The organism is Kitasatospora sp. Xyl93 (assembly GCF_055383135.1).
The window spans coordinates 7,193,505-7,303,715 of the sequence record NZ_AP029185.1; the positions used below are offsets into that span (position 1 = coordinate 7,193,505).

At 74.8% G+C, this 110,211-nt stretch carries 103 protein-coding genes and 1 pseudogene (2 of these 104 running past the window's edge); 48 read left to right on the plus strand and 56 right to left on the minus strand.

Features of this window, described 5'->3' with window-relative positions; genetic code table 11:
* From ACZ5GH_RS31205 to ACZ5GH_RS31230, 6 genes are all read left to right on the plus strand, one after another.
* Positions 1-2, plus strand: a 2-nt sliver of a protein-coding gene (locus tag ACZ5GH_RS31205) for a peptidoglycan-binding protein (protein WP_387760591.1). It extends 1,192 nt beyond the left edge of the window; just 2 of its 1,194 coding nucleotides fall inside the window; its start codon lies off the left edge, out of view; the stop codon is cut by the window's left edge — 2 of its three bases fall inside, at positions 1-2.
* Positions 3-93: 91 nt separating this feature from the next.
* A complete protein-coding gene (locus tag ACZ5GH_RS31210; protein WP_387760592.1) occupies positions 94-1,101 on the plus strand; it encodes an LLM class flavin-dependent oxidoreductase in 1,008 nt (335 codons plus the stop codon).
* 377 nt (positions 1,102-1,478) lie between these two features.
* A complete protein-coding gene (locus tag ACZ5GH_RS31215) occupies positions 1,479-1,862 on the plus strand; it encodes a hypothetical protein (RefSeq protein WP_387760593.1) in 384 nt (127 codons plus the stop codon).
* 4 nt (positions 1,863-1,866) lie between these two features.
* Positions 1,867-2,979, plus strand: a complete 1,113-nt coding sequence (locus tag ACZ5GH_RS31220; protein WP_464335950.1) for a hypothetical protein — start codon at positions 1,867-1,869, stop codon at positions 2,977-2,979.
* An 82-nt stretch (positions 2,980-3,061) separates the two neighbouring features.
* The gene (locus ACZ5GH_RS31225) at positions 3,062-3,457 is read left to right on the plus strand and encodes a roadblock/LC7 domain-containing protein (protein ID WP_387760595.1); all 396 of its coding nucleotides are present in this window, start codon (positions 3,062-3,064) and stop codon (positions 3,455-3,457) included.
* 58 nt (positions 3,458-3,515) lie between these two features.
* Positions 3,516-3,890, plus strand: a complete 375-nt coding sequence (locus ACZ5GH_RS31230; RefSeq protein WP_387760596.1) for a hypothetical protein — start codon at positions 3,516-3,518, stop codon at positions 3,888-3,890.
* A gap of 79 nt (positions 3,891-3,969) precedes the next feature.
* Here ACZ5GH_RS31230 and ACZ5GH_RS31235 read toward each other — a convergent pair whose 3' ends face one another.
* From ACZ5GH_RS31235 to ACZ5GH_RS31260, 6 genes are all read right to left on the minus strand, one after another.
* Positions 3,970-5,169 carry an NUDIX hydrolase gene (locus tag ACZ5GH_RS31235; protein WP_464335951.1) on the minus strand — a complete coding sequence of 400 codons (1,200 nt, stop codon included), beginning with the start codon at positions 5,167-5,169 and terminating at the stop codon, positions 3,970-3,972.
* A gap of 113 nt (positions 5,170-5,282) precedes the next feature.
* Positions 5,283-6,167 carry an SGNH/GDSL hydrolase family protein gene (locus ACZ5GH_RS31240; RefSeq protein ID WP_387760598.1) on the minus strand — a complete coding sequence of 295 codons (885 nt, stop codon included), beginning with the start codon at positions 6,165-6,167 and terminating at the stop codon, positions 5,283-5,285.
* Positions 6,142-7,446, minus strand: coding sequence for a glycosyltransferase (locus ACZ5GH_RS31245; RefSeq protein ID WP_464335952.1), 1,305 nt, complete (start codon positions 7,444-7,446; stop codon positions 6,142-6,144). The genes ACZ5GH_RS31240 and ACZ5GH_RS31245 overlap by 26 nt, the downstream gene beginning before the upstream one ends.
* The gene (locus tag ACZ5GH_RS31250; RefSeq protein WP_387760600.1) at positions 7,443-8,660 is read right to left on the minus strand and encodes a glycosyltransferase family 4 protein; all 1,218 of its coding nucleotides are present in this window, start codon (positions 8,658-8,660) and stop codon (positions 7,443-7,445) included. Before ACZ5GH_RS31250 ends, ACZ5GH_RS31245 begins: the two co-directional genes overlap by 4 nt.
* A 109-nt stretch (positions 8,661-8,769) precedes the next feature.
* A complete protein-coding gene (locus ACZ5GH_RS31255) occupies positions 8,770-8,958 on the minus strand; it encodes a YegP family protein (protein ID WP_224283924.1) in 189 nt (62 codons plus the stop codon).
* A 120-nt stretch (positions 8,959-9,078) separates the two neighbouring features.
* Positions 9,079-9,759, minus strand: coding sequence for a TetR/AcrR family transcriptional regulator (locus ACZ5GH_RS31260; protein ID WP_387760613.1), 681 nt, complete (start codon positions 9,757-9,759; stop codon positions 9,079-9,081).
* Between the two features lie 77 nt (positions 9,760-9,836).
* Here ACZ5GH_RS31260 and ACZ5GH_RS31265 point away from each other — a divergent pair, with 77 nt between their 5' ends.
* Positions 9,837-10,748 (plus strand): SDR family NAD(P)-dependent oxidoreductase, encoded by a 912-nt coding sequence (locus ACZ5GH_RS31265; RefSeq protein ID WP_464335953.1) that lies wholly within the window; start codon positions 9,837-9,839, stop codon positions 10,746-10,748.
* A gap of 168 nt (positions 10,749-10,916) precedes the next feature.
* Here the strand turns inward: ACZ5GH_RS31265 and ACZ5GH_RS31270 are convergent, their stop codons facing one another.
* The gene (locus ACZ5GH_RS31270) at positions 10,917-11,564 is read right to left on the minus strand and encodes an HNH endonuclease family protein (RefSeq protein ID WP_464335954.1); all 648 of its coding nucleotides are present in this window, start codon (positions 11,562-11,564) and stop codon (positions 10,917-10,919) included.
* Between the two features lie 188 nt (positions 11,565-11,752).
* Complete coding sequence (locus ACZ5GH_RS31275) at positions 11,753-13,189, minus strand: amino acid permease (RefSeq protein WP_387760603.1); 1,437 nt, start codon at positions 13,187-13,189, stop codon at positions 11,753-11,755.
* Between the two features lie 430 nt (positions 13,190-13,619).
* Here ACZ5GH_RS31275 and ACZ5GH_RS31280 point away from each other — a divergent pair, with 430 nt between their 5' ends.
* Positions 13,620-13,835 carry a hypothetical protein gene (locus ACZ5GH_RS31280; protein WP_387760604.1) on the plus strand — a complete coding sequence of 72 codons (216 nt, stop codon included), beginning with the start codon at positions 13,620-13,622 and terminating at the stop codon, positions 13,833-13,835.
* A 45-nt stretch (positions 13,836-13,880) separates the two neighbouring features.
* On the opposite strand, the gene ACZ5GH_RS31285 is transcribed toward ACZ5GH_RS31280, so the two are convergent.
* Positions 13,881-14,873: a deoxyribonuclease IV gene (locus tag ACZ5GH_RS31285; RefSeq protein ID WP_464335955.1), complete on the minus strand. Its 993-nt coding sequence runs from the start codon at positions 14,871-14,873 to the stop codon at positions 13,881-13,883.
* Between the two features lie 216 nt (positions 14,874-15,089).
* Here ACZ5GH_RS31285 and ACZ5GH_RS31290 point away from each other — a divergent pair, with 216 nt between their 5' ends.
* The 3 genes from ACZ5GH_RS31290 to ACZ5GH_RS31300 all read left to right on the plus strand — a co-directional run bounded on the left by ACZ5GH_RS31290 (position 15,090) and on the right by ACZ5GH_RS31300 (position 19,035).
* Positions 15,090-16,421: a cytochrome P450 family protein gene (locus tag ACZ5GH_RS31290; protein ID WP_464335956.1), complete on the plus strand. Its 1,332-nt coding sequence runs from the start codon at positions 15,090-15,092 to the stop codon at positions 16,419-16,421.
* 434 nt (positions 16,422-16,855) lie between these two features.
* Positions 16,856-17,938 (plus strand): right-handed parallel beta-helix repeat-containing protein, encoded by a 1,083-nt coding sequence (locus ACZ5GH_RS31295; RefSeq protein WP_387760607.1) that lies wholly within the window; start codon positions 16,856-16,858, stop codon positions 17,936-17,938.
* 62 nt (positions 17,939-18,000) lie between these two features.
* Complete coding sequence (locus tag ACZ5GH_RS31300) at positions 18,001-19,035, plus strand: methyltransferase (RefSeq protein ID WP_387760608.1); 1,035 nt, start codon at positions 18,001-18,003, stop codon at positions 19,033-19,035.
* A gap of 78 nt (positions 19,036-19,113) precedes the next feature.
* Here the strand turns inward: ACZ5GH_RS31300 and ACZ5GH_RS31305 are convergent, their stop codons facing one another.
* The 9 genes from ACZ5GH_RS31305 to ACZ5GH_RS31345 form a co-directional block, all read right to left on the minus strand.
* On the minus strand, positions 19,114-19,800 hold the full coding sequence (locus tag ACZ5GH_RS31305; protein WP_387760609.1) for a class F sortase: 687 nt from the start codon (positions 19,798-19,800) through the stop codon (positions 19,114-19,116).
* A gap of 128 nt (positions 19,801-19,928) precedes the next feature.
* Complete coding sequence (locus ACZ5GH_RS31310) at positions 19,929-20,390, minus strand: hypothetical protein (protein ID WP_387760610.1); 462 nt, start codon at positions 20,388-20,390, stop codon at positions 19,929-19,931.
* Positions 20,391-20,726: 336 nt separating this feature from the next.
* Positions 20,727-21,056: a TcmI family type II polyketide cyclase gene (locus ACZ5GH_RS31315; RefSeq protein ID WP_387759141.1), complete on the minus strand. Its 330-nt coding sequence runs from the start codon at positions 21,054-21,056 to the stop codon at positions 20,727-20,729.
* A complete protein-coding gene (locus tag ACZ5GH_RS31320; RefSeq protein WP_464335957.1) occupies positions 21,053-21,508 on the minus strand; it encodes an SRPBCC family protein in 456 nt (151 codons plus the stop codon). Before ACZ5GH_RS31320 ends, ACZ5GH_RS31315 begins: the two co-directional genes overlap by 4 nt.
* A 1-nt stretch (position 21,509) precedes the next feature.
* The gene (locus ACZ5GH_RS31325) at positions 21,510-21,770 is read right to left on the minus strand and encodes an acyl carrier protein (RefSeq protein ID WP_387759145.1); all 261 of its coding nucleotides are present in this window, start codon (positions 21,768-21,770) and stop codon (positions 21,510-21,512) included.
* A 34-nt stretch (positions 21,771-21,804) separates the two neighbouring features.
* Positions 21,805-23,043 (minus strand): beta-ketoacyl synthase N-terminal-like domain-containing protein, encoded by a 1,239-nt coding sequence (locus ACZ5GH_RS31330; protein ID WP_401115818.1) that lies wholly within the window; start codon positions 23,041-23,043, stop codon positions 21,805-21,807.
* A gap of 5 nt (positions 23,044-23,048) precedes the next feature.
* Positions 23,049-24,305, minus strand: a complete 1,257-nt coding sequence (locus ACZ5GH_RS31335) for a beta-ketoacyl-[acyl-carrier-protein] synthase family protein (protein WP_464335958.1) — start codon at positions 24,303-24,305, stop codon at positions 23,049-23,051.
* The gene (locus tag ACZ5GH_RS31340) at positions 24,302-24,727 is read right to left on the minus strand and encodes a cupin domain-containing protein (protein ID WP_387759150.1); all 426 of its coding nucleotides are present in this window, start codon (positions 24,725-24,727) and stop codon (positions 24,302-24,304) included. Before ACZ5GH_RS31340 ends, ACZ5GH_RS31335 begins: the two co-directional genes overlap by 4 nt.
* A gap of 29 nt (positions 24,728-24,756) precedes the next feature.
* The gene (locus ACZ5GH_RS31345) at positions 24,757-25,932 is read right to left on the minus strand and encodes a SchA/CurD-like domain-containing protein (RefSeq protein WP_387759152.1); all 1,176 of its coding nucleotides are present in this window, start codon (positions 25,930-25,932) and stop codon (positions 24,757-24,759) included.
* 302 nt (positions 25,933-26,234) lie between these two features.
* Here ACZ5GH_RS31345 and ACZ5GH_RS31350 point away from each other — a divergent pair, with 302 nt between their 5' ends.
* Positions 26,235-27,860: an FAD-dependent oxidoreductase gene (locus ACZ5GH_RS31350; protein WP_464335959.1), complete on the plus strand. Its 1,626-nt coding sequence runs from the start codon at positions 26,235-26,237 to the stop codon at positions 27,858-27,860.
* Between the two features lie 60 nt (positions 27,861-27,920).
* On the opposite strand, the gene ACZ5GH_RS31355 is transcribed toward ACZ5GH_RS31350, so the two are convergent.
* Together ACZ5GH_RS31355 and ACZ5GH_RS31360 are read right to left on the minus strand one after the other, a co-directional pair.
* Positions 27,921-29,582, minus strand: coding sequence for an APC family permease (locus ACZ5GH_RS31355; RefSeq protein ID WP_387759156.1), 1,662 nt, complete (start codon positions 29,580-29,582; stop codon positions 27,921-27,923).
* Positions 29,583-29,901: 319 nt separating this feature from the next.
* Positions 29,902-30,822, minus strand: a complete 921-nt coding sequence (locus ACZ5GH_RS31360; protein ID WP_387759158.1) for a serine/threonine dehydratase — start codon at positions 30,820-30,822, stop codon at positions 29,902-29,904.
* A 277-nt stretch (positions 30,823-31,099) separates the two neighbouring features.
* Here ACZ5GH_RS31360 and ACZ5GH_RS31365 point away from each other — a divergent pair, with 277 nt between their 5' ends.
* On the plus strand, positions 31,100-31,978 hold the full coding sequence (locus tag ACZ5GH_RS31365) for a DMT family transporter (RefSeq protein WP_464335960.1): 879 nt from the start codon (positions 31,100-31,102) through the stop codon (positions 31,976-31,978).
* An 82-nt stretch (positions 31,979-32,060) separates the two neighbouring features.
* Positions 32,061-32,321, plus strand: a complete 261-nt coding sequence (locus ACZ5GH_RS31370) for a hypothetical protein (protein WP_387759161.1) — start codon at positions 32,061-32,063, stop codon at positions 32,319-32,321.
* A 67-nt stretch (positions 32,322-32,388) separates the two neighbouring features.
* Here ACZ5GH_RS31370 and ACZ5GH_RS31375 read toward each other — a convergent pair whose 3' ends face one another.
* A complete protein-coding gene (locus ACZ5GH_RS31375) occupies positions 32,389-32,715 on the minus strand; it encodes a hypothetical protein (protein ID WP_464335961.1) in 327 nt (108 codons plus the stop codon).
* A complete protein-coding gene (locus ACZ5GH_RS31380) occupies positions 32,712-33,158 on the minus strand; it encodes an SAV_915 family protein (protein WP_464335962.1) in 447 nt (148 codons plus the stop codon). The genes ACZ5GH_RS31375 and ACZ5GH_RS31380 overlap by 4 nt, the downstream gene beginning before the upstream one ends.
* 390 nt (positions 33,159-33,548) lie before the next feature.
* On the opposite strand from ACZ5GH_RS31380, the gene ACZ5GH_RS31385 reads away from it, so the two are divergent.
* On the plus strand, positions 33,549-35,771 hold the full coding sequence (locus ACZ5GH_RS31385) for an NADP-dependent isocitrate dehydrogenase (protein WP_387759167.1): 2,223 nt from the start codon (positions 33,549-33,551) through the stop codon (positions 35,769-35,771).
* A gap of 161 nt (positions 35,772-35,932) precedes the next feature.
* Here ACZ5GH_RS31385 and ACZ5GH_RS31390 read toward each other — a convergent pair whose 3' ends face one another.
* Both ACZ5GH_RS31390 and ACZ5GH_RS31395 read right to left on the minus strand, forming a co-directional pair.
* Positions 35,933-36,520 carry a YdcF family protein gene (locus ACZ5GH_RS31390; protein ID WP_387759169.1) on the minus strand — a complete coding sequence of 196 codons (588 nt, stop codon included), beginning with the start codon at positions 36,518-36,520 and terminating at the stop codon, positions 35,933-35,935.
* Positions 36,521-36,679: 159 nt separating this feature from the next.
* Entirely contained in the window at positions 36,680-37,708 is a 1,029-nt protein-coding gene (locus ACZ5GH_RS31395; RefSeq protein ID WP_464335963.1) for a cytochrome c oxidase assembly protein, read from the minus strand.
* Between the two features lie 199 nt (positions 37,709-37,907).
* Here ACZ5GH_RS31395 and ACZ5GH_RS31400 point away from each other — a divergent pair, with 199 nt between their 5' ends.
* Positions 37,908-38,891: an NAD-dependent epimerase/dehydratase family protein gene (locus ACZ5GH_RS31400; protein ID WP_387759172.1), complete on the plus strand. Its 984-nt coding sequence runs from the start codon at positions 37,908-37,910 to the stop codon at positions 38,889-38,891.
* A gap of 70 nt (positions 38,892-38,961) precedes the next feature.
* Here ACZ5GH_RS31400 and ACZ5GH_RS31405 read toward each other — a convergent pair whose 3' ends face one another.
* The 5 genes from ACZ5GH_RS31405 to ACZ5GH_RS31425 all read right to left on the minus strand — a co-directional run bounded on the left by ACZ5GH_RS31405 (position 38,962) and on the right by ACZ5GH_RS31425 (position 44,481).
* A complete protein-coding gene (locus ACZ5GH_RS31405) occupies positions 38,962-39,957 on the minus strand; it encodes a 2-hydroxyacid dehydrogenase (RefSeq protein WP_387759174.1) in 996 nt (331 codons plus the stop codon).
* Between the two features lie 136 nt (positions 39,958-40,093).
* Entirely contained in the window at positions 40,094-41,119 is a 1,026-nt protein-coding gene (locus tag ACZ5GH_RS31410; protein WP_387759175.1) for a 6-phosphofructokinase, read from the minus strand.
* A 351-nt stretch (positions 41,120-41,470) separates the two neighbouring features.
* Positions 41,471-42,199 carry a type 1 glutamine amidotransferase gene (locus ACZ5GH_RS31415; protein ID WP_387759176.1) on the minus strand — a complete coding sequence of 243 codons (729 nt, stop codon included), beginning with the start codon at positions 42,197-42,199 and terminating at the stop codon, positions 41,471-41,473.
* Positions 42,200-42,245: 46 nt separating this feature from the next.
* Positions 42,246-43,508 (minus strand): MurT ligase domain-containing protein, encoded by a 1,263-nt coding sequence (locus ACZ5GH_RS31420; RefSeq protein WP_387759178.1) that lies wholly within the window; start codon positions 43,506-43,508, stop codon positions 42,246-42,248.
* A 262-nt stretch (positions 43,509-43,770) separates the two neighbouring features.
* Complete coding sequence (locus tag ACZ5GH_RS31425; RefSeq protein WP_387759180.1) at positions 43,771-44,481, minus strand: GNAT family N-acetyltransferase; 711 nt, start codon at positions 44,479-44,481, stop codon at positions 43,771-43,773.
* 294 nt (positions 44,482-44,775) lie between these two features.
* On the opposite strand from ACZ5GH_RS31425, the gene ACZ5GH_RS31430 reads away from it, so the two are divergent.
* The gene (locus tag ACZ5GH_RS31430) at positions 44,776-48,789 is read left to right on the plus strand and encodes a non-ribosomal peptide synthetase family protein (protein WP_464335964.1); all 4,014 of its coding nucleotides are present in this window, start codon (positions 44,776-44,778) and stop codon (positions 48,787-48,789) included.
* A gap of 113 nt (positions 48,790-48,902) precedes the next feature.
* A complete protein-coding gene (locus ACZ5GH_RS31435) occupies positions 48,903-49,148 on the plus strand; it encodes a hypothetical protein (RefSeq protein ID WP_464335965.1) in 246 nt (81 codons plus the stop codon).
* 115 nt (positions 49,149-49,263) lie between these two features.
* Here ACZ5GH_RS31435 and ACZ5GH_RS31440 read toward each other — a convergent pair whose 3' ends face one another.
* The 4 genes from ACZ5GH_RS31440 to asnB all read right to left on the minus strand — a co-directional run bounded on the left by ACZ5GH_RS31440 (position 49,264) and on the right by asnB (position 54,715).
* Entirely contained in the window at positions 49,264-49,677 is a 414-nt protein-coding gene (locus ACZ5GH_RS31440) for a hypothetical protein (RefSeq protein WP_387759183.1), read from the minus strand.
* Between the two features lie 111 nt (positions 49,678-49,788).
* The gene (locus tag ACZ5GH_RS31445; RefSeq protein ID WP_464335966.1) at positions 49,789-51,303 is read right to left on the minus strand and encodes a pyridoxal phosphate-dependent decarboxylase family protein; all 1,515 of its coding nucleotides are present in this window, start codon (positions 51,301-51,303) and stop codon (positions 49,789-49,791) included.
* 204 nt (positions 51,304-51,507) lie between these two features.
* On the minus strand, positions 51,508-52,626 hold the full coding sequence (locus ACZ5GH_RS31450; protein WP_464335967.1) for a hypothetical protein: 1,119 nt from the start codon (positions 52,624-52,626) through the stop codon (positions 51,508-51,510).
* A gap of 238 nt (positions 52,627-52,864) precedes the next feature.
* Positions 52,865-54,715: an asparagine synthase (glutamine-hydrolyzing) gene (gene asnB, locus ACZ5GH_RS31455; protein WP_464335968.1), complete on the minus strand. Its 1,851-nt coding sequence runs from the start codon at positions 54,713-54,715 to the stop codon at positions 52,865-52,867.
* A gap of 216 nt (positions 54,716-54,931) precedes the next feature.
* On the opposite strand from asnB, the gene ACZ5GH_RS31460 reads away from it, so the two are divergent.
* Complete coding sequence (locus ACZ5GH_RS31460; RefSeq protein WP_355254796.1) at positions 54,932-55,207, plus strand: hypothetical protein; 276 nt, start codon at positions 54,932-54,934, stop codon at positions 55,205-55,207.
* Positions 55,208-55,252: 45 nt separating this feature from the next.
* Entirely contained in the window at positions 55,253-57,079 is a 1,827-nt protein-coding gene (gene glmS / locus ACZ5GH_RS31465) for a glutamine--fructose-6-phosphate transaminase (isomerizing) (RefSeq protein ID WP_387759190.1), read from the plus strand.
* A 183-nt stretch (positions 57,080-57,262) separates the two neighbouring features.
* Here the strand turns inward: glmS and ACZ5GH_RS31470 are convergent, their stop codons facing one another.
* The 3 genes from ACZ5GH_RS31470 to ACZ5GH_RS31480 form a co-directional block, all read right to left on the minus strand.
* The gene (locus ACZ5GH_RS31470; RefSeq protein ID WP_387759297.1) at positions 57,263-58,174 is read right to left on the minus strand and encodes a glutaminase; all 912 of its coding nucleotides are present in this window, start codon (positions 58,172-58,174) and stop codon (positions 57,263-57,265) included.
* Positions 58,175-58,434: 260 nt separating this feature from the next.
* Positions 58,435-59,133, minus strand: a complete 699-nt coding sequence (locus tag ACZ5GH_RS31475; RefSeq protein ID WP_387759192.1) for a DUF3152 domain-containing protein — start codon at positions 59,131-59,133, stop codon at positions 58,435-58,437.
* Positions 59,130-59,678 carry a hemerythrin domain-containing protein gene (locus ACZ5GH_RS31480; protein ID WP_464335969.1) on the minus strand — a complete coding sequence of 183 codons (549 nt, stop codon included), beginning with the start codon at positions 59,676-59,678 and terminating at the stop codon, positions 59,130-59,132. The genes ACZ5GH_RS31475 and ACZ5GH_RS31480 overlap by 4 nt, the downstream gene beginning before the upstream one ends.
* A gap of 305 nt (positions 59,679-59,983) precedes the next feature.
* Between ACZ5GH_RS31480 and ACZ5GH_RS31485 the strand changes: the two genes are divergently transcribed.
* The gene (locus ACZ5GH_RS31485; protein WP_387759196.1) at positions 59,984-60,199 is read left to right on the plus strand and encodes a heavy-metal-associated domain-containing protein; all 216 of its coding nucleotides are present in this window, start codon (positions 59,984-59,986) and stop codon (positions 60,197-60,199) included.
* A gap of 98 nt (positions 60,200-60,297) precedes the next feature.
* Here ACZ5GH_RS31485 and ACZ5GH_RS31490 read toward each other — a convergent pair whose 3' ends face one another.
* Positions 60,298-60,840, minus strand: coding sequence for a DinB family protein (locus tag ACZ5GH_RS31490; protein WP_464335970.1), 543 nt, complete (start codon positions 60,838-60,840; stop codon positions 60,298-60,300).
* Positions 60,841-60,934: 94 nt separating this feature from the next.
* Between ACZ5GH_RS31490 and ACZ5GH_RS31495 the strand changes: the two genes are divergently transcribed.
* Entirely contained in the window at positions 60,935-61,897 is a 963-nt protein-coding gene (locus ACZ5GH_RS31495; RefSeq protein ID WP_387759199.1) for a helix-turn-helix transcriptional regulator, read from the plus strand.
* Between the two features lie 192 nt (positions 61,898-62,089).
* On the opposite strand, the gene ACZ5GH_RS31500 is transcribed toward ACZ5GH_RS31495, so the two are convergent.
* Positions 62,090-63,430 (minus strand): aminotransferase-like domain-containing protein, encoded by a 1,341-nt coding sequence (locus ACZ5GH_RS31500; RefSeq protein ID WP_464335971.1) that lies wholly within the window; start codon positions 63,428-63,430, stop codon positions 62,090-62,092.
* 154 nt (positions 63,431-63,584) lie between these two features.
* Between ACZ5GH_RS31500 and ACZ5GH_RS31505 the strand changes: the two genes are divergently transcribed.
* The gene (locus ACZ5GH_RS31505; protein ID WP_464335972.1) at positions 63,585-64,379 is read left to right on the plus strand and encodes a crotonase/enoyl-CoA hydratase family protein; all 795 of its coding nucleotides are present in this window, start codon (positions 63,585-63,587) and stop codon (positions 64,377-64,379) included.
* Positions 64,380-64,485: 106 nt separating this feature from the next.
* Entirely contained in the window at positions 64,486-65,256 is a 771-nt protein-coding gene (locus tag ACZ5GH_RS31510) for a GNAT family N-acetyltransferase (protein WP_464335973.1), read from the plus strand.
* 97 nt (positions 65,257-65,353) lie between these two features.
* Here ACZ5GH_RS31510 and ACZ5GH_RS31515 read toward each other — a convergent pair whose 3' ends face one another.
* Entirely contained in the window at positions 65,354-66,274 is a 921-nt protein-coding gene (locus tag ACZ5GH_RS31515; protein WP_464335974.1) for a LysR family transcriptional regulator, read from the minus strand.
* Between the two features lie 233 nt (positions 66,275-66,507).
* Between ACZ5GH_RS31515 and ACZ5GH_RS31520 the strand changes: the two genes are divergently transcribed.
* On the plus strand, positions 66,508-67,074 hold the full coding sequence (locus ACZ5GH_RS31520) for an SRPBCC family protein (protein WP_464335975.1): 567 nt from the start codon (positions 66,508-66,510) through the stop codon (positions 67,072-67,074).
* A gap of 110 nt (positions 67,075-67,184) precedes the next feature.
* Here ACZ5GH_RS31520 and ACZ5GH_RS31525 read toward each other — a convergent pair whose 3' ends face one another.
* Entirely contained in the window at positions 67,185-67,478 is a 294-nt protein-coding gene (locus ACZ5GH_RS31525; RefSeq protein ID WP_464335976.1) for an FtsX-like permease family protein, read from the minus strand.
* Here ACZ5GH_RS31525 and ACZ5GH_RS31530 point away from each other — a divergent pair.
* Positions 67,477-67,992: a hypothetical protein gene (locus ACZ5GH_RS31530; protein ID WP_464335977.1), complete on the plus strand. Its 516-nt coding sequence runs from the start codon at positions 67,477-67,479 to the stop codon at positions 67,990-67,992. The two genes, ACZ5GH_RS31525 and ACZ5GH_RS31530, sit on opposite strands and share 2 nt — an antisense overlap.
* Positions 67,993-68,046: 54 nt before the next feature.
* Here the strand turns inward: ACZ5GH_RS31530 and ACZ5GH_RS31535 are convergent, their stop codons facing one another.
* Both ACZ5GH_RS31535 and ACZ5GH_RS31540 read right to left on the minus strand, forming a co-directional pair.
* The gene (locus ACZ5GH_RS31535) at positions 68,047-68,688 is read right to left on the minus strand and encodes an ankyrin repeat domain-containing protein (protein WP_464335978.1); all 642 of its coding nucleotides are present in this window, start codon (positions 68,686-68,688) and stop codon (positions 68,047-68,049) included.
* Positions 68,689-69,039: 351 nt separating this feature from the next.
* Complete coding sequence (locus tag ACZ5GH_RS31540; protein WP_387759213.1) at positions 69,040-69,531, minus strand: HPP family protein; 492 nt, start codon at positions 69,529-69,531, stop codon at positions 69,040-69,042.
* A 115-nt stretch (positions 69,532-69,646) separates the two neighbouring features.
* Between ACZ5GH_RS31540 and ACZ5GH_RS31545 the strand changes: the two genes are divergently transcribed.
* Positions 69,647-71,014 (plus strand): amidohydrolase, encoded by a 1,368-nt coding sequence (locus ACZ5GH_RS31545; protein WP_464335979.1) that lies wholly within the window; start codon positions 69,647-69,649, stop codon positions 71,012-71,014.
* Between the two features lie 58 nt (positions 71,015-71,072).
* Here the strand turns inward: ACZ5GH_RS31545 and ACZ5GH_RS31550 are convergent, their stop codons facing one another.
* On the minus strand, positions 71,073-72,470 hold the full coding sequence (locus ACZ5GH_RS31550) for an erythromycin esterase family protein (protein WP_464335980.1): 1,398 nt from the start codon (positions 72,468-72,470) through the stop codon (positions 71,073-71,075).
* A 743-nt stretch (positions 72,471-73,213) separates the two neighbouring features.
* On the opposite strand from ACZ5GH_RS31550, the gene ACZ5GH_RS31555 reads away from it, so the two are divergent.
* The 7 genes and pseudogenes from ACZ5GH_RS31555 (at position 73,214) to ACZ5GH_RS31585 (ending at position 82,607) form a co-directional block, all read left to right on the plus strand.
* Complete coding sequence (locus ACZ5GH_RS31555; RefSeq protein WP_387759218.1) at positions 73,214-74,449, plus strand: glycosyltransferase; 1,236 nt, start codon at positions 73,214-73,216, stop codon at positions 74,447-74,449.
* 263 nt (positions 74,450-74,712) lie between these two features.
* Positions 74,713-75,423 (plus strand): DUF6461 domain-containing protein, encoded by a 711-nt coding sequence (locus ACZ5GH_RS31560; RefSeq protein WP_464335981.1) that lies wholly within the window; start codon positions 74,713-74,715, stop codon positions 75,421-75,423.
* 473 nt (positions 75,424-75,896) lie between these two features.
* Positions 75,897-77,487: pseudogene (locus ACZ5GH_RS31565) on the plus strand (alpha/beta hydrolase).
* A gap of 343 nt (positions 77,488-77,830) precedes the next feature.
* Complete coding sequence (locus ACZ5GH_RS31570; RefSeq protein WP_387759298.1) at positions 77,831-78,385, plus strand: mycothiol-dependent nitroreductase Rv2466c family protein; 555 nt, start codon at positions 77,831-77,833, stop codon at positions 78,383-78,385.
* 201 nt (positions 78,386-78,586) lie between these two features.
* The gene (gene ftsH, locus ACZ5GH_RS31575) at positions 78,587-80,701 is read left to right on the plus strand and encodes an ATP-dependent zinc metalloprotease FtsH (RefSeq protein ID WP_387759223.1); all 2,115 of its coding nucleotides are present in this window, start codon (positions 78,587-78,589) and stop codon (positions 80,699-80,701) included.
* A gap of 134 nt (positions 80,702-80,835) precedes the next feature.
* Complete coding sequence (nadE, locus tag ACZ5GH_RS31580; RefSeq protein ID WP_387759225.1) at positions 80,836-81,675, plus strand: ammonia-dependent NAD(+) synthetase; 840 nt, start codon at positions 80,836-80,838, stop codon at positions 81,673-81,675.
* Positions 81,672-82,607 (plus strand): ADP-ribosylglycohydrolase family protein, encoded by a 936-nt coding sequence (locus ACZ5GH_RS31585; protein WP_464335982.1) that lies wholly within the window; start codon positions 81,672-81,674, stop codon positions 82,605-82,607. The genes nadE and ACZ5GH_RS31585 overlap by 4 nt, the downstream gene beginning before the upstream one ends.
* 63 nt (positions 82,608-82,670) lie before the next feature.
* Here ACZ5GH_RS31585 and ACZ5GH_RS31590 read toward each other — a convergent pair whose 3' ends face one another.
* Positions 82,671-82,973: a hypothetical protein gene (locus ACZ5GH_RS31590; RefSeq protein ID WP_464335983.1), complete on the minus strand. Its 303-nt coding sequence runs from the start codon at positions 82,971-82,973 to the stop codon at positions 82,671-82,673.
* Positions 82,974-83,231: 258 nt separating this feature from the next.
* Here ACZ5GH_RS31590 and ACZ5GH_RS31595 point away from each other — a divergent pair, with 258 nt between their 5' ends.
* On the plus strand, positions 83,232-83,999 hold the full coding sequence (locus ACZ5GH_RS31595) for an SDR family NAD(P)-dependent oxidoreductase (protein WP_464335984.1): 768 nt from the start codon (positions 83,232-83,234) through the stop codon (positions 83,997-83,999).
* Between the two features lie 55 nt (positions 84,000-84,054).
* Here the strand turns inward: ACZ5GH_RS31595 and ACZ5GH_RS31600 are convergent, their stop codons facing one another.
* The 3 genes from ACZ5GH_RS31600 to ACZ5GH_RS31610 all read right to left on the minus strand — a co-directional run bounded on the left by ACZ5GH_RS31600 (position 84,055) and on the right by ACZ5GH_RS31610 (position 87,409).
* Positions 84,055-84,765 carry a hypothetical protein gene (locus tag ACZ5GH_RS31600; protein ID WP_464336905.1) on the minus strand — a complete coding sequence of 237 codons (711 nt, stop codon included), beginning with the start codon at positions 84,763-84,765 and terminating at the stop codon, positions 84,055-84,057.
* A gap of 242 nt (positions 84,766-85,007) precedes the next feature.
* A complete protein-coding gene (locus tag ACZ5GH_RS31605) occupies positions 85,008-86,681 on the minus strand; it encodes a DUF885 domain-containing protein (protein ID WP_464335985.1) in 1,674 nt (557 codons plus the stop codon).
* Between the two features lie 299 nt (positions 86,682-86,980).
* A complete protein-coding gene (locus ACZ5GH_RS31610) occupies positions 86,981-87,409 on the minus strand; it encodes a DUF5997 family protein (RefSeq protein ID WP_387759234.1) in 429 nt (142 codons plus the stop codon).
* 58 nt (positions 87,410-87,467) lie between these two features.
* Between ACZ5GH_RS31610 and ACZ5GH_RS31615 the strand changes: the two genes are divergently transcribed.
* Both ACZ5GH_RS31615 and ACZ5GH_RS31620 read left to right on the plus strand, forming a co-directional pair.
* On the plus strand, positions 87,468-88,292 hold the full coding sequence (locus ACZ5GH_RS31615; protein WP_464335986.1) for a LysR family substrate-binding domain-containing protein: 825 nt from the start codon (positions 87,468-87,470) through the stop codon (positions 88,290-88,292).
* Positions 88,293-88,346: 54 nt separating this feature from the next.
* On the plus strand, positions 88,347-88,928 hold the full coding sequence (locus ACZ5GH_RS31620; RefSeq protein WP_387759237.1) for a DUF421 domain-containing protein: 582 nt from the start codon (positions 88,347-88,349) through the stop codon (positions 88,926-88,928).
* Here the strand turns inward: ACZ5GH_RS31620 and ACZ5GH_RS31625 are convergent.
* The gene (locus tag ACZ5GH_RS31625; RefSeq protein WP_387759239.1) at positions 88,891-89,622 is read right to left on the minus strand and encodes a rhomboid-like protein; all 732 of its coding nucleotides are present in this window, start codon (positions 89,620-89,622) and stop codon (positions 88,891-88,893) included. The genes ACZ5GH_RS31620 and ACZ5GH_RS31625 overlap by 38 nt on opposite strands.
* A gap of 188 nt (positions 89,623-89,810) precedes the next feature.
* The gene (locus tag ACZ5GH_RS31630; RefSeq protein ID WP_464335987.1) at positions 89,811-91,091 is read right to left on the minus strand and encodes a cytochrome P450; all 1,281 of its coding nucleotides are present in this window, start codon (positions 91,089-91,091) and stop codon (positions 89,811-89,813) included.
* Positions 91,092-91,400: 309 nt separating this feature from the next.
* On the opposite strand from ACZ5GH_RS31630, the gene ACZ5GH_RS31635 reads away from it, so the two are divergent.
* Positions 91,401-92,804 carry an amidase gene (locus ACZ5GH_RS31635; RefSeq protein ID WP_387759243.1) on the plus strand — a complete coding sequence of 468 codons (1,404 nt, stop codon included), beginning with the start codon at positions 91,401-91,403 and terminating at the stop codon, positions 92,802-92,804.
* A 211-nt stretch (positions 92,805-93,015) separates the two neighbouring features.
* On the opposite strand, the gene ACZ5GH_RS31640 is transcribed toward ACZ5GH_RS31635, so the two are convergent.
* Positions 93,016-94,956, minus strand: a complete 1,941-nt coding sequence (locus tag ACZ5GH_RS31640; RefSeq protein WP_464335988.1) for an FUSC family protein — start codon at positions 94,954-94,956, stop codon at positions 93,016-93,018.
* 432 nt (positions 94,957-95,388) lie between these two features.
* Here ACZ5GH_RS31640 and ACZ5GH_RS31645 point away from each other — a divergent pair, with 432 nt between their 5' ends.
* The 5 genes from ACZ5GH_RS31645 (at position 95,389) to ACZ5GH_RS31665 (ending at position 101,024) form a co-directional block, all read left to right on the plus strand.
* Positions 95,389-96,567: a phytanoyl-CoA dioxygenase family protein gene (locus ACZ5GH_RS31645; protein ID WP_387759246.1), complete on the plus strand. Its 1,179-nt coding sequence runs from the start codon at positions 95,389-95,391 to the stop codon at positions 96,565-96,567.
* On the plus strand, positions 96,549-97,883 hold the full coding sequence (locus ACZ5GH_RS31650) for a DUF6271 family protein (RefSeq protein ID WP_387759247.1): 1,335 nt from the start codon (positions 96,549-96,551) through the stop codon (positions 97,881-97,883). The genes ACZ5GH_RS31645 and ACZ5GH_RS31650 overlap by 19 nt, the downstream gene beginning before the upstream one ends.
* Positions 97,884-98,008: 125 nt before the next feature.
* Positions 98,009-99,223 (plus strand): type III PLP-dependent enzyme, encoded by a 1,215-nt coding sequence (locus tag ACZ5GH_RS31655; protein ID WP_387759300.1) that lies wholly within the window; start codon positions 98,009-98,011, stop codon positions 99,221-99,223.
* A complete protein-coding gene (locus tag ACZ5GH_RS31660; RefSeq protein ID WP_464335989.1) occupies positions 99,220-99,813 on the plus strand; it encodes a GNAT family N-acetyltransferase in 594 nt (197 codons plus the stop codon). The genes ACZ5GH_RS31655 and ACZ5GH_RS31660 overlap by 4 nt, the downstream gene beginning before the upstream one ends.
* 5 nt (positions 99,814-99,818) lie before the next feature.
* Entirely contained in the window at positions 99,819-101,024 is a 1,206-nt protein-coding gene (locus ACZ5GH_RS31665; protein WP_464335990.1) for an MFS transporter, read from the plus strand.
* 83 nt (positions 101,025-101,107) lie between these two features.
* Here the strand turns inward: ACZ5GH_RS31665 and ACZ5GH_RS31670 are convergent, their stop codons facing one another.
* Together ACZ5GH_RS31670 and ACZ5GH_RS31675 are read right to left on the minus strand one after the other, a co-directional pair.
* Positions 101,108-101,500 (minus strand): MerR family transcriptional regulator, encoded by a 393-nt coding sequence (locus ACZ5GH_RS31670; protein WP_464335991.1) that lies wholly within the window; start codon positions 101,498-101,500, stop codon positions 101,108-101,110.
* A 16-nt stretch (positions 101,501-101,516) separates the two neighbouring features.
* Positions 101,517-102,542, minus strand: a complete 1,026-nt coding sequence (locus ACZ5GH_RS31675; RefSeq protein WP_387759252.1) for an MDR family NADP-dependent oxidoreductase — start codon at positions 102,540-102,542, stop codon at positions 101,517-101,519.
* 228 nt (positions 102,543-102,770) lie between these two features.
* On the opposite strand from ACZ5GH_RS31675, the gene ACZ5GH_RS31680 reads away from it, so the two are divergent.
* Positions 102,771-103,511 carry a PIG-L deacetylase family protein gene (locus ACZ5GH_RS31680; protein WP_387759253.1) on the plus strand — a complete coding sequence of 247 codons (741 nt, stop codon included), beginning with the start codon at positions 102,771-102,773 and terminating at the stop codon, positions 103,509-103,511.
* Positions 103,512-103,518: 7 nt separating this feature from the next.
* Here the strand turns inward: ACZ5GH_RS31680 and ACZ5GH_RS31685 are convergent, their stop codons facing one another.
* The 3 genes from ACZ5GH_RS31685 to ACZ5GH_RS31695 form a co-directional block, all read right to left on the minus strand.
* Complete coding sequence (locus ACZ5GH_RS31685; protein ID WP_464335992.1) at positions 103,519-104,241, minus strand: DedA family protein; 723 nt, start codon at positions 104,239-104,241, stop codon at positions 103,519-103,521.
* A 50-nt stretch (positions 104,242-104,291) separates the two neighbouring features.
* Complete coding sequence (locus ACZ5GH_RS31690) at positions 104,292-104,486, minus strand: DUF1918 domain-containing protein (protein WP_387759256.1); 195 nt, start codon at positions 104,484-104,486, stop codon at positions 104,292-104,294.
* Positions 104,487-104,610: 124 nt separating this feature from the next.
* A complete protein-coding gene (locus ACZ5GH_RS31695) occupies positions 104,611-105,276 on the minus strand; it encodes a TetR/AcrR family transcriptional regulator (RefSeq protein ID WP_387759257.1) in 666 nt (221 codons plus the stop codon).
* 288 nt (positions 105,277-105,564) lie between these two features.
* Between ACZ5GH_RS31695 and ACZ5GH_RS31700 the strand changes: the two genes are divergently transcribed.
* A complete protein-coding gene (locus tag ACZ5GH_RS31700) occupies positions 105,565-106,152 on the plus strand; it encodes a DUF6309 family protein (RefSeq protein ID WP_387759259.1) in 588 nt (195 codons plus the stop codon).
* Between the two features lie 102 nt (positions 106,153-106,254).
* Positions 106,255-107,109: a TauD/TfdA family dioxygenase gene (locus ACZ5GH_RS31705; RefSeq protein ID WP_387759260.1), complete on the plus strand. Its 855-nt coding sequence runs from the start codon at positions 106,255-106,257 to the stop codon at positions 107,107-107,109.
* 88 nt (positions 107,110-107,197) lie between these two features.
* Here ACZ5GH_RS31705 and ACZ5GH_RS31710 read toward each other — a convergent pair whose 3' ends face one another.
* Complete coding sequence (locus ACZ5GH_RS31710; RefSeq protein ID WP_464335993.1) at positions 107,198-107,884, minus strand: Tat pathway signal sequence domain protein; 687 nt, start codon at positions 107,882-107,884, stop codon at positions 107,198-107,200.
* Between the two features lie 219 nt (positions 107,885-108,103).
* Between ACZ5GH_RS31710 and ACZ5GH_RS31715 the strand changes: the two genes are divergently transcribed.
* Together ACZ5GH_RS31715 and ACZ5GH_RS31720 are read left to right on the plus strand one after the other, a co-directional pair.
* Positions 108,104-109,642, plus strand: a complete 1,539-nt coding sequence (locus ACZ5GH_RS31715) for a hypothetical protein (protein WP_464335994.1) — start codon at positions 108,104-108,106, stop codon at positions 109,640-109,642.
* Between the two features lie 96 nt (positions 109,643-109,738).
* A protein-coding gene (locus ACZ5GH_RS31720; RefSeq protein ID WP_387759265.1) for a methyltransferase domain-containing protein crosses the window boundary here: on the plus strand, positions 109,739-110,211 show its 5' portion. 331 nt of this gene lie beyond the right edge of the window; 473 of the gene's 804 nt are visible here — the first part of the coding sequence; it begins with the start codon at positions 109,739-109,741; its stop codon lies beyond the right edge, outside the window.

Here is a 110,211-nt window from a genome sequence, read left to right on the forward strand (position 1 = left end):
GAGTCCGGCTCCGGGGGCGGTCCGGCGGTGGCGGCGCCGCCGGCCGCGGCGGGCCGGGGAATGCCCGGGCGACGGGCGGGCGTTGTCCACCGCGTGACCAGCGCCGCGACCACGACCAGGCTCTCCGTGCTCGACCGCTCCCGGACCAGGCGGGGCGAGGAGCCGGCCCAGGCCCTGCGGGACACGGTGGCCCTCGCCCGCGAGGCGGAGCGGCTCGGCTACCACCGGTTCTGGGTCTCCGAGCACCACGGGGTGCCGGGGGCGGCCGGGTCGGCGCCCACCGTGCTCGCCGCGGCGGTGGCGGCGGCCACCACGCGGATCCGGGTCGGCACCGGCGGGGTGATGCTGCCCAACCACCAGCCGCTGGTGGTGGCCGAGCAGTTCGGGGTGCTGGCCGCGCTGTTCCCCGGGCGGATCGACATGGGGCTCGGGCGCTCGGTGGGCTTCACCGACGGTGTCCGGCGGGCGCTCGGGCGGGAGAAGGACGCCGCGGACGAGTTCGGCGCCCAGCTGGCCGAACTGCTCGGTTACTTCGACGGCACGCAGCAGGCCCACCGCGGAGTCCACGCCCGGCCGGCCGAGGGCCTGCACGTCCCGGCCTTCGTGCTGGCCACCGGCGAGGGCGCCGACCTGGCCGCCGAGGCCGGGCTGCCGCTGGTGATCGCCGCCCCGCGCGGGAAGGACCGGATGCTGGCGGCGATCGACCGCTACCGCGCCCGGTTCCGCCCCTCCGCGCGGGCCGCCGAGCCGTACGTGGTGGTGTCGGGCACGGTGGCGGTCGCGGAGACGGCCGAGCGGGCGCGAGAGCTGCTCGTCCCGGAGGCGTGGTCCGGCGCGTACTCCCGCACCCACGGCGAGTTCCCGCCCCTGGCCCCCGCGGCCGAGATCCGTGCCCGGGAGATGACCGTCAGGGAGCGGGCCGCGTACGAGCAGTCGCTCAAAGGCCACATCGCGGGCACCCCGGAGCAGGCCGCCGCCGAGCTGGCGGCGCTGGTGGAGCGCAGCGGGGCGGACGAGTTCCTGGTCACCACCAGCACCTACGACCGCACCGAGCTGTTCGACTCCTACCGGCTGCTCGCCGAGGCCGTCGGCCAGGCCTGAGCGGGCGGGAGACCGGGCCGGCGGCCCGGCCCTCGGGAGCCCCTTCGCCGTGTCGGCGCCCCATGGCGGCATCCTCTTATCGCATTTTCAGCCCCGAAACCCCCAGGTACGGCCCGGTCTCGGCCAAGGTGCCGTGCCAGGTAGCCGGTGAACGGCGTTCCAACCCCCCTGGTCCACCACTGGTGTCATCCCTCCGTCCGGCCTGATGTGCCGTCAGTTCTTGGCTGGAACTGGCCGTTGCTGATGTGAATATGCCATTGGAATGTTCGTCATATGGGATCCGGCAGTAGCCTTCCGTGTCGAACCAACCACTGCTGGTGGTGAACCGGTCGGCGCCGCGCTGCGCCCGGCCGCCCAGACCGCGCGAAGGAGCCGGTGTGCCCGGTATCGACGAATGCCTCTCCGGAGCGATGGCGATCCCCGGGGCCCGCGCCGCGAGCCTGGTCGACTGGAGCAGCGGGCTCGCCCTCGGCAGCCTCGGCGACAGCCCGACCGGAGAGCACGAGACCTCGGCCGCCGAGGCGACCGACCTGGTGCGGGCGGCCGTCGAAAGCCAGACCTTCACCGCGGCGGAGGACCGGCGGGCCCCGCTGGAGGACATCATCGTCACCGCCGGCCGCAGCTACCACCTGATCCGCTTCATCGACACCGTCTTCGACAGCAGGCTAGTCCTGCACCTCTGGCTGGACCGCGCGGAGGGCAACCTCGCCGCCGCCCGCTTCCGCCTCCAGGCGCTCACCGAGGAACTGGTGCTGGGGTGAGCGCGTGACCGCCGCGACCGGCACCGCGCCGCCCCCGGTGGGGGCCGCCACCCCGAGGACGCCGGGCGAGGCCCTCGCCATGCTCGCCGACCGCCGCGCCACCGGCGCCCTGCACGGACCGCTCGGTAGCCTCCACCTGGTCGACGGCCGGGTGACCGCCGCCGAGTCCCCCCGGGCGCCCGGTCTGGCCGACCTGCTCACCGGCTGCGGCCGGATCACCCCCGCGGACTGGGCGGAGCTGCTCCGGGTCCACGGCCCGCGGTCCAGGGTCGGCGAGGCGCTCGTCGAACGGCGGCTGCTCACCCGGGGAGAGCTCGAACTCGGCCACCTGGGAACGCTGTTCGACGCCGCCTTCTTCGTGCTCGCCGACCCGGCCGGCGGCGTCTGGCGGTTCGAGGCCGACGCCCGGCACTGGCTCGGGCCGGTCGCGGAGGTCGACCCGGACCGGATCCGCCGCGAGGTCGAACGCCGTGTGCGGCTGCTCGACGGGATCTGGCCGTGGGGCCGGCTCGACAACGCGCCCGTCCGTCCGGCCGGGCACGGCCGCCGGCCGACCCACCGCCCGTCCGGCCGGCGGCGCCGCGAGCTGCTCGACCACGCCGACGGCCGCAGGACCCCGGCGGACCTGGCCCGGCTGCTCGGCCGCTCCGGCTTCGGGGTGACGGCGGACGTCCGCCGACTGGCCGCCGCCGGGCTGCTGGACGCCTCGTGCCCGCCCGGTGCGCCGCCCCCGTCCGACGTGCCGGCCCGGCCCGGTGCGCCGCTCCCGACCGACGTCCCGCGCCCGCCCGACGCGGGGACGGCCGCGCCGGTGCCCGAGGTGCCGCCAACGGCCGTGCCGGTGCCCGAGGTGCCGCCAACGGCCGTGCCGGGAAGAGAAGTTCCCCCACCGGCGCCGAGGGGACCGGCCGGCGGGCTGCACCGCCGGGTCCCCGGCGCCAGCCTCCGGGGTGCCGGACTCCCCGGCACCCCGGTCACGGCCGCCCCCGCCGCCGCCCCAGCCCCCACACGCTGCGAACGCCCGCCCACCACGGCCGCGGCCCACCCGCCGGCCGTCCCCGACCCGGACATCGCGCTGCTGACCCGGGTCCGAGACCTTCTGGAGGCCCGACTTTGACCCACTCCCCGCCCGCGACCCCGTCGTTCCGGCCATGAGGCGGGCGCTCAAGCAGCGTGTCGGAAGGAGACAACTGATCGCCTTGGAGACCGAGTTGCTCGCCGAACTGCGTGCCGTCAAACACCGCGTGCCGCACCTCGCGGGCGGCCTGGTCGCCAGCGTGGACGGCCTGTTGATCGCGCACGACACCCATGGCACCGAGCCCTCGGGGCTGGCCGCGATGACGGCGGCCTCGCTCTCCCTGGCCCAGCGGCTCGCCGACACCACCGGCCAGGGCGAGTTCCGCGAGTCACTGGTGCGCGGCGAGAACGGCTACGTCGCCACCTACGCGGCCGGCGGCAGCTGCGTGCTGGCCCTGCTGGCGCACCCCGACGTCAACGTCGGCCGGCTGCACCTGGAGGCCCGTCGCAGCGCGCAGCGCATCGCCGGGCTGCTCGACGACGCCCTCGTGCCCAAGGACCCGCGCGACGCGGGCTGACCGGGACCATTCGTCCGAACCGCCCCGAACCACCCATCACCGAACGGGAGTTACCCAGATGACCGACGCAGCCGGCGCGCTCAAGCAGGCCATGACCAGCATCGAGGGCGCCATCGGCGCGGCCCTGGTGGACTACAACAGCGGCATGGCGCTGGCCACCCTCGACGGCCCCGGCGGCCTGGACCTCAACGTCGCGGCGGCCGGCAACACCGACGTGGTCCGCGCCAAGATGCGCACCATGGACATGCTCGGCCTCCAGGACGGGATCGAGGACATCCTGATCACCCTGACCAGCCAGTACCACCTGATCCGCCCGCTCACCGGCCGCACCGGCAAGGGCCTGTTCCTCTACCTCGCGCTGGACAAGGCGCGGGCCAACCTCGCGATGGCCCGCCACCAGCTGAGCAGGATCGAGGCCGAGCTGGAGGTCTGACGCGCCGCTCCGACGGAGGGGGCCGCGGACGGAGCCCCGGCGGCGGCCCAGGCCCCCGCCGGGCTCCGTCCAGCGGGTCTCACCCCTGCGACAGGCCCTCCGCGAGGCCCTGTGACAGGCCCGGCCGCAGGCCCTGCGCCCGGTCCGGTCCGACGGCCCGCCCGCGCACCAGCTCGACCGGCCCGCCCGCCCGTCCCCGGGCGGCCAGTGCGGCGGCCGTACGGTCCCAGGACGGGCCGGTGAGCAGCGCCCGCGCCTCGGCCGGCTCGCAGAGCCGCCACTCCACCAGCTCCTCCTCCGGCAGCACGATCGAGCCGAGCGCCCGCTCCGTCACGGTGCCCCCGTCGAACACGTACACCAGGACGGCGGTGTCCCGGCCGGTCGCCGGGTCCGCCTCAGAGTCGGCCGCCGCACCCGGCTGCCAGTCCAGCACCAGCAGCGGCCCCGGCTCGACCTCCCAGCCGAGCTCCTCGCGGACCTCCCGCCGGGCCGCCGCCCGGGGCATCTCCCGGTCCGCCTCGACCCCGCCGCCCGGCAGCGTCCAGTACGGCTCCTGCCCGCGCGGCCCGTCCCACGGCCGCAGCCGTACCAGCAGGACCCGGCCGGCGGCGTCGGTGAACAACGCCCGCGCCTTCGCCCGGATCCGCGGCCGGGTGGCGTAGTACGTCTCCCGGTCCATCGGCGGCTCCGCAGGCTCCTCGGCCGACGGCGTCAGCCCCGGTGCCGCGGCCAGTCCGGCGTACTCCGGCACCGGAGCGTCGGCGGGCAGTCGTCCGAGCGTGTGCCCGACCGGCCGGCTGTCCTCCAGCTCCAGCGGTCCGGCGTCGCGCGGCGCCAGCAGGCAGGCCGTCACCCGGCGCGACAGCCGCGGCGGCAGCGCGTGCCCGGCCTGTTCCGCCGTCAGCCAGGTCCAGCCGCCGATCTCCGCCGCGTCCGGCCGGAACGCCGCCGCCTGCTCCGGCGTCAGCGGCTCGGCCCAGTACAGGTACACGACGATCGGCAGGTCGCCGTGGCGCAGCAGCGCCCAGTCCACGCCGGCCAGCGGCCCCAGCCGCGGCGTGAAGCCCAGCTCCTCGCGGATCTCCCGCAGGGCGGTCTCCCGGGGCGACCGGTCCACCGGCTCCCACCCGCCGCCCGGGATCGCCACCGGATGCTTCCGGTCGTACGGCAGCCGGACCACCAGCACCCGCCCCGCCCCGTCCGGGAACAGCACCCCCGCCGCCGCCATGACCTCCCGACCGTCCCTGCCCGCGCTCTCCACCCCGGCTCCCTCCGTCACGTCTCCCCGGACACGACCACCCGGGCCACCCGGATGGTTCCCACCCGGAGGCACCTCCGATTCCGACGATCGGGGACGGGCAGCACCGACGGACCCGCCGGCCCGCCGCCGCCTCACCCCAGCGAGGCCAGTGCCTGCGCCGCCGCACGCGCCAGCTGCTCGTCGTGCCGGGCGCTCCCGCCGCGCAGCCGGGCGACGCCCTCCGCGGCCGCCAGGGCGAGCAGGCCCGGCAGCAGGTCGGTGCTGCGGGCGGCGAGCCAGCGGGTGCCCCGGGTGGCCATCCACCAGAGGTCGGCGGCCGGGCCCGGCGGGGGTTCGGCGGGAGCCGCGGCCGGGGGCGGGCCGAGGGCATAGCCGGCCTCGGTGAGCAGCTCGTGGAACCGCCGGGCGATCAGGTGGTGGCCCTCGGCGCTGGGGTGCAGGCGGTCCACGCTCAGCAGTCGGCGCTCCGCGAGCCAGGGCAGCTCGGCGATGTGCAGGTGCACCGCCCGGTGGCGTTCGGCGAGCGCGTGCACCACGGTGTTGACCGCCCGCATCCGGCGGGCCAGCGGACGGGCGAGCGGCGCCGGGAGCCGGAGCAGGCTGCCCGGGTCGGGCAGGCAGGCGGTCAGCAACCTGGCGCCGTGGCCGGACAGTTCGCCCATGGTGGCGTCCAGCTCCAGCGTGGTGCGCCGGATGTCGAAGCCCGACCGCAGGGTGTCGTTGCCGCCGACCACGACGGCCGCCAGCCGGGGCCGCAGTGCCAGCGCCGCCGGGAGCTGACAGTGCGTCAGATCAGTGGTGAGCGCCCCGCTGTACGCCAGGTTGGTGAACTCGACGTCCCGCCCGTCGGGCGCCAGTGCGTGGGCCAGGACGGCGGCCCAGCCGCGCCGGCCCTCGCCGACCTGGTCCCCGACCCCCTCCGTCAGCGAGTCCCCGAGCGCGACGAAGCGCAGCAGCTCGCCCGCCGCAGGGCTCTGCTCGGCCGCCCGGTCACGCCCGGCTTCCAGCATGCTCATCCCGACCCCCGTCCACCGCCTCGTCGTCGCGTACGCCGTGCGCCGCCAGGAACGCCGCCACCGCGGCCGGCCAGCCGTACCGCTCGGCCCGCGCCCGGGCGGCGGCCCGCCGCGGCTCCTCCGGCCGGTCCAGCAACCGCCGTACGGCGGAGGCGAATCCGTTGCCCGTGTCGACGGCCGCCACCCCGGCGGGCCCGACCAGCCCGGGCAGCGCGGAGGAGCGGCTGACCGCGACCGGGGTCCCGCAGGCCAGCGCCTCCAGCGCGGCGAGCCCGAAGGTCTCCACCGGTCCGGGCGCGAGCACCACGTCCGCGCAGCCCAGCAGCCGGGCCAGCTCCGCCCGCCCGCCCAGGTGCCCGAGGAAGCGCACCGGCAGGCGCAGCCGGGCGGCCCGGGCCGCCAGCCGCTCCCGCAGCGGGCCGGTTCCGGCCACCACCAGGACGGCGGGTCGCCGGCGGGCCCGCAGGACGGCCAGCGCCTCGATCGCCCGCTCGGGCCGCTTCTCCGCCGAGAGCCGCGAGCAGAGCACCAGCAGGGTCTCCTCCGGGGCGGCGTACCGGGCCCGCTCGGCGGCCCGTTCGGCGGGCCGCAGCCTGCGCATCGCGTTCAGGTCCACCCCCAGCGGGGCCCGGACCAGGTTCGGGGTGCCGATCCGCCGGAACTCCGCCGCCGCCCAGTCGGTGGTGCAGAGCACCGAGTCGTAGGCGCGGGCCGTGGCCGCGTTGAGCCGGTCGGCCGCCGCGGCCGCCAGCGGGCCGGGCAGGCCCCGGGCGCGCAGCACCCCGGTGGCGCTCTCGTGCGAGACCATCACCGAGCGCACCCCGTGCCGCCGCGCCCAGGCACCGGTCCAGCGCAGCGTGGTGCGGTCGGACACCTCCAGCCGGTCGGGGGAGAGCCTGGTCAGCTCCGCGGCCACCGCCCGCCGGTCGGTGAGCAGCCGGTAGCCGCCACTGGCCGGCAGCACCGGGCCGGGCAGCGTGACCACCAGGCCCTGCTCGGTCTCCTCCTCGGAGCGCCGGTCCCCGGGGACGATCAGCACCGGGCGGTGCCCGGCCGCCAGGTACCCGGCGCCCAGGTGGCGCAGCGCGGTGCGCAGGCCGCCGGAGACCGGGGTGACGAAGTTGGCGAGCCGCACGATCGTCAGAGCCCCGTCGCCCGCCGAAGGCCCGCCGCCCGCCGACGCGCCACCGGTCCTCGGAGCCGCGCCGATCGCCGGCGCCCCGCCGCGCGCCGCAGCCGCGCCCACCACCGGCGCCCCACCGTCGGGAACGGAGGTCATGCCGGCAGCTCCTCCGGCAGGGCGGGTGCCACCGGCTCGACCGCCGCCGGGGCGGCCGGCGGCAGCGCCAGCCCGCGGTGCTCCGCCAGCACCTCGGCGTAGTGCCGCAGCAGCTGGTCCCCGACCGCCTCCCAGGTGCGCGCGGTGACCTCGGCCCGCCCGGCCCGCCCGTACCTGGCGCGCCGCGCGGGGTCGGCGGCCAGGTCCGCGACCGCCCTGGCCACCGCCGCGCCGTCGCGGGGCGGCACCAGCAGCCCGGTGCGGTGGTGGGCGACCAGGTCCAGGGGGCCGCCCGCCGCCGGGCCGACCACCGGCACACCGCTGGCCATCGCCTCCTGGATGGTCTGGCAGAAGGTCTCCAGCGGCCCGGTGTGCACGAAGACGTCCAGGGTGGCGAAGCAGCGCGCCAGTTCGTCACCGGTGCGCCGGCCGAGGAACACCGCGCCCGGCATCGAGGCCTTCAGCCCGGGGGCCGAGGGGCCGTCGCCGACGACCACCACCCGGACGCCGGGCAGCGCCGAGGCCGCGGCCAGCAGGTCGACCCGCTTCTCCGGCGCCAGCCGTCCGACGTATCCGACCAGCACCTCCCCGCCCGGGGCGAGCGCCCGGTGCAGCGCCTCGTCCCGGTGCCGGGGGTGGAACCGCACCGAGTCCACCCCGCGCGGCCACAGTTGCACCCGCGGCACCCCGTGCGCGGTCAGGTCCTGGGCGGCGGGGGTGGAGGGCGCCAGGGTACGGGCGGCCGCCCGGTGCACGGCCCGGATCCGCCGCCAGGCGGCGGCCTCCCCGAGTCCCCTCCCGGCGCGGTAGGCGTGCGCGTACCCGGCCAGGTCGGTCTGGTAGACGGCGACGGCGGGCACCCCGAGCCGGGCCGCGACCTGCATCCCGCGCGCGCCGAGCACGAACGGGCTGGCCAGGTGGACGACGTCCGGCCGGTGTCCGGCGATCGCGGCGGCCAGCTGCCGGCTGGGCAGCGCGATCCGCACCTGCGGGTACCCCGGCAGCGGCACCGACGGGATCCGCACCACGGGAATCCCGTCCGCCCCGGCGTTTCCGAAGGTCTCCGGCGGGCACGCGGTGCCCCGCGCCGGTGCGGGGGTGACGACAAGGGGCCGGTGGCCCCGGCGGACCAGATGCTCGGCCGTCCGCAGCACGCTGTGGGCGACTCCGTTGACCTCGGGCGGGAAGGATTCGGTGACGATGACGACGCGCATGCCGGAGTTCTGTCCACGCCCGGCGTGCTCCCGGCCAAAGGGATCTGTCGTACAGGCGAACGCGGGTCGGCGATTCGCACCACCGACCCGCGTCCCGGAACGCGTCCCGTCACACCGATCCGGCGGTCTCCTTGAGCTCCGCGTACGGCGCGAGCTTGCGGATCGACTCGATGCTCTTCAGGCAGTCGTCCTTGCTCTCCTGCGGGTCGCCGGTCACCACGATCGCCCCGTTGCTCGCCTTGAGCCGGAACCGGTGCATGCCGCCCTCGTCCACGTACAGCTCGAATTTCCCAGCCATGCCAGAAACAGCCTTCCGCTCGGTTGACCCCCTGGCCGCACCGTAGGGTCAAATCCCTTGTGCGGCACGTCAGATGATCCATCCGGGTGCACCGGAGCGGGCGTGTCCGGCGTGGCCGGTTCAGGCCTGCGGCCGGCTCCGTCCGGCGGCCAGCCCGGTGAGGGTGGCGGTCAGGATGCGGGCGAGCCGGGGTTCGACCTCGATGACGGCGTGGGCCAGCCGGGGGTCGCCGCGGTAGAGGGCGGCGACCTCGGCGCCCGGGTTCGCGATCTGCCACATGGCCCCGGCCAGTGAGACGGCGGTGGCGATCAGGTCGACGACGTCCTGCTCGTCGAGGGCGGGCAGTCGTTCGCGGACGGCCGCGCTGATCGGTTCGCGGGCGGCGAGCGTGGCGAGTTTGAAGTCGCGCACCGCGTCGAGCGAGACGTTGCGTTCGAGGTTGAGCGGGGCGTGGGCGAGCAGGTCGCAGAACATCCCGCGGGCCGCGAGGGTGGCGGCGAACGCCCGGGCCACGGCGGCCGGGCCCGGCTCCGTGCTCTCCCGCAGCCGTGCGGTGAGGGCGTCCGACCACTCCGCCCAGCCCTCGGCGGTCAGCCGCAGGAAGATCTCCTCGCGGGTCTCGAAGTACCGCAGCAGCGCCGACTTGTGCATCCCCACCGCGGCGGCGATGTCGGTCAGGGTGACGTCCCTGATGCCCCGCTCGGCTCCGAGCGACCGGGCCGCCGCCAGGATCGCGGTCTCGCGCCGGCGCTTGGCCTCGGGCGACCGTGCGCGCTGGAACTCCGATGCGTCTTCCACCAGCCCATGGTAGGGCAACGCCGTTGCCGTAATACCGCAACGGCGTTGCGCTAATAACGCAACGGTGTTTTACTAGCGGCATGGAGCAGAGCATGCAGCAGGACAGCGAACAGACCTGGTTCATCACCGGCAGCTCGCGCGGCTTCGGCCGCGCCCTCGTGCGCGTCGCACTCGAAGCCGGTGACCGGGTGGCCGCGACCGCCCGGAGGCCCGAGCAACTCGCCGACCTCGTCGAGGAGTTCGGCGACCGGATCCGCCCGGTCGCGCTGGACGTCACGGACCCGGCGGCCGCCCGCGCCGCCCTCGCCGAGGCGCGCGCCGCCTTCGGCCGGATCGACGTGCTGGTGAACAACGCCGGCTACGCCAACGTCTCGCCGATCGAGACCACCGAGGACGCCGACTTCCGCGCCCAGTTCGAGACCAACTTCTGGGGCGTCTACCACGTCACCAAGGCCGCGCTCCCGATCCTGCGCGAGCAGAAGGGCGGGCTGGTCGTGCAGTTCTCCTCGATGGGCGGGCGGGTCGGCGGCTCCCCGGGCATCGCCTCGTACCAGGCGGCGAAGTTCGCCATCGACGGGTTCAGCCGGGTGCTGCGCGCCGAGACAGCGCCGTTCGGCGTACGGGTGCTGGTGGTCGAACCCAGCGGCTTCCGTACGGACTGGGCCGGCTCCTCGATGGTCGTCCACGAGGTCCCGGAGGCCTACCGGGAGACGGTCGGCGCCGTGAACCGGCGGCTGCGGCAGGGCGGCGACGGCACGGCGGGCGACCCGGTCCGCGCCGCCGAGATCCTGGTCCGGGTGGCCAAGCGGCGCGACGTTCCGCACCACCTGCCGCTCGGGGTCAACGCCGCCGAGGGCTCGATCGCCATGGACCGGCGGCTCCTGGCGGAGGACACCAGGTGGCGCGAGGTGGCCCGCTCGGCCGACTTCGCGGAGGCCTACCCGGTCGCCTTCCCGGCGGACACGACCGACTGGGCGGAGCCGGCCGCCTGACCGGTCCGATGTGCGCGGCCCGGTGGCCCCGCGGCCCTACAGTCCGGCGTGGGACGACCCGCAGCCCTACGGCCCGGCCCGGTGGCCCCGCGGCCCTGCGCCCGGCCCGGCGTGGACGGCCCCGCGGCCCGGCGCGGGGTGGGCGCCGGGCCGCGGGGCCGGTCGGGTTCAGCAGTTGTCGAGGATGCCGCTGAGCGCGCTCTTCTCGGCGCTGTCCACGTCCAGGCCGTAGTACTGCTTCACCTGCACCCAGGCGCGGGCGTAGGTGCAGCGGTAGGAGGCCTGGGGGAGCCACTCGGCCGGGTCGCGGTCGCCCTTGGACCGGTTGCTGGTGGCCGAGACCAGCAGCAGCTGGGGGCGGGTGACGTCGTTGGCGAAGGCCTGGCGCCTGGCGCTGGTCCAGGACCAGGCGCCGGAGGCCCAGGCCTCGGAGAGCGGCACCAGGTGGTCGACGTCGAAGGAGGAGGCGGTGGTGGTCGTCGCGCCGTCGTACGGCGAGGACCAGCTGCCGCTGGTGGCCTTGCAGGAGGTGTCGGTGACGACGTTGCTGCCGTCCCGCTTGACGATCCACTCGCGGGTGTCACAGGTGCCGCTGATGGTGATCCAGGACGGGAACAGCGTGCGGTCGTAGGTGTCGCCGTGGGTCTCCGCGGTGGCGGGCATCGCGGCGAGGTAGCTGCGGGCGGTGGCCGCGGAGATCGGGGTCGGCAGGGCGGCCTGGGCGGGGGTGCCGGCCGTGAACACGGTCACGGCGGCGAGGGCGGCGGCAGCCGGTATGGAGGACAGGAACCGGCGCGCGGGTGCGGTGGGGGCCATGGCGGACGCTCCATCATCAGATCGGAAGAACTGCTGAATTGCGTGCGCCAGTGTGGCGATCCGGTCACCTACGCGGGTAGATGCGGGAAGTGAAATCCTCGTGCACATCGGACGTGCACCGGACAAGTCCGGCGCGCGTCACGGAGGTTCGGGGTGGTGTGTCCGGTTTCCGGCTGCCGCCGGGGAGTTCAGTCGCGGCGGCGGCCCGCCATCCAGACGTAGACCAGGATGCCCGCGAACAGGAACAGGACGCCCTGGTAGACGGCGGCGTAGCCGGCCCCGGCGAGCAGCCAGAGCGAGAAGGCGAAGGCGCCGAGGCCGAGGACGGCGTCCCGCACCAGCCGTCCGCGGTCGACCTTCTCGCCGGCCCCGCGCACCAGCCAGTACAGCTGGGCGGCGGTGGACAGCAGGTACGGCACGGTGGCGGTGAAGGTGGTGACCAGCACCAGCGTGTCGAAGGCGCCCTTCGCGCCGCTGGCGAAGTTGAGCACGGTCAGCACCGAGGCCAGCGCCACGCTGACCAGCACGCCGAAGGTCGGCACCCCGCGCCGCTCCTTGCCGAAGGAGGCCGGGAACAGGCCGTCCCTGGCGGCCGCGTACGGGGCCTGGGCGGAGAGCAGGGTCCAGCCGTTGAGGGCGCCGGTCATCGAGACCAGCGCGGCGACGGCGATCGCCGTGCCGCCCCAGGTGCCGCCGAACATGGCGTCCACGGCGTCCGAGAACGGCGCGCTGGAGTGGACGAGCTGCTGGTGCGCCACGGTGCCGAACACCGCGATCGTGCCCAGCAGGTAGACCACCGCCGCACCGGTGGTGCCGAGCACGCTGGCCCGGCCGACGTTGCGCTCCGGGTCGCGGACCTTGCCGGCGCTCATCGCGGCCGACTCCACGCCCAGGTAGCTGAACAGCAGGATCGCCGCGGCGGCGGTCATGCCGCCCGCCCAGCCCCGGCCGTCGGCGTCGAAGGGGCCGAGGTTCTCCGGGTCGAAGAAGAACAGGCCGCCCACCGAGACCAGCAGCAGCGGGACGAACTTCAGCACGGTGGAGACGAGTTGGACCACCCCGACGTAGCGGGTGCCGGCCAGGTTGGCCAGCGCCGGCAGCCACTGGATGGCCAGCGCGGCGGTGATCTCCAGGGGAACGGAGTGGTGCAGCGGCAGCAGCACGTCCAGGTACCCGACGGCGGCCACGGCCAGCGCGGCGTTGCTGACCCAGGTGGTGATCCAGTACGACCAGGCGGACAGGAAGCCGGCGAAGTCCCCGAAGGCCTCGCGGGCGTAGACGTACGGTCCGCCGGTGCGCGGGCTGCGGCGGGCCAGCTGTCCGAAGACCAGCGCCAGCGCGATCGCGCCCACGGTGAGCACCGCGAAGGCGGCCAGGCTGACGGTGCCGAACGGGGCGACCGCGGCCGGGATCATGAAGATGCCGCCGCCGATGATGTTGCCCATGACCAGGGCGGTGGCGGTCACCAGCCCGAAGCGGCGGCCGGTCTGCCGCGGTGCCGGGCCGGTCTGCCGAGGCGTCGGGCCGGTCGGCGCCGGGCCGTCCGACGGGGAGCCGGCCGGCCCCGGGGTCTCCGGGCCGCTCGGTCGGGTCGCCTGCCGGGGTGCGGCGGGACTGGTCTGCATGAGGGTGGTGCGCCTTTCGTGGTGCTGCTCCTGTTGCTCCTGCTGCTGCTCGCGCTCGGTGGAGCGCCGTGGAGCGACCGTTCATGCTCGGACTGGGCGGCACCTTGCACCAAATCGACGGGATTTGTTCAGTTCGCCCGGCCCCTCGCCGCAATACTTGCGGTCGCGGAGGGGCTCGACGGGCACTCGTCCGGCACCCCCCGTCGGCTGTTCGACCGGATTCGCAGAGGTACGCCCGGATTCGTCCGGCCGGGGGAGTTGCCTCACCCGAATGCCTCAGCCCGGTTGCGGCGTGCGCCCGAAGCCGCGCGTTCGTGTGCCAACGTTGGCGCGGCGCCTCCCCGGTGGGGCGCCGCCCGGCCCGTCGGGCGGTCGAACCGGCCGGTCGGGGGCGCGGGTGAGGACCAGAGACGAACCAAAAGGACATCAGATGTCGCTTCGTGGGAAGATCCGCAAGCTCGCCGTGATCGTCGCCGTGGCCGGTGCCGTGGTGGCGGTCCCGACCTCGGCCATGGCGGGCGGCTTCGCTCCGACGCAGTCGGAGGGGCAGAGCCTGGAGTCCGGCACGGCGGGCGTCGGCCTGTTCGGCCCGCACGCCACCTGGTTCAACTACGCCGAGCACGGCGAGAGCGACTGCGGCTGCTGATCCCCGCACCCTCCGGGCCCGGAGGCCGTCCGTCGGTCTCCGGGCTCACGCCTGTCCGGCGGCCACCGGCTCCCGGGGCTTCGCCGCCCGGGCCGCGAGGCCCCGGAGCGCAGCCCGGGCCCGCAGCTCCTTCAGCACCGCGATGTCCGTCGCGTGCCCGGTGCCGTCCCCGCCGTGCTTGCGGTCCGGGGTCTCCACCACCAGCGGTACCCCGGCCGTCTCCGGGTGCTCGAACAGCTCGCGGAACGGCTCGGCGCCGATCATCCCGGCGCCGATGTTGGCGTGCCGGTCCTTGCGGGCGCCGACGACGTCCTCGGAGTCGTTGGCGTGGATCAACCGCAGCCGGCCCGGACCGGCCGCGGCGGCCAGGGCGTCCAGTGCGGCCGTCACCCCGCCCGGCTCCGCCAGGTCGTGTCCGGCGGCGAAGGCGTGGCAGGTGTCCAGGCAGACTCCCACCTTCGGGTGGTGGTCCAGCGCCTCCACGTACTCGGCCAGCTCCTCCAGCCGCGAGCAGAGCGAGCTGCCCTGGCCCGCCGTCGGCTCCAGCAGCAGCCAGGGCGCGTCGTCGCCCAGCCGGTCCAGCTCCTCCAGCAGCGGCCGGACGTCCGCCCGGACCTGCGCCATCGCCTCGGCCCGGCGCGAACCGCCGCCGGGCGCGGTGCCGACCGCCGAGCCGGTGTGCAGGACGACGCCGAGCGCGCCGATGGCGTGGCCGCGGCGCAGCGAGTGCCGCAGCGAGTCGGCCGAGTGCTCCCGGGTGGCCGGGTTGTCCGAGCCGAAGTTGATCAGGTACGGGGCGTGCACCCAGGCCGGGATGCGCCGTTCGGCGCAGGCGGTGCGGAACGCCTCGTCCTGGGCCGGGTTGCCCGGGGGAGTGGCCCAGCCGCGCGGGTTGGCCACGAACACCTGCACCGTCTCCGCGCCGACCCGGTCCGCGTACGCCAGGCCGGTGCCGGCCAGTCCGCGACCGGCCACCGGGACGTGGGCGCCGATCGGGTTGCGGCGGGCGGCGGCGGGCGGTACGGGGACGGTGCTCATGGCCCCGAGCATGCCACGCGACCGGCCCCCGGCGTCGGGCGGGCCGGTCCGGGAGCCCCGGAGGCCCCCGGGGCCCGATGCCCGACGTGCCACGTCGGGACGAAACGTACCGCCGTGCTCGATCGAGTGAATCCGGCCCGGAAACCGGGGACCGCGCTCCGCCCCTCCGTCACGATCCGTGACCAGATGGACTCCGCGACTCCTGAGGAGGCAGCCGTGACCACCGCCGAACCGGCCGAGACCGTCGACCTGCGTGCCGACCACCTGATCCGCGACCCCTTCACCGCCTTCGCCGACCTGCGCGAGCGCGCCCCGCTCGCCCGCGCCGGCATCCCCGGCGTGGAGCCGTTCTGGATCGCCGTCCGGTACCAGGACGTCCGCACCGTGCTGTCCGACCCGCGCTTCGTCAACGACGTGAACGCCGTCGCCGGCCCCACCGCCGCGGAGAGCCCCGCCCTCGCCGACCGCACCGCCCCCGCTTCCGCCCCCGCGCACCGCACCGAGCAGGTCTGGCGCGCCCGCGGCATGCCGCCCGAGTGCGCGAAGTACCTGCGCGCCGGGGTCTTCGGCGCGGACGGCGCCCGGCACCGCCGGATGCGCGGGCTGGTCCACCCCGCCTTCACGACCGGCGCCGTGGAACGGCTGCGGCCCCGGATCGAACGGCTCGCCGAGGAGTACGCCCGGGCGCTGCCCGAGCACGCCGGCCCGGACGGCGTGGTCGACCTGGTCGCGCACTTCGCCTACCCGCTGCCCGTCACGGTGATCTGCGAACTGCTCGGCATCCCCGAGTCCGACCGCCCGCGGTGGCGCCGCTGGAGCTCCTACCTCGGCCGGGGCGCCGGGCCCGGGCTGGACGAGGCGCTGCGCGCCATGGTGGCCGCCGCCCGGGAACTGGTCGAGCGCCGCCGGGCCGAACCGGCCGACGACCTGCTCTCCCGGCTGGCCGCGGCGGAGGGCGACACCATCGACCCGGTGGAGAGCATCTCGCTGATCCTCAACCTGATCGTGGCCGGCCACGAGACCACCGCCACCCTGATCGGCAACGGAACGGCCGCGCTGCTCGCCCACCCCGAGCAGCTGGCGATGGTCCGGGCCGACCGGGGCCTGCTGCCCGCCGCCGTCGACGAGCTGATGCGCTGGTGCGGCCCGACCATCGGCGGGGTGCCGCGGTACGCGACGGAGGACCTCGTCCTGGCCGGCACGCTGGTCCGCAAGGGCGAGGCGGTGATGCCGATCCTCGCCGGCGCCAACCACGACCCGCGGGCGTACGCCGATCCCGAGCGCCTGGACGTCTGCCGGGCGAGCGCGCCGGACCGCGCCGGGCACCACGAGGCGCACCTGGGCTTCGGCCACGGCACCCACCGCTGCCTGGGTGCGGTGCTGGCGCACCAGGAGGCGGTGGTCGCCTTCGACACCCTGCTGCGGACGTACCCGGGGCTGGCCCTCGCGGTCGGCCCGGAAGCCGTCGAGCGCGGCCCGAACCCGGCCGCCTGGCACCTCGCCGCGCTGCCCGTCCGCCTCGGGCCGCAGGCCCGGGCCGCGGCCTGACCCCGGGCCGCCGAGCCCGACCGCTCGACGGACCCGACGCACCCGTCACACCCGTCACGCCCGACGCATCCGCCACCACCCGACGCGCCCGACCGCCCTCCGCAGCCGGGCGCGTCGCCGTACCCGCCGGGGACCGACGCCCCGCCCCACCCGTCGCTCCGCCCCACCCGTCACCCTCCCCCCGCTCGCCGGCCACACCCGACCGCCCACGACCGCGCGCCACGCCGGGCCGTCCCACCTCCGGCCGACACCCCGTCAGCCCCGCAGCCCAGCCCTGGTGGCGGGCCCACCTGGCCGCCCATACCGTCGACACGGCCGCACCCACCGGCCGTCACCGCCCGCGCACAGCGCGTCAGCCCACGCCGCCGGACCGTGCGGAAGGCCACCACACCAGCAGGAACGCCACGCGCGCCGAAAGAAACAGGTCACCACTCATGCCCACGCGACGGGTCCACCACCTCGCCGCGGCCACCGCCGCCGCCACCGCATTGACCACCGCCCTCACCGCGCTGGCCGCCGCCCCCGCGGCCCGCGCCGACATCGGCACCTCCCCGCACTTCGTCCACCCCGGCCAGTCGATCCAGCAGGCCGTCGACGCCGCCAGACCGGGCGACACCGTCCAACTGCTCCCCGGCACCTACCGGGGCAGCGTCCGCATCACCACCCCCGGCCTCACCCTGCGCGGCTCCGGCGCGGACAGCGTGATCGTCCCCGGGGACGGCACCGAGAACGCCTGCGGTGCCGCCGGACACGGCCTCTGCGTGGTCGGCACCGAGGAGCAGCCGCTGTCCGACGTGACCATCGACAGCCTCGCCGTCACCGGCTTCCGCAAGAACGGCATCGACGCCAGCGGCACCACCGGCCTGACCGTCAGCGGCACCTACGTCCACGACAACGCCCAGCAGGGCATCAGCCAGGAGATGTCCACCCGGGCCACCATCCGCGGCAACCGCTCGACCGACAACGGCCAGTCCGGCGTCTTCCTCGCCAACTACGCCTACCGCGAGGGCGGCTCGCCCGACACCGGCGGCACCGTGGTCGAGGGCAACGTGCTGACCGGCAACCGCGTCGGCGTCACCGTCCGCCGGCTGCGCGGGCTGGCCGTCCAGGACAACGGGATCATCGGGAACTGCGCCGGCGTCTTCGTGGTCGGCGACGAGGGCGTGCCCCGCGCCGGGAACCTCGACGTCCGGCACAACACCGTCATCGGCAACAACAAGTTCTGCGCGGCCAACCCGCGGCTGGGGGCCATCCAGGGCGCCGGCATCGTGCTCACCGGCACCGAGGACACCCGGGTGACGGACAACGAGGTCCGCGACAACACGGGCACCTCGGAGTTCTCCGGTGGCATCGTCCTCTTCCGGAGCGTGGTCGGCGTCTCCAACGCCCGTGCCGTGATCACCGGCAACCAGCTGAGCGGCAACGGCCCCGCCGACCTCGCCGACCGCGACCCCGGCGCCGACAACACCTTCGCCCGCAACACCTGCGAGCGCTCCGAGCCGGCCGGCCGCTGCTGAGCCCCGGCACCCCCTCGCCGCCCGCCGCCCCAGGCACTCCCATGGATCCGAGGAGCCCCGCCATGACCACCGCCCCCGCCCACACCAGCCCCCAGGCCGCGATGCGCCTGCGCGAGCTCGTCTTCGGCGCCGCCTGCGCCGCCGCCGTCCGCGCGGCCGCCCGGCTCGGTGTCGCCGACGTGCTCGGCGACACCCCGACCGCCGTCACCGACCTCGCCGTCGCACTCGACACCGAGCCCCGCCAGCTGCGCCGCCTGCTGCGCGCCCTCGCCTGCTACGGGATCTTCGCGGAGAGCGGCGACGACCGCTTCGAGCACACCGAGATGTCCCGGCTGCTGCGCGAGGACGCGCCCAACTCGCTGCGCTACATCTCCCTCTGGTGCACCGAGCCGTGGACCTGGGAGGCCTGGCCGAAGCTGGACGAGGCGGTCCGCTCCGGCCGCAACGTCTTCCCCGAGCTGTTCGGCAAGGAGTTCTTCGACTACCTGCACAGCGACGGGGGCGACTCGGCGAAGGTCTTCGACAAGGCGATGACCACCTCCAGCCGGCAGTCCGCCGAGGACTTCGCCGAGTACCTGGACCTCACCGGCATCGACTCGGTGGCGGACATCGGCGGCGGCCAGGGCCACGTGCTGGCCAGCCTGCTGGAGCGGCACCCGGCACTGCACGGCACCCTGCTCGACCTGCCCAAGGTGGTGGCCGGCGCCGACCCCCGGCTCCAGCCCGGCGGCGCCTTCTCCGCCCGGGCCAGCCTGGTGCCGGGCGACTGCCGGGTGGAGATCCCGGTCCGCGCCGACCTCTACATCATCAAGAACATCCTGGAGTGGGACGACGACAGCACCCGCCGCACCCTCGCCAACGTGGTGAAGGCGGCCGGCTCCGGCGCCCGGGTCGTGGTGGTGGAGAACCTGGTCGACAACAGCCCCTCGATGCGGTTCACCACCGCCATGGACCTGATGCTGATGCTCAACGTCGGCGGCGCCAAGCACTCCGAGGAGAGCATGGTCGGGCTGATGGCGGAGGCCGGGCTGACCGTCACCGCGGTCCGCCCGGTCAACCCCTACCTGCACGCCTTCGAGGCCACCGTGAGCGGCTGAGCCACCGCCGCCCCGCACACGACCGCCGGCCCCCGACACTCGGGGGCCGGCGGTCGTGTGCACGGCGGCCGGACCGGCTCAGCCGGGGTGCGAGGACTCCAGGTGGGCGAAGACCACCACGTTGTCGAGGTAGTCCCGCTTCTTCTTGTCGTACGTGCCGCCGCAGGTGATCAGCCGCAGCTGGGCGTCGGGGGTCCTGCCGTAGACCTTCGCGTCGGGGAAGGCGTCCTTGGCGAAGGTCTCCACCGAGTCCACCGAGAACACCGCGACCGTGCCGTCCGCGCGGCTCACCTCGATCTTGTTGCCCGGCAGCAGGAAGCTCAGCAGCAGGAACACCGCCGGGCCCTTGGAGGTGTCCACGTGGCCGGCCAGGACGGCGCTGCCGCGCTCGCCCGGGGTGACGCCGTCCCGGTACCAGCCGACCAGGTTCTTCTCGTCCGGCGGCGGCGCGTCGAGCTGGCCGGTCGGACCGAGCCCCAGTTCGGTGAACGGCGCGTCCACGGCGATCTGCGGGATCCGCAGCCGGGTCGGCTTGGCGCGCTTGAGCACCGGCGCCTGCGGGCCGGCGGCCGGGGCCTTGGTGGCGGCACCCGACGGCCCGGGGACGGTCGGTCCGGCGGCCGCCGGGGGAGCGGACTTGCCGTCCTCCGCGTCCGCGTCCGACCCGGTGTCCACCGAGTTGTAGATCAGCAGCAGCCCGACCGCTGCCGCGCCCATCCCCGCGCGCAGCAGCCGGGGCCTTCCAGAGGCGGGACCGCCCGTCATTCCTGTCCTCCGCTCAACCGGTTCCGCGACGGACCGCCGCCCCCGGCGCGCCCGCCCCGTGCGGGGAGGACGCCCGGAGGCGGCGGAAGCAGGGTGCCCTGTCGGGCACGCCCTGGCAGGGCCTGCCGTCAGGCGACCGCGCCGGAGGCGCGGCGGCTGCGGCGCAGGGCGTACGCGCCCGCCCCGAGGCCGCCGAGCAGCAGCACCGCGCCGGAGGCGAGCCCGCCGCCGGTCACCGCCAGACCGCCGCCACCGGTGTGCACGCCGCCGTGCGGGGTCTTGTGGTCCTCGCCCTTGGCTTCGACGGCCTTGTGGTCGTCGGTGGCCTTGTGCTCGTCGGTGCTCTTGTGGTCGTCGGTGCCCTTGTAGTGCTCGTCGGTGCCCTTGTGCTCCTCGGAGGCGGCACCGACCTTCTTGTCGTCGGTGGCCTTGGAGCTGTCGGAGGGCTTCGTCTCGGGCTTGTCCTGCTTCTCCTGCCAGGTCAGGTTCTTACCCTGGTCGGCGGCACCGTCGGCGAAGGCCATGGGGGTACCGACGGTCAGGACGGCGGCGACGGCCGCCCCGGCGAGCAGCGTGCGTGCAGAACGCATGAGGATGATCCTTCCGGCGCGCAGGACCGCGACTGCCGGCACGGTGCCGGACAAGGGGACTCGCGGGGGGTGCGCCTGATCCACCGTCATCCACCGTGCGGTCGCCTGCCACCGGAGCGTGGCAGCTCCGGTGCGCAGTGTGCGCCCTTCGGGTGGAGTCCCGGGTGTGTTCACCCGACCGGCCGGTGGATCCGGGTGAATCCGAGCCGGGGGCCCGCTGCGGGTGCGCCCGCGCCGGCCGGGCCCGGGCGCACCCGCAGCGCGCCCGGGCCCGGCCGGGCATGCGTCGGCCCGCCCCCGGCACACGGCCGGGGGCGGGCTCTTCGGGACGCGGGGTCAGCGCTCCCAGCGGTAGAACTCCCGCGCCATCGCGTCCTTGGGCTCCCGCCAGGTGGCCGGGTCGTACGCCTGGACGTAGGCGGTCAGGCGGTCGCTGACGGTCCGGAACTCCGGGTGCCCGACGACCTTGGCGACGGCCGGGCCCGGCGGGCGGTCGGCCTCGATCAGGTGCAGGTAGACGTCGCCGAACTGGAAGAGGCTGCGGCCGGTGACGCCGATCAGGTGGGGCAGTTCGCCCCGGTCGGACTCGGCGAACACCTCGGCGATGTCCGGCGCGGCCTCGGGCTTCATCCGGGCGACGATCAGCGCCCGGTGCGCGCCGGTCACAGCTCCGCCGCCCGCTTCTCGACCTTCTCCCGGATCAGCTGCATCTGGATCTTCGAGTTGCGGTTGATGTGGCCGGTCATGCCCTCGTCGTCGACCGGGGCGGTCGGCTTCATCGCGAAGTCCTGGATCCAGCGCATCTTCGTGCCGGCCGGCACCTCCGCGTACTCCCAGCGGATCTCCATGAACTCGAACGGGCCGGGCTCCACCCGGCGGGCGCGCACCGCGAGCGCGTCCCGGTCGGTCTCCCGCTCGGAGACCCAGCTCCACACCTGGCCGTCGTCGTCCGGGTGCATGGTGAGCCGGAACCGGACGAGGTCGCCCTGCCGGTCCAGCACCTCCACCGAGGCGTACTCGCTGAACAGCTGCGGCCAGTTCTCCAGGTCGTTGGTCATCTCCCAGACCAGGTCGAGCGGAGCGGCGATGACGATCTCGTTGTCGGTGTGTCCGGGCATCTCAGGCACCAGCCTTCGTGGCGAGGGAGGAGTTGACCAGTTCCAGGAACTCGGCGGGGGTCTTGGCCGACTCGGCGCCCGAGGTGACCTTGAGGCTGTGCCGGTTCTCCAGCTCGCCGACCACGCCGAGCAGGCCGAGCGAGTCGATGCCGAACGCGTCGAACTCCGCTCCCGGCCGTGCCAGGTCGCCCGGGTCGACGGTGACCCCGGCCCGGGCCTGGAGCAGCTCGGCGAGTTCCGGATAGCTGAGGGTGTTGCTCACGGGGTGTGTCCCTTCGATGGTGTGACGGAGTGGTTCAGGGCCGCGCGCGCCGGACCACCAGCGCGGAGTTGGAGCCCATCAGTCCGCGGCTGACCACCAGCGCGGTGTTCAGCTCGGCCGGGCGGGCGCGGTCGGTCACCAGGGCGAGGTCGTGGCAGACCTCGGTGACGTTCGGGGTGGGCGGCAGCACGCCGTCCTCCATGGCGAGTACGGCCGCGGTCACGTCGAGCATCGGGGCGCCGCAGTAGGCCCGCCCCGTACCGGACTTGGGTGCGGTGACCGGGACCCGCTCGGCGTACGGGCCGAGCGCGTCGGCCAGCGCCAGGGCCTCCGCCCGGTCGGCGGCCGGCACCCCCAGGGCGTCCGCGAAGACCACGTCGATCTCCTCGGGCGCGATGCGGGCCTCGTCCAGCGCGATCCGGATCGCGGCCGCCATCCCCTCCCGGGACTCCGCCCAGCGGGAGGCTCCGGTGAAGGTGGCGCCGTGGCCGGCCAGCCGCGCCCGGACGCGGGCGCCGCGCAGGCGGGCCGCCTGCTCGTCCTCCAGCAGCAGCATCGCGCCGCCCTCGGCGGGCGAGAAGCCGCAGGCCTGTGCGGTGAACGGCAGGTACGCCCGCTCGGCCTGCCCGGCCAGGCTGAGCTCGGGGTAGCCGAGCTGGCAGACCATCGAGTACGGCGCCAGCGGGGCCTCGGCGGCGCCGACCACCACCGCGTCGGTGCCGCGCTCGATCGTCCGGGCGGCGTGCGCGAGGGCGTCCAGCCCGCCGGCCTCGTCGCTGGCGACCACCCCGCAGGGGCCCTTGTAGCCGCCGCGGATCGAGATCTGGCCGGTGCTGGCCGCGTAGAACCAGGCGATGGACTGGTACGGGCCGACGAACCGCGGCCCCTGGCCCCAGAGTTGCTGGAGTTCGCGCTGGCCGAACTCGCCGCCGCCGGAGCCGGCCGCGGTCACCACGCCGACCGAGTAGGGCTGGTCCGGGTCGGGCTGGAACCCGGCGTCCGCCACCGCCAGGTCGGCGGCGGCCATCGCGTAGTGCGTGAAGCGGTCGGTCTGCACCAGGAAGCGGTTGTCGATCGCCGACTGCGGTTCGAACCCGTTCACCTGGCCCGCGATCCGGAGCGGCAGCCCGGTGCAGCCCTCGCGGGAGATCCGGTCGAGGACGCTCACGCCCTGCCTGGTGGCCTTCCAGAAGGCGTCGGCCCCGACCCCGTTCGGCGCCACCACGCCGAGGCCGGTGACCACCGCCCGGCGGCCCTGCTGACGTGACGTCATGGAACTCACCCCGTTCTGTTGAGCACGACGGCGGACTGGAATCCGCCGAATCCGCTGCCGACCGAGAGGATGTGGCTCAGCGGCAGCTCACGCGCGGTACGCGGCACGTAGTCGAGGTCGCACTCCGGGTCCGGAGTCTCGTAGTTGGCGGTCGGCGGCACGACGCCGTGGGCGAGTGCCAGGGTGCAGGCGACGACCTCGATGGCGCCGATCGCGCCGAGCGAGTGCCCGACCATCGACTTGATCGAGCTCATCGGCGTCCTGAAGGCGTGCTCGCCCAGCGAGCGCTTGACCGCGGCGGTCTCGTGCCGGTCGTTCTGCTTGGTGCCGGAGCCGTGCGCGTTGACGTAGTCCACCTCGGTGCGGTCCACCCGGGCGTGGTCGAGCGCGTGGTCGATCGCCCGGGACATCTCCAGCCCCTCCTTGGTGAGGCCGGTCATGTGGTAGGCGTTGCCGAAGGTGGCGAAGCCGCCGATCTCGCCGTAGATCCGGGCGCCGCGGCGGCGGGCGTGCTCCAGCTCCTCCAGCACCAGGACGGCGCCGCCCTCGCCGAGCACGAAGCCGTCCCGGTCGGCGTCGAAGGGGCGGGAGGCGTGCGCGGGGTCGTCGTTGCGCTCGCTGGTGGCCTTGATGGCGTCGAAGCAGGCGACGGTGATGGGCGAGATCGGGGAGTCGGAGGCGCCGGCGACGCAGATGTCGGCGCGTCCGTCCTCGACCGCCTGGAAGCCGTAGCCGATCGCGTCCAGGCCGGAGGTGCAGCCGGTGGAGACGGTCTGCACCGGGCCGTGGGCGCCGGTCCGCTCGGCCACCGCGGAGGCCAGCGTGCTGGGCGCGAAGGCCCGGTGCAGCTGCGGCTCGGCCTGCCGGTGGTCCACGTCCCAGCGGGCTCCGCCGGCGCTCACCAGGGCGTAGTCATGCTCCAGCCGGGTGGTGCCGCCGACGGCGGTGCCGAGCGAGACGGCGATCCGCCACGGGTCTTCGGCGGCCAGGTCCAGCCCGGCGTCGGCGATCGCCTCGTCGGCCGCGACCATCGCGAACTGCACGTAGCGGTCCGCCCGTTGGACGTCCTCCGGGCCCAGCCCGTGGGCCGCCGGGTCGAAGTCGACCTCGGCGGCGATCCGGGAGCGGAACCCGGTGGGGTCGAAGAGCGTGATGCCCCGGGTCGCGGTGCGGCCGGCCGTCAGCAGGTCCCAGAACGCCGGGACGCCGACCCCGCCGGGTGCGACCACACCGATCCCGGTGACGGCGACGCGCCGGGTCACGAGCCCACCTTGGCGTGTTCCGGCGGCCCGGACGCCGCGGTCCCCTCGGTGCTCACGTGCCCGAGGTCGGGGCGCGGGGCGAGCGGGCCGAGGTGGAAGACCATCCGGGCCTCGGTGTCGCCGACGTTGCGGAAGCGGTGGCGCATGTTGATCGGGATCATCAGGCCCTGGTCCGGCTTGAGCGGATGGGGCTTCCCGTCCAGGTCCACCTCCAGGTCGCCGCAGACGACGAACACGAACTCCTCGGAGTACGGGTGGTAGTGCTCGCCGATCCGCTCGCCGGGCTTGACGATCGCCAGGCCCATGAAGCCGCTGGTCGCGCCGCAGCTGGTCGGGGTGAGCATGGTGCGCAGCTCGGCGCCGTGGCGGCGGTTCTCCGGTGCCTCGTGGACGCTGACGATCCGTGGGGACTGCGTGGTCATGGAGATCCTCCCGTGTGGGTGACGGAACGTCAGTTGTTGATCGGGTCGGCGGAGGTGCGGTCGGTGACCGGGTTCATGGCGCGGGCGGCGAGGAAGGCGCCGAGCCCGGCGACGGTGCGCAGGTCGCCCTGCGGGCCGAGGTCGAGCAGCCCGGCGAGCACGGCGGCCTGCCCGTCGTCGGCCACGCCGAGGGCGGCCGCCGGGTCGGCCTCGGCCGGCACCCGCAGGTCCACCAGGCGCACCACCACGTCCTCGCGGTGGAAGACGGTGGCCGCCGCGACCGGCCCGGTCGGGTCGGCGGTGGCCAGGTCGTCGTGCTCGGCCAGCAGTTCGGCCACGGCCTGGCCCCGGCCCGGACGGACCGGGTAGAGCACGGCGTGCCGGTGCAGCCGGGCGGAGGCGGGGGAGCTGGCGACCGCCTGGTGCCGGGCCGGCAGCGCGGCCCTGGCGAAGAACGCCCGGGCGGCCTGCGGGTCGCCCAGCTGGCGAGCCTCCTCCAGGTGGGGGTTGAGCGCCTCCTCGACGGCCCGCACCTCGGGCTGCATCGCCACGTGGCGCAGCGCGTCGCCGAGGTCGCCGATCACCTCGACGGCGCGGACCACCCGGTTGCCGAGCATGAACAGCGAGGTGCGGCGCAGCCTGGTGTGGTCGTCCACCTCGGCCCGGGGGGAGGCGTAGCCGGAGAGGATCCGGGCCACCTCGGGCTCGCTGCCGGGCTTGACGGTGAAGGTCAGCGCGTGGCGGACGACGCCGTCCGGCCCCGGCTCGGCCTTGGGCGGGCCGACGTGCCCGGCGGGCGCGGTGCGCGGCAGTCCGGGCGGCACCTCCATCGGGGCCCGGGTGCCGGTCGAGCCGGCCGCGGAGGTCTCGCGCAGCACGGCGTAGCGCAGCGAGCGGAAGTTGTCGCTGACGCAGCCGTGCATCGGCTTGACCATCTCCCGGTGGGCCGGGCTGTCCACCCACTTGAGGAAGGTCTCCTGGTCCTTCCACTCGCTGGTGATCAGCCACTGGCGCGGGTCGTTGATCGACTGGCACAGCTGGTCGCTGACGTGGCCGGGCACGGAGGCCACCTGGTGGCGCAGCTGCTCGTACACGTCGAGGAAGCGCTGCTGGGCGCCGTCCTGGATCTCCAGCATCAGCACCACCCGCAGCCGGGTGTCGGCCTCGTCGTGCTGCTTCGGCTGGGGTTCGGACAGAGTTGTCATGGTCCACTTTCTGCTCTGGGCCGCACGCTGCGGGCCGTGTCGGCCGTGCCCGGCGGGTGCTCCCCGGCCTGGGAGGGCGGTGCGACGGCGGTTCGGCCGGGCGAGTCGGCGCCAGGCCTGAGGTCGATCGTGGGCGGCGCGGCGGGCGCGGCGCGAGATTTGCGGGCCATCCGGGCGAAGGGGCGGCACGGACGCCCTCCGGCGGGGGATGGAAGAGCGGGGCCCCCGGATGAGCGGGGCCGTCGGGCGGCGCCGGGCCCAGTCGCCGGGCCGCGCAATCCCCTGACAGGGTGGAGCGATTGATGAATCCGAAGGTTGACGACCGGGTGCCGGTCCTGATCGTGGGCGGTTCGCTGGTGGGGCTGTCCGCCTCACTCTTCCTCGGCCGGCTCGGGGTCGGACACCTGCTGGTCGAGAAGCACGCCGACACCTCGCACCATCCGCGAGGCCGCGGCAACAACGTCCGCACGATGGAGCTGTACCGGGTGGCCGGGATCGAGCCGGCGATCCGTGAGGCGGCCTCGATCCTGGCCCCCAACCACGGCATCCTCCAGGCGCCCTCGCTCACCGGCGCCGAGCAGGAGTGGCTGTTCCGGGACATCGACCCGGGCGGCCGGCTGGCCCGGTTCAGCCCCAGCTCCTGGTGCCTGTGCAGCCAGAACGACCTGGAACCGGTGCTGGTGCGGGCGGCCCGCGAGCTGGGCGGCGAGCTGCGGTTCAGCACCGAGCTGGTCTCCTTCGAGCAGGACGCGAACGGCGTCACCTCGGTGCTGCGCAGCCGGGAGAGCGGCGAGGAGCGGGTGGTGCGCTCGGAGTTCCTGATCGCCGCGGACGGCCCGCGCAGCCCGGTCCGGGAGGCGCTGGGCATCGGCCAGACCGGCAAGGGCGAGCTGTTCCACAACGTCAGCATCACCTTCCGGGCCAAGCGGCTGGCCGAGGTGGTCGGCGACCGGCACTTCATCGCCTGCTACCTGACGAACCCGGAGGCGGACGGCGCGCTGCTGCCGGTGGACAACCAGGAGGAGTGGGTCTTCCACGCGCCCTGGCACCCGGAGCACGGCGAGCCGCTGGAGGCCTTCACCGACGAGCGCTGCGAGCGGCACATCCGCACCGCCGTCGGCCTGCCGGACCTGGACGTCGAGATCACCGGCCGGGCGCCTTGGCACGCCGCCGAGCGGGTGGCCGAGCGGTACGGCGCGGGGCGGGTCTTCCTCGCCGGGGACTCCGCCCACGAGATGTCCCCGACCGGCGCGTTCGGTTCCAACACCGGCATCCAGGACGCCCACAACCTGGCCTGGAAGATCGCCGCGGTGCTCTGCGGCTGGGCCGGGCCGCGGCTGCTGGAGACGTACGGGCAGGAGCGCCGTCCGGTCGCCCGGGTGACCGGCGAGCGGGCCTCGGCCCGCTCCGCCGAGCACAGCCACCCGGGCTACGCGGTGGTGCCGGGTGTCGGCCGGCAGGCCGGGGTGCTGGCGGTGGCGCTCGGCTACCGCTACCCGGTCGGCGCCGTGGTCGGCGCGGACCGCGACGGCCCGGTGGTCCCCGAGCAGTTCGAGTCGGCGGGCGAGCCGGGCAGCCGGGCGCCGCACCAGTGGCTGCTGCGGGCGGGGGTGCGGCTGTCCACGCTGGACCTGTACGAGCAGGCGATGGTGCTGCTCACCGGTCCCGAGGGCGGTGCCTGGCAGGCCGGGGCCCGGCGCGCGGCCGACCGGCTGGCCGTCCCGCTGGACGGCTTCCGGATCGGCGACGGCGCCGAGGACGACCTGGCCCCGGAGCCCGGCGCGGACTTCGCCGCACTGCACGGCATCGGCCCGCAGGGCGCCGTGCTGGTCCGCCCGGACGGCTTCGTCGCCTGGCGCTCGCCCGGCCCGGCGCAGGACGCGGAGGCCGAGATGCTCACGGCGCTGCGGACGGTGCTGAGTCTGTGAGCGCGCGGAAGGGCCCGCCGGTCGCACGGCCGGCGGGCCCTTCCGGGTGTGCGGGGCCGGTCAGTGGCCGCCCGCGTCGACCACCTCGATGTCGGCGACCTCGTGCTCGATCGCCTCGGCGGGCAGCGCGACCCGGATCGCCCAGAAGTAGATGACCAGCGCGAACACCGCCACCAGGGCCATGTCCCACCACATCGGGATCCAGCCGGTGCCGTCACCGAAGCCGCCCTGCCAGGAGATCAGGCCCAGGCCCACCAGGTAGACCGGCAGCCACTGGGCGGACTTCCAGCTCAGCCGCGGCGCGTTCGGCAGGCCCTTGCGGATCGCGTACGCGGCGTAGCTGCCGAGCAGGACGTAGCCGAGCACGATCGCGATGCCCAGGCGGGACAGGGTGTGCCAGCCGGCCCAGTAGATGATCAGGCTGGAGACCACGAACGCGGCCGGGGAGATCACGCCGCCCAGCGGCAGCCGGTAGGAGCGCTCGCGGTCGGGCAGCCGGCGACGCAGGGCGCCGAAGGCCAGCGGGGCGCCGGCGTACATCAGCACGCTGGCCGAGGTGATGAAGCCGACCAGCTCCTGCCAGCTCGGGAAGGGCAGGAAGCAGACCACGCCGGTGACGAACGACATGGCCAGGCCGAACCACGGCACGCCGTTCTTGTCCAGCTGCTCGAACTTCTGCGGCGCGTAGCCGTTCTTGCTCAGACCGTAGGAGATGCGCGAGGTGGAGGTGGTGTAGATGAGGCCGGTGCCGCCGGGGGAGACGATGGCGTCGAAGTACAGCACCCAGGCGAGCCAGCCCAGGCCGACCACGGTGGCGAGGCCGGCGAAGGGGCCCTCGATGCCGGGGAAGTCGAGCTTGTCCCAGCCGTTGACGAAGGAGCTGACCGGCAGCGCGCCGATGAAGGCGACCTGCAGCAGGACGTAGATCAGGGTGCCGATGGCGACCGAGCCGAGCACGGCGCGGGGGATGTCGCGCTTGGGGTTGCGGCTCTCACCGGAGATCTGGATGGCCTGCTCGAAGCCGAGCAGCGCGAAGATGATGCCGCTGGAGCTGATCGCGGCGAGCACGCCGTGGGCGCCGAACGGGGCGAAGCCGTGCGAGGTGAAGTTCGAGCCGTGGAAGTTGTTGATCGACAGCGCCAGGATCGTGAGCAGCGGGACGCCGATCTTGAGCCAGGTCGCGACCGAGTTGGTGGCCGCCAGGACCCGGACACCGAGGAAGTTGACCGCGACGAACACGCCCATCAGGAGCACCGCGACGATGAATCCGCTGGTGGTGAGGGTGCCGTTGTCGTTGAGGAAGCTCTTGGCGAACTCCCAGTGGCCCGCGTAGCCGATCATCGCCTCGACCTCGATCGGGGCGACGGTGGCGGCCTGGAGCCAGGAGAACCAGCCGAACGACATGCCGGCCAGGCCGCCGAAGGCGTAGTGCGGGTAGCGCGCGGTGCCGCCGGCGACCGGGAACATCCCGCCGAGCTCGGCGTGCACGAGTGCCAGCAGCACGATCGCCACGGCGCCGATGCCCCAGGAGACGAGGGCGGCCGGTCCGGCGACGACGACGGCGTTCTTCGCGCCGAACAGCCAGCCGGAGCCGATGATCGAGCCGACCGAGGCCCACATGAGGCCGATGAGGCCCACGTGGCGCTTGAGCGACCGGTTGGTCGTCCCGGATTCCGAGCCGGTGCTCTGTCCGGGCGGCGAGATCTGGTTGAGGGATGCCATGAACGATCTCTCTGTGGGTGGGGGCTCCGGGGTGGGCGGAGCGCGGAGAGTTGCCACACAGTAGGGCTATTCAGAGAGGTATGCACAGATCTCATTACTGAATGTTTACCTTCTTTGCCGGATATCCGTGCTGGTAGGAGGCTATCTGTTCAGTTGTCTGTTACGTTACCGGCCGGTAGGTCCAGCATTTGAGCGTGCATTGAGCTTTGCCATTCCGTTCGGCAATATTGTCGGCCGGTGGGGACATAGGAATAGCGGGTCGTGCATGGCCATACCGGACGGCCCGGGTGGGCCGGCCGGATCGCGGTCTGACGCGCCGTCAGTTCGCCAGGTCGGACGGGTCGGTGTTGGCGCCGCAGAGCAGCACGGCCACCCGCTCGCCCTCGGCCTGCCCGAGCGCGGCGAGGGCGGTGGAGGCCGCGTACTCGACGGCGATCCGGCGGTCCTCCCAGAGCTGCCGCCGGGCGCGCACGATGGCCTCGTCGTCGACCAGCACCGAGCGGACGCCCGGGTGCGCGGCGGCGTCCACGGCGAGGGCGGTGGCGCGGCGGGCCCCGAGCGCGTCCTGGGCGACGGAGTCGACCGGGACGTCCACCGGGCGGCCCGCCGCCAGGGCGGCGTTCAGCGCGCGGCTGCCCGTCGGCTCCACGGCCAGCACCCGGATGCCGTGCTCGCGGGCCGCCACCGCCACCCCGGCGAACAGCCCGCCGCCGCCGACCGACACCACCACGGTGTCCAGCCCGGGCACCCCGGCCCGCATCTCCGCCAGGACCGTCCCGGCGCCGGCCGCGATCAGCGGGTGGTCGTACGCGTGCGAGGCCAGCGCCCCGCTCCCGGCCGCGAACTCCTCGCAGGCGGCCAGCGCCTCCGCGTACTCCCGGCCCGTCAGCCGTACCTCCGCGCCGTACGAACGCAGCCGCGCCAGCTTCACCGGGGAGGCCGTCTCGGGCAGGAAAACCGTTGCCCGGACGCCGAGTTCACGAGCCGCCCAGGCACAGGCCAGCCCGGCATTGCCGCCCGAGGCGATGGTCACCCCGGTGTCCGGGAGGGTGCCCGCCTCGGCGTGGGCGAGTAGGAAGTTCTGCGCGCCGCGGGCCTTGAAGCTGCCGGTGTGCTGGAGGAACTCCAGGGCCAGCCAGGTCCGTCCGCCGTCGTCCCCCGGTGCCACCGCCACCGGGCGCACCCGCCCGGCGATCCGCTTCCCGGCGGCCTCGACCTCGTCGTACGTCAGCTGATCCATCGTCTTCCGCTCCTTCGTCGAGGGGTGCGTTCCACCGGGAGTCCCGGCCAGGGCGACGGTACGTCCCGGGCACGGACGGGGGGAAGATCGCGATCACCGGCGCCGGGCGGGGCGTAAGCTGGCCCCGTGCGTCTTGTGATCCTCCCCCCGCCGGCCCGCTAGCGGGCGGCCCACTCCACCCACTCCGGCCCGACGGGACCTGCCCGCAGCCGGGGCGATGACTGCCGCCCGTGTTCCCCGCGGACCTGACCGGCAACTCATCGTGGAGTACCGACGCATGACCTCGTACGCCGCCGTGCCCTTCCGGCGCGGCCTCCTGTCCATCTCCGCCGCCGCCGTCGCCTGGGGCGTGGGCGGCGCGGTGTCCGCGCTGCTGATGCGCACCGGCGGGCTCGGCCCGGCGGGCGTCTCCTGCTGGCGCTTCGGTGTCGCCGCGCTCTGCCTGGCCCTGCTGCCGAGCCGCGAGCCGCGCGCCGAGCGGGGCGCCGCCCGGTGGCGCTCCGCCGTGCTGACCGGGCTCGGACTCGCGGTCAGCCAGTGCGCCTACTTCGGCTCGGTGCGGTACGCGGGCCTCGGCCTGGGCACCCTGATCACCATCGGCGCCGGCCCGGTGTTCACCAGCCTCGGCGCCCACCTGCTGCTCGGCGAGCGGCTGACCCGCCGCGCGGCGGCCGCGGTGGTCCTGGCCCTGGGCGGCCTCGCCCTGCTGGTGGCCGCCCCCGCGGCGGGCCCGCGCCCCGCCCTCGGCGTCGCACTGGCGGTCCTCGCGGGCGCCGGCCAGAGCGGCCTCACCCTCTGGGCCCGGGGCGGCGGCTCGGCCCGGGCCGGCACCGGCGCCTTCACCACCGGCCTGCTCTGCCTGCTCCCGCTCGCCGCCGTCCAGGGCGTCCACGGCCTGCTGCCGACGGGCGGGGACCCGGTGGCGACCGCGGTGGCGCTGCTCTTCCTCGGCACGGTGCCCACGCTCTTCGCCTACCGCTGGTACTTCACCGGCCTGACCACCGTGCCCAGCACGACGGCCGCGGTGCTGGTCCTGCTGGAGCCCGCGACCGCGGCGGTGATCGGCGTGCTGTTCCTCGGCGAACCGCTGACGGCGGGCCTGCTGGCGGGCTCGGCGCTGCTGCTCGCGGCCATCGCGGCGCTGGCGCGCGAATAGCCGGGGGCGGCGGACTCCGGCGGCCACCCGGGCGGGCGTCCTGTGGTCGCCGGGGGTCCGCCGGCATGCTGTGGTGGTCCGCATGAACAGCTCACTCCCGGCCCGGGTGGCCGCCGCGACCGCCTCCCTCCTCCTGCTCACCACCGTCGCCGGGGCCGTGGTCGCCGCCGCCGGACCGGCCGGGGCGACCGGGCGCCGGGACGTCACCGCGGAGCAGTGCCGGGGCGCGGGCGGCCACGTCGAGGGCAGCGGCTACTGCGTCGACGCGGCCGGCGACGACGCCTGGGGCCAGCCCATCGACGGCCAGGCGATCAACCCGGATCCGCGGCCCGGGGAGGAGTGAGCGCGGTACGGGCCCCGCGCCCCGGCCCCGGGTGGGGCGCGGGGTGCGGGGCCCGTGGCGGTTCGGGTCAGGGCACCGGGCGCAGGGTGACCGGGGCCGGGGTGAGGGCGCGCAGGACGAGGTCGATGCGCACCCTGGCGGCGCCCGCGCGGTGCAGGGCGGTGGCGATCGTCCGCAACTCCTCGGGGCCGGTGCAGGCGAGGCGCAGTTCGAGGTCGGCCTCACCGGCCAGGGCCAGGCCGCACTGGACGGCCGGGAACTCGGCCGCGAGGCGGTCGAAGTCGAGCGGGACCGGGCCGTGGCTGATCCGGGCGATCGCGTGCAGCGCCCGGGCGGGCTGAGCCCGTCCGACCGGAGCGGGACCGGCCGGGACGAGCTGGAGCGGTGCGGTCACCGGTGCTGGAACTGGACGGTCGGGGTGGCGGTCGGGGTCGGGGTCGGGGCGCCGGGCGGCGCGGCGGGGGCGGCGCCGGGCGGTGAGGCCGGGGACGGGGTGGCGACGGAGGGAGTGGTGACGGAGGGAGTGGTGACGGACGGGGCGGTGACGGAGGGAGCGGTGGCGGGCGGTGCGGTGGTGGGGGCGGCGGTGACGGACGGGGCGACCAGCCTCGGGTCCACCACCAGGGCGTCGATCCCGAGCGGGGCGAGGAGGGCGCGGAGGGCGGGCTCGCCGAGTTCGGTGTGGGCCTGGTCGGGCCCGAGGAGGGCGGTGAGGGCTTCGAGACTGGAGAATCCGACCGCGCAGCGGCGGCCGTCGCGCAGGCGGAACAGGCGAAGTGCGGTGGTGCTCCCGGTGCCGGAGGCGGTGACCGGAACGTGCCAGACGAGGCGGGCCATGCGGATGCTCCCGAGTGGGGTGGTGGTGCCTGCCGGAACTACTTCCTCGAAGCTAGGGCGACCCGGCCCGGGGGTCGCCGGTCCTGACGCACCGTTGACCGAATGGGGTCGTGCGTTGACGCACTCCTGACGTCCGGCTCACCCGGGTGGAGCAAACCACCGGTCGGGCGTTCCGCTTGCCACCCGTCCCGACCCGGACGACCGTGGAGTTCGCGCCCGCTCACACCTCGTCCCGTCCGGCTGCCACGGCCGCCGGAACGCCCCCGCCACGGGGGCCGCCGCACCCGCCGGCCGGACCGGTACGCGTTCGGAGGCGGGGGGAGGTGGAGCCGGAGGCCCGTGACGAGATATCTTGACGTCAAGACGTTGGAGACGTGAAGCGGAGTACCGATGACTGACTCGACCATCATCTATACGCACACCGACGAGGCTCCGGCCCTGGCGACCTACTCGTTCCTGCCGGTGGTCCAGGCCTACGCCTCGACGGCGGGTGTGCGGGTGGAGACCCGCGACATCTCCCTGGCCGGGCGGATCATCGCGAGCTTCCCGGAGCGTCTGACCGAGGCGCAGCGGATCGGCGACGCCCTGGCCGAGCTGGGTGAGCTGGCCAAGACCCCGGCCGCCAACATCATCAAGCTGCCGAACATCTCGGCCTCGGTGCCGCAGCTCAAGGCCGCCATCGCGGAGCTGCAGGCCCAGGGCTACGCCCTGCCGGACTACCCGGACGACCCGCAGACCGACGAGGACAAGGACGTCCGCGCCCGTTACGACAAGGTCAAGGGCAGCGCCGTCAACCCGGTCCTGCGCGAGGGCAACTCGGACCGCCGGGCCCCGCAGTCGGTCAAGAACTACGCCAAGACCCACCCGCACCGCATGGGCGCCTGGTCGGCCGACTCGAAGACCAACGTCGCCACCATGGGCGAGAACGACTTCCGGTCCACCGAGAAGTCCACCGTGATCGCCGCCGACGGCGCCCTGCGCATCGAGCTGCTCGGCGAGGACGGCACCACCACCGTGCTGCGCGAGAAGGTGCCGGTGCTGGCGGGCGAGGTCGTCGACGCCTCGGTGCTGCGCGCCGCCGCCCTGAACGAGTTCCTGGCCGCGCAGGTCGCCCGGGCCAAGGCCGAGGGCGTGCTGTTCTCGGTGCACCTCAAGGCCACCATGATGAAGGTCTCCGACCCGATCATCTTCGGCCACGTGGTCCGCGCCTTCTTCCCGAAGACCTTCGCCAAGTACGGCGAGGTGCTGGTCGCCGCCGGTCTGAACCCGAACAACGGCCTCGGCGGCATCCTGGCCGGCCTCGACAACGTGCCGCACCTGGGTGCCGAGATCAAGGCCTCCTTCGAGGCCGAGCTGGCCGAGGGCCCGGCCCTGGCCATGGTCGACTCCGACAAGGGCATCACCAACCTGCACGTGCCGAGCGACGTCATCGTCGACGCCTCGATGCCGGCCATGATCCGCACCTCCGGCCACATGTGGGGCCCGGACGGCAAGGAGGCCGACACCCTCGCCGTGCTGCCGGACAGCAGCTACTCCGGCGTGTACCAGGCCGTCATCGACGACTGCCGCGCCCACGGCGCCCTGGACCCGGCGACCATCGGCTCGGTGCCGAACGTCGGCCTGATGGCCCAGAAGGCCGAGGAGTACGGCTCGCACGACAAGACCTTCGAGATCGCCGCCGCGGGCACCGTCCGCCTGGTCGACACCGAGGGCAACGTGGTGCTGGAGCAGGCCGTCCAGCCGGGCGACATCTTCCGCGCCTGCCAGACCAAGGACCTGCCGATCCAGGACTGGGTCAAGCTGGCCGTCACCCGCGCCCGCGCCACCGGCGTCCCGGCGGTGTTCTGGCTGGACGAGGACCGCGCCCACGACGCGGTGCTGATCGGCAAGGTCAAGCAGTACCTGCCGGAGCACGACACCGAGGGCCTGCAGATCGAGATCAAGTCGCCGGTCGAGGCCACCAAGTTCTCGCTGGAGCGCATCCGCCGCGGCGAGGACACCATCTCGGTGACCGGCAACGTGCTGCGCGACTACCTGACCGACCTCTTCCCGATCCTGGAGCTGGGCACCAGCGCCAAGATGCTGTCGGTCGTCCCGCTGATGGCGGGCGGCGGCCTGTTCGAGACCGGCGCCGGCGGCTCCGCCCCGAAGCACGTCCAGCAGCTGGTCAAGGAGAACTACCTGCGCTGGGACAGCCTGGGTGAGTTCTTCGCGCTGGCCGCCAGCTTCGAGCACCTGGCCAGCACCACCGGCAACGCCCGCGCCCAGGTGCTGGCCGACACCCTGGACCGCGCCACCGGCACCTTCCTCAACGAGGACAAGTCGCCGAGCCGCCGCCTCGGTGGCATCGACAACCGCGGCAGCCACTTCTACCTGGCCATGTACTGGGCCCAGGAGCTGGCCGAGCAGACCGCCGACGCCGAGCTGGCCCAGGCCTTCGCCGGCCTGGCCGCGACGCTGACCGAGCAGGAGTCGGCCATCGTCGAGGAGCTGATCGCCGTCCAGGGCGCGCCGGTCGACCTCGGCGGCTACTACCAGCCGGACGCGGCCAAGGCCGCCGCGGTGATGCGCCCGTCCAAGACCTTCAACGAGGCGCTCGCCAACCTGGGCTGAACCAGGCCGGGTCGAAGCTGACGAAGGCCCCGGGTCCGATGCGGACCCGGGGCCTTCCGGCTGCTCTGGCAGCGGCGGGGGCGGGGCTTTTCGGCTGCTCTGGCGCCGGCCCACGGCTCCGCGCGGGCCGTCCGGCCGCCGCCCGGCCCCGGACTTCCGGGTCAGGCGCGGCCGAGCAGGGCGAGGGCGGTGCCGACGGCCTCGCGCAGCAGCAGGTACGGGCCGTGCGCCAGCGGGCCGTCCGCGCCGAGCACGGCGGCGGGGACGCCGGCCCGGCGGGCGGCCAGGGCGGAGCGGACGGTGTGGAAGCCGTTGGTGACCACCGTGCAGCGGTAGCCGGGGCGCTCGGCGGCCATCAGGGCGGCGCTGAAGCGCAGGTTCTCGGCGGTGTTCACGGCCCGCTCCTCGCGCCGGATCCGCTCGGCCGGGACGCCGCGGGCGACCAGGTAGCGGGCCATCGCGGCGGCCTCGGTGCACTCCTCGTGCGGGCCCTTCCCACCGGTCACCAGGACCAGCGGGGCGTACCCGGCCTTCTCCTCGGCGGCGAAGCGTTCCAGCGCGGCGTCCAGCCGGGCCGCCAGCGGGCGCGCGGGCTCGCAGCCCTCCAGCGCGGCGCCCAGCACCACCAGGTAGTCGGAGCCGGCCGACGCGGGCCGACGGCGGTGGTGCAGCGCCAGGCCGAGGAAGCCGAGCAGCCAGAGCAGGACGGACCCGCAGAGCAGGACGGCGACGATCAGCAGGACGTGCATGTCCGTTCGAACGCGTACGGCGGAACGACCGTTCCGGCCTCCGGCGCCACCGTCGTTTCCGGGGCGGGCCCGGAAACGACGGAACCCCCGTTCCGCGGGTGGAACGGGGGTTCCCGGGAACGGGGGTTCCGCGGCGGGTGGCGGCGGGTGTGGGCGGGCTCAGCCGGCCTCGGCCGCCGGGGCGGCGCCGGTGACCGGGGCGACCGGAGCGGTGGGGGCGGCGGGAGTCGCACCGCCCGCGCGCCGGTCGCGCTTGTGCAGCGAGGCCAGGTAGGCGTTGTACGCCTCCAGCTCGGCGTCGCCGGTGCGCTCCTCGGAACGGTCGCGGCGGCGGGCCTGCCGCTGCTCGGAGCCCATCCACTGGTAGACCAGCGCGATCAGCACGATCGCGGTCGGGATCTCGCCGAACGCCCAGGTGATCCCGCCGGCCAGTTTCTGGTCCTCCAGCAGGTTCGTCCCCGGTGGTGCGCCCTCCACGGTGAAGGTGGTGACCAGCGGGTGCCCGGCCATCATCACCGCCACGCCGAAGAAGGCGTGGAACGGCATCCCCATGAACAGCTCGATGATCCGCATCACGTGGCCGGGGCGGTGCGGGCCCGGGTCCACGCCCATGATCGGCCAGAAGAAGGCCAGCCCGGTGAACAGGAAGTGCACCATCATGAAGATGTGCCCGAGGCGGTACTGCATCAGGAAGTCGAACAGCGGGGTGAAGTAGACCCCGTACAGGCTCGCGATGAACATCGGGATGGTGAACGCCGGGTGCGAGATGATCCGGACGTACCGGCTGTGCAGCAGCGCCACCAGCAGCTCGCGCGGCCCGCGCGGACGGCCCTTGCCGGTCGGGCGCAGCGCGCGCAGCGCCAGCGTGATCGGGGCGCCGAGCAGCAGCAGGATCGGCGTCAGCATGGAGAGCACCATGTGCTGGATCATGTGCGCGCTGAACAGCACCATGCCGTAGTCGTTCAGGCCGGTGCAGGTGACCAGCAGCATGCTGGCGACACCCGCCGCCCAGCCGACCATCCGGCCGACCGGCCAGCGGTCGCCGCGCCGGTACAGCCGCACCACGCCCGCCGCGTACAGTCCCAGGACGACCAGGCCGCCGAGCAGGAACACCCAGTCGGGGGACCAGGTCCAGGCGTTCGACAAGCTGAACGGGCCTAGTCGGGTCATCCCGCCGTGGTGGTGCATTCCTGACATTCCGTCGCCCATCGGCGGGTCCTGCTTTCCGTCCTCGTGGTCCCTGGTGAGGGTCCGGTTCGCCCGTTTTGCTTGACCTACAGCCTAGGTGGGCCTTACCTCGGGCCACCCGCCGCCCCCTCCGTACGGGTGTCCCCGCCGGGCCGCCCGCTGGCTAGACTGACCGGCCGGTCGGCAGGAAGGTTCGGAGATGGCGACGGAGGACGGACCCGCGGCGCACCCCACGGTCGCGCTGACCGGGGCCACCGGTTTCATCGGATCCGCCGTGCTGGCGGCCCTCGCGGCGCGCGGCGTCCGGGTGCGGGCGCTGGCCCGCAGACCGCCGCAGGAGGCCGCGCCCGGCACCGCCTGGGTGCCGGGCGACCTCGCCGACCCGGCGGCGCTCACGGAGCTCTGCACGGGCGCCGGGGCGCTGGTGCACCTCGCCTCCCGGGTCGACGGCGGCACCGAGGAGTGCGAGGCGGTGAACGACCGGGGTACCGCCGCCCTGATGGCGGCCGCCACCCGCGCCGGGGTGCGGCGGATCGTCCACCTCTCCACGGCGGCGGTCTACGGCGAGGGCCCGCACGCGGGCGTCGACGTGGACGAGGTGCCGCCCGCGCCGGTCTCCGAGGCCAGCCGCACCCGGCTGCTCGGCGAGCGCCACGCGCTGGCGGCCGGCGGGCACGTGCTGCGCCCCGGGCTGGTGACCGGGACCGGCGACCGCTGGGTGGTGCCCGCCCTGGCCGAGCTGGTCCGCCGGGTGCCGGTCCGCTGGGAGGGCGGCAGCAGCCGGCTCTCGATGGTGGACCGCGCCGACCTGGCCCGGCTGATCACCGTGCTCGCCCTGGACGGGCACGCCGCCCCGCCGGGCGTCCACCACGCCTCGCACCCCGAGCCGGTCCGCGGCGGCGACCTCCTCGCCGCCCTGGCCGCCCTCGGCCTGCTGCCCGCCCCGGACGGCCCGGCCGTGCCCTGGGAGGAGTGCCGCCGGCTGCTGGCCGCCGCGCCCGGCCGGGTCTCGGAGCGCCAGTTCGGCCTGATCGCCCGCGACCACTGGTACCGCAGCGAGCGGATCTGGCGCCTCGCCTCCTGCCCGCCCGGCCCCGGCCCGCTGGCCCGCCTCCCGCAGGCCGCCGCCTGGTACCGCGAGGTGCTCGGCGGGGGGACGGCCCGGCCGGCGGGGGTGTCCTGACCGGCCGAGCGGCCCGCCGGTCGCCGTGCCGGGCACGGGCGTGGGCGGCGCGCCGGCGTCCGGGGCCCGCTCAGCTCCTCGGGACGAGGGTGTTCTCGTTGGTGCGGCCGGCGGCGAAGTCGTCGATGTTGCGGGCGGTGGCGTCGATGATCTGGCCGACGGCGGTGCCGGTGAAGTAGGCCTGGTGGCTGGTGACCAGGACCTGGGGGAAGGTGACGAGGCGGGCGAGGACGTCGTCGGTGATGCCGTGGATGGAGCGGTCGGTGAAGAAGACGCCGGTCTCCTCCTCGTAGACGTCGAGGCCGACGCCGGAGAGGCGTCCGGCGCGCAGGGTCTCGACCAGGGCGGCGCTGTCGACGAGGCCGCCGCGGCTGGAGTTGATGAGGATGGCGTCGTCCTTCATGCGGGCGAGGGCGGCGGCGTCGATGAGGTGGTGGGTGGCCGGGAGGAGGGGGACGTGGAGGCTCACCAGGTCGGCGCGGCCGAGGAGTTCGGGCAGCTCGGTGTAGGCCATGCCGAGGTCGAGGCAGGCCGGGTTCCGGGCGATGTCCCAGCCGAGGAGGGTGGTGCCGAAGCCGGCGGCGATGCGGGCGAAGCACTCGCCGATCTTGCCGGTTCCGATGACGCCGACGGTCATGCCGTGGATGTCGCGGCCGAGGAGGCCGTCGAGGCGGAAGTCGAACTCGCGGGTGCGGTTGGCGGCGCGGGTGAGCCGGCGGTTGACCGCCAGCGCGAGCGTCCAGGCGTGTTCGGCGACCGAGTACGGGCTGTACTGGGAGACCCGGGCGACGGTGAGGCCGAGTTCGGCGGCGGCGTCGAGGTCGATGTTGTTGAAGCCGGTGGAGCGCTGGGCGACCAGCTCGGTGCCGCCCGCGGCCAGGACGGCGAGGGTCTCGGCGTCGAGGACGGCGTTCACGCTGCTGCTGACGGCCGGGTAGCCGGCGGCGAGCGGGGCGGTGTCGCGGTTGAGGAACACATCCAGGCAGCGCAGTGCGTGGCGGCCCGCGAACGCCTGCTCCAGCAGCGGCCGTTCGTCGGCCTGCACCCCGTACGCGAGGATCTCCATGCCCGGTCCCTCCAGTCGGCTCCTGCGGTCACGCTAGCGGCCCGGGTCGGGCGCCGCCCGCCGGGTGCGGGGAGCACGAGGCCCCCGGCCACCGCGCGGTGCGGGGGCCGGGGGCCGGTGGAAGGGCGGTGGGCGGTCAGATGACCGTCTCGGCCTCCAGGTAGCGGTCCTGCGGCACGGTCTTCAGCTCGGCGACCGCCTCGGCCAGCGGCACCAGGTTGATGTTGGTGCCCTGCAGCGCGGTGATGTGCCCGAAGGCGCCCTTGTGGACGGCCTCGACGGCGTGCCAGCCGAAGCGGGTGGCGAGCACCCGGTCGTAGGCGGTCGGGGTGCCGCCGCGCTGGGTGTGGCCGAGGATCACCGGGCGGGCCTCCTTGCCGAGGCGGTGCTCCAGCTCGCGGGAGAGCTGGGTGGCGATGCCGGTGAACCGCTCGTGGCCGTAGATGTCCTTGGTGCCCTCCTCCCAGTGCATGGTGCCGGGCTCGGGCTTGGCGCCCTCGGCGCAGACCACGATGGCGAACTTCTTCTGGCGGTCGAAGCGCTCGCGGACGACGTCGGTGAGCTTGTCGATGTGGAACGGGCGCTCCGGCACGACGATGGCGTGCGCGCCGGCCGCCATGCCCGCGTTCAGCGCGATCCAGCCGGTGTGCCGGCCCATGACCTCGACGACCATGACCCGCTGGTGGGACTCGGCGGTGGTCTTCAGCCGGTCCAGCGCCTCGGTGGCCACCGAGACGGCGGTGTCGAAGCCGAAGGTCACGTCCGTGGCGGCGATGTCGTTGTCGATGGTCTTCGGCACGCCGACGATCGGCAGGCCCGCGTCGCTCATCAGCTTGGCGGCCTTCAGGGTGCCCTCGCCGCCGATCGGGATGACCGCGTCCAGACCGAGGTCGGAGCAGTACTTCCTGGCCCGCTCGACGCCGTCCCGCAGGTGGCTCGGCTGGACCCGGGAGGAACCGAGGATGGTGCCGCCCTGGGCCAGGATGCCGCTCACCGAGTCCAGGGTCAGGGGGCGGTGGTGGCCCTCCAGGAATCCGCGCCACCCGTCCTCGAACCCGATGATCTCGTCGCCGTGGTCGACCACCCCCCGGTGGACCACGGAACGGATCACCGCGTTCAGGCCGGGGCAGTCACCGCCGCTGGTCAGCACTCCGATACGCATTAGCTTTGCAACTCCCGAGCAGAACCGAGGAACGGCCGGACTACAGGCTGGGACGACGAGCCGTCACCGTGACGGGGCGCTCCCGCGCCGTGGTGGCGGGGAGGTGGCCGTGGGGTGAAGGACCGGCCGATCCGGACGAAACGCCCGAAAACGGCCGCGAAGTCGAGCATACGGCCCCTGGTCCGGCCGGGCAGGAGCCGACGCGGGAGCGGCGCCGTCGGCGCCCCCGCGCGGAATTGCAGCCTGCTGCCGAGGAGGGTGTGCAGTAGGCAGCCCCATTGTGGTACGTCCGGGGCCGCCCGCGGACCGGGTGACCGCATGGCGGGCACCCGGCCGGGGCGTACGGATGTACTACTGGGGGCGCGTCGCGGCCGCGATGCGCTCGGCGCGCAGCGCGTCGTACCAGGTGGTGTCGGCCGGCGGCAGGGCGCTGACGTCCAGCGCCAGCTTCAGCAGCATGTCGGCCACGGCGGGGTTGCGGGCCAGCACCGGGCCGTGCAGGTAGGTGCCGAACACGGTGTCCCGCCAGGCGCCCTCGGTGCCGTCACCGGTGCCGTTGCCCCGGCCGACGCTGACGGTGGCGAAGGGCTGCACGCCCTGGCCGAGGTGGGTGACGCCCTGGTGGTTCTCGAAGCCCGTCAGCTGCGGCAGGCCGAGCCGGGGGTCGACGTCGGCGAGCACGTCGCCGACGCAGCGGGCGCCCTCGCCGCGGGTGGTCCAGACGTCGAGCAGGCCCAGGCCCGGCTCGCGCTCGCCGAGGTCGTTGATGAACTCGTGGCCCATGATCTGGAAGCCGGCGCAGACGCCGAAGATGATCGCGCCGTTCTCGGCGGCCCGCACCAGGCCGCTGTCGGCGCGCAGCCGCTCGGCGGCCAGGCGCTGCGGGCGGTCCTCGCCGCCGCCGATCAGGTAGATGTCGCCACTGGTGGGGATCGCCTGGTCGGAGCGGACGTCGATCCGGGTCACGTTGAGGTGGCGCTGGCGGGCCCGGCGCTCCACGACCAGGGCGTTGCCCCGGTCGCCGTAGGTGCTGAGCAGGTCCGGGTAGACCCAGACCACGCGCAGGCTGCTCTCACTCATCCTCGAAGGCCTTCCGTCACGTAAAGACTGGTGTGCGGGCGCGGCATCAGCCGGCCACGACCTTCCGCAGCTGCTGGAAGGCGGTGTAGTTGGCGATGGCCTCGATCCGGCCGGGCGGGGCCATCCGGACGGCCTGCTCCAGGGTGTCCACCACGTGGAACTGGAGCCCGGCGACCTCCAGGCGGACGGCCAGGTCCAGCTTGCGCTGGCCCATCACGAAGACCGGGTGCCCGGCGAGGCGCTCGTAGTCGACGTCCCACAGCCAGGAGGTGTCGGTGCCGTCGGCGTCGAGGGCGTTGACGGAGAGGATCACCGGGGCGGGCGGGCCGTCGATCAGCGAGAAGGTCTCCAGCCAGCCGGCCGGGTTCTTGGCGAGCAGCAGGCGGATGTCCCGGCCCTGGTACTGGACCACGTCGTAGCGGCCGGCCACGGCGGCCACCGAGCGCATCCGCTCCAGGGCGACCTGCGGGGCGACGCCGAACACGGCGGCGACGGCGGCCGAGCTGGTGGCGTTGGCCAGGTTGGCCCGGCCGGGCAGCTGGAGCTGGATCGGCCAGGCGCCGCGCTGCGGGTCGATCACGTGGGTGCCCTGGAGCGCCCAGTGCGGGTTGGGCCGGCGGAAGCCGCAGTCCTGGCAGAACCAGTCCTCGCCGGGGCGCTGCATCACGCCGCCGCAGGCGGGGCAGGACCAGGCGTCCTCCTTCCAGGCCTGGCCGGCGGCCACCCAGACCACCTTCTTGCAGGAGGAGGCGGCCCAGGTCACCAGCGGGTCGTCGGCGTTGGCGATGACCACGGCCTCGGTGTTCTGGAGGCCCTCGCGCCACTTCTCGGCCATCATCCGGGTCTCGGCGGCGCGGTCGAGCTGGTCGCGGGAGAGGTTGAGCAGGGCGATCGCCTTGGGACGGGTGTCGCGGGCGACCATCGCCAGGTACTTCTCGTCGACCTCGATCACGCCGAAGCGGGCGTCCGTGCCGCCGGCCAGGGCGGAGGTGATGCCGGCGGGCATGTTGGCGCCCAGGGCGTTGGAGACCACCGGTCCGGCGGCGCGCAGCGCCTCGGCGATCAGGCGGGTGGTCGTGGTCTTGCCGTTGGTCGCGCTGACCAGGACGACGTCGAGGTGGTCGGCGAGGGTGGCGAGCAGGTCGGGGTCGAGCTTGAGGGCGACCTTGCCGCCGATCACCGAGCCGCTTCCGCGCCCGGCCTTGCGCGACACGGCGGCGGCGACCCGGCCGGCGGTGACCGCGATCTTGGCGCGTGCCGGCAGCGAGGCGTCGCGTGCGCCTGTGGGCTCCGATTCGGTGCCTGCCATGCTCAGTGGTTCCTCCTTGCTGCGGCACCACCCGTGGCCGGATAACGGGCCGTCGGGCGGCGGGGACGGGGGTCAGCCTACCGACTCCGTCGCCCGACCGGACGAACCGGACCCCACGCCGCCTGCTGCGACGCGCTCGCGGGTACTGCTGAGGGCCCGTCAAGGAGGGCGGTGTACGGAGCGACCCCTTACGGCTTGACGACGCTCCGCGGGCACCGCCGGGTTCCCGGGGCGCCCGGGTAAGGATCTGGTGAAGAAATGATCAGCGGCCCGGACGGTGGACGCGACCGGCCGGATCCCCGGCGGCCGGCGTGGCGGTGATCACCAGGGTGCCGTCCTCGGACTGGAAGTCCAGTGGCGTGCCCAGCCGTCGCATCGCGGCGATCAGGCCGGTGTTGCCGCCCTGGGTCACCGCGTACACCGTCCGGACGCCGGCCGCCCGGGCCGCCGCCGACAGCCGCCGCAGCAGCGCCAGGCCGAGCCCGCGCCGCTGCCAGGCGTCCTCGACCAGGACGGCCAGCTCGGCCTCGTCGTCGTCCCACATCAGGTGCCCGAGCGCGACGACCCGCCCGTCCGGGGCGGTCACCGCGTAGCTGCGGCCGTGCCGGGGGTCCAGCAGGTGGTCCAGGTAGCGGCCGGCGTCGCGGACCGGCCCGTGGTAGCGCTGGCGCAGCGCGGCGGGCGAGCAGCGGTCGTGCATCGCCAGCGCCGCCGCCCGGTCGGCCGGCCCGGCCGGGCGCAGCAGCAGCTCCGTCCCGTCCGGCCCGGACAGCCGGGACGGGGCCTCCGGCGCCCGGCCGGCGGGACGGGCCGCGGGTGGGTGCGGCTGCGGCTGCGGCCGGACGGTCCGGTACGGGCCGCCGGTGAGCGCGGGCAGCCGGGTGGCCTGGCCCTCGGGCGCCGCGCACCTGCGGTCGGACCTGCGGAAGGGCCGGTGCCAGAGCCGTTCGGGGCGAGTGCGTGATGCCGTCATGCCGCCGACGCTACCGACGGTGCGCTTCCGCTCGGTTACGTGATCGTGAACGTCCGAATGCCCCCGCGGCCCGACCGGGCGGTGGGACCCCGGGCCGGGCGGCGGCGGGACCGGCCCGGGACCCGCCCGGGACGGGGGCGGGGCCGGCCGGGACGGCGTCGGCGCAGGTCCCGACCGGTGCCTCATGCGGCCGGGACGGCGGGCGGCCGACGGTGGATGACGTTCCCGGCGCCCCGGCGCTCCTGGTGAGCGGGAGGCCGGGCCCCGTACGTCCACGCACCGAAGGCCGTTTCCATGCACGACACCCCGTCCGTCCGCACCACCGACACCTCCACCCGCACCGGCATCTCCGCCGGCACCTCCACCCGCACCGAGAGCGGTACCGAAACCGCCACCCCCGCCGTCCCGCACGCCCGCCGCGCTCCGGTCGGCACCGCGCTCACCGGGCTGCTCGACCGGCAGGCGCGCACCCGGCCCGGCTCGCCGGCCGTCCTCGGCGAGGGCGGCGGCCTCACCTTCCGGGAGCTGTCCGCGACCGCCCGCCGACTGGCCGAGCGCCTGCGCCGCCTGGGCGCCGGCCCGGACGGCCGCGTCGGCCTGTACGTCGAGCCGTCCGTCGAGCTGGTCGCCGGGGCCTGGGGCGTGCTGTACTCCGGCGCCGGCTACCTGCCGCTGGCGCCCGAGTACCCCGAGGAGCGGCTCCGCTACATGATCGAGGACAGCGGCACCCGGATCGTGCTGACCCAGGCGCACCTGCGCGAGCGGCTGGCCGCGCTGGTCCCGGCCGGGACGGCGGTGGTCACCTTCGAGGACGCGCCGCCGGTGCCGGACGCCCCGCCGGTGCGAAACGCTGCGCCGGTGCCGGACACGGCTCCGCTGCCGGACACGGCGCAGGAGGAGGCCGTCGAACCGGAGTCGCTGGCCTACGTGATCTACACCTCGGGCAGCACCGGCCGGCCCAAGGGCGTGATGATCGAGCACCGCTCGGTGGTCTCCCAGCTGCGCTGGATGCACTCCGCCGGGTACCTCGGCCCCGAGGTCACCGTGCTGCAGAAGACCCCGATGAGCTTCGACGCGGCGCAGTGGGAGATCCTCGCCCCGGCCGTCGGCGCCCGGGTGGTGGCCGGCACGCCCGGCCTCCACCGGGACCCGGAGGCGCTGGTCGCCGCCGTCCGGCGGCACCGGGTGACCGCGCTGCAGTGCGTGCCCACCCTGCTCCGGGCGCTGCTGGACACCGAGGGCTTCACCGGCTGCACCGGCCTGACCCGGCTGTTCTCCGGCGGCGAGGCGCTCTCCCGGCGGCTCGCCCGCGAGCTGGGGCAGGCCCTGCCCCAGGCCGCCCTGGTCAACCTGTACGGCCCGACGGAGTGCACCATCAACGCCACCTCGCACCTGGTCGACCCGGCCGATCCGGCCGACGGCGCCGGCTCGGTGCCGATCGGCCGTCCGGTGGCCGACACCCGCTGCTACGTGCTCGACGAGGAGCTGGTGCCGGTGGCCGCCGACGGCGTCGGCGAGCTGTACATCGGCGGCGTCCAGGTGGCCCGCGGCTACCTGAACCGCCCGGAGCTGACCGCGGAGCGGTTCGTCCGCTCCCCGTTCGCCGCCGACGAGCGGCTGTACCGCACGGGCGACCTCGTGCGGTGGAACCCGGACGGCACCCTGCAGTTCGCCGGCCGGGTGGACAACCAGGTCAAGCTGCGCGGCTACCGGGTCGAGCTGGACGAGATCGCCCGCGCGATCGAGGAGCACACCTGGGTGCGCCGCTCGGCCGCGGTCGTCACCGGGGACGACCGCACCGGCCACCCGAACCTGGTCGCCTGCGTGGAGCTCAATCCGCGCGAGGCGGCCCTGATGGACCAGGGCAGCCACGGCGGCCACCACCAGTCCAAGGCCAGCAAGCTCCAGGTCAGGGCCCAGCTGTCGGACCCGGGCCTGCGCGAGCCGGGCCGGCTGGCGGGCCGCGAGCGGGTCGCACTGCCCGGCCGGAAGGAGACCGAGGCGCAGCGCCGCGAGACCTTCGCCCGCAAGACCTACCGCTTCTACGACGGCGGCGCGGTCACCCGGGACGACCTCACCGCCCTGCTCGCCCCGCGCCCGGCCGGCGCCTTCGGCCGCGACCTGGCACTGCTGAGCCTGCCCGAACTCGGCCGCGTCCTGCGGTGGTTCGGCCAGTTCCACAGCGAGGAGCGGCTGCTGCCGAAGTACGCCTACGCCTCGCCCGGCGCGCTGTACGCGACCCAGCTGTACCTGGAGACCGGCGGCCTGGACGGGCTCGCGGCCGGGCTGTACTACTACCACCCGGTCGAGCACGTCCTGGTCCGGATCGGCCCCGCCGAGCCCCGGGCCGAGGCGTACCTGACGCTGCACTTCTCCGGCAAGCACGGCGCCATCGAGCCGGTCTACCGGAACAACATCAGGGAGGTGCTGGAGTTCGAGACCGGCCACATGCTGGGCGTCCTGGAGGAGGTGCTGCCCGAGTACGGGCTGGACGTGCGCCCGCTCGGCCTCGACCCGGCGGTCCGGGACCGGCTGGACGTCGCCGAGGAGGACCACTACCTGGGCGGCTTCACGGTCGTCCGGGCCGACGGCGCGGTGCGGGCCGAGGGCGCCACCGAGCTGTACGTCCAGGCCCACGAGGGCCGGGTGGACGGCCTGCCGGGCGGTCTCTACCGGTACGCCGACGGCGAGTTGACGCACGTCTCGGACGCGGTGGTGGAGTCCCGGCACGTGATCGCGATCAACCAGGCCGTGTACGCCCGGGCCGCGTTCGGCATCACCGCCGTCAGCCGCGCCGAGGAGGAGTGGCTGGAGTACATCGCGCTCGGCTCGGTGCTGCACCGCCTCCAGCGCAACGGCCTGCGCCTGGGCTTCATGTCCTCCGGATACAGCTCCAGGTCCGGCCACCCGCTGCCCGCCTCGCGCCGCATCGACGAGATCCTGGCCGGCCGCGGCATCACCCCCGGGCCGTCGTACTTCTTCCTCGGCGGAAAGGTGAGCGAGGAGCAGATCCGCAGTGAGGGCATGCACGAGGACACCGTCCACATGAAGGGCCCGGCCGAGATCATCAAGGACGAACTGGCCAACCTGCTGCCCGACTACATGCTGCCCAACCGGGTGCTGGTGATGGACGCCCTGCCGCTCACCGCGAACGGCAAGGTGGACCTCAGGGCGCTGGCCGCCTCCGAGGCCGTCCGCACGGCCGACGTCCGCGGCGAGTACGTCGCCCCGGCCACCGACCACGAGCGGTGGCTGGCCGAGGCCTGGGGCAGGGCGCTGAAGTACGAGGACGTGTCGGTGACGGACGAGTTCTTCGCCGTCGGCGGGAACTCGCTGATCGCCGTCGCCCTGGTCAACCGGATCAACCGCGAGTTCGGCGTCACGCTGCCGCTCCAGGTGCTGTTCGAGTGTCCTCGGCTGGGCGACCTGGCCGCGCGCATCGAGCGGGCCCGCGGCGCGGCCGGGCCCGAGGCGACCGGTTCCCGGCTGATCCCGCTGCACCCGGGGATGGCCGGCCGGCCGGTGTTCTGCTGGCCCGGGCTGGGCGGCTACCCCATGAACCTGCGGCTGCTCGGCCGGGAGGCCGGTGCGGGCCGGGCGTTCTACGGGATCCAGGCGCACGGCATCAACCCGGGCGAGACGCCGTACCCCACCATCCGGGAGACGGCCGCCGCCGACGTCGCCGAGCTGCGCCGGGTGCAGCCGGAGGGCCCGTACACGCTGTGGGGCTTCTCCTTCGGCGCCCGGGTCGCCTTCGAGGCGGCCTGGCAGCTGGAGCAGGCCGGGCAGCGGGTCGAGCGACTGCTGCTGATCTGCCCCGGCAACCCGAAGGTGCGCCAGCACGGCGGCCGGCAGTGGGGCCGCGAGGCCTCGTACGCCAACCCGGCGTACCTGACCATCCTGTTCGGGGTGTTCACCGGCCGGATCAGCGGTCCGGAGCTGGAGCGCTGCCTGGCCGGCACGGCCGACGAGCCGGCCTTCGTCGCGGCCGTGCACCGGATGCTGCCGGAGCTGGACGAGGAGCTGATCCGGCGGATCACCGGGATCGTCGGGGAGACCTACGAGTTCGAGTACAGCTTCCGCGAGCTCGCCGAGCGGCGGCTGGACGCGCCGGTGACCGTCTTCAAGGCCGCGGGCGACGACTACTCCTTCATCGAGGGCAGCACCGGCTACTCGGCCGCCCCGCCCACCGTGGTCGACCTGGCCGCCGACCACTACGGGGTGCTGCGGGAGCACGGGGTGGCCGAGCTGGCCGCCGCGATCAGGGAGGTGGAGCGGACGGTGCCCGGCGATCTCCCGGGCCGCTGATCGGATGATCAGGACACGCTCACGGATGGCCCATGATCCGTGAGCGGGGGCGCCCCTTCGGATAGGGATGGCTCGGCTTTCCGCCGATCCCGTCCCGATCCGAAGGGGTTCCTGTGTTCCAGAAGTCCGTACGGGCCGTCGCCTGTTGCGTGTTGCTCCTCGTCGCCCCGGTCGCGCTCGCCCAGCCCGCCGCCGCCGCCGTCCCCTCCTCCACCGTCACCTCGTCCTCCGACGGCAACGGCCCCAGGACCCCGGAGGAGGCCGCCGCCTGCAAGGCCGTCACCAGCGCCCTGCTCGGCGGCTTCGGCTCGATGCTGGGCAACGCGGTGTGCGTCGTGAAGCCGGCCGACGAGGGCTGAGCCGCGCACGACCCGTCAGCGCACGGACTTCCCCGGAGAGGGGGCGTCCGTGCGCTGACGTGGCATCCGGCGCCCGGTCCGCCGCACCGACCGTCGCGCAGCTCGCCGCCGCCGGTCAGGCGACCCGGGTGGGGGCGTCCTGGACGGTGTGGCCGGTGGTGGTGAGGAGGGCGGCGAGGTCCGCCGGGGTGACGGAGTGGGGGGTGCGGAGGAAGAGCTCCTCGGGGTGGAGGGAGAGCAGGGTGATCCGGTGGTCGGCGAGGGCCGCGGGGGTGTGGGCGAGCGCCGTGGTGCGGACCCGCCACACGGTCGTCGGTGGCGGCGCGTGGGGTGACCACCAGACGTGGAACAGGGCGGTGGCGAGCAGGGCGAGGGCGGAGGCGACCAGGACGAACGGGCCGTCCGGGCCGTCCACGACGAGCTTGGCGACGAGGTCGGCGGCGGTGACGGAGAGGAAGACGGCGGCGAGTTCGACCGTGTCGCGGCGCCAGTGGTGGGCGCGGCGCACGGCGGGCTTCGAGGGTTCCATGGCCACCACCCTGCCCGATCGGTGTTTCCCGGCCACGAACCGGCCGTGACCTGGCGGTTACGGTCCGCGCCGGCCCGTTACGGGGGGCGTTGCGGGAGGAGGCCGGGCCGGTCAGGCGAGCAGGTCGCGGGCCGCGGACCTCACCTCGGCGAGCAGCAGGCGGAGGTCCTCCTGGGTCGTCGTGGCGTTGAGGAGGCAGGCGCGGAGCATCTCGTGCCCGCCGAGCCGGGCGCCGGTGACGAAGACCCGGCCGCGCCGCTGGACGGCGACGGGGAGGTCGCGGTTGAGGGCGTCGCGGGCGGCCGCGTCCAGGCCCGGGGCGCGGTGGCGGAACGCCACGATCGAGGTCTGCACCTCGGCGAGCAGCTCCAGCTCCTCGTCCGCCTCGACGAGTTCACCGAGCCGGCGGGCCAGCGCGGTGCACCGGGCGACGTCCCGGGCGAGGCCGGTGCGGCCCTTGTGGGCGATGGTGGCCCAGACCTTGAGGGCCCGGAACGGGCGGGTCTGCTCGGTGCCGTACTCGGAGAACCAGCCGAGCGAGCCGGCCGCCTCGTCGCGCAGGTAGGACGGGACGAGGCTGAAGGTGCCGCGCAGCTCCTCGGTGTCGCGGACCAGCGCGCAGCCGCAGTCGACCGGGACGCCGAGCCACTTGTGCGGGTCGAGGGCCAGCGAGTCGGCGCGCTCCAGGCCGGCGTAGCGGTGGGCGATGGCCGGGTCGAGCCGGCCGAAGGCGCCGTACGCGCCGTCCACGTGCAGCCAGAGGCCCTGCTCCTGGCAGAGGTCGGCGATCGGGCCGAACGCGTCCACCGCGCCGGCGCCGACGGTGCCGGCCGAGGCGACCACCAGGAAGGGCAGCAGGCCGGCCGCGCGGTCGCGCTCGACGGCCGAGCGCAGGTCGGCGAGGTCCAGCCGGCCGTCGGGACCGGTGGCCACGGTGCGCAGGTGCCTGCTGCCGAGGCCGAGGAGCTCGGCGGCCTTGCGGACGCAGGAGTGGGTCTCGCCGGTGACGTAGCCGACCAGCGGCGGCAGGCCGGCCAGGCCCTCCTCGCGGACGTCCCGGCCGGCCCGCCGGGCGGCGCGGTTGCGGGCGGCGGCGAGGCAGACGATGGTCGCCATCGAGGTGCCGGAGGTGAGCAGGCCGCCGCCGGCCGGGTGCGGGAAGCCGACCAGCTCGGCGATCCAGCGGACCACGGCGCGCTCCAGGTGCACGTCGGCGTGGTCGCCGCCGGCCGAGCTGGGGTTCATCGCGGAGGCGGCGAGGGTGGCGAGCACCCCGGCGGGGGCGGGGGCGGAGTTGACCCAGCCGAAGAAGCGGGGGTTGCCGTTGCCCATCGGGTGGGGCAGGACGTCCCGGCCGATGGCGGCGATCAGCTCGTCGAGCGGGCGGCCCTCGGCGGGCAGCGGGGCGTCGAGCAGGGCCCGGCGGGCGGTCTCGTCCATGGGCTGCCAGACCGGGCGCCCGGGCAGCTCGGCGAGGTAGTCGGAGACCAGGTCGGCGGTGGCGTGGGCGGCCCGGCGGAAGTCGGTGCCGGGGACCTGGGCGCCGGGGACGTCGGCGCCGGGAAGGTCGGTGCCGGGGGAGCCGGTGCGGGGGACGTCGGTGCCGGGGAAGTCCTCGGTGGTCATGGCGTGCTCCAGGGAGGCCGGGGGACGGGCGGGGCGAGGCGCGGCGTCCTTGGCGCACCCTGATCAGGCGATGATCGGGCGATCCTACGCAAACGGGCCCGCGCCGTGCGGCGCGGGCCCTCATGGTGAGACCGGGATGTCGGTCCGGGCACCGGGGAGCGGGTGGACCGGGGGGTCGGGGCTAGCGGGTGGTCCCCGGCGGGGTCAGTCCAGCGAGCTGGACAGGCCGCTCGCCGAGCGGCAGTAGCCCTGCATCTCCTTGTTGGTGATCTTGGCGCAGAGCCGGCCGGCCGCGCCCCCGTCGGTGTAGTTGACCGTGTAGTAGCTGACCAGGCCCTCGGCGCAGGCCTTGCGCTGCCAGCCGTCGGCGGCGGTGGCGCACTGCTCGGCCGCCCAGTCCTCGCGGTCCAGGTTGTACTTCATGGTGCGCGAGCCGACGCCGCGGCTGCAGTCCACCGCCCCGCCGCTGGCCTTGCCGTTGAGGCACCACTTGAGGGCCTCGGCGTAGACCTCGGGGTGGTTCGGGTAGTCGTGCGAGGAGAGGAAGAAGGTCGGGGCGTAGAAGAAGCAGGCGGACTGGAACAGCGCCGGCTGGTCCTTGCACGGGTAGAGCGGGTCCTGGGCGAGCTTGTCGGCGGGCAGGTTGGCCTTGGCCTGCTCGTCCTCCTCGTCCGGGCCGAAGAGTTGCATGAACAGGCCCTCGGAGCAGCGGATCCTGTTCTGGTCGGAGGGGAACTTGTTGCACAGGTCGCGCGCCTTGGCGACGTCCTGCTTGACCACGAACATGGTGCCGTGGCCGACGCCGTGGATGCAGGGCCCGGAGTTCTTGGGCGCGCAGAGCTTGAGCAGGTCCGTCTCGGGCTGGGGGGAGGCGTTGAGCATCTCCTCGACCGCGCCGTGCAGGTAGCCGGCCGCGCAGGTCTCGTGCGGGAAGGAGATGACCTTCTGGAAGTCGGCGTTGAAGCGCTTGACCGCCGCGTGGCCGAGCTCGTGCGCGATCGGGTGGCAGAAGCGCACGGTGTACGGCTTCTCCTTGCTGATCCTGTCGAGGTCGGCCAGGGCGACGCCGGGGTCGGTGGCGTCCATCTCGGCCATCAGCTTGTTGCGCAGGGTGGAGCGGGTCCACACAGCCGGGTCGCCGGTCGGGGTGGCGCTCGCGGGGCCGGCCGCGGCCGGCTGGGCGCCGGTGGCGGAGGCCCCGGGGGCGGCTGCGGGCCGGCTCGCGGTGGCCGCCGCGGGCGACCAGTCGGTGACGGCCACCGACCCCAGGCCCAGGACGCCCAGGAGCAGGGCGGTGAGAATCGCGAAGACTCGCGGCTGCATGACGGGATCCCCCGGCGGATCGAGGTGAACGTTTCGCTCCCATACTGACGGCACGTGAGCGGGTGGTCCGCGAATTCGTCCGCCGTTCGGGAGGTGTCGGCGACGCTACCGCACCGTAGGACCGCCGGGACCGGCGGGATGGTTCCGCACAATCACCCGGACGGAGTATGGGGGCGCGGGAGCCGCCGACTGCGCCGTCCGAGTGGCGGCGGCCGCCCTGAGCTCACCAGGCCGGTGGTCACAGCTCCAGCGTCACCCGGTAGTCCGTCAGCCAGGCGTCGAAGTCCAGGGCGAGGTCGACGGCGAGCCGGACGGACTGCGGGTCGGTGTCCGGGGCGAGCGCGTCGGCCAGGCGCCGCCGGTCGAGCATGTCCAGGGCCGGGGAGGTGCCCTCGGCGGCGAGCCGGGCGAGTTCGGCGCGCAGCTTCGCCGGGTAGTGCGGGTCGGTGGTGACCGGGTACGGGCTCTTCGGCCGCTCGGCGACGGCGGTCGGCAGCACGTCCCGGACGGCCGCGCGCAGCAGGCTCTTCTCCCGTCCGTCGAAGGACTTCATCGCCCACGGGGCGTTGAAGACGTACTGCACCAGTCGGTGGTCGCAGAACGGCACCCGGACCTCCAGGCCGTTGGCCATGCTCATCCGGTCCTTGCGGTCCAGCAGGATGCAGACGAAGCGGGTCAGGTTGAGGTACGAGATCTCGCGCATCCGCCGTTCCAGCGGATCGGCCGCCGGCAGGTGCGGGACCTCGGCGATCGCCTCGCGGTAGCGCGCCCTGCGGTAGCCGTCCAGGTCGAGCTTGCGGAGCAGTTCGGCGTCCAGGAGGTGTTCGCGCGGGGTGGCTCCGCCGCCGGCGATGTCGGTCAGGCCGAGGGCCCACGGGAAGTCCTCGACGGCGACGGTCCGCGGGTCGTGGAACCAGCGGTAGCCGCCGAACAGCTCGTCAGCGGACTCGCCGGACAGCGCGACGGTGGAGTGCCGGCGCACGCCGCGGAAGAGCAGCAGCAGCGAGGTGTCCATGTCGCCGACGCCGTTCGGCAGGTCGCGGGCGCGCAGCACGACGGAGCGCCGGGACGGGTCGGTCAGGTCGGCCGCGTCCAGTTCGACGACGCTGTGGTCGGCGCCGACGTGGTCGGCGAGCAGCCGGGCGAACGGGCCGTCCTGGGTCTGCCGGACGTCGCTGGCGTGGAAGGTCTCGCTCTGCCCGGCGAAGCCGACGGAGAAGGAGCGGACCGGGCCGGCCCCGGCGGCGCCCAGCGTCCGGGCGGCGAGGGCGGTGACGGCGCTGGAGTCCAGGCCGCCGGAGAGCAGCGAGCAGAGCGGGACGTCCGCCTCCAGCTGGCGGTGCACGATGTCGTCCAGCAGGGCGCGGACGGTGGCGACGGTGGCCTCCAGGCCGTCGCGGTGCTCGCGGGCCTCCAGCGCCCAGTAGCGGCGGACCGACAGGCCCTCGCGGCGCACCCGTACGACGTGCCCGGGCCGGACCTCGTGGATGTCCCGGTACGGGGTGAGGCCGGGGGTGCGGGTGTAGCCGAGCAGTTCGCGCAGCCCGTCCAGGTCCACCACCGGGCGGACGGCGGGGTGGGCGAGCAGGGCCTTGACCTCGGAGCCGAAGACCACGCCGTCCGGGGTGCGGTGGTAGTACAGCGGTTTGACGCCCATCCGGTCGCGGACCAGCAGCAGCTCCTCCTGCCGGAGGTCCCAGACCGCGAAGGCGAACATGCCGTTGAGCCGCTCGGCCAGGTGCTCGCCCCACTCCAGGTAGGCGCGCAGCACGACCTCGGTGTCGCTGCGGGTGCGGAAGCGGTGCCCGGCCGCCTCCAGTTCCGCGCGCAGTTCGCGGTGGTTGTAGACCTCGCCGCTGTAGGTGAGCACGGCCAGCGTCCGGCCGTCGTGCTCCACCGTCATCGGCTGGACGCCGCCCGCGATGTCGATCACCGCGAGCCGCCGGTGGCCGAGCGCGGCGTGCCGTTCCAGGTGCACGCCGCCGGCGTCCGGGCCGCGCCGGAGCTGGGTGGCCGTCATGGCGTCGAGGACACCCCGCTCGGCGGTGAGGTCGCGCTCGAACGCGACCCATCCGGTGATCCCGCACATCCGCAAGCCTCCGGTCTTCCGCTTCGTGTTCAGGGGGTCACGCTACGTGCGGAGTTGGCGCCGCTTCAAGGGGCTTTCGGGAACGGGGGCGAACGGGTGGTCGTTCGACGGTCGAATGTGAAGGAATCGTGGACGTGGACTGAAAGTCGTAATGTCTGCCCGATTTCGGGCAGGAACTTTGGCTTCGGCGGGCCGCCCGACCTAGGCTCCTCACTCGTGCCGAGCTCACCCCACCCTCACGAAGACCTCCTCGCCCACCTCACCCGGACCAGTCCGCTCGGGCCCCGGGAGGCGGCGCGGGTCGTGGCGGAGGTGCTGGCGTACTTCTCCGAGAGCACCGAGGAGTACGTGCGCCGCCGCCACACCGAGCTCCAGGCACGCGGTCTGACCAACGAGCGGATCTTCGCCCGGCTCGCCGAGGAGCTGCCGCAGCGCCGGGTCTCGGCGCCGGAGCTCTCGGCCCGCCAGCTGCGGCGGATCGTCTACGGCTGAGCCGCCGCCCCCGACCTTCCGAAGACTTCGAAGAGGAGACCACGCATGTGCGGAATCGTGGCCTACATCGGCCCCAAGGACGCGACCCCCTTCCTGCTGGAGGGGCTGGCGCGGCTGGAGTACCGCGGCTACGACTCGGCCGGCGTCGCCGTCACCGGACGCAGCGGCGGGATCAAGCTGCGCAAGGTGAAGGGCCGGGTCGCGGACCTGGCCGCCGCCGTGCCGGCCCGGTTCAAGGGCACCACCGGCATCGGCCACACCCGCTGGGCCACCCACGGCGTGCCCAGCGACGCCAACGCGCACCCGCACCTGGACAACGCCGAGCGGATCGCCGTCGTCCACAACGGCATCATCGAGAACGCCGACGAGCTGCGCGCCAAGCTCGCGGCCGACGGCGCGGTGTTCCGCTCCGAGACCGACACCGAGGTGCTCGCGCACCTGATCGCCGCGAACGTCGCCGAGGGCGTCGAGCTGGAGGACGCCGTGCGCGCCGCGCTCGGCCGGGTGGTCGGCACCTACGGCATCGCGGTGCTCGACGCCGAGCAGCCGGACCGGATCGTCGTGGCCCGCAACGGCAGCCCGATCGTGCTGGGGATCGGCGAGAAGGAGATGTTCGCCGCCTCGGACGTCTCCGCGCTGGTCCGGTACACCCGCCAGGTCGTCCACCTGGAGGACGGCGAGCTGGCCACCGTCCGGGCCGACGGCTTCCGGACCTTCACCGAGGACGCCCGCACCACCCACCGTCAGCCGTCCACCGTGGACTGGGAGGTCGACTCCTACGACACCGCCGGCTTCGAGCACTTCCTGCTCAAGGAGATCCACGAGCAGCCCGGCTCGGTCGAGCGCACCCTGAGCGGCCGGCTGGACGAGCGCTTCGCCACCGCGCACCTCGGCGGCCTCAACCTGGACGCCCGGGAGCTGCGCGAGATCCGCCGGGTGAAGATCCTCGGCTGCGGATCGGCCTACTACGCGGGCGAGATGGGCGCGCAGCTGATCGAGGAGCTGGCCCGCATCCCCGCCCACAGCGAGCCCGCCTCGGAGTTCCGCTACCGCAACCCGGTGATCGAGGCGGACACCCTGTACGTCGCGGTCAGCCAGTCCGGCGAGACCTACGACACGCTGGCCGCCGTCCAGGAGGTCAAGCGCAAGGGCGGCCGGGTGCTCGGCGTCGTCAACACGGTGGGCAGCGCTATCGCCCGAGAGTGTGATGGCGGCATTTACCTGCACGCCGGTCCGGAGGTGTCCGTCGCCTCCACCAAGGCGTTCACCTCCACCGTGGTCGCCTTCGCGCTGCTCGCCCTGCACTTCGGGCGCATCCACGACCTGTCGCCCGCCGACGGGCGCCGGATCGTCTCGGCGCTCCAGGCGCTGCCGGACCAGATCCGCGAGGTGCTGGAGCAGAGCGAGGCCATCGCCGCGCTCGCCGCCGAGTACGCCGACTCCACGGGCATGATGTTCATCGGCCGGGTGCGCGGCTACCCGGTCGCCCGCGAGGGCGCGCAGAAGCTCAAGGAGATCTCCTACGTGCACGCCGAGGCCTACCCGGCGAGCGAGCTCAAGCACGGCCCGCTGGCGCTGATCAGCCCCGAACTGCCCACCGTGGCACTGGTTCCGGACGACGAGCTGCTGGACAAGAACCTGACCACGCTGGGCGAGATCAAGGCCCGCTCCGGGCGGGTCATCGCCGTCGCCCACCGGCGGCCGGAGGAGAAGCTCGCGGACCACTGCATCCTGGTGCCCAAGAGCGAGCCCGAGCTGGACCCGCTGCTGCTCAACATCCCGCTCCAGCTGCTGGCCTACCACGCCGCCGTCGCCCTCGGCCGCGACGTGGACAAGCCGCGCAACCTGGCGAAGAGCGTGACGGTGGAGTAGGCCCTCGGGGAGGGCGCCCGCGGGGTCGTCTCGCGGAGTCGGTGCCCGCAATGGACCCGCGGGTCCCGGTCGTTGTGCGGACGGCCGGGGCCCGCGGGTCCGTCGCGGGCTTTACGGGTTTCGTGGGCTCTGCGGGTTCTGTGGCAGCGCCGGGTGGTGCCGCGGCGGAACGACTCGCGGCCCTCAGAACACCGAGCACCCGGAGAGGGTGGTCAGGGTGTCCAGGGCGGCGACCGCGGCGACGGAGTTGCCGGCCTGGTCCAGGCGCGGGCCCCAGGCGCAGACGGCGGCGCGGCCCGGGAGTATGGCGAGGATGCCGCCGCCGACGCCGCTCTTGCCCGGCAGGCCCACGCGGAAGGCGAACTCGCCGGCGGCGTCGTAGGTGCCGCAGGTGAGCAGGACGGCGTTGATCCGCTTGGTCTCGCTTCGGGACATCAGCCGGGTGCCGTCGGCGCGCACCCCGTAGCGGGCGAGGAAGGAGCCGGCCAGCACCAGGTCGCGGCAGCTGGTGGCGATGGCGCAGTGGGCGTAGTAGTGCTCCAGGACGGTCTCGACCGGGTTCTCCAGGTTGCCGTGGCTGGCGATGAAGTGGGCCAGCGCGGCGTTGCGGTGGCCGTGTTCGGCCTCCGAGGCGGCGACCACCGGGTCGGTGTCGAGCAGCGGGTTGCCGGACTCCCGGCGCAGGAACTCCCGTACCGCGCCCGAGGCGTCGCCGGTCATCGTCTGGAGGCGGTCGGTGACCACCAGGGCGCCCGCGTTGATGAACGGGTTGCGCGGGATGCCGTGCTCGGTCTCCAGCTGCACCAGGGAGTTGAACGGGTTGCCGGACGGCTCGCGGCCGACGCCCTGCCAGAGGGCGTCGCCGCCGTAGGCCACCGCGAGGGCGAGCGAGAACAGCTTGGAGACGCTCTGGACGGAGAACGGCCGCTCCCAGTCCCCGACCCCGTGCAGTTCCCCGTCGACGGTGGCGACGGCCATGCCGAAGGCCTCCGGGTCGGCGGTGGCGAGGGCCGGGATGTAGTCGGCGACCCGGCCCCGGCCCGTGGTCGCCCGGGCGGCCGCCTCGGCGGCCTCCAGCAGGACCGGCCAGTCCAGGATCTCCCCACCGGGCACACCGTTCAACGCTTCTCCTCCACCGGCACCGACTGGGGACACGACCGGGACCGGACGCGCGGTGCGGGTGCGTCCGGTCCGACCAGGATTATCCGTGTTTCGGGCGGCGGCCTCGGAAGGGGGTGGGTGGTCGGGCTCGTCCGGTGTCGTGCGGCGTCGTGTCGCGTCGCGTCGGTGGCGTCGCGTCGGCGGTGTCGCTCCGCCGGTGTCGGCGGTGCGGCGGCCGGTGCCGGGCGGGCGTTCTACGGCGCGTTGGTGGGGGCCTGGACGGGCGGGCCGGTGAGCAGGGTGCCGGAGTCGGAGTACGGCCAGCCGTTGGGGACGCAGCCGTGCAGCCCCTTGATCTGCTGCATCATCACCGGCGCCGGGGCGCCCGGGGCGGGGCAGTCGACGTGGCCGTTGCCGAGGATGTGGCCGACCTCGTGGTTGACGGCGAGCGCGTGGTACAGCTCGGGCCGCCCCTGGTAGAACTCGGACAGCTCGGTCCAGCGCTTGAGGTTGACGACCACCTGGTGGGTGACGCCGCAGTTCACCCAGCCGCCGGTGTCCAGCCCGTACTGGCCGCAGATCCGGTCGGTGGACTTCGGAGTGGCCAGGTAGACGGTGAAGTCCACCGGGTCGGCGGGCATCCGCTGGAACGCGACCGTACCGCCGGCCGCCCAGCCGTGGGTGACGTTGCCCAGGATCGCGTCCACCTCGGCGGCGAACTGCGCCGGGCTCTCCGCGATCCCGTCCTCCACCCGGACCTTGTAGCGGTACAGGTGCTCGCCGGTGCCGAAGCGGGCGGAGCCGCCGGGGGCGGTGGTGAACGCCAGCCGGTCCCCGTCCCCGCCGCTCCACGGCTGCCACCAGAGCAGGCCGGCGGTCAGCGCCGCGACCAGTGCGAGGGCGAACCCGCCGTGCCAGGGCTTCCAGCGGCGCAGCCGCGCCAGGGCCCTCAACGGCCCGCTCCCGTCGCGTCCAGATGGCCGTACGACCGCACGACCCCGGCGACCCGGGACCGCACGGCGGGCGGGACGCGCCACCTCCTGGCCTCGTCGAAGCGCTCCCAGGCGGACAGCGGCAGGAGGGTGCGGATCGGGTCCAGGCAGAGCTCCTCCTGCGCGTCCAGGTACCCGCGGACGGCTTCGGCCAACTGCGCCAGGGGCCGGGCCAGCCGCTCCAGGGGGCCGGTGAGGCCGACCCGGACGCGGGCGGCCGGCACCGCCAGGCCCGCGCGCTGCGCCGCCAGCGCGGCGAGCCCGGGCCGGAGGTGGGGCGCGGCCCCGGAGAGCATGGGCAGCAGCACGTCCTCCTCGGCCTCCTGGTGGTGGTACAGGAGGTCCAGCATCAGCGCGACATGGGCGGCGATCCCGGCCCGCAGCGCCTCCGCGCCGGGGGCGCGGCAGGCCTCGGAGAGGCGGGCGAACTCGCCGCGCAGGGCGGCGTGGGCCATCAGCAGGCCGGTGGTGTCCGGTCGGGCGTGGGCCGGGGCCAGGGTGGACATGGTGGAAGTGCTCCAGGACGGGATCGGCGGCGGGGCGGCCGATCGTCGGCCGGGCGGTCGCCCGGTCGTTCGAAATGGTGGTACCTGGAGAAACGGTACGGGGTGCGGCGGTGGTTCAGGACGTGGCGTGCGCCACGGCGCCTGCGGCCGTCGGACGGGAGGCCCGGACGGTTCCCGGAACCGCTCGATGGTGTCATCCGGGCGGCGTGTCCCTGGGCGGCGCCGTCGGATTCGGGTGTCGTAGGGCTGGTCGATCCCCGTCCGGGTCGACCTGTCCCATCCGGCCGGTCATCGGAGGCGCCGTCATGTCCACCACCGCTGTATTCACCGTCGACGGCATGAGCTGCGGCCACTGCGAGAGGACGGTCAGCGCCGGACTCGCCGAGCTGCCGGGCGTCACCGACGTGAGCGCCGACGCGCCGAGCGGCCGGGTCACCGTGGCCTCCGCGCAGCCGCTGGACGACGCCCTGGTCCGCGGTGTGGTCGACGGGGCCGGGTTCACCTTCGTCGGGAGGGCCTGAGTACGGCCGGGGCCCGTCCGGTCGTCGGACGGGCCCCGCGGTCGGGCTGCGCGAGTGGGCTGCGCCGTCGGGCTGCGCGAGCGGGCCGTGGGTTCGGGTCATCCCATGCTCTTCGCGCCGTCCAGGGACTCGCGGATGATGTCGGCGTGACCGGCGTGCTGGGCGGTCTCGTTGGCGATGTGCAGCAGCACCCGGCGGGCCGACCACTCGGCGCCCGCCTCGAACCAGAGGGCCTTCGGCAGCGGCTGGGTGGCGTCCAGATCGGGGAGGGTCGCCACCAGCTCGTCGGTGTGCCGGGCCACCTCGGCGTAGTCCGCGAGGACGCCGGCCAGCGTCTCGCCGGGCAGCATGCGGAACTCGTCCGCGCGGCGGGCGAGGTCCTCCTCGGTCCAGGTGGTGAAGTCGGGCATCGCGGACGGGCCCTTCACGATGAACTCCGCCCAGAGCCGCTCGACGTTGGTCACGTGCTTGATCAGGCCGCCCAGGCACAGCTCGCTCGCACAGGTCCGCAGGCCGGCCTGCTCGTCGGTGAGGTCACGGGTGGTGAAGCGCAGGAAGTGCCGCTGCTTCTCCAGGGACACCAGGAGGTCGGCGCGCTCGCCGGTGAGGTTCTGGGGGGTGGTGGTCGGGGTCATCGTCATGGCCTTTCGGTCGGTTCCTGCTCCCTCGGACAAGAACAACGTTACGGACCATTGCGGTCACTTCCTGTCCTGAATCCCGGGGAGAATCGACGGCATGGCGAACACCAGCACCCGCACGCTGCGACTGCTCTCCCTGCTCCAGACCCACCGGTACTGGCCGGGCGAGGAACTTGCCGACCGGCTCGGCGTCTCCGTCCGCACCCTGCGCCGCGACGTCGACCGGCTGCGCGAACTCGGCTACCCCGTCGAGGCACAGCGCGGCGTCGACGGCGGCTACCAGCTGGCCGCGGGCGCCGCGCTGCCGCCGCTGGTGATCGACGACGAGGAGGCGGTGGCCCTCGCGGTGGGCCTGCAGGCGGCGGCCGAGAGCCCGGTGGAGGGCGTCGCCGAGGCCTCGGTGCGGGTGCTGGCGAAGGTGGTCCAGGTGATGCCGGCCCGGCTGCGCCGACGGGTCGAGGCGCTGCGCGCGATGACCGTCCCGGTGGACTGGGGCGCCCAGGCGGGCGCCGGCGTCGACCCGGACGTCCTGACGGTGGTGGCGCTCGCCTGCCGGGACGGCGAGCGGGCGCGGTTCTCGTACACGGCCGCCGACGGGCGCGGGACGGAACGGCACGTCGAACCGCACCGGCTGGTCTGCCTGAACCGCCGCTGGTACCTGGTCGCGTACGACCTCGACCGGGCGGACTGGCGCAGCTTCCGCCTCGACCGCCTCACCGCCCCGTCCGGCAGTGGCGCCCGCTTCGCGCCGCGCACCCTCCCGGCCGCCGACGCGGCGGAGTTCGTCCGCGCGGGCCTCCACGGCGTCCCCCGGCCGCACCAGGTGGAGGCCCTCATCGAGGCCCCGGCGGACCACGTCCGGGCCCGCGTCGGCCGCTGGGCCACCGTGGAACCCGTCACCCCGCACCGCTGCCGCCTGCGGATGACCGCCGACTCGCTGGACTGGCCCGCGATGGCCCTGGGCTCGATCGGCGCCGAGTTCCGCGTAGTCGCCCCGGACGCCCTCCGGACCCTGCTCACGGACTGGAGCGCCCGCTTCGGTCGGGCCGCGGGGGAGTAGGAAGTCGGTCCGGCCGACTTCTGGTGTTGCGCCCCCCTTTGCTTCGTGTGCGCTCGGCGCGGCCGGATGGGGTGGTGGAGTGGGAAGCCGGCCCGGTGGGAGAGGGCCGGGTGGGTGTGCCTGTTTTGGCTTGGTGAGGGGATTTCGCGCCGAAAGTCGATCCCGCCGACTTCCGGCGCGGGGTGGGGTGGGTCAGGGGGCGATGGCTTCGAGGGTGGTGCGGAGGTGGGTGAGGACGGTGGGGAGGGTGGGGAGTGGGGGTGTGGCGAGGGCGAGGCGGAGGGCGTTGGGGTGGTGGGGGGTGGTGGCGAAGGCGTCGGCGGTGGAGATCAGGATGCCCTCGGCGGCCAGGGCGGCGGCCGCGTGGTCGGGGCGTTGGTGGGGTTCGAGGGTGAGCCAGAGGACGTAGGAGGTGGGGTGGGCGGTGGTGGTCAGGCCGGCCAGGGCGGTGCGGGCGATCGCCTGGCGAGCGGCGGCGTCCGTGCGGCGTTCCCGTTCCAGGCGGGCGACCGTGCCGTCGGTGAGCCAGCCGGTGGCGAGGGCCGTGATCAGGCCGGGGGCGCCCCAGGCGGCGGTGCGCAGGCTGGTGGTGGCGGCCCGGAGCAGGTGGTCGGGCAGGACGGCGAAGCCGAACCGCAGGCCCGGTGCGACGCTCTTGGACAGGCCGGCCAGGTAGCAGGTGCGCTCGGGGGCGAGGGTCCGTAGGGGCGGGGGAGGTGCGGCCTCCAGGAAGGCGTAGGTGCCGTCCTCGATCAGGGTGAAGCCGTGGTCGGCGGCGAGCTGGACCAGGCGCTCGCGCCGTGCCGTGGAGAGCACCCAGCCGAGCGGGTTGTGGACGGTCGGCTGGGTGTACACCGCCCGTACCGGCCGGGTGCGGCAGAGCCGGTCGAGCGCGTCGAGGTCCGGGCCCGCGGCGGTGACCGGGACGGGGGCCAGGTCCAGCCCGTGGGCGGTGGCCAGCAGCTTGATGCCCGGGTAGCCGAGCGCGTCCACGGCGAGGACGTCCCCGGGGCGGGTGAGCGTGCGCAGGACGCAGTCCAGGGCCTGCTGCGCCCCGCTGGTGAGCAGGACGTTCTCGGGCGCGGTGTCGATTCCGCGGTCCAGCAGGTGGGTGGCCACCGCGGCGCGGTCGTGCCGGTGGCCGCCCGGCGGGTGCTGGCGCAGCAGGGCCTCGGCGTCGCCGGAGGAGGCGAGCGCGCGCAGGGCCTGTCGCAGCTGGTCGCCCTGCCCGGGGGAGAGCGGCTGGTTGAAGGAGAGGTCGGCGACCCGGGGCACCGGGAGGGCGCGGGACGGTTCGAGGCCGTCATAGCCGGTGCGCAGCCGGACGAAGGTGCCGCGGCCCTGCTCGCCCACCACCAGCCCGGCGGCGGCCAGTTCGGCGTAGACCCGGGTGGCGGTGGCGAGGGCGATCCGCCGTTCGCGGGCGAGGGCGCGGTGGGTCGGCAGGCGGGTGCCGGCCGGGAGCGCGCCGGAGCGGATGGCGGCCGCGTACTCGTCGACGACGGCTTTGTAGGCGGGCGGTCGCACGGGCACCTGCCGTTCCTTGGACGTGGGGCCGCGCTCCGGGGTGCGCGGGGTGTACGGACGGTGTACCGGAGTGTATCCAGGACAATAAGTGGATTGTCCTGGAAGGGAGTTCCTAGCCTCGTCACATCCAGCAGCGAGGCCAGGAACGGAGCACGCCCCCATGACCATCCGCAGCGAGCGGGACCGGCACGTCGTCACCCTCACCATCGACCGGGAGGAGAAGCTCAACGCCCTCGACTACCCGACGATCGACGCGCTGCTCGCCGAACTCGACCGGATCGACGCCGACGACACCGTCCGCGCCGTAATCCTCACCGGCGCCGGCGGACGGGCGTTCAGCGCGGGCGCCGACATCCCGTCGCTGGCGGCCAGCCTCGCGGGCGGGCCCGAGCGGGCGCTGCGCGAGTTCGTCCGGCGCGGGCACACCCTCACCCGGCGGATCGAGGAGTTCCCCAAGCCGGTGATCGCGGCCGTCAACGGGCTCGCGTACGGCGGCGGTTGCGAGATCGCCGAGGCCGCCCCGCTGGCCGTCGCGGCCGAGCACGCGACCTTCGCCAAGCCCGAGATCTCGCTCGGCTTCCCGCCGCCCTTCGGCGGCTCGCAGCGGTTGCCGCGGCACGTCGGGCGCAAGCGAGGCCTGGAGCTGATCCTCACCGGCGACCCGGTCCCGGCCGCCCGCGCCGCCGAGATCGGCCTGGTCAACTCGGTCGTGCCGGCGGCCGAACTGCCGGACGCGGCCCGGAGCTTGGCGGAGCGGATCATCCGGCACGCGCCGACCGCGGTGGCCGCCTGCCTGCGGGCGGTGACCCGGGGCGTCAACCTGCCGATCGACGAGGCGCTCGCGGTGGAGGCGGCGGCCTTCGCGGTGACCGTGCCGACCGACGGGGTGCGAGACGGGATCCGGCGGTTCCTGGACCGCCCGTCCGCCGGTTCGACGCCGGGCTCGTCCTCTTGAAGCGCTGAAACCCTGAGGCCGCTGAGGCTGCTGAGGCCGCTCGATTCGCCGGGGCCGTACGGGAAAAGCCGTTGCCCGCGGGGGTCGGGGGAGTGACGATGGCGGAATGTCGGATCTGCTTGCGCGCGTGACCGCCTTCCGCGCCGCCTTCGCCCGCCGCCAGGCGGCCGAGCTCATCGAACAGCCCGAGTTCCCCGGGGTGTTCGCCGTCCGGGACGCCGAGTTCGCCCTATCCGAGGAGCACAACCAGCTGATCGTGGACGGCCCGGGCACCGACCCGGCGGCGCTGCCCGAGCTGGCCGCCCGGTGGCTGGGGCGTCGCCGCCGGTACTCCGTCACCGTGCTGGACCCGGAGGTCGGCGAGCGCGTCACCCCGGTGCTGGCGGCGGCCGGGTGGGAGCGGGAGGGAATCGTGATCCTGGCCCGGCCGACGGACGGCTGCCAGCGGCCCGAACCGGCCGCACTCCCGGTGGAGTTGGCCGGGATGCGGGAGGCGGTGCTGCGCCAGCAGCGGGACTGGAGCGAGGACGAGGAGGTCGCCCGGCAGCTCACCGACCGCCGCACCGCCCGGCTGCGCGGTGCCGAGCGGGTGCGCTTCCTGGCGGCGCGGACCCCGACCGGCGAGGTCGCGGCCTGGAGCGACCTCTACCTCGAACCGGCCGTCGGACTCGCCCAGATGGAGGACGGGGTGACCGGTTCGCAGCATCGCGGCGCGGGGCACGGTGACACCCTGCTGGCGACGGGGCTGGCGCTGGCGGCCGAGGCCGGCATCCCGCAGCTGTTCCTGCTCGCGGACGCGGCGGACTGGCCGCGCGAGTGGTACGGCCGACGGGGCTTCGTGGAGATCGGGCGCAACCCGTCCTTCAGGAGCCGGTGACGGCCGGCGGCAGCCGGTGACGGCCGGGGCGGACGGCGTCGGCCCGGCCCGGTCAGGCCCGGGAGGCGACGGGGCGTGGCGCCCGGGTCGAGCGAGCTCAGACGGCCTCCGGGCCGACGGCCGGCTGGGCCTCACGGCCGCAGTGGGCGGCGACGGTGTCGGCGAAGGCGCGGGCGAGCGGGCCCAGGTTCTCCCAGTCCCGGACGGCCCAGCCGGCGGTGAGGGCGGGCAGATCGGGCAGCGGGAGCAGCCGCAGGCCGGGGTGGCCGGGGCCCTGCCACTGGGGGAGCGCGGGGACGACGGCGTGGCCGAGGCCGAGTTCGGCGAGCAGGATCGCGGTGTCCCAGTCCGCGACGCTGGTCTCGAAGACCGGCCGGACGCCCGACTTCCCGAGCCAGGCCTCGACCTGGGAGCGGGAGACGGAGTTCTGCGGCAGCCCGATCAGCCGGGCGTCCTGGAGGTCGGCGGGCGAGATCCGGGCCCGGGCGGCGAGCGGGTCGCCCGCCGCGACCGCGAGTACCCAGGGCAGGTCGACCACCGGCCGCTGGTCGATGCCCCGGGCCGGGACGCCGAGGGTGATCCAGGCGAGGTCGACCCGGCCGGCGTTGAGCGACTCCAGACAGCTGCGGCTGGAGACCTCGGTCTGGAACTCCAGGCTGACCCGGGGGAATCGCCGCCGGAAGTCCACCACGGCCGCGGACATGAAGTGCCGGATGCTGGTGGCCCCGGTGGTGATCCGGACGGACCCGCCCTCGCCACGGGTGAGTTCGGCGATCCGGTGCAGCGCGTGGTCGATCCCGCCGAGGCCGGCGGCGATCGCCGTGCGCAGCAGGCTCCCCGCCCTGGTGGGGACGACGCCGCGCGGGTGGCGCTCGATCAGGGCGAGCCCGACCTCCCGTTCGAGCCGCTTCACGTGCTGGCTGACGGCGGACTGGCTGCAGTTCAGGTCCCGGGCGACGGCGCTGAGCGAGCCGGCCCGGCAGACCGCGGCGAAGACGCGGAGGTCGTCAAGGGTCACGGCGACCCAAGGTATCGCTTGGGGGTGCCCCAGTAAATCGGCGGATTGACTTGGGTGTTCCGGGGGATCGATCATCGATCCAGGGCCCAGGGCGGCAACCCGCCCGCTGCACTCGTCGGCGTTCCGGACGCTGTGGCGGGGGTGCGGGCGGGTGTCGACCCGCATCGATGCGCGAGCGCGACGAGCGTGCGCGACGAGCAAGAACGATGACGTGCGGAAGAGGGGGAACGGGCATGCGGTACGCCGATGGTCCGGGTACGCAGTGCGAGGTGTTCGTCGGGGCGCCGGTGGAACGGGTGTGGGAGCTGGTGACGGACATCGGTCTGCCCACCCGGCTCAGCCCGGAGCTCCAGCGGGTCGCCTGGCTGGACGGCGCGGACGGCCCCGCGGTGGGCGCCCGCTTCGAGGGGCACAACAGCCGCGCGGACATGCCCGACTGGCGGACGGTCTCCGAGATCACCGAGCTGACCGGGACGGTGGGACGGGCCGGATCGGACGCCCCGGCCGGGCGGAGGGTCTTCGCCTGGGGCGTGATGGACGCCGACGGCCGCTACGGCGAGCCGGTGTCCGACCTCGCCGGGGCACTGGCCCGGTGGCGCTTCGAGCTGACCCCGGAGGACGGCGGCACCCGGCTGCGCCAGTCGGTGGTGATCGGCCCGGGCCGCAGTGGCGCCAGCCTGGTCATCGACGCCAAGCCGGAGCTGGAGGAGAAGATCGTCGACTTCCGGCTGAACGAGCTGCGCACCGGTATGACGGCCACCCTCGAAGGCATCAAGTCGCTGGCGGAGCAGGCCTCCTGACGCGTCCGAGCCCGGTCGGGTTCCTCTCCCTTCTGTGCGCGGCGTACACCTCCTACGCGGTGCGCGGGTCGTACGGCGAGGAGCCCGACCGGGTGGCCCCGGTCAGCCGGTCAGCCGGCCGGCCGGGCGCCGGGGCGGCGCAGCGCCGAGCGGGCCGGCAGCACGCCGGCCGGCAGGGCCAGTAGCAGGCAGACGCCGACGGTCAGCGCCGTGGTCGACCAGGGCAGGGCGAGGTCGACGCGGGTGCCGATCCCCACCGCCAGCGTCGACTCGGCGGCGACCATCCGCAGCACCTGGCGGCGGGTCGCGCCGGACAGCCGCAGCACGGCGAAGTCCGCGGTCCGCTGGGCGGTGGCCATCAGCAGGGTGTTGGCGACGGCCAGGCAGGAGTAGCCGAGCGACATGCCGATCAGGATGACCAGGAAGATCCGGACCAGGGCGTCGTCCTCCGAGTCGGTGCGGGGGGGCGTACTGGGCGCCGCTCAACGCCTGGGCACCGAGCGGGGCGAGGGCGGCCGGCGGGGCGGTGCCAGTGGTGTGGACGACCACGGTGAGCGCCGAGGTGTCGTGGGCCCGGACGGTGCGGGTGGTCAGCAGCACGCTCGCCGTCGCGGATCCGTCGGTGATCTCGGCGACGACGGTGACATCCACGGTGTCGCCGTCCTCGAAGGTGACCGGCACGCGGCGGCCGGTGGTCCAGCCCAGCCAGGCGGCCGTACCGGCCTTGACCACCATGGTGTTCTCGCCGGCCAAGCCGTCCAGGGAGCCGGAGGTGGCGGTCATCCGGGCGCGGGCCCTGCGGAACGCGTCCTCGCTCATCCCCACCGCGCCGACGTGGTCTTCACCAAGCTCGACCTGCCGCCGGCCCCGGACGACCACCGCCGGGTGCTGGCGGTGCTGACCTACCTGGGGTCCTGAGGCCGCGCCCGGGCCGGGCGGGCGGGCGGTCCCCGGCGGGCTGGTCGGGTCGGATCAGCGGTCTCCGCCGGTGGCGGGGTTGCGGGCCTCCGCCGCGCGCAGCGCCTCGGCGATGGTGTGGAAGCCGCGGCGCTCGGCGTGGGCGCGGGCGGTGACGCCGTCGGCGTCGGCGAGGTGCGGGTCGGCTCCGTGGGCGAGCAGGACGTCGACGATCTCGCGGTGGGCAGGGCCGCCGTCGCCGAGCAGGACGGCCTCGAGCAGGGCCGTCCAGCCGAGGTCGTTGACGTGGTCGACGTCGATGGCGGTCTCGGTGAGGACCGCGCGGACGTAGGCGACGTGGCCGCGCTCGGCGGCGGGGATGACCGACACCCCGCCGTAGCGGTTGCGGCGGGTGAGGTCCGGGCCGCCGGGGAGCAGGGCGCGCAGCATCGGGACGCTGCCGGTGATGCCGGTGACCAGCCAGGGGCTGTTCAGCCGCGCGTCCTGGGCGTTGACGTCCGCACCGGCCTCGACCAGCAGCCGGGCGACGGCGACCCGGTCGGCGAAGGCGGCCCGCAGCAGCGGGGTACGGCCCTCGGCGTCGCGGGCCTCGACGGTCGCGCCCGCCGTCAGGGCCGCGCGGGCGGCGTCGAGGTCGCCGCGGTCGGCGGCGTCCAGCAGGGCGTGGTCGGCGGGGGAGAGCGGGCGGGCGGCCATGGCGGGGACTCCTCGGCGGGGGTGTGGTCGGACGGCGCGGTTCCTCGGCGGGCGGTCGGCCGCGTGATGGTCCCAGCCTGCCGTCGGGGCCGGCAGGACGGTGTCGGCGGGGCGGTCGTCCTTGTCCCGCGCAACGGACGACGGCCAGGTCATCCGATCGGATGACCCGGCCGTGGGCGTTCGGCGGGAGAGTGGAGAGCCCGGTGACCAGGGCGTTCCCGGCGGCCGGCCACGGTGCGGTCGGCCGCTGCGGCGCGGCTGGTCGTTACGGCGCGGCTGGTCGTTACGGCGCGGCTGGTCGCTGCGGCGCGGCTGGTCGTTACGGCGCGGCTGGTCGCTGCGGCGCGGCCGTCACCAGGACACCGGGTAGCGGACCGGGTGCCCGCCGATCCGGCCGGGCAGCAGGCCGATGACGACCAGCAAACCGGTGGCCAGGGCGAGCAGCGGGAGGAAGGGAACGGGGTGCGGCCCCTCCAGGACGACGATCACGGCGGTGGCCGCGGCCGGGGAGTGCGAGAGGTGGGTGAGCATCATCGCGCCCAGCGCGAGCCCGGCGGCGACGGCCGCGCCCCAGGTGGTGCTGCCGGTGACGGCCAGGGTGGCGTAGCCGATCAGGGCCGACATCAGCTGACCGCCGACCAGGTTGCGCGGCTGCGAGATCGGCAGGCCGGGCGCGCCGTGCACCAGGGCGGCGCTGGCGGCCAGCGGCGGGATCAGCAGCGGTTGGTCGAGCAGGACGCCCACCCCGACCAGCAGGAGCAGGGTGCCTATGGCGAAGACGGTGGCCCGCAGGGCGTGCAGCGGGCGCGGGCCGGGCGTGGCGGTGGGCGGTGGTGTGGACATGCGTGAGCGGCTCCGGGCGGGGGACGGGGACCCGGAGATGATAAACAGACTGTTGAATGAAAGGTAGGATGTTTTGCCTGTCGGACAAATTCCGTCCACGGAACCGGAGCACCCCATGACCACGCCTTCCGGCACCACGGGCCCGGCTGCCACGGGTGCCGCCGCCACGGGCCCGGCTGCCGCGGCTGCCGTCACCCCGCCGTCCGTCACGGTCTTCCGGGACGTCCGGCCGTACGGCACCGACCGGGCCGTCGACCTGATCGCCGTGGACGGTCTGCTGGCCGAGCGGGTGCCGGACGGGGTGGTGGCGGAGGTGGTCGAGGGCGGCGGCCGGATCGCGCTGCCCACCCTGGTCGACGCCCACATCCACCCCGACAAGACCGCATGGGGCGAACCCTGGTACAGCCGCCGCCCGGCCGGCTCGCTGCCGGAGTACGTCCAGGGCGACGTCGACCTCCACCGGCACCAGCGGACCTCGGTCGCCGACCGCGCCCACCGGCTGCTGAGCCACGCCGTGACGCGCGGCACCCGGGCCGTGCGGGCCCACGTGGACGTGGCGCCCGCGTTCGGACTGGCCGGGGTGACCGGGCTCGCCGAGGTGCGGGAGCGGCTGGCCGGCGTGCTGGACGTCCAACTGGTGGCCTTCCCGCAGCACGGGGTCCGGCGGATGCCCGGCGCGGGCGCGCTGCTCGCGCGGGCGGCGGCGAGCGGGCTGGTCGACGCCATCGGCGGCATCGACCCGGCGGGCTTCGACGGCGTCCCGGCCGAGGGTACGGACGGCGAGGGGCCCGCCCAGCTGGAGCTGCTGTTCGGCCTGGCCGAACAGCACGGGCTGCGCCTCGACATCCACCTGCACGACAGGGGTGAGCGCGGACTCGGCCCGCTGCGCGACATCGCCGCGCGGACCAGGGCGGCCGGACTGGCCGGGCGGGTGGTCGTCAGCCACGCCTTCTGCGTCCCGGAACTGACCGGCGCCCCGCTCGCCGACCTCGCCGCCGAGCTGGCCGAGTCCGGCGTCGGCCTCACCACCGTGGCGCCCTCGGCCCACCAGGTGCTGCCGTTCCGCACGCTGCGGGCGCACGGGGTGCGGGTCGGGCTCGGCTCGGACGGCGTGCGCGACTCGTGGAGCCCGTACGGCAACGCCGACCTGCTGCACCGTGCCCACCTGCTCGGCTGGACCACCGACGCCCGCACCGACGAGCAGCTCGCCGACTGCTTCGCCCTGGCGGCCGACGGCGGCGCCGAACTGCTGGACCTGCCGGCCGTCACCCTGGAGCCGGGTTCGCCGGCCGACTTCATGCTGGTGACGGGCGAGTGCCTGCCGCAGGTGGTGGTCGACCTGCCGACGCGCGAACTGGTGGTCCGCGCGGGCCGGGTGGTGGCGCGGGACGGCCGGTTCACGGGCACGGCGCGGCCGGGAGACTGCCCGGGCCCGCGTCCTGCCCCAGCCGACGTGCGGGAAGGGGACCTCGACGTTTTTTGAGGGGCGCAGTTCAGTTGCGGCCGCCGAGGGCGCCCTCGGCCGCCGGCACCGACAGGGCTCAGAGCACGCGGGCCTCGGTGGTCCGGTGGAGGTGGACCAGGACGTCGTAGGCCGGGCCGATGGCCAGAGTGGGTAGCGGGTCCCGCTGGAACGCCGATCCGGCGTCGTAGGTCGGGCGGGCGCTGGCGAGCCAGGCGCGGGTGGCCGGCGGGGCGGCGCGCAGGTCCAGGAAGTAGTCGCGGTGGCGGACCCGGTCGAGGGTGTGCTCGTTCATGTCGGGGGTGGCCGGGGGAACGGTGACCTTCTTCCAGGCGGGGGAGAACGGGTCGTCCTTGGTGAGGAAGGACCCGCGGTCGAAGGTGAAGCCGACGGCGACGTAGTCCGCGCCGAGGGCGTCGCGCAGGTAGGTGCCCTGGGTCCTGGGGTAGAGCTCGGGGTGGGTGGTCCCGTACCCGACGTGGCCGTTGTGCGCGGAGAGCAGCACCTTCCCGCCGGTGCGGCGCTGCCACCAGAGGACGTTGTCGGCCATCGCCCGGTCGCGGAGGTTCTGCATCGCGGCGACGGCGGCGGCGTCCTCGAGGTCCATACCGGCGAAGGTGAAGGTCCGGGCGATGCTCCGGGCGTTCTGCACCGCCCACTCGTACGCCTCGCCGCCGCCGGGCCGGCCGTCCTCGCCCGTGGCCGCGGTGACCAGCTGCAGCGCCTGCTCGGCCGCGGCGGCGTTCTGCCGCCGTTCGGCGAGCGGGCGCGTGGTCATGTAGCCGATCACGTCGTCGACCCGGCGCAGCCCGGCGTACAGCCGCTCCAGGTGCGGCAGCGACCCGCGGGCGGCCTCGCGCAGGTAGGAGGCCACTCCGTCGAAGAGCCGACCGTCGACGGCGGGGAAGTCCAGGTCGTCGCCGAGGAAGTGGACCGGGCGCTGCGGGTGTTCGCGGTTGTGGTCGCGCATCCAGCCGATCAGGTCGGCGAACTCCCGGCGCTCCCAAGGGGTCCCGCCCAGCACCTCCTTGACCAGCTGCCGGGCGTCGCCGCCGGTGCGGCCCTGGACGTAGTCGTCGATCCGTAGACCGGCGGACCAACTCGTCTCCAGGGCAAAGGTGGTGAAGCCCTTCTCCTCGACCAGGTGGCGCAGGACCCGGTGCTTCATGGCGAAGAACTCGTGGGCGCCGTGCGAGGCCTCGCCGAGCCCCACCACCGTCGCGTCGCCCACCATCGCGCCCAGCGGCCGCAGGTCGGTGGTCCGGCCCTCGGGCTCGGTGGACCGCAACGGGTGGGCCAGGGCGTTCAGTTCGCGGACCACGGTGGACGTCGGGCGGTCGGTCGCCGCCGCCGAGTCGTCGGGCTGGTCCGCGCGGGCGGCCGGGGCGAGCAGGGCGGTGGTCGCGACGGCCGCCGTGGCGGCCAGCAGGGCACGTCGGCCGATGGGCTTGCCGTGCTCCTCGCTGCGTACGGTCATTCCGGGGGTGCTCCTCAGGTTGTCACTTCGTCGAGCCGTCAAGGGGCTCGGCCGCCGGGACGGTTCGGGCGGCCTGCGGCGGTGCGGGCGGCCGGATCGTCCGACGGTACGAACGGTTCGCCGGCGAACGCCGGTCCACGAATCGTCGATCACCGGGGAGCGTCGACGCACTGAGGGCCGCCGCCGGAACGGCCGGGGGGATAACCCCCGGGCGGCCCCGCGTCCCGGGCTGGGCGGGTGGAGGTGAGGTCGGCCGGGCGGGTCGGGCCGGGATGCGGGACCGTCGTACGGAATCGGCGGGTGCGCGGGACCAGGCGACGGCTGCGTCCCCGTTCAGGAGTAGCCCGGCAGGCCCGCCGGGCGTCCAGGCGATCCGGCCGGGACAGGAGGTGGTTCCGGGCGAGGCGGCGCGGTGGGTGGGGCGGCGGTTGGCGGGCGCCTGCGATGACCCCGGGGGCGGGTGGGGGCCGATCGGCCAGTCCGAGTCGAGGACGCCGGTGTGCGCTCGCGTCCCGGAGGCCCCGGTGGGCGGGGGGTGCGCCGGGCGTCGGCCGGGCCGGATTGCTACGGTCCGGCCGGTTCGGGGGAGCGGGTGGGACCGGGTGGCCAATGAAAGGGGCAAGAGGAACGAATCCTCCTGCCACTATCAAGCTATAGCGTGACCCGGGGCTTGCGGCAAGCCCCCCGTCATGCCGCAGAATCCCGGCCGTAAGGCCATGACCTGCGGAAACGGGAGACGTGAAATGCGCGTGTTGATGACGTCGTGGGGATCGCGCGGGGATGTCGAGCCGCTGGCGGGGCTGGCGGCGGCACTGCGGGGGCTCGGTGCTGACGTGCGGGTGTGTGCGCCGCCGGACGAGGAGTTCGTGGCGCTGCTGGCGCGGGTCGGGGTGCCGCTGGTGCCGCTCGGGCCGTCGGTGCAGTCGGTGGTCGCCGGTCCGAAGCCGCCGACGATGGAGGACGCCTTCCGGCTCGCCCGCGAACTGGTCGCCGCGCGGTTCGAGGCGCTGACCGCGGCGGCCGAGGGCTGCGACGTGCTGCTCGCGACCGGTCTGATGCCGGCCGGGGCGCGGGACGTCGCCGAGAAGTTCGGCCTCCACTACGTGTTGGCCTGCTTCCACATCTTCGGACTGCCCTCGCGGCACCACCGGCCCGGACGGCGGCCGGGCACGCCGTCCCCGGAGGACGAGACCGACTACGAGAAGCTCTGGGAGCAGGACGCCCAGCGCGTGAACGGCCTCTACGGGGAGGCGCTCAACAGCCACCGGGCGGCGATCGGCCTGCCGCCGGTGGAGAACGTCCGCGACCACGTCTTCACCGAGCGGCCGTGGCTGGCGGCGGACCCGACGCTGTGCCCGTCCGAGGGCATGACGGAGCTCGACGTGGTGCCGACCGGGGCGTGGATCCTGCCCGACGACCGCCCGCTCCCGGCCGACCTGGAAGCGTTCCTGGACGCCGGTGAACCGCCCGTGTACGTCGGCTTCGGCAGCATGGCCGCGTACGCCCCGGAGGACATCGCGCGGGTGGCCGTCGAAGCGGGCCGTGCGGTCGGCCGCCGGGTGCTCCTGGCCCGCGGCTGGGCCGGGCTCGCCCCGATCGACGACCGCGAGGACTGCCACGTCGTCGGTGAGGTGAACCAGCAGGCCCTGTTCCGCCGGGTGGCCGCCGTCGTCCACCACGGCGGCGCGGGCACCACCACGACCGCGGCCGTGGCGGGCGTGCCCCAGGTGGTCGTCCCCCGGATCGCGGACCAGCCGTACTGGGCCGGCCGGGTGGCCGAGTTGGGCATCGGCGTGGCCCACCTCGACCTCACGCCGACCGTCGAGTCGCTCTCCGCGGCGTTCACCACGGCCCTGGCGCCCGAGACCCGGGCCCGGGCGGAGGCCGTGGCGGGCGGCATCCGCACCGACGGGGCGACGGTGGCCGCGAAGCTGCTGTTCGAAGCCGTGGGCCAGGAGGTGCCGGCGGTGGTCGGGTGAGTGCCCGGTGAGTCGTGCGGCGCCGGTGCCGGCGCTGGCGGCGGCGGTTCCGGTGCCGGTGGCGGTTCCGGGTGAACAGCGGCGTGGGCCGGGTGAGTTCGGCTTCGGATAGGTCTCCTTCCGATCGGTCAGGGGTGGTTGTCGGCCCGCGCGCGCCCGGTTCCGGCACCGATCAGGTGACCGGCGGTCGGGTGTCTGCCGGGTCGGTTAGGGTGCCCACCGGCGCGCCGGTCACCGCAGGCCAGGCGCGAGGGGAGGGCGGCATGACCGACGGCACGCACGGGGGATCGGGACAGGACGGCGACGGCATCCAGTGGTTCGCGGAGATCGGCCGGCCGGGTGCCGGTCGATCGCCAAGGGGCGGCCCCGACCCGGACGGTGAGCCCGGCGGCGTCGTCTTCGCCCGGGGGATCACGCCCGAGGAACTCGCCCGCCGGATGGGCGCCGACCCGGCCACCGCGACCGAACCGATCAGCGACGCCGAGATCCGGGGCCTGGACATCGAGGTCTACCGCCCCGGCGACGACGGCGACGGCGTGATCCGGGTCGGCACGTGCGCCGGCTGGTCGTTCGCGATCGAGTACGGAGACTCCACCGGCGGTGAACTGCTCACCGAGATAGCGCGCGACGGAGCCGAGGTGGTGCACTTCCGCCCGATGCCGGAGCAGCGGCCGGCGCTGCTCGACTACGCCCGCGACGGCGCTGTGCTGTGCGGCTTCGGCCTCGGTGAGGAGCGCTGGCGCTGGGGCCAGGAGCCGGACCTGCTGGTGCCGGACCTCGTAGCCGCCGGAGTCCTGGAGGCCGACGGGGTGACCTCTTGCGCCTCCGGCCGGGAGGCTGACGGCGCCGCTCGACGCCGCTCCCTCGGCGCCGTCGAGCGGCGCTTCGGGCTGAGCCTGCCCCGGGCCGCCCTCGGCGGGCTGCGCCTGCCGGCGTACGCGGTGCGGGGAACCCCGGGCATGGTGCTGCGCTGAGGGGGCGCGCCAGCGGCTCGTGGCGAACAGGCAGAGGAACGGCAGGCACAGGAACGGCAGGCGCAGGAACGACAGGGACAGGAACGACAGGCAAGGGGTGGTCACGGCATCTCCTTCCGGGCCCCATCGGCGGGGCCCTGATGGCTGTCATCCTTGCGTCCCGCCAGCCCGTCGCACATGTGCCGATCGGGAGGTTCCCGCGGCGCGATCCCGGTTTCCACCCTGCTGATCGGCAGGGTGGAAACCGGGCGAGGGCGGGAGAGAGACCGAGGTCGGGCCGCGCGGATCGGCCCGCACCCGTTCGGCCGGTGGCAGCCGGTTCGGCGCACGCCCCCCGTCCGGAGGTCTCCGTACGGCACCGGAGGGCTCCGGCCCCTAGGGTCTGAGGGCGTCGGCGAACCGAGCGCCGGGCGCAGGCGCAGCCCCTGTCGCACGCCTGGGGTGCCCGGCCGACCGAGAGGTGGACCCACCCCATGCACACCGTCGTCCGCGGCGCCGGAGCGCTCGGCCTGACCTTCCTGCTGCTCACCGCCGCCACCGGCTGCCAGGGCGACGGCTCCTCCGCCGCCGAGCCCGCGCCGACCTCCCCGGCCACCGGCACCGGCACAGGGGCCGGCACCGCCGCCACCGGACTGGCCGCCCAACAACTGGACTGGCACGCCTGCGCCGCCCCCACCAGCGCCCAGGGCAACGGCACCGCGCCCGCCGCCGACTGGCAGTGCGCCACCCTCAAGGCCCCGCTGGACCACGGCAAGCCGGACGGCACGACGATCGACCTCGCGCTGATCCGCAGCCGGGCCAAGGACGAACAGCACCGGATCGGCTCGCTGCTGTTCAACTTCGGCGGCCCCGGCGCCTCCGGCGTGGCCACCCTGCCCGCCTTCGCCGCGACCTACGCGTCCCTCAACTCCCGCTACGACCTGGTGGGTTTCGACCCGCGCGGGGTCGGTGCCAGCGCCGGGGTGAGATGCCTGGACGACCGGGCGATGGACGCCGCCACCGCCGCCGAGAGCACCCCCGAGACCCCCGACGAGGTGAAGGCGCTGGACGACGGCAACGCCCGCTTCGCCGCCGCCTGCGAGCGCAACTCCGGTGCGGTGCTGCCGTACGTGGACACCGAGAGCGCCGCGCGCGACCTGGACCTGATGCGGCAGGTGCTGGGCGACCGGAAGCTGGCCTACTTCGGCATCAGCTACGGCACCCAGCTCGGCGGCGTCTACGCGCACCTGTTCCCGCAGCAGGTCGGCCGGGTGGTGCTGGATTCGGTGGTCGACCCGACGAAGGACCCGCAGCAGTCCGCGCTCGGCCAGGCCCAGGGGTTCCAACTCGCCCTCGGCGACTTCATGAAAGCCTGCGCCGCCCAGGCCGGGACCGCCTGCCCGACCGGCGCGGGCGGCGACGCGGGCACCGCGAAGGTCGCGGAACTGGTGCAGAAGCTGGAGCGGTCGTCGCTGCCCACCAAGCAGGGACGGCAGCTCACCGAGAGCCTGGCGGTCACCGGCATCGCGGGCGCCCTGTACAGCCAGGAGACCTGGCCCGCGCTGGCCGCCGGGCTCAGCGAGGCGATGGAGCAGGGAACCGGCGACACGCTGCTCCGGCTCGCCGACGGGCTGAACGGGCGCGACCCGCAGGGGCACTACACCAACCTGAACGCCGCGAACCGGGCGATCAGCTGCGTGGACGCCCAGCAGCGCTACTCCGACCAGGACGTGCAGCAGCAGTTGCCGCGGTTCCGCGCCGCCTCCCCGGTGTTCGGGGCCCTCACCGCCTGGGGCCTGACCGGCTGCACCGGCTGGCCCGTTCCCGGCAAGGCCGCCCACCCGGAGGTGGCCGCGCCGGGCGCCGCCCCGATCCTGGTGGTCGGCACCACCGGTGACCCGGCGACCCCGGTCGAGGGCGCCCCGCACGATGGCGCAGCAGCTCGGCGCGGGCGTCGGCGTGACCGTCACCCTGCAGGGCGAGGGGCACGGCGGCTACAACACCGGCAACCCGTGCCTGAAGCAGACCGTGGACGCCTACCTGCTGGACGGCACGGTGCCGGCGGACGGGACGACCTGCGGCTGAGCGGCCGACCAGTGGACGCGGTGGATCCGGTGGGCCCGGTGGGCCGCGGGGCAGCTCGGGCGGACAGCCGACAGCCGGACAGCCGGACAGCCGGGCAGCCGGACAACCGGGAAGACAGCCGAGCCGGATGGAGAAGTGGCCCACTGGGTCAGCCATCGATTGGCACTGGAGAGTGGGCCACTCGCCCACTAGCCTCTCCGGTGTGACGAACGAAGCGACGAACAGCGCGCCCACCCAGCACCTCGACCGGCACCCCGCCCAGCTCCGCGACGGCGGCCACGAGCCCGCCACCGACACCGTCAAGGTCGACTTCTACTTCGACCCCGTCTGCCCGTTCGCCTGGATAACCTCCCGGTGGATCCTGGAGGTCGAGCGCCACCGCGAACTCGACCTGAACTTCCGGGTGATGAGCCTGTCCGTCCTCAACGAGGGCCGCACCGACCTGCCCGAGCGCTACCAGCGCCTGATGACCACCGGCTGGGGCCCGGTGCGGGTCTGCATCGCCGCCGCCGAGCAGTACGGCCCGCAGGTGCTGCGCGGGCTGTACACCGAGCTCGGCACCCGGCTGCACGACCAGGACCGGGCCGCCGACGACACCGTCATCCGGGAGGCGTTGGTGGCGGCGGGCCTGCCGGAGGAGCTGGCCGAGGCGGCGAACAGCACCGAGTACGACGAGGCCCTGCGCAAGAGCCACCACGAGGGCATGGACCCGGTCGGCGAGGAGGTCGGCACGCCGACCATCCACGTGGACGGCGTCGCGTTCTTCGGCCCGGTACTCAGCGCCATTCCGCGCGGTGAGGACGCCGTACGGGTCTTCGACGGTGTGCGGCTGCTGGCCGGGTACCCGAACTTCTTCGAGCTCAAGCGGACCCGGACGGGCGGGCTCGACTTCTCCTGACCGCCCTCCACGGGACCTCGACCCGCCCGCCGACCCGCCCCGCCGGTCCGTGCCGCCGGTCCGTGCCGCCGACCGGCGCCGAGCGGGCGATTCTCGCCCGGGTGGACCGTTCCCACCCTCCTCGGACTCCCGTCCGGGCGCGGAGCGTCCGACCATGGAGAGGCGGAGGCTGTCCGGCCCCCCGAGAGGCGGTGAGCGTGGATGATCGTACGAATCCGGCTGCGCGCTTCCGATCACCCCGCGACCCCGCCCGGTCCCGGCTCCAGCTCCAGCCCCGGTTCCAGCTCCAGCCCCGGTTCCGGCCCTGGCCCCAGGCCGGGCTGGGGCCAGCCGCGGGGCCCGGGCCGGGGCCGCAACCAGGGCCCGGGACCAGGCCCCGGCGGCCCGGGCAAGCCCCCGCCGCCCTCCTGGCGCCGCTGGCTGCTGCCCGTCGCCGTGCTGGTCACGCTGCTCCTGCTGGTGCTCTTCTCCAACCCCGGCAAGCCCGGCAACCGCTACGGCTACACCGACTTCCTGAACCGGGTCAACGCCGGCCAGGTGCAGACCGTGGACGTCAGCGACACCGGCGGGGTGAGCGGCACGCTCAAGGACGGCACCCACTTCACCAGCCAGATCCCGACCGCCCTGGACACCTCACAGCTCAGCAGCGCGCTCTCCGACCACCACGTGACCGTCACCGGCAGCCGGACCAGCGGCGGCGGCTCGATCTGGTCCACCCTGCTGCTGTTCCTGCCGCTGCTGATCTTCGGCGCGCTCTTCCTCTGGTCCGGCCGGATGGCCGCCCGCTCGCTGGGCGGCGGCCTGAGCGCCATCGGACGGTCCCGGGCCAAGATCATCGAGGCCGAGCGGCCGAACACCGGGTTCGCCGACGTGGCCGGGTACGAGGGGGTGAAGCAGGAGGTCAGCGAGGTGGTCGACTTCCTGCGCAGCCCGGAGCGGTACGCCGCCGCGGGGGCCAAGGGGCCACGCGGGGTGATCATGGTCGGGCCGCCCGGCACCGGAAAGACCCTGCTCGCCCGGGCGGTCGCGGGCGAGGCCTCGGTGCCGTTCCTCTCGGTGACCGGCTCCGGCTTCGTCGAGATGTTCGTCGGCGTCGGCGCCTCCCGGGTCCGCGACCTCTTCGAGGACGCCCGCAAACGCGCGCCGTCGATCATCTTCATCGACGAGATCGACGCCGTCGGCGGCCGCCGCGCGGGCGGCACCCGGATCGGCGGCAACGACGAGCGCGAGCAGACCCTCAACCAGCTGCTCAGCGAGATGGACGGCTTCGACCAGAGCACCGGCATCGTCGTCATCGCCGCCACCAACCGCCCGGACGCCCTCGATCCGGCCCTGCTGCGCCCCGGCCGCTTCGACCGGCAGGTCACCGTCCCGCTGCCCAACCAGGCCGAGCGGGCCGCCATCCTCGCCGTGCACGCCCGCGGCAAGACCCTGGGCCCGGACGTCGACCTCGGACGGCTCGCCCGCGGCACCCCCGGATTCTCCGGCGCCGACCTCGCCAACCTGGTCAACGAGGCCGCCATCAACGCCGTGCGCGCCGACCGGGCCACCCTCACCGCCGATGACCTCGACGCCGCCCGCGACCGGGTGCTGCTCGGCCGCCGGGAGTCCTCCAACGCGCTGCTCCCCGAGGAGCGGCACGCCGTGGCGGTGCACGAGTCCGGACACGCGCTGATGGCCGCGCTGTGCGAGCACGCCGACCCGGTCGCCAAGGTGACGATCCTCCCGGCCGGCGTCGCCCTCGGCGCCACCGAGCAGCTGCCCGAGGCCGAACGGCACCTGTACAGCGAGGGCTACCTGACCGACCTGCTCACCGTTCAGCTCGGCGGCCGGGCGGCGGAGCTGGTGGTCTTCGGCGAGGGCTCCACGGGCGCCGCCAACGACCTCGCCAACGCCACCTCGGTCGCCACCCGGATGGTCCGCGAGTTCGGCCTCTCCCCGGAACTCGGCCCGGTCGGCTACTCCAGCGGCACCCCGCACTACCTCGGCGACAACCCCGAGGACCTGCTGCGCCGCCCGTACTCCGAGCAGACCCAGCGCGCCGTGGACGAGGCGGTCGCCCGGCTGCTGCGCCGGGCCGAACGGCGGGCCCTCGACCTGCTCACCGAGCACCGGCACCACCTGGACGAGCTGGCGGCGCTGCTGGTCGCCCAGGAGACGGTGGACGGCCGGGTGGTGCTCGACATCCTGACGCACCTGGCGCCGGGGCCGCAGCCGCCGGTCTCGCTGCGCAAACCGGACGGGCCGGGAGAGCCGGACAGGACGGGAGAGCCGGACGCGGCGGGGGAACCGGACGAGCCGGCGAAACCCGGATAGCTCGCGAAAGCCGCGGCCCCGGCGGCCCCGGCGGCCCCCGCGGAGCCCCGCGAGGCCCCCGCCCGTGACGGCCGCGTCGGCGGTGGTCGTATCCTCGTGACCGCGTCACGTACCCACCGTCCCGAGGAGTCGGAATGACCGAGCCCCTGCCCGCCGACGTCCAGCGGGAGATCGCCCGTGCCCTCGGCGTCGCCCCCGTGCCGGACCCCGCGGCGGAGGCCGAGCGCCGGGTGGAGTTCCTGGCCGAGCAGGTCCGGACCACCGGCGCGCGCAGCCTGGTGCTGGGCATCAGCGGCGGTGTCGACTCCACCACCACCGGGCGGCTCTGCCAGCTCGCCGTCGAGCGGCTGCGGGCCGAGGGCCGCCAGGTGACCTTCACGGCGATGCGGCTGCCGTACGGCGTCCAGGCGGACGAGGCGGACGCCCAGCTCGCGCTCCGCTTCATCCGCGCCGACGAGGTGCTGACCGTCGACGTCAAGCCCGCCACCGACGGCGCGCTCGCCGCCCTGAAGGCCGCCGGCCTGACCTACGACGACCACGGCCACGAGGACTTCGTCGGCGGCAACGTCAAGGCCCGCCAGCGGATGGTCGTCCAGTACGCGGCGGCGGGCGCCAAGGGCGGGCTGGTCGTCGGCACCGACCACGCCGCCGAGGCCGCCGTCGGCTTCTTCACCAAGTTCGGCGACGGCGCGGCCGACGTGATGCCGCTGTCCGGCCTGACCAAGCGCCAGGTGCGGGCGATCGCCGAGGCGCTGGGCGCGCCGGCCGAGCTGGTCAAGAAGACCCCGACCGCCGACCTGGAGAACCTCGCCCCCGGCCGCCCCGACGAGGACGCCCTCGGCGTCAGCTACGACGAGCTGGACGACTTCCTGGAAGGACTGCCGGTCACCGAGGACGTCTTCCGCACCGTCCTCGGCCACTACCGCCGCACCGAGCACAAGCGCAACCTCCCGGTCACCCCGCCCGTGGCATGACCGGCCCGGACGAGCGCGCCGCCGGGGCCGTCCTCGGAGCCGCCGTGGGCGACGCCCTCGGCGCCCCCTACGAGTTCGGCCCGGCCGGCGCCTTCTCCGCCCGCTTCCCGGACACCCCCGGTGACCTGGTGGCGGGCGGCAGCTGGGCCCTCGGCGAGGCCACCGACGACACCCAGATGGCCGTCCTGGTCGCCGAGTCGCTGGTCGAGCGGGGAGGTCTGGACCTCCCCGACATCTTCGACCGGTTCCTCCGGTGGGCCGCCGCCGAGCCGCACGACATCGGCGTCCAGACCGAAGCCGTCCTCACCAGCGGCCTGCCCTGGGACCTCGCCGCCGCCATCCACTTCAACACCACGCTGCGCGCCGCCGGCAACGGCGCCCTGATGCGCGCCTCGACCTCCGCCGTCGCCTTCGCCCGCGCCGGCCGGCAGGCCACCATGGACGCCGGCCGGCGCATCGCGGCACTGACCCACGGCGACCGGGCCGCCTGGGAGGGCACGGCGATCTTCCACGAGCTCGTCCGGCTCGCCCTCGACGGCGGCGACCCGCTGGCCCAGCTCCCCGCCGTCCTGTCCCACGTCGACCCGGGCCACCGGGAGCGCTACGCCGCCGTCCTCGCCCCCGACTGGCACCCGGAGCGCGCCACCGAGGCCAACGGCGCGGTCTGGCCGTGCCTGGGCTCGGCGGTGTGGGCGCTGCGCACCACCGACGGCTTCGAGCAGGCGCTGCGTGCGGCGATCGACCTCGGTGGGGACACCGACACCGTGGCCGCCGTCACCGGCGGCCTGGCCGGGGCCCGGTACGGGGCGGCGGCGATCCCGGAGCGCTGGATCGAGCCGCTGCACGTCGCGCTGCCGGGCTTCGGCGGGCGGGTGCTGCGGGCGGCCGAACTACTCGACCTCACAGCCAGGGTGACGATCAGTCAGAAATGAGGGTGGGGCGGGGCCGACCGACCGACCGCCCGCGACGGGACGGCCCGGCGGCTCCGGTGCGGCCTACCAGAGGAGGACGGCGAGGATCCCCGGCGGGTCGACCAGGAGGCGGGCGATCAGGGCTCCCAGCGCCGCCAGATGGGCGAGGAGTGCGCCGAGCGTCGCCCAGCGCCAGCGGCGGTGCGGGGTCGACCTCCGGCCGGCGACGGCCGCGCCCAGCAGGGCCGTGAGGACGGTGAGCCCGAGCAGGGCCGCCGTGACCTGCGGCAGATCGTGCCGGGGCGGGGCGGGGGCGTCCTGCCAGAGGTGCATCAGCAGCCACCCGTCGGTCACCGCCGTCAGGCCGCCGGTCACCACGGCGAACACCGTGTCAGGGGCCTCCTCGCCTGTGCCCCTGACGCCCCTGACTCCTTTGACGCGCTTGACGCTCCTGGTGCCCGTCCGTGCCACTGTGCCCGCCCCCCGATGCCGGCCCGCCCACGTGGCTGGCTACGGTAGCGGGGAGAAGGGCCGGACCCGTAGGGGTGGGCGGCGCACGCGGCCGGAGGCGTGACGGAGCGGTGGCGCCGAGGGCGGGCCAAGGTGGCCGGTGTGCGGCCGGCTGACGGACGAGGGGGCGGAGTGATGACGGTGGATCGGCTCGCGGTGGTGTCCGGGGGCGGTACGGGCATCGGCCGGGCGATCGCGGCGCGGCTGGCCGGGGACGGGCACCGGGTGGTGATCCTGGGCCGCAGGGCGGCCGTGCTGGAGGAGGCCCGGGAGGAGATCGAGCGGGCTGCCGGGCCGGGGCGGGTCGTGCCGGTGGCGGCCGATCTGACCGATCCGGCGGCGGTCGGGGCGGCGGCGGCCCGGATCACCGGACTCGGGCCGGTGGACGTGCTGGTGAACAACGCGGGTGCGATCGTCACACCGCCCGCCGACGGCAGTCTGGCCGCGCTGGCGGCGTCCTGGCGGCGGGACCTGGACGGCAACCTGCTCACCGCCGTGCTGCTGACCACCGCGCTCCAGGACGGGCTGCGCCGCCCCGGCGGCCGACTGGTGGTGATCAGCTCGGCGGCGGCCCAGCGCGGCGGTGCCGGCCCGCACTCGGCGGGCTCGTACGCCGCCGCCAAGGCCGCGCTGCACGGCTGGGCGTTCGGCCTGGCACGGCAGGTGGGCCCCGACGGGATCACGGTGAACGTGCTGGCGCCCGGCTACATCGAGGAGACCGAGATCTTCGGGGCGGGCTGGAGCGAGGAGTTCCACGCCCGGAAGGTCGCGGACACCCTGGTCGGCCGGGCGGGTACCCCGGCCGACGTGGCCGAGGCGGTCGGCTACCTGGCCTCGCCGGCCGCCGGGTACCTGACCGGTCAGGTGATCGGTCTCAACGGCGGTGCGGTGCTGGGCCGTTGAGCCGCGCCGCCGGGGCCCGGCGGCGCGGCCCGTCACTCCCCGCCGGCCCGGTCGGTCACTCCCCGCCGGCGTCGGCGTCGGCGTCTGCTTCCGGGCTCTGGGCGGCGCCGGAGCCGGTGCGGACGGCGAGCCTCGCCTCGGCGGTCGTCCAGTCGGTGGCGATCGCCTGCTGGGCGGCGGCCAGGGTGACCTGGCCCTTGCAGATCGCGGTGTGCAGGTGGGTCTCCACCGTGTCCTTGGGGTTGTTCGGGCCCCTGCCGGGGACGTGGCCGGGGGAGGGCGGCTGGACCCACAGGTTGCGCGGGTCGTTGGGGTCGCCGCCGAGCTGGAGGCTGATCAGGTGGTCGTACTCGGCGTCGCCCATCGGGCCGGTGTAGCCGTAGGACTTGGCGTTCTCGGCCTTCTCCCGGCCGGTGATGTTCGACGGCGGGCGGATGGTCGAGGTGTAGCCGCCCTGCTTGCAGATGGTGTCCTTGAGGTTGTCCTGGGTGACCGCCGGACTGATCGCGCCCGGCGTGCAGCCGAGGTCGGGCAGCGGCTGCTTCTCCGCGGTGTAGCGGTAGTGGCAGCTGCCCGGCGCGGGCTGCGGCTGGACGTCGTAACTGCTCTGCGGGCCGGGGCCGGTGGCGATCGCGGCGGCCGCGGGCGGGGCGGCCGCCGCGGCGTCGCCCGCGGCGGCCGGGGCGGAGCCGACACCCTCGGCGGCGTGGTCGCCTCCGGACGAGCAGCCCGCGGCCGCGGCGGCGAGCAGGACGGCCGCGGCCATGGCCAGGGCGCGGCGGACGGGAGCCGGCACGGTTCCTCCATCAGGGTGTGCGGGAGCGGCGGTCGCCGGGTGTGCCCCGGCCCCGCCGGCGGACACTACCGTGCCCCTACGGCCCGTGGGTGACGCCATGTCCGGGCGCGGGAAGCCTTCACCGGGCGCGCGGAACCGTTTCCGCAACGGCACCGGCCCGCCGGGTCGCGCCGTCCGCGCCCCCGACGGCCCCTGGTGCGTCAGACGCCTAGCTAGTGCTCCAGGATCCAGTCCGTCACCAGCTCCTCCAGCACCGCCAGCGGCAGGCTGCCGTGCCCGATCAGCTGGTGGTGGAACTCCCGGACGTCGAACCGGGCGCCGAGCACGGCCTGCGCCCGCTCGCGGTGCCGCACGATCTCCCGGCGGCCGATCAGGTAGGCGGTGGCCTGGCCCGGCCAGGCGATGTAACGGTCGATCTCGTTGCGGACGTTGGCCTCGGTGGTGGCGGTGTTGGCCCGCAGGTAGGCCTTCGCCCGCTCCCGGGACCAGCCGTAGTGGTGCATCCCGGTGTCCACCACCAGCCGGACCGCCCGCAGCGCGTCCAGCGACAGCATGCCGAACCGGGACAGCTCGGAGCCGTACAGCCCCATCTCGTCCGCGAGCCGCTCGGTGTACAGGCCCCAGCCCTCGACGTGGGCGGTCAGCTGGCCGCTCGGGTTCCGCCGGAACCGCGGCAGGTGGTGCAGGGTCTGGGCGACGGCGAGCTGGAGGTGGTGGCCGGGCACGCTCTCGTGGAAGGCGATCGCCTCGTACTCGTAGCTGAACCGGGTCTCCGGGCGCAGCGTGTTGATCCAGTGGGTGCCGGGCAGCCCGCCCGGGCCCGGCGGCTGGTAGTAGGCCAGCGGCGCGGTCTCCGCCTCGATCGGGTCGATCTCCCTGGTCACGCAGTCGGCGATGGGGTACGGGCGGAACCAGTCGGCGGAGGCCCGGCGGGCCCGCTCCAGCGCGCCGTTCACCAGGGCGACGATCTCGGCCGCGCTCCCGAAGCGCAGCGCCGGGTCCTCGCGCAGGGCGGTCAGGACGGCCGCGGGGTCGGTGACGCCCAGCACCTTGCCGCCGAGTTCGGCGAACTCCTCGCGCAGCGCCTCCACGGCCTCCAGACCGGTCCGGTGCACCTCCTCGGGGGTGAGGCCGGGCCGGGTGAAGCGGGCGACGGCGTCCGCGTAGCCCTCGGTGCCGCCGGGCACGTGGCAGACCCCGGCCTTGTCGTCCGGCCGGGCGCCCGGCGCCAGCCGCTCGGCCAGCCCGGCCCGGAAGCGGGCCACCGCCGGGCGGACGGCGTCCCGCACCAGGGCGTGGGCGCGCTCGAACTCCGGGCGGCCGGCCAGCGGCCGCAGCAGCTTGTCCTCGGCCGGGGCGGTGGCCAGGTGGGCGTCCAGCTGGGCGACGGCGGCGTCCACCCCGCTGCGCAGCGGGTGGCGGCCCTCGGCGGCGGCGGCCAGGGTGCGGCGCAGGACGGCGTCGAAGTAGCCGGGCAGGGCGGCGAGCCGTTCCACGAAGGCGTCGGCGCCCTCCTGGTCGACGGAGGTCATGGTGAGCGCGGTGAAGGCCTCGTTCTGCGGGGCGACGATGGTCGCCGAGACGCCGAACTCGGCCAGCCCGTGGGTGATCCCGCCGATGCCGTTGTCGATCAGCCGGGCGAGCACCCGGTGGGTGATCCGGTCCTCTCCGGCCAGCGCGTCCAGGGGGATCGCGGCCAGCCGGCCGGCGAAGCCCCGCAGCGCCTCGCGGTGCCGGTGCGCGGCCGCGCGGGACGGGTCGGGCACCAGGTGGCCGTAGCCCTCGACCCCGCTGAGGGTCGCCTCGAACGGGTTGTGGGTGTTCTCGGCGGCGAAGAACTCGTCCGCGAGTGCGGCGAGTCCGGCGTGCTGAGGCTGCTCGATCACTGGTCCCCCTGGTCCGGTGCGGTCGGTGCGGCACGGGAGGCCGGTGGGGCGCCCCGATCCCGCCGATTATTCGGAGCGACCGGCGGCGCGGTCAATACGCGGCGGGGGGAGGGGAGTTCCAGCCGGGGCCGGTGCCGGCCGCGCCGTCGACGGGGGCCGGGACCGAGCCGTACGGCCTCGTCCGGCGGGCCCGCACACGACGGTGCCGACGCCCGTCGGAACGGACGCCGGCACCATCGTCGTGCAGCGGCCCGGCCACCGGCGCCGGAGCGCCGCCGTGCCGGGCGGTGGAGAACGGGTCAGCGGGCCTGGGCGGCCTTGCCCTCCTTGGCGGCCTTGGTGGCGGCCTCCTTCTCGTGCTTCTCCTTGATCCGGGCGGTCTCCTTGCGGACGTCCACCTGGTTGGCGCGCTCGTGCTGGAGCCAGAGCGGGTTCTCGGCCTTGATCGCCTCGATCTGCTCGGTGGTGAGCGCCTCCGTCACGCCGCCGCGGGCGAGGCCGGAGATCGAGATGCCGAGCTTGGCGGCGACCACCGGGCGCGGGTGCGGGCCGTTCTGGCGCAGGTCCCGGAGCCACTGCGGCGGCTCGGACTGCAGCGCGTTGAGCTCCTCGCGGGAGACCACGCCCTCCTGGAAGTCGGTCGGCGCCGCGTCGAGGTAGATCCCCAGCTTCTTGGCCGCCGTGGCCGGCTTCATGGTCTGGCTGGTCTTCTGCTTGAGCGATGTCATGGAGACAAGGGTAAGGGAGTGCGCGGGCGCTTCCGGTCACGGTCGGTAGCCTTGCCCTGTGACAGACATGCAGGTGAACCCCTCCTTCCGGCTCGTGTACGTCCCGGGTGTGACCCCCGGCAAATGGGTCCGGGTCTGGAGCGAGCGGCTCCCGGACGTTCCGCTGGAGCTCCTCGCGGTGCCGTTCGGCGACGGCGAGCGCACCCTGCGCGAGGGCGGCGCGGACGCCGGACTCGTCCGGCTGCCCGTCGACAAGGACGTGCTGAGCGCGATCCCGCTCTACACCGAGACCACCGTCGTGGTCTTCCCCAAGGACCACTGGCTCGCCGCCGCCGAGGAGGTCCCGCTGGACGACCTGGCCGAGGAGGTGGTCTTCCACCCGCTCGACGACACCCTCGGCTTCACCGCCGACACCCTCCCCGGGCGCCCCGCCATCGCCCGTCCGGACCGGACCGAGGACGCGATCGAGCTGGTCGCGGCGAACGTCGGCGTGCTCCTGGTGCCGCAGTCGCTGGCCCGGCTGCACCACCGCAAGGACCTCACCTACCGGCCGGTGGTGGAGGCGCCGCAGTCCCAGGTGGCGCTGGCCTGGCCGCAGGAGCGGACGACGGACCTGGTGGAGGAGTTCATCGGGATCGTCCGCGGCCGCACGGTCAACAGCTCGCGCGGGCGCGGGGCCGGGCAGGCGGCGCCCGAGGCGCAACCGAAGAAGGCGGCGGCCGGCCGGGGCAAGCCGCAGCAGAAGGCCGGCGGGCAGCGCAGCGGTGCGCAGAAGTCGGGCGGGCAGAAGGCCGGCGGGCAGCGGGCGGGGTCCCAGAAGGCCGGCGGAGCCAAGGCCGGCGGGCGGGGCGCGGCGGCCCGGCGCGGCAGGCCGAAGCGGTGACCGTGGCGTAGCGTCGGCCCCGTTCCCAGCGGCCGAGGCGGGAGGAGCGGGGCAGTGTGGCACGACCTGATGGCCGTCCAGATTCCGATCGCGGAGAAGGTGCTCCGCACGATCGCCGTCTACGCGCTGATCCTGGTGCTGTTCCGGCTCGTCGGGAAGCGCGGGCTGGCGGGGATGAACACCTTCGACATGGTGGTCGTCCTCCTGCTCTCCAACGTGGTGCAGAACGCCGTCATCGGCAATGACGACAGCCTGCTCGGCGGCGTGGTCGGCGCGGTCACCCTGATCGCGGTGAACTCCGCCGTCACCCGCTGGCTCGCCCGCGACCCGAAGGCCGCCCGACTGCTGGAGGGCACCGCCACCACCGTGGTGGAGGACGGCCGGCTGGTGCCCGGGGCGCTGCGCAGCCTGGCGCTGCGCCCGTCCGAGCTGGAGCACGCGATCCGGATCCAGAACGGCGACGGCCTCGGCGAGGTGGCCCGGGCCCGGCTGGAGCCGGACGGGCAGTTGCTGGTCGCCCTCAAGCCGGACGAGCAGGGCGCCACCCGGGGCGACGTCGAGGACCTGCGGCGCCGGCTGGCGGAGATCGAGCGGCTGCTCACCGCCATCGCGGCCGACCGCCGGCCGCCGCGCTGACACGGCGCCGGCGGGCGGCGGTGAGCGCGACGCCGGCGGCCAGGGCGAAGCCGAGGGCGGCGGCGAGGAGGTGGCCCACGGTGGTGAAGTCCGGCAGGGGTCCGGGCCATTCGCCGTCACCGGACAGCGGCCAGGCCACGACGAAGGCGGCCCAGGGCAGCCGGGCCCAGCGGGGCACGGCGAGGGTGGCGAGGGCGAGGACGGTCTGGGCGCCGTAGCTGATGCCGTAGTCCGAGGCCTGGCGCACGCTCTCCGGGTACCAGCCCTGCCGCAGGGCGAGCAGGATCACCGCGGCGGTGACCAGGGTGGCGGCGATGTGCCCGCCGAGGAAGACGGCGGCGGCGCGCGGGCCGCCGAAGCGCCGTTCGGTCCAGGCGAGGCAGCAGCAGACGCCGAGGCCGAGGGTGATCAGGGTGCCGCCGAAGCCGGTGGTGAGGATCTCGGTGAGAGTGCCGTCGAAGAGCAGCGCGCTGCCGAACAGGGCGGTGACCGGGTGGTCGTGCAGGTTGTCGAGGTTGGTGCTGATGTGGTCGCGGAGCGCGTCCGCCCGGTCCGGCGTGAGCAGGTTCTCGACCCAGACGTGCCCGAGCAGGAGCAGGAGGACGTAGCCGAAGGTCAGCGGCGAGCGGCGCGGATACGTCCGGACGGCGCGGAGCAGCCCGGTCAGGAGGCCCCGTGGGGTGCGAGCGTTCATGGTCTGGTGGTGTCCCGGTCGAGCGGCCTGGTTCCGGCCGGCGCCCGTGCGGCCGGCCACGCCGGGACAGTACCGAAGCCCGGTCACCGGCCTCCGGTCGGCTCCCGGGTCGGTCACGCCGGGCAACCCGGGTCGGTGACGCCGGGGCTTCCGGGTCGGTGAAGCCGGGACCCCGGGCCCCGGCCCGGTCAGCGGACCCGGCGGGTCAGCGTCGCGGTGAAGGGCCGGGGTGCGAGGGAGGGGCCGCGGGTGGGGCGGACGGGTCGGCCGGGGGTGGGGGCGATGGTCCAGTGGGCGGCGATGGTGGCGATGGCGAGGACGGCCGTGGCGGTGCCGAAGGCGTCGCCGGCGCTACGGTGGGCGCCGAGGCCGAAGGGCGTGCGGGCGCCGGGGGCGGGCCGGGCGGTGGTGAGCCAGCGGTCGGGGTCGAAGCGGTCGGGGCGGGGGAACAGGTCGGCCCGGCGGTGCAGCAGGTAGGGGCTGTACAGCAGGGTGGCGCCGGCCGGGACGGGGTGGCCGCCGAGCTCGGTGTCGGTGGTGGCGGTGCGGCTGAGGATCCACGGCGGCGGGTAGAGCCGAAGGGTCTCGCTCACGATCCGGGCGGTGAGCGGGAGCGCGGGCAGGTCCTCGAGACGGGCGGGGCGGCCGTCCAGGACGGTGTCGAGTTCGGTGTGCAGCCGCATCCGGACGGCCGGGTTGGCGGCGAGCAGCGTCCAGGCCCAGGAGAGGGTGTCGGCGGTGCTCTCCGGGCCGGCCGGCAGGAAGGCGGCGAGCCGCTCGTGGACCTCGGCGCCGGACGGGGGCCGGCCGTCCTCGTCCGGCGCGGCGAGCGGCGTGGAGGGCAGGTCGTGCCGGTCGGTGCCGGCGGCGCGGTGGTCGGCGGTCAGTCGCCGGGTGAACTCCCGCAGGTCTTGCCGGGCACGGCGGAGGCGGTTGCCGGGGCTGGTGAGGCGGTCGGCGCCGGGCGGCGGCGAGCCGGCCCGCTCGTGCGCGGCGGCCAGGCAGCGGGCGGTGACGGCGGTGGAGAGGCGGCACATCGCGGCGGGGACGTCGATCACGTCGCCGTCGCGCCAGCGGGCGGTGGCGTCCGCGATCCCCTCGGCCATCGGCGCGGCGTGGTCGGGCAGCCGGCCGTGGTGGAGGGCGGGTGGCGGCGGCCGGTGCCGGTGGGCGGTGGCGGGGAAGGCGGCGAGGCCGTCACCGAAGGCCTCCCGGGCCCTGTCCGGGAGGGGCCCGCCCGGGCGGAAGGTGCGGTCGTCGGCGAGCAGCCGGCGGACCAGCTCGGGGTGGCAGACCACGTACGCGCGCAGCGGGCCGAGTCGCAGCCGGACGAGGTCGCCGTGGGCGGGCAGGCCGGCGACGAACTCGTGCGGGCGGTGCAGGAGGGCGGCGGCGTGGCCGAGCAGCGGGAGGCCGCCGGGGGCGCTGGCCGCGGTGAACCGGGTGGTCGGGGAGAAGGGGGTCGGCACGGGGCGGCACCTTGGTTCGGGTGGGAGGACCGGGACGAATCGTGAACGTGATCTTTCCCGGCGGTGTACGGCGAAACGGTCCCGGACCGGCGGACGGGGTGAACGTGGGGGCGCGGGCCGAACGGTCGTGCGCCCTCGAAGATTTGATGAGTCGTTTACCCGTCGAAGGCGTCCCCGGCCCGGCGGCCGCGGCCGGCCGCGCCTACACTCGGAGCCCTGTGAGATTACCGGTCAGTAGAACCGGGCAGGAACGATCGGCCGGTGCGATCGTCGGGCGGCGTGACGTCCGGCAGGGAGTGGGGAGTTCGGATGACCGACGAGCGGGTCCACGCGTTCGCCGACGACGCCCTGGGCGCCTACGACGCGGTGGCCCTCGCCGCGCTGGTGCGGTCCGGCGCGGTCAACCCGAGGGAACTGGTCGGCGCGGCCGTCGACCGGGCCGGCCGGGTGGACGGCACGCTGCTGCCCGTCGCCCACGCGTCGTACGACAGGCCGCAGATCAGCCGGGAGGGCATCGGCGGTCCGCTGTGGGGCGTGCCGACCTACCTCAAGGACAACGTGGACCTGCGCGGCCTGCCGACCGCGATGGGCAGCGAGGCCTACCGCGCCCGCCCGGCCCGCCGCAACGCGCGCTTCACCGACCAGTTCCTCGCCACCGGCCTGGCCGTCCTCGGCAAGACCAGGCTGCCCGAGTTCGGCCTCAACGCCTCCACCGAGTTCGCCACCGCCCGACCGGTGCGCAACCCGTGGAAGCCCTCGCACTCGGCCGGCGCCTCCTCGGGCGGTGCGGCGGCCCTGGTGGCCTCCGGCGTGGTGCCGATCGCGCACGCCAACGACGGCGGCGGCTCGATCCGCATCCCGGCGGCCTGCTGCGGACTGGTCGGGCTCAAGCCCACCCGGGGCCGGCTGGTCACCAACGCCCAGGGCGGGAAGCTCCCGATCGACCTGGTCACGGACGGGGTGCTGACCCGCTCGGTGCGCGACACCGCCGCCTTCTTCGCCGCCGCCGAGCGGCACCGCGTCAACCCCGGGCTGCCCCCGCTCGGCCTGGTCGAGGGGCCGGGCACACGGCGGCTGCGGATCGGCCTGGTGGTGGACTCGCCGATCGCCAAGACCGACGAGCCGACCCGGCAGGTGGTCGAGGAGACCGCCGCCCGGCTGGAGGCGATGGGCCACCTGGTCGAGCCCACCGAGCTACCCTTCGGCGAGGAGTTCTCCCGCGACTTCGTCAGCTACTGGGGCTACATCGCCTGGGCCATCGCGGCCACCGGCCGGCTGCTGATCGACCCGAGCTTCCGGGCCAACAGGCTGGACGGCCTGACCACCGGGCTGCGCCGCCGCTTCCAGGCGGAGTTCCCGCAGACCCCCGGCGTGCTGCGGCGGCTGCGCCGGGCCGAGGGCGTGTACGCGCGGATCTTCCGGCACCACGACGTGATCCTGTCCCCGGTGCTCGCCCACACCGCCCCGCCGATCGGGCACCTGAGCCCGAACGTGGACTTCGACGAGCTGATCGAGCGGCTGCTGCGCTACGTCGCCTTCACCCCGGTCAACAACGTGACCGGCGGGCCGGGCATGGCCCTGCCGGCCGGCTCGGCGCCCAGCGGGCTGCCGGTCGGGGTGCACCTGTCGGCGGCGCACGGGCAGGAGCGGCTGCTGCTGGAGCTGGCCTTCGCACTGGAGGCGGAGCGGCCCTGGCGACGGATCCAGGACTGACGCCGGACGCCGCCGACCGGGAGTCGTTCCGGCGCTCGACGGCACCGCCGGCCGGCCGTCGGCGCTCGACGGCACCGCCGGCCGGCCGTCGGCGCTCGACGGCACCGCTGGTCAGGGCGTCGGGGCTCGACGGCGCGGGTGCCCGGAACGTCGGCGCTCGCGGGGGCGCGGCTGCTCGGGGCGTCGGCCGCCCCGCCCGGCCCGCGGGCGCTCAGGGCGCAGGCGCCGCCACCGACCGGGCCGCGTGCACCTCCCGGTGCAGCCGGGCCAGCGCGCAGCCCGGCGCCAGCGCGTCCGGCTCCGCCTCCGGCAGCGGCTCGCCGGTGCGCAGCGCCTCGGCCAGCTCGGCCAGCTCCCGGGAGACGGTGGCGACCTCGGCGGCGGTCGGCACCGGCGCGCCGTGCTCGACCCGCACCCGGGTCGCGGTGGTGGCGTCCACGATCCGCTCGACCGCGATCACCACCGGCCACCACGCCTCCGCCCGGGCCCCGACCGGCGGCGGCTCGGTGAGCGCCCGCTGGAACTCGCTGCGCACGGTGGACAGGTCCCGGTAGAGCCGCCGCCGGTAGCGGGCACGGGCCGGCTCGTCCCGTCCGGGCGCGGTGGTGAAGGCCAGTGACACGTACGAGGCGGTGTCCTGGACGGCGTCGGCGAGGCGGTCGCCGATCCGGGTGTGCCAGGACTCCGGCCACAGCAGGTAGCCGGCCAGCAGGGCGATGCCGCAGCCGATCAGCGAGTCGTACAGCCGGGGCAGCACCAGCTGGAAGCCCCGGTGGTTGAGCAGGTCCGAGAGCAGCAGGATGACCGGGGTGATCGCCGCGGTCTGGAAGGCGTACCCCTTGGCGGACAGCGCCGGGATCAGCGTCGCCAGCCCCGCCATCACCGGGACGTCCCACCAGCCGTGCGGCACCTCGGCGAGCACCGGCATGGCGATCAGCAGCCCGGCGGCGGTGCCGAGCGCGCGCAGCACCGCGCGGGAGAACACCGATCCGAAGTCGGGCTTCAGCACGAAGGTCACGGTCAGCGTCACCCAGTACGAGCGGGGCACCGCGATCACCGAGACCAGCACCTGCGCCAGCCCGATGCACAGCGCCAGCCGCAGCCCGTACCGCCAGGACGCGCCGGACAGCAGCAGCGCCCTGGTGGCCCGCCGGGCCCGGACCGCGAGCCGGGCGGGCCGGCCGATCCGGTCGTCGAAGGCGTACGGGTCGGGCGAGGCCTCGTACGCGACGGTGGCGGCGTGTCCGATCGCCTCGACCAGCGCGCGGGTGGACGGGCCGGCGGGGGCGGGCAGGTCGAGCGGCGGGGCCGGGCCGGTGCGGTTCTGCTCGACGGCGTCGGCCAGCGCGCGGACGGCGGCCGGGTAGTCGGCGGGCAGCGGGCCGAGACCGGACGGGCGCAGCTGGGCCGCCGGGGCCGCCTCGACCATCGGGATCACCGCGTTGAGCTGGGCGAGCAGCCGGGCCAGGGTGGGCGAGCGGCCGTGCCGGCGGGCCCGGCGGGCGAGCAGCAGGTCGTAGGACTGGTTGAGCGACCGGGTGAGCTCGTGGCGGCGGCCGTCGTACTCCGGTGTGCCGGTGGCCTCCAGCAGGTCGGCGACCGCCCGGTAGGTGCCGGCCACCACCGACCGCTCCGGGACGCCCAGCCGCAGCGGCCAGGCGAGCAGGGTCAGCGCGAGCACCACCAGGCCGCCGAGCAGCAGCAGGGCGGGCGGCAGCCACCAGGGGGAGGGCAGCGGCAGGCCGGCCCCGACCACCGCGTTGAGCAGCAGGAGCAGTCCGGAGACGGAGGCGACCGCGCCGATCGAGGAGATCATGCCGGAAACCAGCGCGACGACGGTGACCGTCGCGACGGCCGTCCAGCCGGTGCCGAACACCAGGGTGCCGACCAGCAGCCCGAGGGCGCCGAACAGCTGGGGCACGGCGATGTTGAACACCCGCATCCGGTACGCGTCGGCGGTGTCCCCGATGACCCCGGACAGGGCGCCCATCGACACCAGCGCGCCGTAGCCGGGCCGTCCGGTGGCGGTGCCCACCGCGAGCGGGGCGGCGAGCGCGACGGAGGCGCGGGCGACCGCCGCCCAGGGGATCGGAGCGGCCCGGGGCCGCAGGCTCTCGGTCAGCCACGGGGGAGCCGTCAGCGCGCGTGCCATAGGGCCAACGTACGGCCGACCCGGGCGGTTCACCGTTTCACGGTTATGTCAATTCCGGAAACATACCCGCTCTTATGTCCGCCTCCGAAACATAAAGCGAACCCCGAGAGGCGCGGTGAGCTGCGCTGATTTCCCAATCGGTAACCCGAGGGAAAGGGTTGACACCATTAGTTGGTCTAGTCCAACGTATGGGGGGTGCGGTCCGGTAGGGGCTGATGTGAAGTGAGGGGCCTTGCCGGGCGGGTGAGTTGGCCCCCCGACGTGGCGCTGCTCCGTGCCCGTGGGGCCGGAGGCGGGAAGGGTCGTGCGCGGACGGCCCTTCGATCCGCGCTCGAATTCCTCTCGCGGCTGGTGAGCGGCCGCCGACCCGCCGTGCCCGCACCGAGCGCCGAGGAAGCGCCGCGCCGACTACGAACCATGGAGTGACTGCCCGTGCCGAGCCCTGCCGAACACCCCGACGGAACCGCCGGCGAATACCTGTACCGGGCCGCCTCGGAGCGCCCCTACTTCAGCGCCGACACCGAGAGCTACCTCGCCCGGACCGCGCTGCGCGAGGTCCGCAAGAAGCACCCGCTGCGGGTGCTCTCCGAGGAGGACTTCGCGTTCTGGCAGACCTACGGCTACGTGGTGGTGAAGCAGGCGATCCCGGCCGAGGCGGCGCGCCGACTGCTCGACTTCGCCTGGGAGTTCCAGGGCCTGTCGCCGGACCGCCCCGAGGAGTGGTACCGCGAGCGCGAGTACCGCGACGAACTCGACCGGCACCTGCACATCTACGGTTTCGTCGAGGCCTACCACCACCAACTCCTCTGGGACAGCCGCCAGTCGCAGCGCGTCTACGACGCCTTCGTGGACGTGTGGGACTGCGAGGAGCTCTGGGTCACCCTCGACCGGCTCAACCTCAACCCGCCGAACGTCCGCAACCGCGACCGCGCGCTGATCGAACCCACCGACCGCGGCTTCGACATCGAGCTGCACTGGGACGTCGACACCACCCAGGGCATGCTGCCGCAGCGCGTCCAGGGCATCATCGCGCTCAACGACACCGCCCCCGACCACGGCGGCTTCCAGTGCGACCCGGAGCTGTTCCGCCGCTTCAACGAGTGGCAGGCCGCCCAGCCGGCCGACCGCGACCCGATCCGGCCGGACGTCGACCGCACGGAGTTCCCCGTGGTGCGGCCCGAGTTGGAGGCCGGCGACCTGCTGATCTGGAACGGCCTGCTGGCCCACGGCGTCGCGCGCAACACCTCCGAGAACGGCGTGCGGGCGGTGCAGTACCTGTCGATGATGCCCGCGCTGGAGGAGGCCGAGAAGCTGCGCCGCTCCCGGGTGGAGTCCTGGCGCACGCTCGCCACCCCGGACTGGAACCGCACCCTGGTCGGCGACGCCGACCGGCCCGAGGCGCAGCGCTACGCGACCGCCGAACTCACCGAGCTGGGGGAGAAGCTGCTCGGCCTGCGGTCCTGGAGCGGCAAGCCCTTCGATGACCACGAGCCGTCCGCGGGGCACGAGCCGTTCGAGCATGAGCCCTTCGAGGGGCACGAGCCGTTCGCGGGGCGCGGGGAAGGCCGGCGGGACGCCGAGGGGGAGCGGGAATGCGCGACGTCTGCCTGACCCTGCCCACCAACCGCGAGTGCGCGGACACCATCACCGCCGTCGGCGCCGAAGCCGCCCACGCCGTAGGGCGGTTCGACGTCCGGGTGCACCTGCTGGTGCTGGACTCCGCCGACCCGGCCGCCCGCGCCCGGCACGCCGGGGCGCTCGCCGCCCTGCCGGCCGTCGAGGGCGTGGTCGTCCACCACCTGGACGAGGACGCCCAGCGCGCCTTCCTGCGCGAGGTGGTCGACCGGTCCGGCGCGGCCGCCCCGGACCGGCTGCTCGACCTGATGCTGCCCGACGCCGTCTCCTACGGCGCCTGCACCAACCGGGCGTTCCTGCTGGCCGCCGCCCTCGGCTGCGCGTCGGTGCACCGCCGCGACTCCGACAGCCGCTACCAACTGCTCGACGGCGAACCGGTGTTCCCGATCGATCACGAGCTGGCCACACTGGGCCTCAAGGCCGCCGACGCGGCCGCCGCCGTCACCCGGAACAGCCTCGACGCGGCGCACGCGGACAAGCCGGTCGCGCTGGTCGGCGCCTCCTTCGTCGGCGAACTCTCCGTCGACATCGGCGAGATCCGTGAGCTCGACCCCGAGGTGTACCACGACGTGGTCGCGCTCTGGGCGCCCACCGGCGCGAGCGAGAAGGAGAAGCGCGAACTCGTCGCCGACTCCTTCACCGGCGGCGGCACCGAACCGTTCACCGTCGACCGCGCCGTGCTCGACCTGCCCGACATCTGGCGCATCGACATGTGCAACATCGGCCTCCACCACGAGGTGTACGAACGGGTGCCGCTGCCGCCCGCCACCGACACCATCGGCAGCGACTACTTCCTGCACCACCTGGTGCGGGACGCGACCCTGCCGGGCGTCACCCACAACCGCCACATCGTCAACTACTACACCCCGGAACGGCGCACCGGCCCCGGCTTCACCGCCTACCAGCTGCGCTACGCCAAGTTCCTGCTCTCCATGCTCTACCTCCACCCGGTCTACCGCGAGATGGAGGCCGCCGGCGGCGCCCTGCTGGACGAACGGCACCGCGTCCGCCCCGAGCCGATCGCCGACTCCGCCCGCCGCAGCGCCGCGACGGACCGCGCGGAGAACCACCGCAGGCTCGCCGAACTCGACCGCTGCTACCGGCGGCTCGGCGGGAAGTACGCCGAGTTCGCGGACCACCTGGCGCCGCTAGGGCCGCGTCTGCTCGACGAGGCGCAGACGGACATCGAGGACTTCGCCGCACTGATCGACGCGTGGGGCCCGCTGGTGCGGGCGAGCAAGGCCACCCCCGCCGACCGGCTGCCGCGCCAGTCGGACGGGACCACCACGTGACACGCCAGACCACCAGCCATGCCACCGGCCACCCCGGCAGCCATGCCACCGGGCACGCCGGTAGCCACGCCACCGGCCACGCCGACAGCCACCCGCCCACCCACCGCGCCCCGGCCGTCGCCGTGGTGCACACCGACGCACCCCGCCCCGACGGGCACGACGGCGGCGCGCTGCGCGCCGCGCTCGCCGCCGCCACCGACGACCGGATCTTCTACGACCTCGACGGCATCGGCCGCCAGTACGCCGCACTCCTCGCCGAACTGCCCGGCGTGGCCGTCCGGTTCGCGATGAAGGCCTGCCCGGTGGACGAGGTGCTGGACCACCTCGCCGCGCTCGGTTCCGGCTTCGACGCGGCCGGCCCGCAGGAGATCGCCCAGGCGCTGCGCACCGGCGTGCCGCCCGAGCTGATCCACTACGGCAACACGATCAAGTCCGACCGCAACATCGCCGAGGCCCACCGGCTGGGCGTGCGGGACTTCGCCACCGACAGCCTGGAGGACGTCGCGGCGATCGCCCGACACGCGCCCGGAGCACGGGTGTTCTGCCGGATCGCGACCACCGGCGAGGGCGCGCTGTGGGGCCTCAGCCACAAGTTCGGCTGCTCACCCGAGGACGCGCTGCGGGTGCTCGGCGAAGCCCGTACGGCCGGGCTGGTGCCGTCCGGCCTGTCCGTGCACGTCGGCTCGCAGCAGATGACCGCCGAGGCCTGGAGCGCGGCCGTGGAGTCGCTGGCCGCCGTGCTGGAGGCGCTCAACTGGCGCGGCATCACCCCGACCCGGATCAACCTCGGCGGCGGGCTGCCCGCCCTCGGCGTCCTCGACCGCGGCGGGCGCCCGCTCGACCCGCCGCTGGACAAGATGTTCGCGGTGATCCGCGAGGGCATGGAACGGCTGAACGCCGTCAACGGCGCACCGCTGGAGTTCCTGCTGGAGCCCGGGCGCCACCTGGTCGCCGACCACGGCGCGATCCGCGCCCACGTCGCCCGGCTCACCTCCCGCCACCGCCTCGACGGCGCCCGGGAGGACTGGCTCTACCTCAGCTGCGGCAAGTTCAACGGCTTGTACGAGATGGACCAGCTCCAGTACCGGCTGGAGTTCCCCACCCACCCCGGCGGCCAGTTCGTCAACGCCGTGGTGGCCGGCCCGACCTGCGACAGCGACGACGCCTACGCGCAGGAGGGCGGCCCGGTGCGCGTCCCGCGCGCGGTCGGCTCCGGCGACCCGGTCTGGATCCACTCCTGCGGCGCGTACGCCACCGCCTACGCCACCCGCGGGTTCAACGGCTTCGCGCCGCTGCCGTACAGCTGCATCGGCGGGCGCCGCAACGGAGGAAGCGCATGAGCGAGTACCGCATCCGGCTGCTCCGCGAGGAGGACTGGGACGCCGTGGTCGCGCTGGAGGAACGCGCCTACGCCGCCAGCGGCCTGTCCGAGGGCCGCGAGGCGCTCCGGTCCCGGCACCGGGACTCGCCGGACACCTGCTTCGTGCTGGAGCACCCGGGCGGCCTCGGCGGCTACCTGCTCGCCCTGCCGTACCCGCTGTTCCACTGCCCGGACCTCAGCCGCAGCGAGGACGCGGGCGGGCGCGGGGCCGGGGGCGGCGCGGACGGCAGGCCGACCAACATGCACGCGCACGACCTGGTGATCTCCGAGGAACTGCGCGGCCGGGGCCTGTCCCTGCGGATGCTGCGGCACCTGGAGGAGACCGCCCGGGCGGCCGGCTACCGGACCGCCTCGCTGGTCGCCGTCCGCGGTTCGCACGTGCTGTGGACCCCGCTGGGCTACCGCGCCCGGCCCGAGATCGACCTGCCCGAGAGCTACGGCACCCGGGCGGTCTACATGGCGATGCCGCTGGACCCCGTCCCGGCCCGGCCGCTGCCGCACTCCACCGTCCCGGTCCCCGGGCCGCACCCCAGAGCCGAAGTGGGCTGATACCGATGTCCCCCGTTCGCGACGACTTCCGCCGGTCCCAAGTGGCCATCGGCGCCCTGTTCTTCGTCCTCGGATTCCAGTACGCGACCTGGGTCTCCCGGGTGCCCGCGCTGAAGGCCAGGCTCGACCTGGGCGAGGCCCAGATCGGTCTGCTGCTGATGACCTGCGGAGTCGGCGCGGCGGTGTCCTTCCCCCTGGTCGCGGTGCTGACGCGGCGGCTCGGCTCCCGTTCGCTCTCGGTGCTGTCCGCACTCACCCTCGGGGTGATCCTGCTCGCGCTGTCGGTGGTGCCGAACTACCCGGTGACCCTGTTGGTGCTGTTCCTCGACGGCGTCGCGGTCGGCTGCCTGAACGTCGCGATGAACGCCCAGGGCGCCGCGCTGGAGGCCCGCTTCGAGCGGACCACGATGTCCCGGCTGCACGCCACCTTCAGCGCCGGCTCGCTGCTGGCCGCACTGCTGGCCTCGGGAGTCACCTCCCTCACCGACACCCTGGCGGTGCACTTCGGGCTGGCCGCCGCGCTGCTCGCGGTGCTGGTCGTGGCCGCCCGGCCCGGGCTGCTGGCGGACGGCCCGGCCGAAGCCGCCGGACCGGCGGAGCGCAAGCGCCGCCGCGGCTTCGTGCTGCCGACCGCCGTGACCCTCTGGATGGGCCTGGCGATGGTGTTCGGCACCGTCACCGAGGGCGCGATGAACGACTGGTCGGCGCTCTACCTCAAGGACCACGTGCACGCCGGAGCCGGGCTCGCCCCGCTGGGCATCGCGGTGGTCTCGGTGATGATGGTCTGCGCCCGGATCTTCGCGGACGGCTGGCGCACCCGCTTCGGCGACAGCCTGATCGTACGCACCGGCAGCCTGCTGGCCGGCCTCGGACTCGCCCTCGCCCTGGCGGTCGGCGGCGTGGTCCCGACCCTGCTCGGCTTCGCCTGCGTCGGCCTCGGCGTGGCCGCGGTGACCCCGTGCGTCTACGTCGCCGCCGCCCGCCAGGGCGCCGACGCCCTCTCCCTGGTCGCCGCGATGGGCACCACCGGCCTGCTGGCCGGCCCCGCCGTGATCGGCTTCATCGCCGGCGCCACCAGCCTGCTCTGGGGCATGGCCGCCGTCGCCGCCTCGGCGGCCGTCGTCTCGCTCTGCGCCACCCGGATCCGCTGGCCCGACCGACCGGCCCCCGGCGCCCCCGCCGAGGCACCGCTCGCCGCCGACCCGGCCTGACCGCCCCCCCGTACGCTCGCCCGGGACCTCGCGCACCCCCGTCGCGGAGGTCCCGGGCGCGTTCGACGGGGAACGCGGGCCCCTCAGCCCCCGGCCGGGATCTCCGTGCCACCGGTCGCGACGTGGTGGAGGAGCTTGGCGCGCAGCTCGGTGAGCCGGGCGATCTCGGCGTCCAGCGCGGCCAGCCGGGCGTGGACCACGGGCGCGAAGGTGTCGGGCCCGGGCGATTCGGAGCAGCGGTGCGGCGGGTCCTCGCCGAGCAGGTCGAGGCGGTGGGCGCGGCTGGCCAGGTCGTCCACCGTCAGCCCCACGGCCAGGAGTCGGCGGATCACCCGGACCCGGGCGACCTCGGCCGGGCCGTACTCGCGCTGACCGGAGGCGGAGCGGGCGGGCGGGTGCAGGAGCCCGCGCTGCTCGTAGAAGCGCAGTGCCCTGGGCGTGGTGCCCGCCGCCGCTGCCGCGTCCCCGATCCTCATGCCCGCTCCTCGGTCGTCAGAGTTCCAGTTCCACGACGGTGGTTCCGAAGGTGTCCCCGGTGAACAGTTCCGTCAACGCCGCGGGGGCCCGGTCGATGCCCGGAACCGACGTCCGGGGAAGGGTGATCTCCCCGGCGCGCAGCCAGCCGGCGAAGCGCTCGCGCCACTCGGCCTCCAGGTCCGGGTGGTCGAATCCGGAGAAGCCGCCCAGGGTCATGCCGTGGGTGATGACCCGGAAGGCGTCGATCACGGCCGGGGCGTCGCCGCCCGGGCGCTCCGGATCGAGTTGGCCGGCCAGCGCGCCGACCAGGGCGAACCGGGCGCCGTGCCGGGCCGCGTCCACGGCGGCGGTCAGCTGCTCGCCGCCGACCAGGTCCAGCACGACGTCGAGCCCGCCGGGCGCGGCCTCGGCGAGCTGCTCGGCGAACGGCCGCCCGTCGGGCACCAGCACGGCGTCGTAGCCGAGTTCGGCGATCAGCCGCTTCGCCTTGGCGGACGAGCGGGTGGTCCCGATCACCCGGGAGGCGCCGAGCAGCCGGGCGACCTGCCCGGCCACCGTGCCGACCGAGGCCGACGCGCCCGTCACCAGCACCACGTCGCCCGGGCGCACCCCGGCGGTGCGGGTCAGCGCGCCGTAGGCGGAGGACGCGGAGGAGACCAGCGCGACCGGATCGGGGAAGTCCGCCGGGACGGTGGTGAACCGCGCGGCCTCGGCGACCGCGTGGTCCCGCCAGCCGGCGAGGTGGGTGACCAGGTCGCCGGGGCGCAGTGGTCCGTCCGCGGGGGCGGCCAGCACCTCGCCGAGGGCCGGCCCGAACATCGCGTCCCCCGGCCGGATGTGCGGCAGCGGCAGGTCGGCGGCCCCACCGCCGATCAGGGTGCGCAGCGCGGCGAAGACCAGGAACGCCCGGTTGCGGACGAGCACCTCCCCGGGGCCGGGCGCCGGCAGCGGCTCCTCGGCCACGGTGAAGTCCCCGGGGGCGGGCAGCCCGGACGGTGCGGCGGTCAGCCGGACGACGCGGGCGGTGGTGGGCAGGGCCATGGCTGCGCTCCTCGGCGGGAAGGGGGGGCGGCGGCCGGTGCGGCCGCGCGGTGCCCGGACGCTAACCCCTGACCCTTGCGTCAGGGGCAAGCCCCCCGCGTGCGACGGTGTCTGACGGGGCGTGTGGGAAGCCGGTCTTCTAGAGTCACGGGTGGTACGAACGTGCGAGTGCGGTGCGTCCGTACGACCGTGAGCCGCAGTGAGTCGCCGTGAGAGGAAACGAGCAGGATGACCGAGCAGACCCCCGAGCCCTTCGAGCCCGTCGACGAGGACTGGCAGACCGCGGTGGCGATCGTCGCCCACCCCGACGACATGGAGTACGGCGGGGCCGCGGCCGTCGCCCGCTGGACCTCACAGGGCAAGAAGGTCGTCTACGTGATGGTCACCAGCGGCGAGGCCGGCATCGACTCGCTGGACCCGGCCGAGTGCGGGCCGCTGCGCGAGGCCGAGCAGCTCGCCTCGGCGCGGGTGGTCGGCGTCGACACCGTCGAGTTCCTCGGCCACCCGGACGGCGTGGTGGAGTACGGGCTGCCGCTGCGCCGGGACATCGCCCGGGTGGTGCGCAGGCACCGGCCGGACATCGTGATCACCAGCAACTTCCGGGAGACCTACGGCGGGGTCTTCCTCAACCAGGCCGACCACATCGCGGTCGGCCGGGCCACCCTGGACGGGGTCCGGGACGCCGGGAACCGCTGGGTGTTCCGCGAGCTGCTGGCCGAGGGCCACGAGCCGTGGAACGGCGTGCGGCAGATCTGGGCGGCGGCCTCCCCGGACGCGAAGCACGCGGTGGACACCACCGAGCACTTCGACCGGGGCGTAGCCTCGTTGGAGGAGCACAAGGCGTACCTGGCCGGGCTGGGCGGGGCGATGGCGCAGCCGCGGGAGTTCCTGGAGGGCTTCGGCCGGGGCGCGGGCAGCCGGCTGGGGACGCGTTTCGCGGTGCCGTTCGAGGTGTTCCCGTTGAGCTGAGCCGCGGCTACCCGGGTCCGGTGTCGCCGCCGGCATCGTCGTCGGGTCCGGTGTCGGTGTCGGCGTCGGCGTCGGTTCCGGGCCCGGCGTCGCCGTCCGCGCGGCGCCGGCGCCGGTAGCGCAGCACCTGGCGGAGCAGGAAGGCGCCGACCAGAAAGCCCAACCCGACCGCGAACCAGACCTGGTAGCGCAGCGCCGTGTGGTAGACGGTGCCGATGTTCGCGCCGGCGAGGTAGCCGAAGGCGCCCCAGACCGCCGTCCACAGCGCCGCGCCGAGCAGGTTGTACGGCTGGAAGCGGCGCCAGGGCATCTCCGTGGTGCCGGCGATGATCCCGTTGTACTGGCGCAGCCCGTCCACGAACCGGGCGACGGTGACCACCTTGCCGCCGTGCCGGGCGAAGAAGCCGTCCGCGCGCTCCATCCGCGCCGGGGTGAGCAGCACGTAGCGGCCCCAGCGGTGGACGAAGGCGCGCCCGCCGGTGCGGCCGACCAGGTAGCCGAGGGTGTTGCCGAGCGCGGCGGCGCCGGCCGCGATCAGCAGCACCGAGGCGAAGTCGAGGTGCCCGGTGCCGGCGTACACCGAGGCCAGCACCAGGACAGTCTGCCCAGGCACCGGGATGCCGCAGTTGTCCAGCAGGACGAGCAGCGCCACCGCGAGGTGCCCGTAGTGGTCCAGCAGTGGCGCGAGCCCGGCGAGTGCCCCGGGCAGCGGGGTCGCGGGGGCGGACACCGCTCCTCACCACCTCGCGCGGGGGGCGCGCGGGGCGGCGGGGGTGTGGGTCAGCGCCCCGCCTGGCGCTGTTCGATGTTGCAGTCGGGGCCGGGGTAGATCAGGCCCTCGTGGCCGTCCTCGAAGCGGACCACGTACGGCGGTTCGCCGTCCGTGCCGCGCACTTCGACGATCTCGCCCTTCCGGTCCACCATGCCCACGGACCTGCTGTGGATATGGAGCTGGTCACCTACCGCTGCGTGCATGGTCTGCTCCTCCGGTCGTGCGCGGCGACCGCCTCCGCGGCCGTTCGCTATCCACTGTGCTGCGGGTGCGGCGGGCTCGCAACGCCTCGGGCCGGGGGGACGTCCGGGACCGCGGTGCCGGGCGTCAGCGGGCGGAGGGCTGTTGCGCGAGGTAGCCGCGGACCAACCGCTTGCACTCGGCGATCAGGGCCGGATCGCCCTCCGGGGCCTCCCGGAAGGCCAGTTTGAGCACCGCGTCGGCGGCCTCCAGCGCCACCCGCAGGGTCAGGGTGGCCGTCGGGTCGCCGGGCCGGAACAGCTCGCCGCCGAGCGCCTGGAGCCGCAGCGCGACGGCGGTGTTGTTGTCCACCCCGGCGTCCAGCAGGTGCCGGTCGTCCCGGACGCCGGAGGGGACGGCCGGTCCGGCCAGGCCGAAGTCCAGCTGGCCGAAGCCCGGCACCGCGCGCTTCATCGCGACGAACTCCTCCACCGCGAGGTCGGTGAAGACGGCGGGGCCGACCGGTGCGGCGGTGGCCAGCCGGGCGTCCAGGCGCTGGAGGTACTGGTCCAGGTTGCGGGTGGCGAGCGCGGCCAGCAGGTCCTCCTTGCCGGCGAAGAACTGGTAGAGGGTGCCGATCGGCACCCGGGCGCGCTGGGCGACCTCCTTGGTGGTGAGCGCGGTCGCCCCGACCTCGTCGAGCAGCCCGGCGCAGGCGTCCAGGATGCGGCCGTACCGCTCCAGGCTGCGCTGCTGGACCGGGCGGCGCCTGACCGGTCCGGCCGTCTGCTGAGTCCTGGCTCCCGCGTTCATGACCTCACTGTGCCGCATCCGCTGTTGCGGCGGCGAATCACCGGGGCGCGAACGGCCCGGCGTTCCCCGTGGGGCCGCTGTCGCGCGGCGGCCGGAGCCGAACGGCACGGTGGCGGGAAGGCGTCCACGCGTCGGCACCGGCCTTGTCGTGGACGCGAGGACGGGTTCATACTCCTGGGGCGGACTACCTCGCGTGATCGACGTGTGCCTCTTCGTGGTGATCGCGGTTCAGCCGTGGCGGCCGGGGCGCCCGTGCCCCACCGGAACCGTCGTCTGAGGAGCACTGCCGTGGAGATCGTCACCGCCGTCGCCTATTCCGAGGTCCGCGACGCCTACCTGCGGGACCACCCGGTGGAGCGGTCCCACGAGGCGAACAGCAACTGGTACGCGGCGGAGAACCTCGAACGCGCCGACCGGATCCCCGGCGGCTGGTGGCGGATCCGGCTGTCCCGGGCGGACGTCCTGGGCATCGTGCTGCCCTGGCACCTCAGCGAGGGCGGGAAGCTCGAACTGGTGCCGCGCTCCGGGGCGACGGTGGCCGAGGCGGCCGAACGGATCCGGGCCGGCGGGGCCGCCTGGAGCGCCGCCAACCCGGTCTGCGCGGCGAAGCTGCGGCTGCTGCGGTGGGCCCCGTTCACGCCCCTGTTCCTCAGTACGGACCCGGTCGACCACCCCGACTACGGGGGTCTGGAGGTCCGGTCGGGCCTGATCCACCTCGACGGCCTGCACCGCATGCTGGCCTGGGAGTTGGCCGGACGGCTGCCCGGCCGGGCGCAGCTGGACGGCTACCTGGTGGGCGATCCGCGGGTGGCCGGCGGGCCCGCCCGGGCGGGGTGGGCGGATCGGGCGGGTGTGGCCGGGGACGAGCCGGCGTGACCTCCGCGGCGCGGCACCGCCGGCCGGCCTCCTGCGGCCCCCTGGCTGTGGGCGCCGGCCGCCGCGGGCGGCGGTCGGCAGGGAGGAGAGGGTGTGGACGCGGTGACCGAAATCGGTTGGAGCGGCCTGGAGTTGGACGCCCGGCGGGAGCTCTGGTCGGTCCCGGTGGGGGAGCGGGAACGGCGGCTGCTCCGGGCCGGCGCGCGGGCCGGCCGGTGGGATGAGGGCGAGGAAGTGCGCTCCCGGCTCGGGGAGTTCGCCCGGAACGCCACCGACTCGGTCGGCCTCGCCCAGGTGCGCGGCCTGGTGGACCCGGCCCGCCCGGAGCGGGAGACCACGGAGGTGCTCTCCTTCCTGCTGGGGGACTTCGGCCGGATCGTCCCGCAGAACGGGCGCGGCGACCTCGTCTCGGTGCTGCGCGACCGGGGCGGCGACGGCGCCTCCGAACTCGGCCTCCACTGCGACACCTGCGACCTGCTGGTGCTGCTCTGCCTGCGGCCCGCCTTCGACGGCGGCGGGCTGACCAGACTGGCGAGCGCCCGGCACGTCCACGACCTGATCCAGCGGGAGCGCCCGGACGCGCTGGCGACGCTCCGCGAGGACTGGACCTTCGACCGCAGCGGCCGGGCGGGCCCGCAGCTGGTGGTGACCCCGATCCTGTACGACCGCAAGGACGGGACGATCGGCTGCTACTACCAGACCCGCACCGTCCGCTCGTCCCCCGACCGCGGCGGGCCCGAGCTGACGGACCGCCAGTGGGAGGCGCTCGGGGTGCTGGACGAGGTGCTCTACCGGCCGGAGACCGTCTTCGGGCTGCCGATGGCCGCGGGGGACCTGCTGATCGTCCGCAACAGCCGGGTGCTGCACGGGCGTTCGCCGTTCGTCGACGAGCCCGGTCGGTACTCCCGGCGGATGCTGCGGGTCTGGCTGAACGAGGGGGAGGAGTGGGCGCGGTGACACGGCTGCGGGCACGGGCTGCTGGCACGGGCCGGCCGGCGGGACCCGGGCGGGCGCGGCGGCGCCGCCGCGCCCGCCCCGGTGGCGGTCAGTTGACGAAGACCGCCGGGCTGCCCGTCTGGCTGGTGTCGGCGACCGGACCGTACGTCGCGGAGAAGTAGCCGTCGGCCGGGCACAGCGTCGAGCCGGCGCTCTTGGCGAAGTGCTCGGTGCGGAAGGCCAGGCTGTGCGCGGCGTTGTCGGCGCTGCCGGTGAACGCGCCGCTCAGCTGGTACGAACAGGTGATGGTGCCGAACCAGGTGTCCAGCACGGCGGTGGCCTGGATCGTCCCGGCGGACCCGCCGATGAGGGTGACCGGCAGGCCGGGGGCGTCGGAGACGGTGAGGCCGTACGGCAGGTTGCCGACCGTCAGGCTGCGCACCGAGGTGACCCCGGTGACGTTGGCGGTGCACGAGCCGAAGGTCAGCCCGGTCAGCGACGCGGTGGCGCTGCCCGGCGCCGCCGGGTTGCTCAGCACCGAGGCCGCGAGCTTCGACGTGGCGCAGGTGACACCGGTGGTGCTGGTCGCGGTCGAGTAGAAGGTGGCCTTGGTGCCGGTGGCGAGCGGCGCGGTGAGCGCGTCGCCCACGGCGACGGCCGTGCCGCCCGCACTGCCGGTGCTGAGCACCGGGCCGGCGGCGAGCGCCTCCGGCGACGCGGCGGCGGGTACGGTGGCCAGCGCGCCGGCGGCGCAGAGGGCGGCGGCGGTGACGGCGAGGTGGCGGCTGGAGCGCATGGGAAACCTCTTCCTCGGTGAGGGGCGAGAAGACGTCCTCTCGCGGCTCCCGGGCGGTGGGGACCGGGGAGCGCGCGGCGTATCCGGGCTCCATAGGGTCCAGCGGTGACCGTGCGCCGTCAAGGTGATGGGCCGAACTTGCTGACTTTTCGTCAGCAAGGAGGAGCAGAGCGGCCGGTCCCGGTCGCGGTCTTCCCTTCGCCCGCCGGGAGCAGCACTGTGGTGGGCGCGGACCTGTCGGACGGGGTGGGTGGATTGGGCGACCAGGACGAGACGCACAAGCACGAGGCGCACGGGCGCGAGGCGGGCAGGCACGAGACGCACAACCGGATCAACCAGAGCACCATCCACGGCAACGTGTTCATGGGCGGCGTCCTCTCGCTGATGGGCGGCCGCAGACCGCGACTGCGCCTGCTGGTCGCCGTGTTCTGCGCGCTGGCGCTGCTGGGTGCCGGCACGACGTACTGGGCGCTGACCGCGACGGACGGCGGCAGGGCGCCGGAACTCGGCGCCCGCTACGATCCCGGGCACGGTGACGCCGACGCGACCACGGTCGTCCCCGAGGTGGTGAAACCGGCCGAGCTCCCCGCCGTCACCGGCTGCGGCGCCGCCCGGACGTGGTCGCACGCGCAGGGCGGCACGGACGTGGGCGCGTCGCCGCTCTCGGTCTCGATGGTCGGCAACGGCCACACCGTGGCGATCGAGCAGGTGCGGGCGACGATCGTGGGCGAGCCCCGCGAGCCGCTGCCCGGCACGGTCGTGAACTGCACCGGACAGGGGGAGGGCAGGAAGATCGACATGGGCGTCGACCTGGACTCGCCGAACCCGGTCGCGCTGGTCGGCGCCGCCGGACCGGTCTCGTTCGCGCCGTACTTCACCGACAAGTACCTCTACCTGGAGAACCAGAAGCCCGAGGTCGTCAGCCTCACCGTGCTCGCGACCCGGCACAGCTACGACTACGTGCTCACGGTCGAGGGCACGCTCGACGGCAAGCGCCACACCTGGACGCTGAAGGACGGCGACCGCCCGTTCCGCATCTCCGGGGTGCGAACCGCCCGGGGTGCCGAGCTGTCGACCCACGGCAGGGGCTGGGAGACCGGCTACGGCCGGGGCTCCGGTGAGCGCGTCCGGTGCAACCCCTGCTACGACCAGGACGAGAAGGAGATCCCGGGCACCGCGGTCGCCGCCGCCCCGGCCGGCTACACCTTCGCCTCCGCCCCGGACGCCGATCCGACGCAGCCGCCGCCCCCGCCGAGGGACCGGCCGACCGGGCCGACGCCGCCGCTGACCGTCGACGCGCACGACGCGGAGTCCGTCGCGATCGCCTGGGCCGTCACCTCGGGCAGCTTCGACACCTCCCGGGGCGACACCGGGCCGGCCGCCGTCCTGAGCCGGGTCCGCGGGTATCTGACTCCGCAACTTGCCTCCTCCGGCGGCGGGTTGAACGCCTGCGCGGTGGACGGCTCGGTCTGGCCCGCCGAGCTGGTGACCCGCCGGGGCTGGTCGGTGGTCACCGGGGCCGCCGCGCGCCCCGTGGCGGGCCGCTTCGACCCGCACGACCTCACCGGCGACGTGGTCGAACTGGAGGTCCCCGTCGACTGCGCCTACGTCGCGGACGGCGGCTGGTCCCAGCGGCCCCAGGGGCTCATCGCGCGCCTGCGGCTCCAGCGCCAGCCCGACGGCGGCTACCTGATCTCCGACATCGGCAAGGTGACGTACGACTTCCCGGCGCCCACCGACCCCGTCCCGGAGCCCTGAGAACCGCGCCACCCCGGCCGGCCTGCCCGGTTGCTCCGCCGGCTGTCCTGCCTGGCCGCTCCGCCCGGCCGCTCCGCCGCCTGCGAGAATCCCGGCATGGCTGAGCACGACAGCGACCGCGGCTACCTCCTGGACAACCGCCGGCCGGAGGCGGGCGTCCGGTTCGCCGCCCTCGCCGAGCTGTTCGACCCGGTGACCTTCCGGCACGTCGACGCCCTCGGGATCGGCCCCGGCATGCGCTGCTGGGAGGTCGGCGCGGGCGGCCCCTCGGTGCCGCTCGGGCTCGCCGAGCGGGTCGGCCCGACCGGCGCGGTGGTCGCCACCGACATCGACGTCTCCTGGACCGCTCCCGCCGCCGGCGGCGTGATCGAGGTGCTGCGCCACGACGTCGCCGCCGACCCGCCGCCGCCCGGCGGCTTCGACCTGGTGCACGCCCGGCTGGTGCTGGTGCACGTCGCCGAGCGCGCCGAGGCCCTGCGCCGGATGGTGCGGGCGCTGCGCCCCGGCGGCCGGCTGCTCCTGGAGGACGCCGACCCGAGCCTGCAACCGCTGCTCTGCCCGGACGAGTC

Excerpts from the sequence above, each read along its gene's own strand:
- ACZ5GH_RS31230 (WP_387760596.1), top strand. The coding sequence starts at position 3,516 with ATGACCGACGCAGCCGGCGCGCTCAAGCAGGCCATGACCAGCATCGAG.
- ACZ5GH_RS31240 (WP_387760598.1), bottom strand. The coding sequence starts at position 6,167 with ATGAGCATGCTGGAAGCCGGGCGTGACCGGGCGGCCGAGCAGAGCCCT.
- ACZ5GH_RS31245 (WP_464335952.1), bottom strand. The coding sequence starts at position 7,446 with ATGACCTCCGTTCCCGACGGTGGGGCGCCGGTGGTGGGCGCGGCTGCG.
- ACZ5GH_RS31250 (WP_387760600.1), bottom strand. The coding sequence starts at position 8,660 with ATGCGCGTCGTCATCGTCACCGAATCCTTCCCGCCCGAGGTCAACGGA.
- ACZ5GH_RS31255 (WP_224283924.1), bottom strand. The coding sequence starts at position 8,958 with ATGGCTGGGAAATTCGAGCTGTACGTGGACGAGGGCGGCATGCACCGG.
- ACZ5GH_RS31265 (WP_464335953.1), top strand. The coding sequence starts at position 9,837 with ATGGAGCAGAGCATGCAGCAGGACAGCGAACAGACCTGGTTCATCACC.
- ACZ5GH_RS31270 (WP_464335954.1), bottom strand. The coding sequence starts at position 11,564 with ATGGCCCCCACCGCACCCGCGCGCCGGTTCCTGTCCTCCATACCGGCT.
- ACZ5GH_RS31275 (WP_387760603.1), bottom strand. The coding sequence starts at position 13,189 with ATGCAGACCAGTCCCGCCGCACCCCGGCAGGCGACCCGACCGAGCGGC.
- ACZ5GH_RS31280 (WP_387760604.1), top strand. The coding sequence starts at position 13,620 with ATGTCGCTTCGTGGGAAGATCCGCAAGCTCGCCGTGATCGTCGCCGTG.
- ACZ5GH_RS31285 (WP_464335955.1), bottom strand. The coding sequence starts at position 14,873 with ATGAGCACCGTCCCCGTACCGCCCGCCGCCGCCCGCCGCAACCCGATC.
- ACZ5GH_RS31295 (WP_387760607.1), top strand. The coding sequence starts at position 16,856 with ATGCCCACGCGACGGGTCCACCACCTCGCCGCGGCCACCGCCGCCGCC.
- ACZ5GH_RS31300 (WP_387760608.1), top strand. The coding sequence starts at position 18,001 with ATGACCACCGCCCCCGCCCACACCAGCCCCCAGGCCGCGATGCGCCTG.
- ACZ5GH_RS31305 (WP_387760609.1), bottom strand. The coding sequence starts at position 19,800 with ATGACGGGCGGTCCCGCCTCTGGAAGGCCCCGGCTGCTGCGCGCGGGG.
- ACZ5GH_RS31310 (WP_387760610.1), bottom strand. The coding sequence starts at position 20,390 with ATGCGTTCTGCACGCACGCTGCTCGCCGGGGCGGCCGTCGCCGCCGTC.
- ACZ5GH_RS31320 (WP_464335957.1), bottom strand. The coding sequence starts at position 21,508 with ATGCCCGGACACACCGACAACGAGATCGTCATCGCCGCTCCGCTCGAC.
- ACZ5GH_RS31330 (WP_401115818.1), bottom strand. The coding sequence starts at position 23,043 with ATGACGTCACGTCAGCAGGGCCGCCGGGCGGTGGTCACCGGCCTCGGC.
- ACZ5GH_RS31340 (WP_387759150.1), bottom strand. The coding sequence starts at position 24,727 with ATGACCACGCAGTCCCCACGGATCGTCAGCGTCCACGAGGCACCGGAG.
- ACZ5GH_RS31345 (WP_387759152.1), bottom strand. The coding sequence starts at position 25,932 with ATGACAACTCTGTCCGAACCCCAGCCGAAGCAGCACGACGAGGCCGAC.
- ACZ5GH_RS31350 (WP_464335959.1), top strand. The coding sequence starts at position 26,235 with ATGAATCCGAAGGTTGACGACCGGGTGCCGGTCCTGATCGTGGGCGGT.
- ACZ5GH_RS31355 (WP_387759156.1), bottom strand. The coding sequence starts at position 29,582 with ATGGCATCCCTCAACCAGATCTCGCCGCCCGGACAGAGCACCGGCTCG.
- ACZ5GH_RS31360 (WP_387759158.1), bottom strand. The coding sequence starts at position 30,822 with ATGGATCAGCTGACGTACGACGAGGTCGAGGCCGCCGGGAAGCGGATC.
- ACZ5GH_RS31365 (WP_464335960.1), top strand. The coding sequence starts at position 31,100 with ATGACCTCGTACGCCGCCGTGCCCTTCCGGCGCGGCCTCCTGTCCATC.
- ACZ5GH_RS31370 (WP_387759161.1), top strand. The coding sequence starts at position 32,061 with ATGAACAGCTCACTCCCGGCCCGGGTGGCCGCCGCGACCGCCTCCCTC.
- ACZ5GH_RS31380 (WP_464335962.1), bottom strand. The coding sequence starts at position 33,158 with ATGGCCCGCCTCGTCTGGCACGTTCCGGTCACCGCCTCCGGCACCGGG.
- ACZ5GH_RS31385 (WP_387759167.1), top strand. The coding sequence starts at position 33,549 with ATGACTGACTCGACCATCATCTATACGCACACCGACGAGGCTCCGGCC.
- ACZ5GH_RS31390 (WP_387759169.1), bottom strand. The coding sequence starts at position 36,520 with ATGCACGTCCTGCTGATCGTCGCCGTCCTGCTCTGCGGGTCCGTCCTG.
- ACZ5GH_RS31395 (WP_464335963.1), bottom strand. The coding sequence starts at position 37,708 with ATGCACCACCACGGCGGGATGACCCGACTAGGCCCGTTCAGCTTGTCG.
- ACZ5GH_RS31400 (WP_387759172.1), top strand. The coding sequence starts at position 37,908 with ATGGCGACGGAGGACGGACCCGCGGCGCACCCCACGGTCGCGCTGACC.
- ACZ5GH_RS31405 (WP_387759174.1), bottom strand. The coding sequence starts at position 39,957 with ATGGAGATCCTCGCGTACGGGGTGCAGGCCGACGAACGGCCGCTGCTG.
- ACZ5GH_RS31410 (WP_387759175.1), bottom strand. The coding sequence starts at position 41,119 with ATGCGTATCGGAGTGCTGACCAGCGGCGGTGACTGCCCCGGCCTGAAC.
- ACZ5GH_RS31415 (WP_387759176.1), bottom strand. The coding sequence starts at position 42,199 with ATGAGTGAGAGCAGCCTGCGCGTGGTCTGGGTCTACCCGGACCTGCTC.
- ACZ5GH_RS31420 (WP_387759178.1), bottom strand. The coding sequence starts at position 43,508 with ATGGCAGGCACCGAATCGGAGCCCACAGGCGCACGCGACGCCTCGCTG.
- ACZ5GH_RS31425 (WP_387759180.1), bottom strand. The coding sequence starts at position 44,481 with ATGACGGCATCACGCACTCGCCCCGAACGGCTCTGGCACCGGCCCTTC.
- ACZ5GH_RS31430 (WP_464335964.1), top strand. The coding sequence starts at position 44,776 with ATGCACGACACCCCGTCCGTCCGCACCACCGACACCTCCACCCGCACC.
- ACZ5GH_RS31440 (WP_387759183.1), bottom strand. The coding sequence starts at position 49,677 with ATGGAACCCTCGAAGCCCGCCGTGCGCCGCGCCCACCACTGGCGCCGC.
- ACZ5GH_RS31445 (WP_464335966.1), bottom strand. The coding sequence starts at position 51,303 with ATGACCACCGAGGACTTCCCCGGCACCGACGTCCCCCGCACCGGCTCC.
- ACZ5GH_RS31450 (WP_464335967.1), bottom strand. The coding sequence starts at position 52,626 with ATGCAGCCGCGAGTCTTCGCGATTCTCACCGCCCTGCTCCTGGGCGTC.
- asnB (WP_464335968.1), bottom strand. The coding sequence starts at position 54,715 with ATGTGCGGGATCACCGGATGGGTCGCGTTCGAGCGCGACCTCACCGCC.
- glmS (WP_387759190.1), top strand. The coding sequence starts at position 55,253 with ATGTGCGGAATCGTGGCCTACATCGGCCCCAAGGACGCGACCCCCTTC.
- ACZ5GH_RS31480 (WP_464335969.1), bottom strand. The coding sequence starts at position 59,678 with ATGTCCACCCTGGCCCCGGCCCACGCCCGACCGGACACCACCGGCCTG.
- ACZ5GH_RS31485 (WP_387759196.1), top strand. The coding sequence starts at position 59,984 with ATGTCCACCACCGCTGTATTCACCGTCGACGGCATGAGCTGCGGCCAC.
- ACZ5GH_RS31490 (WP_464335970.1), bottom strand. The coding sequence starts at position 60,840 with ATGACGATGACCCCGACCACCACCCCCCAGAACCTCACCGGCGAGCGC.
- ACZ5GH_RS31495 (WP_387759199.1), top strand. The coding sequence starts at position 60,935 with ATGGCGAACACCAGCACCCGCACGCTGCGACTGCTCTCCCTGCTCCAG.
- ACZ5GH_RS31505 (WP_464335972.1), top strand. The coding sequence starts at position 63,585 with ATGACCATCCGCAGCGAGCGGGACCGGCACGTCGTCACCCTCACCATC.
- ACZ5GH_RS31510 (WP_464335973.1), top strand. The coding sequence starts at position 64,486 with ATGTCGGATCTGCTTGCGCGCGTGACCGCCTTCCGCGCCGCCTTCGCC.
- ACZ5GH_RS31520 (WP_464335975.1), top strand. The coding sequence starts at position 66,508 with ATGCGGTACGCCGATGGTCCGGGTACGCAGTGCGAGGTGTTCGTCGGG.
- ACZ5GH_RS31530 (WP_464335977.1), top strand. The coding sequence starts at position 67,477 with ATGCCGATCAGGATGACCAGGAAGATCCGGACCAGGGCGTCGTCCTCC.
- ACZ5GH_RS31525 (WP_464335976.1), bottom strand. The coding sequence starts at position 67,478 with ATGTCGCTCGGCTACTCCTGCCTGGCCGTCGCCAACACCCTGCTGATG.
- ACZ5GH_RS31535 (WP_464335978.1), bottom strand. The coding sequence starts at position 68,688 with ATGGCCGCCCGCCCGCTCTCCCCCGCCGACCACGCCCTGCTGGACGCC.
- ACZ5GH_RS31540 (WP_387759213.1), bottom strand. The coding sequence starts at position 69,531 with ATGTCCACACCACCGCCCACCGCCACGCCCGGCCCGCGCCCGCTGCAC.
- ACZ5GH_RS31545 (WP_464335979.1), top strand. The coding sequence starts at position 69,647 with ATGACCACGCCTTCCGGCACCACGGGCCCGGCTGCCACGGGTGCCGCC.
- ACZ5GH_RS31550 (WP_464335980.1), bottom strand. The coding sequence starts at position 72,470 with ATGACCGTACGCAGCGAGGAGCACGGCAAGCCCATCGGCCGACGTGCC.
- ACZ5GH_RS31555 (WP_387759218.1), top strand. The coding sequence starts at position 73,214 with ATGCGCGTGTTGATGACGTCGTGGGGATCGCGCGGGGATGTCGAGCCG.
- ACZ5GH_RS31560 (WP_464335981.1), top strand. The coding sequence starts at position 74,713 with ATGACCGACGGCACGCACGGGGGATCGGGACAGGACGGCGACGGCATC.
- ftsH (WP_387759223.1), top strand. The coding sequence starts at position 78,587 with ATGATCGTACGAATCCGGCTGCGCGCTTCCGATCACCCCGCGACCCCG.
- nadE (WP_387759225.1), top strand. The coding sequence starts at position 80,836 with ATGACCGAGCCCCTGCCCGCCGACGTCCAGCGGGAGATCGCCCGTGCC.
- ACZ5GH_RS31585 (WP_464335982.1), top strand. The coding sequence starts at position 81,672 with ATGACCGGCCCGGACGAGCGCGCCGCCGGGGCCGTCCTCGGAGCCGCC.
- ACZ5GH_RS31595 (WP_464335984.1), top strand. The coding sequence starts at position 83,232 with ATGACGGTGGATCGGCTCGCGGTGGTGTCCGGGGGCGGTACGGGCATC.
- ACZ5GH_RS31600 (WP_464336905.1), bottom strand. The coding sequence starts at position 84,765 with ATGGCCGCGGCCGTCCTGCTCGCCGCCGCGGCCGCGGGCTGCTCGTCC.
- ACZ5GH_RS31610 (WP_387759234.1), bottom strand. The coding sequence starts at position 87,409 with ATGACATCGCTCAAGCAGAAGACCAGCCAGACCATGAAGCCGGCCACG.
- ACZ5GH_RS31625 (WP_387759239.1), bottom strand. The coding sequence starts at position 89,622 with ATGAACGCTCGCACCCCACGGGGCCTCCTGACCGGGCTGCTCCGCGCC.
- ACZ5GH_RS31635 (WP_387759243.1), top strand. The coding sequence starts at position 91,401 with ATGACCGACGAGCGGGTCCACGCGTTCGCCGACGACGCCCTGGGCGCC.
- ACZ5GH_RS31640 (WP_464335988.1), bottom strand. The coding sequence starts at position 94,956 with ATGGCACGCGCGCTGACGGCTCCCCCGTGGCTGACCGAGAGCCTGCGG.
- ACZ5GH_RS31650 (WP_387759247.1), top strand. The coding sequence starts at position 96,549 with ATGCGCGACGTCTGCCTGACCCTGCCCACCAACCGCGAGTGCGCGGAC.
- ACZ5GH_RS31660 (WP_464335989.1), top strand. The coding sequence starts at position 99,220 with ATGAGCGAGTACCGCATCCGGCTGCTCCGCGAGGAGGACTGGGACGCC.
- ACZ5GH_RS31665 (WP_464335990.1), top strand. The coding sequence starts at position 99,819 with ATGTCCCCCGTTCGCGACGACTTCCGCCGGTCCCAAGTGGCCATCGGC.
- ACZ5GH_RS31670 (WP_464335991.1), bottom strand. The coding sequence starts at position 101,500 with ATGAGGATCGGGGACGCGGCAGCGGCGGCGGGCACCACGCCCAGGGCA.
- ACZ5GH_RS31675 (WP_387759252.1), bottom strand. The coding sequence starts at position 102,542 with ATGGCCCTGCCCACCACCGCCCGCGTCGTCCGGCTGACCGCCGCACCG.
- ACZ5GH_RS31680 (WP_387759253.1), top strand. The coding sequence starts at position 102,771 with ATGACCGAGCAGACCCCCGAGCCCTTCGAGCCCGTCGACGAGGACTGG.
- ACZ5GH_RS31690 (WP_387759256.1), bottom strand. The coding sequence starts at position 104,486 with ATGCACGCAGCGGTAGGTGACCAGCTCCATATCCACAGCAGGTCCGTG.
- ACZ5GH_RS31695 (WP_387759257.1), bottom strand. The coding sequence starts at position 105,276 with ATGAACGCGGGAGCCAGGACTCAGCAGACGGCCGGACCGGTCAGGCGC.
- ACZ5GH_RS31710 (WP_464335993.1), bottom strand. The coding sequence starts at position 107,884 with ATGCGCTCCAGCCGCCACCTCGCCGTCACCGCCGCCGCCCTCTGCGCC.